Below are 114,111 nucleotides of genomic sequence, written 5' to 3'. Positions count from 1 at the left end.
AGCCGCAGCCCACTATGGTGCCGTCGGCCACAATGACCCAGTGCTCGGAATAACTGAATTGACCTTCGCCAACAATAAAAGCCTGCCGCAGGAAGTCCAGTGACTGATCGCTGTAATCGACGGAGAAAACATAGCGGAAGGTTTTGGGTCCGGAGCTGTGAATCAGCGGTACGACCTGATCGCAATCGCCCGGGTGGGCTGGGCGAAACTCAATGTTCATGATGCTGGGTTTGGTTTGATTGATGTGTGCTCAACTCTAGCAAAGCCTGAAGGCAATAAAAAAGGGCGAGCCATATGATAAGGCTCGCCCTTTTTTGAAGGCAGCGGCTGCGTAATTACAGCGCGCCTATCGGTTCGGCAACAGACTTACAGAGGAACAATGTTACAGAGGGGTAATGTTCTCAGCCTGAGGGCCTTTCTGGCCTTGAGTTACAGTGAACTCAACTTTTTGGCCTTCGGCCAGAGTTTTAAAGCCAGAGCCAGTGATGGCGCTGAAGTGTGCAAAAACGTCTGGGCCAGACTCTTGCTCAATAAAGCCAAAACCTTTGGTTTCGTTAAACCATTTTACGGTACCGGTAACAGTGTTAGACATGGTAATCACCTGAGTTAAATTGTAAATAAATGCCTCAAAGAGGCCGTTGTCGCTTGGAAATACAGACTGGAACTTAGCAACTGCAGGTCGAGATACTACTGTCAAAACTGCGGTACTTAGGATGTAAATAAAAGACTTCTTTCTAGCTGATAGCAACTTTATAGAACCCTGCTTTTAATGTCTATAAAACTGAGTGAAGATCGCATGGAAACCGGTGATCCTATGGGTATTTAATGCGTAAACAGCCAATTAACCATAATAAACAAGGTCTTTAATGACATGATGTCTTTCAATATTCGGCAAATTTTAGGTGTTTCAGTTCTGGCTCTGTTGCTGACAGGGTGTATCGATGACTCGGCAAAGATCACCGATTGTGCCCCGGTGGGTGATCGCGTGCCCCTTTGTGGCTGGCAAAGTCCTGAAGATATGGAGCTGCTGCCGGATGGCCGAACCCTGATTGTCAGTGAAATGGAGCAGCAACATGGCGCCATTTACGGGCGCCTGTCACTGCTGGATAGTGTCGATAGCAGCAAAGTGGTTTTAAATCATCAGCGGGTACAAGGTGATGAGCGCTGGGGCAGTGCCGATTGTAAGGTGCCGCCCACGGATTATCTGGCTCCCCATGGTATTCATCTTTCGAAGCGTGCTGACGATCGTTGGCAGCTGCTGGTGGTCAATCACGGTACCCGCGAAGCCATCGAGTTTTATGAGGTGACACAGCAGGATGGCATGTTCGATATCCTCTGGCGTGGTTGTGCTGAACCACCGGCACAAACCTTCTTTAACGATGTGGTGGCGCTGCCGGAAGGCGGGCTGATGGCAACCCATATGTTTCCCAAGCCCGAAGGCAAAGTAGGAACCCTGAGCTGGGCTGAAGCCAGAGCTTTGCTGGGGTTTAATCCCGGGCACCTGTTGCACTGGGATGGCGAGGTTTTTAAGCGGGTGGGGGATTTTTCCGGAGACTACCCCAATGGCCTGCAAATCAGCCCCGATGGAGATACTCTGTTTATCAATCTCTGGTTGAATTCCAAAGTGATCAAATTCGATCGCCACGAGGCTCGTGTGATTGCTGAAGCCGATATCCTGCATCCGGACAACACCCAATGGTCTGCCGATGGCAAGCTGTTGGTGGCCTCTCACGATTTTACTTTGGGGGATATCCGATTATGCCTGTCCGATGGTCGCAAGGCTTGCCCGGGACTGTTTCGGGTGATTGAACTGGATCCGGAAACCATGCAGACCCGGCAGTTGTTGTCCCAGTCTGGAGCTCCCATGGGAGCCGGTACCGTCGTACAGCAGGTGGATGATCAGTTGTTTGTCGGGTCGTTTCTGGGCGATAGAATTTTGCGCATCCCCCATCCTGATTGACAGGGGATGGGCACAAACGGCTCAGATGGCTTTGAGCCCGTTGTTCTTTTTCTTGGCTTTGGCAGGCTTGGTCGATTTCGCTGGTGCTTCGCAGGCCTGCGCTACATATCGCTCTTCATAATCGTGAAGGATACGGTCCAGAGTTTTACCGATTTTGGTCTGGATGCGGATCATCTCGATCTTGGGCCAGGTCGACTGTTCGCCGATGCGGACCATTTTCTCAATCTCTTCCAGGCTGCGGTGTGACAGAATCTTGAATGGATTGACCATGGTGGTAGGTGGCAGGATGTTGATGTCACCCACGTAATCCTGATTGATCACAGAAGTGGAAATATTGATCATGCGATTGATGGTCGGGTAGCGACCCAGCGGTCGGCGCATGATTTCGGCTCCGGCATTAAACCATTCGCGGATGGTGCGCATGGAGGCGTTCTTGAGAATGGTGCTGATATCCGAATCCCGCTTGGCGTCGTTTACAAATGGCACCACGTGCGGATTGGTTTGACTGACGATGTAGTGATTGACGCCATAGAGTCTGGCCAGTCGTTTGGCCGGCAGATCATCGCTTACGGAACCATCCACCCACTTGCGGCTGGGCAGGTAAGCCTGACGCTCACCTCGGGGACCCTTGGCCATCAGGGTGACCGGAGGGTAGACACCGGGAACTGCGGCAGAAGCCATAATCGAGTCACGGATAAAGACGTTGGGTGAAGTAAAGGCGTTGAGCAAGCGCGAGGTTTGGTGGTGTTCAGCCGGTGCGATCGAGACATTCATATGACGCCCGGTTTTTTCGTAGGCTTCCTGGAATGTCATATCGGGGATGATTTCATCGATCTTGCTTCTGATTTCATCCACTTCCATGTGGCGCACCAGAAAGTCGTCGATCAGGCCGTGCAAGCCTTCTTTGCGGTCACGTTGAAATGCGATGGTGTCCGAGTCGAACAGTTTCATCAGTTCATCGTCGGTTTTGGTGCACACGGCACTGCCAACAAAGGAGCCGCCACTGGACCCGGAGAAAATATTGGGCAGCAGCTTCTCTTCGGTTAATGCTTTGATTACGCCCACATGAAAATACAACAGAGAGCCTGAGCCACTCATCATCAGCGCGGTGGTGCCAAAACAATGGTGGGCGCGACGGAAGAAGTCGAGCTTGTCTTCAAAGCTGATGTCTGTGGTGTCCGGGTCGGCGATGCGTTCCAGAGCGTCAACAATTTCATCGACATAATCAATGACCAGTTGCTTGGTGCCAAGTTTGGCGCGGGTGTAGAGTTCGGCTTTGCCCATGCCGCCCATATTGCCGTGAATGCCTTCATTGAGGGCTATCAACAGACCGTGGTCGTCGTGGCGTGCTCGCAGGGCGCGCAGGCGATCGAGGCGGATGCGGATCGAAACGTAGTCGAATCGGCGGGACTGATCCATGATTTTCCAGCGGTTGTTGCCGGAACTGATGTCATGCTTGCGGGCAGCCTCCGCCCATTCCTTGTAATTCTGGGCGTTGGCCATGGCCTTTTCATACTTCTTTACAGCGGAAAACATCGTGCAATCCTCGTTTACGATCTCGTTGTTGTTTTGATTATAGTGTCAAGACGTTGGCTTGGAATATACCAATGGGGTCACGCGAGGTGACATTCCCTTATCTTTTTCGGGCTTTTTATTGGGTGGGTCAGATCGGCAGCTGTTGCAGTGACAGGAACACCAGATAGAGGAAGAGTCCGCCAATCAAAATCAGGCTCCAGTACCAGCCTTTGCCCGGAGCCGGAGCCTCCGGCAGGATCAGGTCGGGATTTTGTGCTGCCAGATGATCTTTCAGCAGATCCATATTGCGGATATTGGCCTTCCAGTAAACGTCAAAGGCATCGCCGAGCACGGGGATCATGCCCACCAGCCATTCAATGCCCATATTGGCCGCCATTTTTGCCAACAGGGCTCTGGGCGCTCCGATGCGTTTGGCCTCAATCAGAATGACGGCGGAGAACAGCAAAGTCATGGTGTCGCCAATCCCGGGAATCAGTCCCAGCAGAGCGTCCCAGCCAAAACGAATGTTGGTGCCGGGAATGCGGAACTTGTTGTCCAGCAGGCTGGCGTAGTTGTCCAATCGCCCGGTCAGAGCGTGCAGTTTTTCCTGCTGGCGAATGTCGTTCTGGGTAGTTTTTGGGGCTGAATCCATGGTGTTGTTCCGGTGTTGCGCGATAAGGTCTGAATGGATCATACCGAAATATTTACCCCCTGGGTGGTATATCTCAGGGTTCGGGCTTAACCCTACACTCGGGAAAACTGATAAATTGGTTGTATTCTTTGCCACTGGCAGAGCGTCAGCTATACCAATAACTTACTTGTCTTATGAGAGGGAACTACCATGAGTCGCGTTGTGAAATTTGCTGCCACCCAGTTGGCCATTAGCTGGGATATTGAAGCCAATATGGCGAAGTGTGAGGCCACGGTCAGAGAGGCGGCGGCCAATGGTGCACAGGTTATACTGCTGCAGGAACTGTTTGAGGCGCCTTACTTCTGCAAGGTTCAGAATTACGATTATCTGGATCTGGCCAAGCCTCTGGAAGGTAATCCGCTGATCGAGCGTTTTGCGAAACTGGCTGCAGAGTTGGCCGTGGTGTTGCCGATCAGTTATTACGAGCGCGACAACAACACGTTCTTTAACTCGCTGGTGATGATCGATGCCGACGGTACGGTGCTGGATAACTACCGTAAAACCCATATTCCCGATGGCCCGGGTTATTGTGAAAAGTTTTATTTCTCACCCGGGGATACCGGCTTTATGGTGTGGAATACCCGCTATGGCACCTTTGGTGCGGGTATTTGCTGGGATCAATGGTTCCCGGAAACGGCGCGCAGTTGTGCACTGATGGGTGCCGAAGTGATGTTTTATCCTACCGCCATTGGCTCTGAGCCTCAGGATCCGACGTTGGATTCCAGTGGCCACTGGCAGCGCGTGATGCAAGGCCATTCTGCCGCCAATGTCATGCCGGTGATTGCCTCCAACCGCACAGGGGTGGAACAGGATGACGGTATTACTACCACCTTCTATGGTTCCTCATTTATCACCGATCACACCGGTGACAAGATTGCCGAAGCCAATCGCACCGATGAAACCATTCTCTATGCTGAGATTGATCTGGATGCCTGCGCCAAATACCGCCGCAGCTGGGGGCTGTTTCGCGATCGTCGTCCCGAGTTATACGGCCCCATAGGTACCATGGCCTGTGCTGAAAATTCACCCTTTTGAGTTCGCCCGGAGGACTCCTTATGAGTGAAACCTATCACAGCAGACCCCGTACAGATGGTTTTTATATGCCGGGAGAGCACGAGCCTCAGCAGACTGTCTTGATGGTCTGGCCGCAGCGGCCGGACAGTTGGCGTTTGGGGGCCAAGCCCGCTCAGACCGAATACGTTGAAGTGGCAAAAGCCATTGCCGAGGTGACACCGGTCACCATGTGCGTATCGGCCGAGCAATATTCTGTAGCCCGGCGGCAATTACCTGAACATATTCAGGTGGTGGAAATGAGTAATAACGACAGCTGGATGCGTGATACCGGGCCTTCCTATGTGGTCAATGGTAAAGGCGATCTGCGCGGTGTGGATTGGGAGTTTAATGCCTGGGGAGGACTGGTGGATGGTCTTTTCTTTCCCTGGGATCTCGATGATCAGGTAGCCTGCAAGGTGTTGGAAATGCGCGGTGAAAATCGCTATCGAGCGCCTCTGATCCTTGAGGGGGGTTCCATTCACGTCGATGGTGAGGGCACCTGTTACACCACCGAAGAATGTCTGCTCCACCCGAGCCGCAATCCCGACCTTTCCAAGCAGGAGATTGAGTCGCTGTTGCAGGATTATCTCAACGTCGACAAGGTGGTTTGGCTCAAGCGCGGCCTCTATCACGATGAGACCAATGGTCATATCGATAATATTCTGCACGTTGCCCGTCCGGGTGAAGTGATACTGAGTTGGTGTGACGACGAGGCTGACCCGATGTACGACATCTGTCGCGAAGGTCTGGCGCTGCTGGAAGCGACAACGGATGCCAGGGGGAGGGCCATCAAGGTTCACAAGTTGCCCATACCCGGTCCTCTGTATATGACCGAAGAAGAGGCGGCGGGTATCGAACCCAGTGACAGCAAAGATCGCGAAGCCGGGGAGCGATTGGGTGGTTCCTATGCCAACTTCCTGATTACCAATGGTCGCATTATTTGTCCGCAGTTGGATCCCGACAACGATGAGCAGGCGCTGGCCATACTGGCGCGGATTTTTCCCGATCACGAGGTGGTGGGCGTAAAAAGTCGGGAGATTCTGCTGGGCGGTGGTAATATTCACTGCATTACCCAGCAAGTGCCGGCGGTTTGATCTCTCCAGTCAGAGGTTGATTCCGGTGGCGCTTGTCACCGGAGACTGACTTGAACCAGCAAAATACTCTCGAGCAACAAGCCATTGCTGACGTCGTACGCCACTGGGTGGAAACTCTGGTGGTGGACCTGAATCTGTGCCCCTTTGCCAAACGTGAATTGGTCAAGGGGCGCATCCGTTTCACGGTTACCGAGGTTGATTCACAAGGGCTGCTGCTTGATGTCCTGCGGCAGGAATTTGAATTGTTGCAGAGTCACCCTGAGATAGAGACCACGTTGCTGATTCATCCGCAGGTGCTGCGGGATTTTTTTGACTACAACGACTTTCTGGAATCGGCCGAGACGCTGCTGCAACAGCTGCAATTGGAAGGCATTTATCAGATCGCGGGCTTTCACCCGGATTATCAATTTGCCGGAACCACAGCGGCTGATGTTGAGAACTACACCAACCGAACTCCTTATCCCTTACTGCATCTGATTCGCGAAGACAGTCTGGAGCGGGCTATCGCCAATTATCCCGACCCGGATAATATTCCGAGCCGCAATATCCAGTTGATGCAAGAGCTGGGTGAAGCCAAAATAAAAGCCATGTTGCAGGCCTGCTTCGATACCGCTGGCCCATCCCAATAATGATAACTCGATAAAGGGCTGACCTTTGGCGCACCGGGGTTTTACCGCAAAAGATGCGGCACTGACGATTAACTACATCGGCTTTATCTATCGTACGCTTGTGGCGGAAGGCTACTGTGCGGATGCCTTGCTGAAAAATACCGGCCTGGGCCACGATGACCTGAGTAATCCGGATTTCCGCTGCACCTTTGAGCAGCATAAAACCTTTGCCGCCAACGCCATGGCCCTGACCGGTGATCCGCACCTCGGACCGCGCATGGGGGCGCGCTACAACCCCATACACATCGGTTTGCCGATTACGGCAGCCATCAGCAGCGATGTGTTATCTACTGCGCTGGAAGTCTTGCAGCAATATCTGTCGCTGAACTTTTCCATTATCTCGCTCGAATATCTGCACGATGGCGACAATATTCTGCTGCGCTGGCAACCGGTACTGGATGTTAAGGAGATCGACTACTTCGTGATCGGCAGTTGCCTGACCGTCGGAGAAAATCTGTTAAAGCTGGTTTTGCAGCGTGAAGATTTGCCGTTGCGGGCAGACATGGCCTTGTCGCCGCCACCTGATCCGGAGGTTCTGGAAGGTCTACTGGGATTCGCTGTTCGTTTTGACGCGCCGTTCAATCAACTGATTATTCCTGATCAGTTTCTGCAGCAGCCTCTGCCCGGTACCGACCCTCTGATGCATCAGAATATGGTGCGTTTGTGTGAGAAGCAAATGGCCGAGTCGTTTTTTGATCAGGGGATCGAGGCCCAGGTAAGAGGGGTGATTATTCGCAATCACTATCACCCTCTGGCGATCGATGCGGCCGCTGCAGCGCTGGGTTTGTCGGAGCGCAGTTTGCGCCGTCAGTTGAGTAACTCGGCAACCAGCTATAAGAAAATTGTCGATGGTGTGCGTGAGGCACGGGCCCGTGAGTTACTGGCGGTCAATGGCCTGCCGGTGACGACCATTGCCTACGATCTGGGGTTCAGTGATCCCTCCAATTTTGCTCGCAGTTTTAAACGCTGGGTGGGGCTGACACCCCATGAATATCGCGATCAGAATGGCTCTGATTCCAGACCCGGTCAGGACTGACCTCTGTTTGGCCGCAAATGAGCGGTGGATCGGACGGAAGACTTCTATTATTGATCTGGAGTTCCTTACCCCTATTTGAAATCAATAATAATGAGGTTATCACCCATGGCGCAGAATCCCCCAAAAACCGTTGTCGATGTCTACTGGTCGTTTCGCAGCCCCTATTCCTATCTGGTGACACCGGATCTGTTGAGGCTGCGCGAGGATTATGACGTTGAAGTCAAACTGCGCCCGGTACTGCCGATCGCAGTGCGCGCCAAAGAGACCCTGTTCGACGATGTCGAGGGGCAGAAGAAAGTGGGTTATATCCTGATGGATGCCGCCAGAAGGGCAGAATTTTTGGGGATGCCAATAGCGTTCCCGAGCCCCGATCCGGTGGTGCAGGATCTGCAGACATTCACCGTTGCTAAAGATCAGCCCTATATCTATCGTTTGGTATCTCTGGGGGTGGAGGCTGAACGCCAGGGCAAAGGCATTGATCTCGCCTACCAAGTGTCGCATCTGGTCTGGGGCGGCGAGCCCGGTTGGGATCAGGGGCAGCGTCTGGCGGATGCAGTGGCTGCGGCGGGGCTGGATCTTGCCGAGATGGAGGCTTCACTGCAGCAATACGACCCATTGGCTGAGGTAGACAAAAATCAGGCCGCACTGGAGGCTTCCGGTCACTGGGGAGTGCCCACCATGGTGGTCAACGGTGAGCCGTTCTTTGGCCAGGACCGCATCGATACCCTGCGTTGGCGGCTCGATCAATTAGGGCTGCGCAACTAATCAGGGCGGCGTAAGTATCAGGGCTGTTTCTCAGTCCATAATTTTCAAATGTTTCATCACTGTCGTTACCGACTGAGGCGGTAAGCGGCACCCTATTGCCTGAAAAAGGCCTGGAGAACATCATGGATTTACAAATCAAAGGTAAAACAGCACTGTTGGCCGGTGGCAGTGCCGGTATGGGACGGGCAACCGCTGAACGTCTGGCTGAAGCCGGCGCCGAACTTTATATCAGCGCCCGGCGTGAAGAGCGCTTGCGCAACGCGGCTCGGGAAATATCGGAAAAATACGGTGTGCCGGTAACGCCGGTGGTGGCAGATTCCTCCACCGAAGAGGGACGCAAGGCCTTGTTTGCAGCCTGTCCCAACCCCGATATTCTGACCATTACCATTAAGCCGCCCAATCCCAATGGTGATTTTCTCAAGGTGACACCTGAAATGTGGCGAGATTCGGTGGAGACCGCGCTGATCGGTCCCATTGAAATCATGCGCAATTACATTCCGGTTATGAAGGATAAGGGTTGGGGGCGCATTGTTAACATTGCCACCTTCTCGGCCAAGAATCCGATGATCTGGCGTTTGATGTCAGGGCCTGCCCGTTCGGCGTTAATCAATTACACCGCCAGTGTGTCGAGAGAAATCGCCCGTTATGGCGTTAACATCAATAATCTCTTGCCCGGCATGTTTCGCACCGAGGGATTTGAAGAGGCCATGGGTTACTACGCCGATGCGTTCGGGCTGGAAAACAAGCAGGAAGTGGTGATGGAGCACTTTCAGGATAACAACAGGATTCCTGCCGGCTTTATCGCCGACGCCGATGATCTGGCACCGATGGCGGCCATGCTGTGCAGTCCGTTGTCACGGTTTATTGTGGGACAGAATATTGTTATTGACGGTGGTCAGCACGCTTCGCTGTTTTAATGGAATCCTGTGGTTGAAACGTTTAGTCTTGCTCTGGATTTTTCCCAACCAGAGCAAGACCATTGACTGACGAACCCATTTTCAAGTTGGCTGATCTGACCCAGCAAGCCCATACAAAAATTCAACAGGATTTCAGCACGATTGATCCGGTGGTGGGTATCAGTCGCAGTATGCGCCAAAGTGGTATCCCCGCCGATGCCATGACCATTGATTGTCTCAAAAGCGGTAAGCGCATCATTATCATTGTGCATGATGAGCAGCCGGATATTCTGCGCTACCAATTTTCTTACAAAGCCTCAGATCCGGGCAGTGATTTTGAAGTGGTTGAGCTGCAGGATGTCAGTGCACAGACGCTGTATGACTGGATGTCCGACTACTTTTCTCAGAGAACCTCTGATTAAGTCACAGCAGAAATTCTCAGTGGTGTTTAATTATTGTTAAGAGCCGAGCAGGGTTGCGAGCAGCTGCTAAGCTGATGTTTGTTTTAGGGTCGTTTCAGAGTGGAGTCCGTGTGGCGTACAAGGGAATGAAGGTATCCGCTGCCGTTTTATCAGTAGCTCTGGCATTGCTTTTGAGTGCCGCTGCCGGTGCCCAAGACAATCCCAAAGTTGTCCATTTTGGTTGTGGCATGAAAGACAGTAATCGGGTCTTTCAGGAAATTGATAAGGCCCTGTCTGCGGTTTTTACCGCCATGGGCTATGAATTTCATATGACCCATTTCCCCAGAATACGGGTGGAGGCGGAATTGGAAAGCGGTCGCCTTGACGGTATTTGTGGAAAAACCCGTCATTATTTTGAGAATTCAGACGTGGCACTGCCCCTATCGCCGCCGGTTTCCATGGGGCATCTGGTGCTGTTTGGTCGTGATGATTCCAAAGGCTTATCCGAGCCAGATGTGCGTCTGCTGTATGTTCGTGGCAGTTCCAGCGTCCGGGCTTATCTGGATCAGGCAAAGTTAACCGCAGAGCCCATTACCACTATTTATCAGGGGCTGAAAATGGTGGCCGCCAAACGGGTGGATTATTTAATTGAGTTTGCCGGGCCTGGCAGGAACGCCATCAACGAATTGGGCCTGGAAGTACAGATTACGTCATTTGCCTCGGGTTATCAGTTGCCGGTGATGATGGTGGTGCATAAGCGCTACCGACATCTGATCCCCGAAATCGAGCAGCGTTATAGCGATTACATGATGACCCATCATGGCCGTGAGATCTTGATAGGAGGCTCTCTCTAAACAAAGCCTCCAGTCTTTTTGGGGAGGTTATTGTTTGGCAAGCATCGCCAGCGCCACCTTGGAGCCATTGCAGCGATCCAGTTGCCGACAAATATAGTCTCCCGCTTCAATCAGTTTTAGCAGGTCAATACCGTGCTCAATCCCCAAACCGTTGAGCATATAGACCACATCTTCGGTGGCGACATTACCAGAGGCTCCCTTGGCGTAGGGACATCCTCCGAGGCCTGCCACGGAACTGTCGATTACCCGGATGCCCATTTGCAGTGATGCCAGAATATTGGCCAGAGCCTGACCGTAGGTATCGTGCAGGTGCACGGCCAGTTTTTCCGCTGGCACGACGTTTAGTACTTCCCTGAGCATGGCCTGAATACTGGCCGGGGTGCCGACGCCAATGGTGTCGCCCAGTGATACTTCGTAGCAGCCCATGTCCAATAATTGGCGGGCAACCTGAGCCACTTTCTCCGGTGCGACATCGCCTTCGTAGGGGCAGCCCACCACACAGGAGACATAACCGCGGACTTTGACTCCCGCAGATTTGGCGGCCGCCATAATCGGTTCAAACCGCGCGATACTTTCAGCCACCGAGCAGTTGATGTTTTTCTGGCTGAACGCCTCTGAGGCTGCAGCAAAAATGGCGACTTCGGTGGCGCCCACCTCCACGGCTCTGTCATAGCCTTTGATATTGGGGGTGAGGGCGGCATAGGTAACGCCTTCGCCCCGAGGCATGCGTTCAAAAATTTCATCGCTGCCGGCCATTTGCGGTACCCATTTGGGGTTCACAAAACTGCCGGCCTCGATATAGCTGATTCCGGCACGGGCCAGCTTGTCGATCAGTTCGATTTTTGTCTCGGCACTGATGGGCTGCTTTTCATTTTGCAGACCATCACGGGGGCCGACTTCGACGATGCGAACGTGCTTGGGTAAGGTCATTTTGGTCTCCATATCAGCTGGCTTCAAAGTCCACCAGTTCGGCGCCGCCGTCAACCAGTTCTCCCGGTTGATAATAAAACGCTTTCACCGTGCCATCGGCTGGCGCACGAATGGTGTGCTCCATTTTCATGGCTTCCATCACCAGCAGGGCATCGTCTTTTTTGACGTCGCTGCCGGCTTCCACCAGCAGGGTTACCATGGTGCCGTTCATGGGGGCGCTCAGTCCACCAGCACCAGCATCGGCATCCTGATCACCCATGTCGGGCTCGGCTTTTCTGAAACTCAGGGCGCTGTATTGGGTGTAGAGGCTGAAGGTGTTGTCATGCTCGGCGACGGTGGCGGTAAATTGATAACCGTCCAGATTGGCACGCAGGGTATTGTTTTCAAGCGTTCCCTGAGCCGTAATGGTTTGGCTGCTGCCATGCTGGTTAAGGTGGCAGATGCTGTAGCGGGTCACATTGCCCACCTGTTGTTGGGTAACGTTCAGCTGATATTCCTGCTCGTGAAATACGATATTGAGGCGATGCACATCATCAAACACCGAGCGCCAGGCGTTGGTCTGATTCCATGGCGAGGTTGGGTCCTTGGACAGCAGGGATTGCAGCTTGGCTTCATTCTCCTGTTTCAACAGCAGATACAGTGCGGCTAATGGCAAGTCCTTTTCCACTTCATATTGGTCGTCGTGGAAAATCACCGAGTGATGTTTCTCGATAAAACCGGTGTCCAGATCCGCATGACGGAAAGGTGCGCAACTGGCCAGATTGTAGAGAAAATCAATGTTGGTGGTCATGCCGCTGATGCGGTATTCGCTGAGCGCTTTGGTCAGGCGCGCCAGGGCTTTATCCCGGTCTTCGTCCCAGACGATCAGCTTGGCAATCATCGGGTCGTAGTAAACGCTGACGTCGTCGCCCTGACGAACGCCGGTGTCTACCCGGACATTATCATTGGTGTCCGGCGTTTGCAGGAACGACAGGGTCCCGGTGACCGGCAGAAAATCATTTTCCGGATCTTCGGCGTAGATGCGCGCTTCAAAGGCGTGACCTTTGATTTGCAGATCACGCTGTTGCAGTGGCAGTGGCTCACCGGCGGCGACCCGCAGTTGCCACTCCACCAGATCCTGCCCGGTGATCATTTCGGTAACCGGATGTTCCACCTGCAGGCGGGTGTTCATTTCCATAAAATAGAAAGAGCCGTCGACGTCGAGCAGAAACTCAACCGTGCCAGCGCCTTGATAGTCGATGGCCTGCGCGGCCTGAATCGCCGCCTGCCCCATGGCTTCACGCAGTTCCGGTTCCATGCCCGGTGCCGGCGCCTCCTCAATCACCTTCTGGTGTCGGCGTTGTACGGAGCAGTCCCGTTCAAACAAATAGACGGCGTTGCCCTGTTGGTCACAGAACACCTGAATTTCCACGTGGCGCGGCTGGGTCAGATATTTTTCTACCAGCATCTTGTCATCGCCAAAGGCGTTCAGGGATTCACGTTTCGCGGCTTCTAATGCCTCGTCAAATTCCGATTCATTCCAGACCTGACGCATGCCTTTACCACCGCCACCGGCGGCGGCTTTGAGGAGTACCGGGTACCCCATGTCATCGGCGCTTTGCTTGATGATGTCGCGACTCTGATCTTCGCCGTGGTAACCGGGTACCAGCGGCACGCCGGCTTGCTCCATGATCTGCTTGGCGGCCGACTTGGAACCCATGGCTTCGATGGCGCCAATGGGTGGGCCAATAAAAACGATGTCATTATCTTTACAGGCTTTGCAGAAGTCGGCGTTTTCCGACAGGAAGCCATAGCCGGGATGAATCGCCTGAGCGCCGGTTTTTTTTGCGGCATCGATGACGCGATCAAACTGCAGATAGGATTCACGGGATGGGGCGGCGCCGATATGCACGGCTTCGTCGGCCATGCTGACGTGCAGCGCATCTTTGTCGGCGTCACTGTAAACGGCGACCGTGCGAATACCCATTTTGCGGGCGGTGCGAATAACGCGGCAGGCAATTTCACCACGGTTGGCGATCAAAATTTTATTGAACATGATGGCCTCTCCTTTAATTTTTTATCCAGCGGGGTTGGCGTTTTTCCAGAAAAGCGGTGAGTCCTTCCTGGCCCTCTTCGGATACACGAATGGCGGCAATGCGCGCGCTGGTTTGATTCATTAATTCGCCGTTAATGTCTTTGCCGCTGACATCAAAGATCAATTTTTTGGACGCCTCTATGGCGGCCGGGCTGTTGCCCAGTAAGTTGTCGATTAAACCGTTGATGCAGTCATCCAGTTGCTCCTCGGCAACCACTTCACTGATCAGCCCCAGTGCCAGCGCCTTGTCAGATTTAAAGCGCTCGGCTGTCAAAAAATAGCGGCGCGAGGCGCGTTGACCCATGGCTGCAACTACGTAGGGACTGATGGTGGCCGGCAGCAATCCGATTTTCACTTCGCTTAAAGAGAAGCTGGCGCGCTCGGTGGCCACAGCCATATCGCAGCAGCTCACCAAGCCCACGGCACCACCAAAGGCGGCGCCCTGTACCCGGGCAATGGTAGGTTTACGCATAAAATTAAGGGTGTGCAGCATGGTGGCCAAAGCGTTGGCGTCGGCCAGATTTTCCTCGTAGCTGTAACTGGCCATGCGCTTCATCCAGCCAAGGTCACCGCCGGCAGAAAAGTTTTTGCCGTTGGAGGCCAGTACCATAATGCGTGCATCGGGATTGCGATCGACGCTGTTAAAGGCCTCGGTCAATTCAGCAATAATGGCGTCATCAAAGGCGTTGTGTTTTTCCGGACGATTCAGGGTGACGGTGGCCACGCCGCGTTCGTCGAGTTCAATTAATACGTTGTTGGTCTGTGTGTCTGTCATGGTTCGACGCTCCGTCACATCCGGAAGACACCGAACTTGGTGTCTTCGATTTCTTGATTGAAGGACGCTGACAAAGACAGCCCCAATACCATCCGGGTATCGGCCGGATCGATCACGCCGTCGTCCCACAGTCTCGCGGAGGCAAAGTAGGGGTGACCCTGTTTTTCATAGGTGTCGATAATTGGTTGTTTGAATTCGGTCTCGGCCTCGGCACTCCAGTCTTCACCGGCTTTGGTTTTCTGGTCGCGTTTCACCTGTGCCAGAACGCCTGCGGCCTGTTCGCCACCCATCACCGAGATGCGGGCATTGGGCCACATAAACAGAAAGCGAGGATCGTAGGCGCGGCCACACATACCGTAGTTGCCGGCACCGAAAGAACCGCCGATTAAAACGGTAAATTTAGGTACCTTGGCGGTGGCGACCGCGGTCACCATTTTAGCGCCGTGTTTGGCAATGCCGTCGTGTTCGTATTGTTTGCCCACCATAAAACCGGTGATGTTTTGTAAAAATACCAGGGGTATTTTGCGCTGCGCGCACAGCTCGACAAAGTGCGCACCCTTTTGTGCGGATTCACCAAACAGAATGCCGTTGTTGGCAACGATGCCCACCGGGTAGCCAAAGATGCGGGCAAAGCCACACACCAGTGTGTTGCCATATTGAGCTTTGAATTCATCGAACTCGGAGCCGTCGACAATGCGCGCAATGATTTCGCGGACGTCGTAGGGCTTGCGGGAATCTTTTGGCACCACACCGTAAATTTCGCGGGTGTCGTAGAGTGGTTCGACGGCGGGCTGAATGTCCATGTTCACCGGTTTTACCCGGTTTAGACGACTGACAGCGGTGCGCGCCAACTCCAGGGCGTGATGGTCATTTTGAGCCAGATGATCGGCCACACCGGAGGTGCGGCAATGAACATCCGCGCCACCCAGTTCTTCGGCGGTAACTACTTCGCCAGTGGCGGCTTTTACCAGTGGTGGACCACCGAGAAAAATGGTGCCCTGTTCTTTGACAATGATGGACTCATCTGCCATAGCCGGTACGTAAGCGCCGCCTGCGGTACAGGAACCCATGACCACCGCAATCTGTGGAATGTTTTTCGCAGACATATTGGCCTGATTGAAAAAGATATGGCCGAAGTGGTCGCGGTCGGGGAACACGTCTTCCTGCCGCGGCAGGTTGGCACCGCCGGAATCCACCAGATAAATGCAGGGCAGATTGTTTTCTTCGGCAATGGTCTGGGCGCGTAAATGTTTTTTGACGGTTAATGGGTAGTAGGTACCGCCTTTTACGGTGGCATCGTTGGCAACGATCATGCACTCCTGACCGTTAACGCGGCCGATGCCAGTGATAATGCCGGCGGCGGGAACGTCTTCACCGTAAACATCAAAAGCGGCCAGCTGTGATAACTCCAAAAACGGAGAGCCTTCGTCGAGTAGTGCGTGCACTCGATCACGAGGCAGCAGTTTGCCACGGCTGGTGTGACGCTCGCGGGCTTTTTCGCCACCGCCTTTACGGATGGCGTCGAGTTTGTCTTTCAGGTCATCAACCTGAGCCTGCATATGCTCGGCGTTTTCAGCAAAGTCTGCGGCGCGGGTATTAATTTTTGATTTGATGGTGGCCATCTAGTGTCTCCGGTGTTGGGCTGTGGACGGAGTTTCGGTGCGTGGCGATTCGGGTAGCTTGTTCTCAGACACGCTGTGAATACATCCTTGTAAGCTCGGTTGCCGCATCCATGCGGCAAACGGTCTGACAACAAACTACCCGAACCACCTGTCAGCTCCTCTGCCAAATTCTGGTAGTAGACAGAAAAGAGTTGGCGTTACTTGGTCTCGTTAAACAGCTCGCGACCAATCAGCATGCGACGTACTTCACTGGTGCCGGCACCGATTTCATAGAGCTTGGCGTCGCGCAGTAAGCGGCCTGTAGGGAATTCATTGATGTAGCCGTTACCGCCCAGTGTCTGGATCGCTTGCAGTGCCATTTGTGTGGCTCTTTCAGCGGTGTAGAGAATCACCGCAGCGGCGTCTTTACGGCTTTCCTGGCCGCGGTCACAGGCTTTGGCTACGGCGTACAGGTAGGCGCGCGAGGCGTTGAGCTCGGTGTACATGTCGGCGACTTTACCTTGCATCAGCTGGAATTCACCGATGGACTGGCCGAACTGTTTGCGGTCGTGGATATAGGGCACCACGATGTCCATGCAGGCCTGCATAATGCCGATGGGGCCGCCGGACAGAACGGTGCGCTCGTAGTCCAGGCCGGACATCAGCACGGCGACGCCTTTGCCTTCTTCACCGAGAATATTTTCCGCCGGCACTTCACAGTCTTCGAGCACCAGCTCGCAGGTGTTGGAACCGCGCATGCCCAGTTTGTCCAGCTTCTGATGGCGAGAGAAACCGGGGAAATCACGCTCGACAATAAAGGCGGTCATACCCCAGGCGCCTTTTTCTATATTGGTTTTGGCGTAGATGACGTAGGTGTTGGCGTCGGGGCCATTGGTGATCCACATTTTGTTGCCGTTGAGGATGTACTTGTCACCCTGCTTGTCGGCACGCAGTTTCATACTGACGACGTCACTGCCGGCATTGGGTTCGGACATGGCCAGAGCGCCCACGTGCTCACCGGAGCAGAGTTTCGGCAGGTATTTGAGTTTCTGTTCGTGGGTGCCGTTCTTGCGAATCTGATTGACGCACAGGTTGGAGTGGGCGCCGTAGGACAGGCCCACGGAGGCTGAGGCGCGGGAGATTTCTTCCATGGCCACACAGTGGGCCAGATAACCCATGTTGGTGCCACCGTACTCTTCTTCGACGGTCAGGCCCAGCAGGCCCATGTCACCAAATTTGCGCCACATATCCATGGGGAATTCATTGGTGCGATCGATTTCCTCGGCGCGGGGAGCCAGCTCGGCCTGGCAGAAGTTGTAAACGCTGTCGCGCAGCATATCGATGTCTTCGCCCAGGTCGAAGTTCAGAGTTGGATAGGAAACGTTCATGGGTCGGTCTCTCCAGATTGTGTGCTTGTAAATAGGTCTGTGATTAAGAAGCGGTGTCGGCGTCCGGCAGTGCCTCGCGGCAGCGCTGTTCGGCGTCGTCCAGATCTTGCAGCATGTCTTGCAGTTCTTTCATTTGCCGTTGCAGGGCCAAGCGGCGTTCGCGAATGCCATCAATCAGGGTGTGTAATTGTCCGGCGTTATTGCCCTTGGGGTTGTACATATCGATGATGGCGAAGCTTTCATCGAGGCTGAAGCCCAGACGCTTGCCGCGCAAAATCAGCTTTAGTTTGGTGCGATCTGCCGGGCTGTATATGCGGGTCTGACCGTTGCGCTGGGGAGTGATCATGCCCTTGTCTTCGTAGAAACGAATGGTTCGGGTGGTGATATCAAACTCTTTGGCCAGCTCCGAAATGCTGTAGGTTTTGCTCATGGGGTTGCGCCTGTGTCGAGTGCCTGTCATATCAGGGTGAGCAAAATATAGCTTACCTTTACGTTAACGTAAAGATTCGGGTTGCGGAAATTTTAATCAATTGGGCAGGTTATTGAGTATAGAAGGGGATTGAGCCCTAGGGGGCCGCTTTCGATTTAAAGATGATCCAGCATGTGCTGGAGTTGTCTGGCCTGCTTGGTTAGCAGATCCTGATAGGCCGCTTGCAGTTCAGTAACCTGCTTCCAGTCTTCATCCCGGTCTTGGGTTTTCAGGCGCTGTTCCAGACTGTCGCTGAGTTGGTCGCTGTGAAGGAACAGCTCTCCTGTCCGGGTGGTTTGCAGTAGATTCTGGCAGTTGCCGGTCAGTTTGCTGTCTTCCAGAAACTGGCTAAGCAGGTGCTTGTCATGGTGCGGGTAGATGGCGGCGCTGACCTCCAGATGCAGCGGCTTGTCGCTGCCATTGATCAGTTCGAACAGCAGCATGCTGGCGCAGGTGGCGCGGAACGAGGCGTCGGCAACATCGTCGCCACTGTAGCTCAGGGTTAGCCAGTGTTCACTGGCATGTTCCAGCTTGCCGCTGTAGAGGGTGTTGACGCCTTCAATTTTTTTGCCCAGATCAGACAGCAGTTTGCTGCGGAACGAGCCGCTGATCTGTTTGCGCAGGGTGTCGAGATTGAGGGTGTGCAGTAACAATGTCACCTTGGTGTCGTCGTTAACTGGAGGCTGGCTGGCAGCTTCTGGTGTGGGATCTGCCCCGGTGTCACTGTCCGATGACTTGGTTGCGGCAGTTGTCTGAGGTGGATTGCCTCCCATCAGACTGAAGCCCATCAACATCAGGGCGACGGCAATAAAGCCAATCAGCCAGCCGGATTCCTGTTGCTGCAACAGGCTCTGTGTGTCGATGGTAATGGCGACGTAACCGGCAATGCTGTCGTGCAGGGTGATCGGGGCGGTGTAGGTGGCGCTGTTGTGGCGGGAATAGCCACCCAGTTTGGGTGAGTCTCCGGCCTGTACCAGCAGACGGTTTTCAACGTCGTAAATAGTAGCACTCAACACATCGGGGTTATCCGCGATGTTTTCCATGCTCACCTGAAGGCTGACCAGATCGTTATTGAGTGTGGCGTTGGCGGCTTGTTTGGCTGTCAGTTTGGCCAGAGCATTACCATAGTGGCTGGTGCGCTGATCGATCAGTTGCTGTTGCTGCTGGGTGAAAACGGTATAGCTGAGACTGAGGACCAGGGTTGCGGTCAGGGCGATCAAAAACAGGGGGGATCGCAGGCGGCCAAGAATTAGCTGAAGGTCCATGAAGGGGCGGTCGTCTCAGGTCATTTTTAATTATGCGCGAAGAGTATTTCAGTCTAGGCGGTGAGTAAAGCTATAATCACGTCACCTCAGCCATGGCTATACGAGCAGTGGCCTTCAAGTAAGAGTTTGACTGTGAAAGAAATTGTTTTGATTAATGTCTCCGGTGAAGATAAGCCGGGTGTCACTTCCGCCATTACTGCAATCCTCGCCCAGTATGAAGCCAATGTTCTGGATATTGGCCAAGCGGTGATTCACGACAATTTGACTTTGGGGTTGCTGGTTGAAGTGCCCGAGGCTTTTGAGTCGTCCCCGGTGTTGAAGGATGTACTGTTTAAGGCTCACGAGTTAGAAATGCAGGTGCGCTTTGAGCCTATCGCAGAGGCCAAGTACGACAGCTGGGTAGCGCAGCAGGGCAAGGGGCGTCATATCGTAACCTTGTTGGCGCGCCGCATTACTTCTCTGCAGATCTCCCGGGTGACCGCCATCGCCGCACGTCACAACCTGAATATTGACAACATTACCCGTTTGTCTGGTCGTGTGGCTCTGGATGATCAGAATGAGAAAACCAAAGCCTGTGTGGAGTTTTCTGCACGAGGTACGCCTGAGGATCTTGGGCAGTTGCGCTCCGATTTTATGGAGCTGTCTGCCGAACTGGATGTGGATATTGCTTTCCAGGAAGACAACCTGTTCCGGCGCAACCGGCGTTTGGTTTGTTTTGATATGGATTCGACCCTGATCGAAGCCGAGGTGATTGATGAGCTGGCCAAGGCCGCAGGCGTTGGTGATCAGGTGGCGGAAATTACCGAGGCGGCCATGGCCGGTGAGCTGGATTTCAATGAGAGCTTTGCTCGTCGCATGGCGTTGCTGGAAGGGCTGGATGAAAGTGTGTTGCAGTCCATCGCTGAGCAGTTGCCCATTACCGAAGGTGCTGAGCATTTGATCAGTACGCTGAAGGATCTGGGCTACAAGACGGCTATTTTATCCGGTGGCTTTAATTATTTTGGTCGTTACCTGCAGAGTAAACTTGGTATCGATTACGTCTATGCCAATGAGCTGGATGTGGTTGATGGCAAGGTTACCGGTGAGGTTAAAGGCACGGTGGTGAACGGTGAGCGCAAGGCCGAATTGCTGCGTGAGCTGGCCGAGCGGGAAAATATTTCACTGGAGCAGGTTATTGCTGTGGGAGACGGTGCCAATGACCTGCCGATGTTGAGTATTGCCGGGTTGGGTATTGCTTTCCGCGCCAAGCCTCTGGTGAAAGCATCGGCCAAGCAGTCAATATCAACGCTGGGCCTGGATGCGATTTTGTACTTGATTGGCTTCAGGGATCGCGACGGGGTATAACCGGCTCCCTGTCATCCTGAACGAAGTGAAGGATCTCTTGGGTTAGAGATTCCTCACTTTGTTCGGAATGACAAAGGCTTTTTATTTGCCCAGCATCCTCGGCAAAACATCCTCTTCCGGATTACCGCTACGACGGTGTTTGATTACGCCAGCAATGTGCAGAATCACGCAGACAGCCAATAGCTGAGTGCTGATGCCGTGGACCGTGTGGAAAAATCCCGCCAGTTCCTTGTTGGTTTCAACCACCTGGGGCAATTTGAAAAGCCCGTACATGTCCACCGGGTAGCCGAAGAAATGGCTCATCAGCAGGCCGGACAGGGGTGCCACTACCATCAGTAAATACATCAGGTGTTTGACAGCTTTGGACAGCTTTTTATCGCGGGCGGGAATGGCTTCGGGCAACGCTGGCGCTGGGCTGTAGGCGATCCAGCCGATTCGTATAATCACCAGCAACAGGGTCAGTGCGCCAGTGGCTTTATGCAGGCCATAGAGCATGCCACGCTGTGGCGCATCGTCGGGCAGTCCTTCCATATAGGTACCGACCGCCAATAGGCCGATGATGGCGATGGCGATCAACCAGTGAAGAGAGCGGGAAACAGTGCCGTATGCGGTGGCGGTGTTTTTCATAGGGGACTCCTGTCGTGTTTTTAGATCCGGTTATCAGATCCGCTTGAAGGAAAAGCTTTGTGCTTGATCCATATCTTGCAGATTGCATTTTGCCATGACAAGTCGATCAACACCGAGGGCCACTCCGGCGCAATCGGGCAGGCCAGATTTAAGGGCTGATAATAGATGCTGGTCAACGGGGATGGCAGGGTTGTTCATGGCTTGGCGCTGGTTCAGGTCCTGTTCGAAGCGTTCGGCCTGTTCCTGGGCATCGGTCAGTTCCCAATAGCCGTTGGCCAGTTCCATGCCGTTAAGATAGATTTCAAAGCGTCGCGCGATCAGGTCGCCTTGTGCGGAGATTTCGGTCCGTGCCAGAGCGGCCTGACTGGCGGGGTAATCAAAAATGACGCTGATACCCTGAGGCAGTGTTGGCTCGATGACATGGGTCATCAACAGGTCGAGCCAGGTATCCGGGTTGTCATCCTGCCAGTGGATATTGCAGTGCTCGCCGGCCAGATGCTTCAGAGTGGTCAGCTGTGTCTGATGGGGGTTGATCTGAAATTTTTGCTCAAACAAATCCCGGTAGCTAAACAGTTGGCACTTCTCAATGCCGGTGGTGGCTGTTATCAGGTCGCATACTTCACTGGCCAATTGGCGATCGTCGAGCCCCAGTCGGTACCATTCGAGCATGGTGAACTCCGGGTTGTGACGGCGCCCATATTCCTCGTTGCGAAAGGCTTTTCCCAGGCTGAAAATGTCGCCGCTGCCGGCTGCCAGCAGACGTTTCATAAAGAATTCCGGTGAGCTTTGCAGGTAATTCTGTTGTTGGCAGGTCTGGGTTGGTATCAGATCTATGTGGGGGTCGGTGCCGGCGGTATTGGCGACAACGGGTACATCCACTTCCAGAACATCCAGCGAGCGGAAATAGTCACGAATTTGCCGGTAGAGTTCGGCTCGGGCTTGCAGGGTTTGCAGGCTGGCGCCTGGTTTCCAGAGTAAGTCAGGCATGGCGATTTTTGCTATGAGGGGAGGAGGGACGTCACATCGGCGGTTGAGGTATGGGTGCCGATGTGACGGGCAGAGACGGGGCATCAGTCTTTGCCGCGGTGTTTTAATCCTTGGCGCGGCCCAGGTATTCACCGGTGCGCGTGTCCACGCGAATCACTTCACCTTCGGACAAAAACAGAGGTACCTTGACCACAGCGCCGGTCGACAGGGTTGCCGGTTTGGTGCCGCCCTGAGCGGTATCGCCCTTCAGGCCAGGGTCAGTCTGGGTGATTTCCAGCTCAACGTGATTGGGCGGGGTTACCGCCAGCGGTGCGCCATTGAACAGAGTAACCACAACCGTGTCCTGTTCTTTCAGCCATTTGGCGGACTCGCCCACGGCCTTTTCGTCAGCCTGATGCTGCTCAAAGGTGGTGGGTTCCATAAAGTGCCAGAACTCGCCATCGTTATAGAGGTATTCCATGTCGGTGTCGCGCACATCAGCGGCTTCCAGGGATTCACCGGATTTGAACGTACGCTCCCAGACTCGACCGCTGTTGAGGTTGCGCAATTTTACGCGGTTAAAAGCCTGACCTTTGCCTGGCTTTACAAATTCATTATCAAGGATGGCGCAGGGCTCACCGTCGAGCATGACTTTCATGCCACTGCGAAATTCGTTGGTGGAAAAGGTTCCCATGTGCGTTCTAGCCTCCAGCTTGGAAATTTTATTCGGGCACCCTATTCACTAAATTACGACCATTTAATGAGGTGCCTTGGGGTAAACCCGCGAATTATAACTTGGCTCCCAGTTTGAAGCCATCGCCGGGGTCGCAGTAAAATAGCCGGCCTATTGATTGTTGCGATACCCGACCCATGACGCCTGCCGATCCACTATTACTGAATACTGCAGAGATAACTGCTGATGTTTATCCGGCCGATTGGCAGCAGCAATTGCAGCAAGCGGTGCGAACCCCGGCTGAGTTATTGCGAATGCTGGATCTACCCGAGTCGCTGTTGGCAGGCGCCGAGGCTGGCGCTCGACAGTTCGCCTTGAAGGTTCCCAGAAGTTTTGTGGCAAAGATGCGCTGTGGTGATGTAAACGACCCTTTGTTGCGTCAGGTACTGCCGCTGACTGATGAGCAGTTGCCGGTATCTGGCTATGTGACCGACCCGCTTGAGGAACTGGACAACAACCCTCTGAAGGGATTGATTCACAAATATCGTGGTCGCGTGCTGTTAACAGTGGCGCCGGCCTGTGCGGTCAATTGCCGTTACTGTTTTCGTCGACACTTTCCCTATCAGGATAACAGTCCGGCGCGGGCCGAATGGCAGCAGGTGCTTGAGTATATTCAGGCGGATACCAGTGTTAACGAGGTGATTCTCAGTGGTGGCGATCCGCTGCTGGCGCCGGACCGGCAACTGTCGTGGCTGGTATCGGCTTTGAATGATATTGCGCATCTCAAGCGACTCAGAATTCACACCCGCTTACCGGTGGTGATTCCTCAGCGGGTGGATGCGGCGTTGTTGGGGTGGTTGCAGGCGACCCGGTTGCAAGCCGTTGTGGTGTTGCACATTAATCACGCCAATGAAATCGATGAACAGCTGGTAAAGAAAGTGTCTGAGCTCAAGGCCGTGGGCGCGACAATCCTGAATCAATCTGTATTGCTCAAGGGGGTTAACGATTCTGCGGTTGCTTTGAGTGCTCTGTCAGAGGCATTGTTTGCCGCCGGTATCCTGCCTTACTACCTGCATGTGCTGGATAAAACGGCGGGCACGGCTCACTTTGACTGTTCCGATGCCAGAGCCGTCGAGTTGCACAATGAGCTGCTGGCCTCTCTGCCGGGCTTTCTGGTTCCCAAATTGGTGCGCGAAGTGCCGGGAAAAGCGTCCAAAACCCCTGTTTATTGAGATTGGGCAGGTTTTTTGCGCCACACTCGGCGCTATGCTTGAGTCCCCGGGCTAAAAGCCTTTTAATACGTGATGGTCTGAGGGCGTAATAAAAAACACCTGTTAATAACGTACGCTCGCAGGATTTTGGTAGGGATTCACTATACTGTCATTAAAGGAATAAGCGACCAGCCCCCCCATGATGCCGGACACTGAAACGCAACAGCTGCTTGAAATTTTCAAATTGCCTCCGCAGGACCGCCGAACACTGGGTTTCTGCCAGGATCATCGGCCCGCTGCCGTGGCCGCTTGGGCTGAGGCTTTACCGGCTACCCGTATCAGTAATACCAGTGTGTTGCTCTACAAGGCACTGCCCGAAGTTGTCCGTATTGAAACGACGCCCGCGAACCGTCTGGCGATGCTCGAAAGCCTGCGTCCCTATGTGCAGCGCTGTATTCAGGGGCTGGCCAGGAATTTTCTCAATCAACCGTTGATTCTGCCCGAAGGTGCGATGAAAACTGCGGTGATTGCTCAGGCGCTGCAAAAGCATATGTCCAATGGCTATCTGGTGGTGCTCAAGGATCTGCTGCATAAGCGCAGTGACAAGAAGATCAGTAGTCAGGAGCAGCATGAGCTTGGGTTGGTATTGCACCGCTCCATTACCGGTCTGGGGTTGCAATTTTTGCGCAGTGCGCAGCTCTATACCCCGGCCCCGCCACAGCTGTGGCGAGAACTGAACGGGCTCTATGTAATGGCGGAGCGGCTGGATCTTTTGCATCAGTCCCATCCGGATCAGCTACTCAAACATCAGCCGGCCAATACCATTGAACAGAGTTATATCCGCACCTTGATGCTGGCCTGCGCCAGCCCCAATCAGATGCGGCAAAACGATGTACTGGCACTTTACGATGCACTGGAAAGCTGGTCTCTGCGCCTGCACTTGAAAGAAGCCGGCAGCAACCAGAACAATTTGTTTGTGGTTGATCTCGACAGCAACCACGGCCCCATTTACAAAACCCGCTATGAAGGGGGCTACGGGGCCAGAGTTCGCGATCTGGATTTTAGCCCCATACTGTTTGCCCTGGAAAAACTCGACAGTGGTCATGTTGAAGAGGGTTTTGTCCCCATTGTTGGCCCGCTGGCATCATTGATTTATACCCATGTTCGCGAGTCCTGGGGCGTCGCCCGATCCCGGCATTCGAAACGCCTGAGCAGCCACACCCGTCTGGATGTGGTGGTGGGGCTCAGCGCGATCCATTTTCATGCCTGTGAAGGTCTGGACTTTAACGAATTTCTGGCTGGCGGCTCAGACTCGTCGCTGTCTATGCTGACAACCCGTTTTGAGGTGGGTAAAACCGAGGAAGAACTGGACCCCTGGAATGATGCTCCAGATGCCTCGGGTGGCTTCAATCGCGAAGTCAGTCTTAATTACACCAATGTTCTGGCTGAGGAAGACGAGGAGCAGGCACAGGAGGCAGCGAAATATCCGGTCTACCAAACCGTGACCCTCGATGCCAGTGCTGATGGCTACTGTCTGGATTGGCGTGAAAAAATTCCCGCCAACGCCAAAGTGGGTGAGCTGTTGGGAATTCGCGAGCCAGGTCGCAGTGTCTGGGCTGTTGGCGTGGTACGCTGGGTCAGACAGAGTAAAGGGGCATCCCAGCTGGGGGTGCAGATGTTGTCGCCCAGTGTGAAACCCTGTGCGGCACAGCAAATCCAAAAGTCGGGTGAGAATGCCGATTTTATGCGGGCGCTGCTGGTGCCTGAGTTCAAAGCCAGTAAAACGCCGGCCAGTTTGATTACTCCGGTGTTGCCATTTCGCGTTGGAGATAAGACCAATCTGAACCAGAAGGGGCAGCGCTCTGTGGTGCAGTTATCCAAAGAGCGATTTTCGACCAGCTCCGTGAAGCAGTTTGGTTTTCGTGTGCTGGATGCCGGGTTACAGGAAAACCCCGAGCAGTCTGGCGATATTCTCGACGACTGGTAATACATATTGATGTCGTGGCCTGCGAGGTTGCGGCAACGACAAGATTAGGGATGTGGTTTTTAGGACATGACCGTTAACGACACAATTCGATTGTTGATCATCAACGATTCGCGCTCAGAGGCGGAGCGTCTGATCAGTATGCTGAACAATGCCGGGCGGAGTACCCGGGCGCAGCACGTGGAAAACGAAGAGGGGCTGGTCAAGCTCCTGCAGGAGCAAATCTGGGATCTGTTGATCGTTCACGATAAATCCACTTCCGTGGAGCCGCTGACGGCCATTCGCCAGATCAAGCGGCTCAAGAAAGATGTGCCAGTCATTTGTCTGACCGATGAAGAGGGAGCCCAACCGGTAGTCGAGGCTTTGAAGATGGGGGCGACTGACGCCATCCTGCTCGATGAAGATCAGCATTTGCTGTTGGTCATTTCCCGCGAGGTGGAAAATCGTCAGCAGCGGCGCTTGATGCGTCAGGCCGAGCGTCAGTTCAAAGAAGCGGAGCGTCGCAGTCAGCAGTTACTGGAAAGTTCACGTGACGCCATCGCCTATGTTCAGGATGGTATGTACCTGTTTGCCAACCAGTCTTTTGCCGAGCGCTTTGGTTATGAAGACAAAGACGATATCGAGTGCATGCCTGTGATCGATATGGTCGTTGATGACGATCAGGGCAAGGTCAAACAGTTTCTCAAGAACTACGCGCTGAAAGGTGATGAAGCAGAATCCTGTGAGCTGGAGTTTCAGGGCCTGCAGTCGGACGGCACGGGCGTACCGCTGAAAGTGAATGTCGGCAATGCATTATTTGAAGAAGAGCATTGCATTCAGTTTATGATCCCTGCCAAGCAGATCAATGATCAGGAGCTGGAAGCGGAGTTGCACAAGCTCAAGGTGGAAGACCAGACCACCGGCTTGCTGAATCGGGCACATTTTACCGAGCGGCTGGATCAGGAATTGTCTCAGGCGCTCAATGCCGAATCCACCAGTGCCTTGATTTATGTCGAGGTAGATGAACTCTACGGGCGCTTGCAGGAGCAGATGGGGGTGACTGCCATCGATGCGATTGTTGCCGATCTTGCCTGTTACGTAAAACAGCATTGTGAGGATAGTCACACAGCCGCACGCTTTGCAGACGACGCGTTTATGATTCTGGCTCAGGGCGCTAACGCGGATCAGGCGCTGGCTTGGTCCGAAAAACTGCGTCAGGATGTTGAAGGTCATATCATCGACGTCGATGGCCATACCGCTCAAACCACGGTATCCATCGGGATCTCCTTGATTAATGAAACCAGCAGCGATGCTGAAACCATCATCGATCAGGCGATGGGGGCGACTGAGTCGGGTGCCGATGAAGATAGTCGCAGCAACAGTGTGAATCTGTTTGAGCCGGAACTCCCCGAGGACGAGAAAAAATCGGCTGATATTGCCAAGATGGTTCAGGCGGCTATGGATAATGGTCGCTTTAATCTGTTGTATCAGCCGGTAATCAGCTTACGTGGTTCGGAAGACGGCTTTTACGAAGTTCTGTTGCGCATGAAAAATGAAGAGGGCGAAGAAATTTCACCTTCTGATTTTCTCGAGATTGCTGACGAAATTGGCGCGACTACAAAAATAGATCGCTGGGTCATTCTTGAGTCAATCAAAGTGTTGTCCAAGCATCGCGGTGGTGGCTCCAAAACTCGTATGCTGGTGAATGTTTCCCGTCAGTCCTTGATTGATGAGTCTCTTTTGCCCTGGTTGGCCGTTGCGTTTAAGGCGGCCAAGTTGCCGACTGATGCGATTGTGTTCCAGGTGGGTGAAAAAGATGTCACCAATCATCTGAATGCTGCCCGCGATTTCTTTGACGGGTTGCGGGAGATGGGCTGCTTCTCTTCGATCAGTAATTTTGGCTGTTCGCTCAATCCGTTTAATACCCTGGCACATGCCAACAGTGATTACGTCAAGGTTCATGGATCGTTTACCCGGGATATCCAGAATAATCAGGAAGGTCCGGAAGCGCTGAGCAATCTCATCAAAGAGTTACTGGAGCATGACAAGGTCACGGTGGTGCCCTTTGTGGAAAATGCCAGCGTATTGTCGACACTCTGGCAAACCGGGGTTCACTATATTCAGGGGCACTATCTGCAGGCGCCCAGTGAGGACATGAATTACGATTTCAATATGGAAGAGTAATGTATTGACTGAGCAAATTGTTTACATGCTCTGATTCATGTCCAGTGCCGGTTGTTCCGATTGTGGCTGTCCCACTTCTTCGGCGGGAACACCGGCTACCATGGTGTGTGGCGCAACGGCTTTCAGTACGACGCTGCCGGCACAGATTTTTGCTCCTTCCCCAACGTCAATGTTGCCCAGAATTTTCGAGCCCGGCCCGATCATAACGCCCTTGTGAATTTTTGGATGTCGATCGCCAGCCTCTTTACCTGTTCCGCCCAGTGTTACCGATTGCATCATGGAAACGTTGTCACCGATCACGCAGGTTTCCCCGATGACAATGCCGGTGGCGTGGTCGAGCATGATGCCTTTACCGATTCGGGCGGCGGGATGAATGTCGACGCCGAACATCATGGAGTTGCGGTTTTGCAGAAACAGGGCCAGTTCTCGGCGCTGATTGTTCCACAGCCAGTGAGCCACCCGATGGGATTGCAGTGCGTGAAAGCCTTTAAAAAATAAGAACGGTGTCGACAGGCTGTCGCAGGCGGAATCTCTTTCGAGGATGGCGTTGATATCATCAACCGCCGCACAGCTGATTTCGGGGTCAGAATTCAGCGCTTGCAGAATAACTTCGCGGATCAGCATTGATGACGCTGCCGGACTGTCCAGTTTATTGGCCAGGTGGTAGCTCAGGGCGTCCTCAAAGGTGTCGTGATTGAGGATGGTGGCGTGCAGGAAGCTCGCCAGAATCGGTTCTTCCTGAACCTGTTGCGAGGTTTCTTTGCGAATGGCTTGCCAGGTTTTTTGAGCGCAGTGCATGAGGTGTTTCCGTTGGTGTCAGACGCTGACATTAACGGCATTGCCGCTGTTTGTCACCTGTGTTGAGGCTAGAAGAATTCTGGCAGTTTCAAGGGTTGTTCCTGCAGAGCCGCCTGTTGTTCCCGCAGGGTCAGTATGTGATCGGACCAGTAGCGCACGGTATTAAACCAGGTGAAATTGTGGGGGAAGGCGGGGTCGTCCCAGCGTCGGGCAAGCCAGGCGCTGTAGTTGATCAGACGCATGGTTCGCAGAGGTTCCACCAGAGTCAGTTCGGCGGCATTAAACGGGCAAAACTGACGATAGCCGGTCAGTACCTGCTGCAGTTGTCGCTGCTGTTGGGGCTTGTCGCCGGACAGCAGCATCCAGATATCCTGTACAGCCGGGCCATTGCGGGCATCATCAAAATCCACGTAATGAGGGGCGTCATCGCGCCACAGGATATTGCCCGGGTGGCAGTCCCCGTGGAGTCGCAGGCTTTCAAAGCGAGTGTTGGCAAATGCCTCTTCAAGGCGAGGCAGGATGTTCTCGATTAGGCTGGTATAAGCCGGCTGCAATTCACCGGGAATAAACTGGTTTTCCAGTAGAAACTGACTGCTCTGGCGGACAAAGGAATCAATATCAAAGGTTGGTCGATGTTCGAATAGCCGGTTGTAGCCGATGTTGTGAAGCTGGCCGAGGCTGCGCCCCATCACTTCCAGATTGTCGGCGTAATCCAGCTCCGGGGCCTGCCCTCCACGACGTGGATAGATGGCCAGAAAGAAGCCCTGTTGCTGGCGCAGACTATGGCCCTGATGATCCAGCAATGGTGCGACTACCGGAAACTCAGCGTCGGCGAGCTCCAGGCAAAAGTCGTGCTCTTCCTGAATCTGCTCACGGCTCCAGCGCTGTGGGCGATAGAATTTGGCGATAACCGGGTCGGCTTCTTCAATGCCGACCTGATAGACACGGTTTTCATAACTGTTGAGCGGGTAGATGCGGCCATCGCAAAAGAAACCTTCGGCTTCTATGGCCTGAATAACCGCATCCGGTGTCAGTGCGTCAAAGGGGTGGCTGCTGTTCAACGGTTCATCGCTTGGAAAAGTCACTTAGCGTTTACGCAGAACCAGACTGCCGATGGAATAGCCGGCGCCGAAAGAGCAAACCACGCTGTGATCGCCGGCAACCATATCTTCGTGATGCAGGTTGAGAGCGATCAATGATCCGGCCGAAGCGGTATTGGCGTAGGTGTCGAGAACAATGGGTGCTTCACCGGGCTCGGGATCGCGTCCCAGCAGCTTTTTGGCGATGAGCACGTTCATGTTGATATTGGCCTGATGCAGGAACCAGCGTTTTACATTGGTATTGGCCACACCGGTTTCTTCGAGATGATCGCTGATGTGCTTGGCGGCCATCGGGCATACTTCCTTGAATACTTTGCGTCCTTGCTGGTGGAAAAAGTTGTGTTCGGCGTAGGGGTTGTCCTGATTGACGTTAACCATATAACCGATATTGGCACGAATGTTATTTGAGAAGGTGGTGACTGTCTTGGTGCCCAGAATGTCGTAGCTGTGTTCGCCTTGGCAGGTCTCCGCGCTTTCGACAATGGTGGCGGTGGCAACGTCACCAAAAATAAAGTGACTGTCACGATCGCGAAAATTATTCCCCGGGGAAGTCAGTTCCGGGTTGATGCACAGAACGCACTTGGCGGTGCCCGCTGTGACCATCTCATAGGCACGTTGCAGACCGAAAGTAGCGGCCGAACAGGCCACTAACATATCAAAGCCAAAGCCCTCGATGCCCAGTTCTTTTTGTACCTCAATGGCAATCGCCGGGTAATAGCGTTGGGTGTAGGCGCAGGAAACAATCACGGCATCGATGTCTTTGCCTTCTTTTTTCGCTGCGGCCATGGCCTTGCGTGCCGCAATAACGGCGATCTCTGCCTGATTCGACAGCTCATCTTCGGCGCGCAGCGGGATATTGGGCATCATCCGATCGGGGTCGAGGATTCCGTCTTTGATGTAAACATAACGGGATTTGATACCGGATGCTTTTTCAATAAACGCGGCGGTCGAAAGGGGTTTCGCAGTCAGATCACCGGCTTCGATGGAGGTTGCATTTTCAGCGTTGTATTTTTCTGCGTAGGCGTTGTAACTCTCTACCAGTTCTTCGTTGGAAATGCTGTGCTCGGGGGTCCACAGGCCCAGGCCGCTAATTACCACATTGGCTGCGCTCATTGAATTCTCTCCAGTCTCAATACAGGGTTGAGCCCCCTGTTTTGCTTTTGTGTTGATCAGTTTTTGTCTTGTATGCCGTTGCTTTTGGCTGTTCTGGCTATTATCCACAAATCGACACGGCAAGCACCACAATCTTTCAGTATTTTGCTGGCTGATCGCAGGGTTGAGCCGGTGGTCATGACGTCATCGATCAGGGCAATGTGTTTACCTGAAACTAGTTTTTGGTTGCGTTCTGGCAGGGCAAAACTGTGTTGCCGATTCTGTAATCGGGTGGCTCGATTCGATTGGGCTTGCCGCAGGCGCGAATCCTGATGGTAGGTGAGCGCTCTGGCGACGGGCAGCTGAAGCTGTTTACCCAGCCACTGGGCAATCCAGTCGGCCTGATTGAAGCCTCTGCGCCATTGTCTGAACGTTGGCATGGGTATGGGAATCAGCAACTGTGGACGCGAAGCCCCGGCAAATGTCGGCAGAGACTGGTGCAACATCAGACGTCCCAGACGAATGTCACCGTGATATTTCAGTTGATGTATCCACTGGTCGACAGGTGTTTGGTAGAGAAATGCCGCATGGGTTGAATCGAATGACGGTGGCTTGGTGAGACATTCCGGGCAGGCTGAGTTGGATTCTCCCGGTCGTGGTAATGCGCACAGGGGGCAGGCTGATTGGCTGGCTAGATGAGGCAGGTCTTGTCTACAGGCCTGGCATAGTCCTCGAATATCCGAGGTGCCGCGGCACACCAGACAGTGCCCCTTGAGCCAGTGGCTCAGGTTGAATCGGCGGTGTTGTTTAAATAGTGATCTTGTCATGTGTCTTTTTCGCTGTTAACCTTTTGCTTGTTTTTAGGTTAACAAAGAGTTTCGCGCAGAAGTCGGGCTGGCCGATTTTCTGAACAGATGAAAGGCAAAAGGTTATGACTGCAAGCAATCCCCAACAAACCCGTCACGATTGGACTCGCGCAGAAGTCGCGGCCCTGTTTGAATTGCCTTTCAGTGATCTGATGTTTCAGGCCCAAACGATTCATCGTCAGCATTTCAACCCGAATGAAGTTCAAGTCAGTACTCTTTGTTCCATTAAAACCGGAGCCTGTCCGGAAGATTGCAAATATTGCCCGCAGAGTGCCCGCTATGACACCGGTCTTGAGCGTGAAAAATTAATGCGCGTGGAAAAGGTGATTGAAGAGGCCAAAGCCGCCAAAGCCAGCGGTGCTACCCGTTTCTGTATGGGTGCCGCCTGGCGCTCACCCAAGAAAAAAGACATGCCCTATGTCACCGATATGGTCAAAGGTGTGAAGGATCTCGGTCTCGAAACCTGCATGACTCTGGGTATGGTCAGCGGCGATCAGGCTCAGCAACTGGCCGATGCCGGTCTGGATTACTACAACCACAATCTTGATACCTCCCCTGAGTATTACGGCGATATCATTACCACTCGCACCTATCAGGATCGTTTGGAAACTCTGGATAATGTGCGCAGCGCCGGTATGAAAGTTTGCTGTGGCGGTATTGTTGGTATGGGCGAAACGGAAAATGATCGGGTCGGCCTGTTGTTGCAATTGGCCAATATGAAAGTGCATCCGGAATCCGTGCCTGTGAATATGTTGGTTCGGGTGGAGGGAACCCCTCTCGATCAGCAGGAAGATCTCGATCCTTTCGATTTTATTCGCACCATTGCCGTTGCGCGTATTCTTATGCCGAAGTCCCATGTCCGCTTGTCTGCCGGGCGCGAGGAAATGAACGACCAAATGCAATCCATGGCATTTCTGGCTGGTGCCAATTCCATTTTTTACGGTGAGAAATTGTTGACGACGGCGAATCCTGAGAGCAACAAGGATATGCAATTGTTCAAGCGTCTGGGTATCAACCCCGAGAGTTATCAAGTGGAAGAGAGCGAGGCTGAGCAGGAGCAGAAAGTTCAGGATGCACTGGAAGAGGCCCGTCACGACCACGTTTTCTATAACGCTGCCAGCTAGGGTTTTTCGGGGTGGGTGAGCTCTTCCCGAAGTCAGGTTTATGTCCAGTTCCATGAAGCAGGTGCTTGAGGCTGAGCTGCAAAAGCGGCGCGAGCAGCATCTGTATCGGCAGCGTCGGGTTCTGCAGTCACCTCAGGGCAGTGAAGTCCGGGTTGATGGTCAGCATTGCATCAATTTTTCCAGTAATGATTATCTGGGTTTGGCCAATCATCCTCGTTTGGCCGAAGCTGTGGAGCAGTCGCTGGCGACCTTCGGTTGGGGCAGTGGCGCGTCCCATTTAATTAACGGCCACAGTGAGTTACACCATCAACTCGAGCTGGTACTGGCTCGTTTTACCGGCCGTGATCGGGCATTGCTGTTCTCCACCGGTTATATGGCCAATCTTGGCGCCATAGCGGCTCTGGTAGGCAAGGGTGATGCCGTGTTTGAAGATCGGCTCAATCACGCGTCTTTGCTGGATGGAGGTTTGATCTCCGGCGCCCGCTTTCAGCGTTTTCAGCACAATGATCTGGATGATCTGGCTCGACGTCTGCAAAAAACGGATGCTCGGCGCAAGCTGGTGGTGGTTGATGGGGTCTTCAGTATGGACGGGGATTTGGCTCCGCTGCCGGAGTTGGCCGATTTGGCCAGAACCCATGATGCCTGGTTAATGGTGGACGATGCCCACGGCTTTGGCTGTCTTGGCGCTAACGGTGCAGGCACCATAGAGCATTTTGGTTTGAGCCAGACAGATGTGCCGGTGATGATGGGAACTCTGGGCAAGGCTATGGGTTGCTTCGGAGCTTTTGTTGCCGGCAGTGAAGCGCTGATTGAAACCCTGATTCAAAGAGCTCGACCTTACATTTATACCACTGCCATGCCGGCGGCTGTGGCAGCTTCAACCCTCGCAAGTCTGCAGCTGCTCACCGAGGAGTCCTGGCGCCGAGAGCACCTGGTCAGCTTGGTTGAGCGCTTTCGTCGCGGTGCCGAAGACGCGGGATTGCCTTTGATGGATTCCTCAACCGCGATTCAGCCGGTGGTTATCGGTGATTCACAAGTGACTTTGCAGGTGGCTGCAGCACTGGAAAGCAAGGGCTTTCTGGTGGGTGCCATTCGACCACCTACCGTGCCACAGGGCAGTGCGCGTTTACGTATTACCTTGTCGGCGGCCCACAGTGAGCAGCAGGTGGATGATTTGTTGTTAGCACTGACAGAAGCCTGCCGGCCATACCGAGAGGTGAGCGCCTGATGCAGCCAGTTATCCAAGCCAGTTTTCCCGAATTCGGGTTTTCAAGATACATCGCCACAGCCGATGCGCCGGCCTCTGTGCCCATTGTGCTTTTGCACGGCTGGGGCTGTGACAGCCAGTGCTGGCAGCCTCTGCTTGAGGGCTTGCGGCAACACTCCGATGTCGTTTGTATTGATTATCTGGAGGCGGTTACCGCCGCTGACTCGGTTGATCAGTCTCTGGCTGAATTGCTGCAGCAATTGCCGGAAAAGTTTTCTGTTTTGGGGTGGTCTCTGGGAGGCATGTTGGCGTTGCGAGTTGCTGCGCTGGCGCCTGAACGGGTAGTTGGTGTTGCAACCTTGGCGGCCAATTTACGTTTTGTCGCCAATGAGCAGTGGGCTGATGCCATGGCGCCGGAAGTATTTCAGCAGTTTCAGCAGTCCTTTCGCTCGGCACCGGATAAAACCCTGAAGCGCTTTGCCGGGTTGATGGCCAAAGGAGACAGTGATGAGCGTCTGCTACTGAAGTCTTTGCGCAATTTGTCTCAATCCGGGCTGGCTACTGCCAGTGAGCCTGCTCTGGCTTTGGGGCTTAAATTATTGGGCGAGCTCGATAATCGCACTGTAGTTGAGCAATTGCCCGTTCCGGGGCTGCATCTTTTTGGACAGGCTGATGCACTGGTGCCCGCGACGGTTCTGTCGTCCTATCAGGCTCTGGCAGGAGCTAATCAGCAAGTTGAGTGTCTGCAAGGTGCCGGGCATGCGCCCCACTGGTCGCAAACCGAAGCGGTTCTGGAGCGCTTGATCCGGTTCTTCTCCACACTGGAGTCCGTTGCTCAGCAAAACGATGACAATGATTCGGCCTTGGACAAGAAGCGCGTTGCAGCATCGTTTGGTAAGGCGGCAGCCTCCTATGACAGTGTTGCGGGACTGCAGAGACAAATTGGCAATCGTTTGCTGGAGCGGGTTGTTGACTGCAGTGGCCATGATCGATGGTGCATGGATCTTGGTTGTGGCACCGGGCATTTTATCGGGGCTCTGCAAGAGCGAGGTTATCAGATGTTGGGGCTGGATCTCGCCGAGGGCATGCTGGAATTTGCTCGAGGGCAGCAACAACCGTCCCGTCAGGCTCACTGGTTGTGTGCCGATGCGGAACATTTACCCCTTGCGAATCATTCCGTGGATGCAATCTTCTCCAGTCTGGCCATTCAGTGGTGTCATGATTTATCGGCCCTGTTCGGGGGGTTAAAGCGAGTTGTTAAGCCGGGCGGTAAACTCTATCTGGCGACCCTTGGGCCCCGAACGCTGAGTGAGTTAAGGCAATCCTGGAAGCAGGTGGATGGCTATGTTCACGTCAACCGTTTTATTGGCGCCGATCAGCTGCAGCAGGCTTTGCAGAATGCAGGGTTGCGATGTCTGAATTGGCAGCAGCAGGACATCGTGTTGCAGTATGATGCCCTGCGGGATCTGACCTACGAGCTAAAGACGCTGGGTGCGCACAATGTTAATGCCGGGCAGGGGAATGGTCTCACTGGGCGGGCGAGAATACGCCAGCTGCGTGACGCCTATGAGGCCTTCCGAATGGCGAACGGAAAGCTACCGGCTACCTACGAAGTGTATTACATGGAACTGGAGGCTTGATTTCCATGGCAAAGAAAACCTTTTTTGTAGCGGGCACGGATACTGATGCAGGAAAAACTCTGGTTGCTTCGGCGTTGTTGGTCAAGGCGAGCCAGCAGGGTTTGAGGACGGCGGCTGTGAAACCGGTGGCGGCGGGCTGCGAAGAGACACCTGAAGGGCTGCGCAACAGCGATGCCCTGATGTTGCAGCAGGCCATGACTCTGGATTTGCCTTATGAACAGGTGAACCCAATAGCATTCAAGCCGCCGATTGCTCCTCACATAGCGGCGATGCACGAAGGGCAGACTCTTCAGGCATCGCGGTTGGCGGGCTATTGTCGCGGCATATTAATGCAGCCAGCGGAGATGGTTTTGGTTGAGGGGGCCGGCGGCTGGAAGGTGCCCCTGAATCCGAGAGAAACACTGGCCGATCTGGCCATTGAGTTGAATGTGCCAGTGATTCTGGTGGTCGGGATGAAGCTTGGTTGCATCAATCATGCTTTGTTGACGGCTGAGGCTATTGCCCGTGATGGCTTGACTCTGGCGGGCTGGGTGGCTAACCGCATCGATGGGGATATGAGTTGTTACGAGGAAAATGTGATGACCCTTAAAACACTGATACAAGCCCCTTTGCTGGGTGAAATTCCCTTTTTAGAACAAGTCACAGCAGAAGCTGCGAGCCAGTTTTTATCTCTTGATGAGCTATTATGAGAACGCTTTAACAACCTTTGGTTTGGTTAAGGTGTCTTTTTAATGCCTTTATGTCTTACTTTGCGGCAACTTCTTGCCGCATTTGTCTGTTTTTTGATCTCTTTTCAGCTAGAATATCGTTATAAGCCGTCAATCCGTTTGATGGTGGGTGTTTTTACGAGGTCTCGAACTTATGACAATCAGTTCCGTAATCAGTATTGGCTCCAGTGGTCTGCAGCGCAGTCAGCAGTCGATGGCTCAATCTGCCCAGGAAATAGCCAGTGTTGGAACCACACAGAAAGAGACTTCTACCACTCAGGACCTGGTTGAGCCTCTGATCAATTTAAAGCGTGAGCAGCAAGTGTTTGATGCGTCTGCCCGTGTCGTTCAGGTGGGTACCGATACCCTGGGTTCCCTATTGGACATCAAGGCCTGAATTGTAGCGCCGGAGTTGATGAGATGATCAATAGCAATAACATCCCATCCAATTTTGCCAATGCTGTATCACCGTTCAGCAGCTTGGGCTCACGCCCTGTGGGTGAAGAAAGCCCCGATGCGCGTAATACCCCTTTCAAGCCTGTCGAAGAATCTTCCGAAACGGGTCGTATCCAGACTCGTAGGGATCCGGATGAGCGCGGCGATGTCGAGCGTCAGCGCCAAGCTGTGCAGGAGCGTAATGATGACGCTGAAGGCAACGGCGGCCGGGATCGTCAGCAGGCGGCTCAAGATCGAGCTGTGGAGCAGCAAGAGAGCGCCGATCAGCGCGAGATAGATCGATTGGCTGCCCGGGATCGTGAAGTCAGAGCCCATGAGCAGGCCCATAAATCCGCGGGAGGATCTTTGGCTGGCGCTGCCACTTATCAATATGAACGTGGACCGGATGGTGTCAGCTACGCGGTGGCTGGAGAAGTGCCTATCAAGCTCAGTACTAACAGCGGCGATCCGGAGCAGGCTCTGGATGTGGCGCGCCGGGTGCAGCGGGCTGCTCTGGCACCCGCAGAGCCGTCTGTGCAAGACCGGCAGGTAGCCGCTCAGGCAGCGCAACTGGAGCAACAGGCGTTGCAAGATATCGCAGCGCTTGCCCGGGAAGAGGAGGCTCAACGACAGGCAGAGGTGGCACTTGAGCGTGAACAGCGGCTGGAGGAAGAATCCGAGCGTGAGAGCAGTAATCGCGAGGAAGAGCGGGCCCTCGCAGAGCGTGAGCGCCTGGAGCGCAATAACCGTCTTCAGGAGACTCAGGCGGAATCGGCTGAACGCTTCTTTGATATCAATCAGCGCTTGCTGGACATCGGTGTTAATCAACAGGCGCCTGAGGCGGGTTCATTGATTGACCGCAATATTTGATAGCACCTGATTCCACGGGTTCCTTAATTGTTAAGCCGCCTTTTATGGCGGCTTTTTTGTGTCCGTTCGCCGGGTTGCTGCTAAGGTAAACTAGGCGTGTATTTTTGCTGGCATTCAAACGTTTGTTTGATTAAAATATCATCATCCACAACGGTGTTGTGTAACCTGATTATTTTACATTTTAGAGGTGTAGACACATGGCTGAGTATAAGGCTCCCCTTCGTGATATGAGCTTCGTATTGAACGAAGTATTTGATGCTGAGAATTTCTGGGCGTCCCTGCCCGGCCTGGAAGGCGTGGTTGATCCGGAAACGGCAAACGCTGTTTTGGAAGAAGCGGCCAAGCTGATCGAGCAGGAAATTGCGCCTCTCAACCGCGAGTCCGATGAGCAGGGTTCCCAGTGGAATGATGGTGAAGTTACCGCCCCTCACGGCTTTAAAGAAGCCTATCAGGCGTTCTGTGAAGGTGGTTGGAACGGTCTGGGTGGCAACCCGGAATACGGCGGTATGGGTATGCCGAAAACCCTGACTGGTCAGGTTGAAGAGATGCTGCAAGCCGGTAGCATGTCCTTTGGTCTGGCACCTATGCTGACTGCCGGTGCTTGTTTGTCCATCAATGCTCACGGCAGCGATGAGCTGAAAGAAAAATACCTGCCCAATATGTACTCCGGTGTTTGGTCCGGTGCGATGGATCTGACCGAGCCGCACGCTGGTACCGATCTGGGTATTATCCGTACTAAAGCCACTGAAAACGGTGACGGTTCCTATAACATCACCGGTACTAAAATCTTTATCACCTGGGGTGAGCACGACATGGCGGAAAATATTATCCACCTGGTGCTGGCCAAGCTGCCGGACGCGCCGGCGGGCCCTAAAGGCATTTCTCTGTTCCTGGTGCCCAAGTTCATGGTTAATAATGACGGTTCTCTGGGTGAACGCAACAGCATGGGTTGCGGTTCCATTGAGAAGAAGATGGGTATTAAAGGTTCTGCTACCTGTGTCATGAACTTCGATGAAGCCAAAGGCTGGCTGGTAGGTGAAGTGAATCAAGGTCTGGCCTGCATGTTCACTATGATGAACTATGAGCGTTTGGTGGTTGGTATTCAGGCGCTGGGTGCCGCTGATATGTCTTATCAGAATGCTGTCGAATACGCCCGTGATCGACTGCAAAGCCGCAGCCCGGAAGGCAAGAAATACCCTGAGAAAGCCGCTGATCCAATTATTGTTCACCCGGACGTGCGTCGCATGCTGTTGGCTATGCGAGCTCAAACCGAAGGTGCCCGTGCCTTCTCTACTTATGTTGCCAAGTGGCTGGATATCACCAAGTTCAGTGATAATGCTGAAGATAAGGCGGCCGCTTCCGGCATGGTTGCTCTGTTGACGCCTGTTGCCAAAGCGTTTGTATCTGACAAGGCGCTGGAAACTACCGTTATCGGTCAGCAAATCTTCGGTGGTCACGGCTTTATTCGTGAGTGGGGTCAGGAGCAGTTGGTTCGTGACGTGCGCATTACCCAAATCTACGAAGGTGCCAATGGCATTCAGGCCATGGACCTGATGGGCCGCAAGGTGGTTGCCAATGGTGGTAAGGATCTGGAGACCTTCACTGCTGAAGTTCAGGCCTTTATTGATGCCAACAGTGATGATGCTGCACTGGCTGAGTTTATTCGGCCGTTGCAGGCAGAAATCAACAACCTGAAAGACGTTACCGCTCAGGTAATTGAGCAGGCGCAGTCCAATCCTAATGCGATTGGTGCGGCAGCCAACGATTACCTGCACTTGTTCGGCTTCACGGCTCTGGCCTATATGTGGGCCATGATGGCCAAGGTGGCTCTGGCCAAGCTGGACAGTGGCGATGAGTTCTATGCAACTAAACTGAAGCTGGCTCGCTTCTTCTATCAGCGTCAACTGTCTGCTACTCAGTCTCTGAGTGCCAACATCAAAGCGGGTGGTGATACTCTGATGGATCTGGCTGAAGAACTGTTCTAAGCCAAATTTTCTGTCTAGTATAAAAGCCCCGGCAGGTTAACCTGCCGGGGCTTTTTTATGTACAGGATGTACGGTATGCCGCGGTCGCATGGATGCGAAGGAGCGGCGATGTACAGGATGTACGGACAGATATTTGCTCCTGCAATATCTGCACTTCCGCTATCCATGGCGGTCGTATGCCGCGGTCGCATGGCAGCTGATAGCTCCTGCATAAGCTGCATTTCCGCCGTCCATGGCGGTCGATGCGAAGGAGCGGCGATGTACAGGATGTACGGTGAGTAGTTGTCCCGGATTATTTAAAGGTAAGCAACGGCTATGGCGTCAGAACAAAAGTTGGGCGGGGAAGATCAGGCCCGGGTGGATAAGTATCTCAGTGCGGAGTCTCGACAGCAGGAACGTACCTTTCGTCCCTGGCGATTGCTGTTGGTGATCTGGCTGGTGTTGGGTGTACTCAGTGGAGCGAGTTACTGGTTGGCCTTAAACCACGGTGTGATTTGAGTGCTCTCAGGATTTGCGCGAATTGGCGTATTCCTTGCTCCAGGCTATGAATTCATTGGCCGGCATCGGTTTGGCTGTGTAGTAGCCTTGGGCATTGTCACAGCCCAGTTCGGTAATCAGGTTCCAGTCCTCATCGGTTTCCACACCCTCGGCAACTGAAGAAATATTAAGTCGCTTGGCCAGTGAAATACTCGACTCCAGAATGGCTCGGCTGGCCTGATTTTCCGAGGACTGATGTACAAAAGAGCGATCTATTTTCAGCTCGGTAAAGGGGATTTGCCGCAGTTGCTCCATGGACGAGAAACCGGTGCCGAAGTCATCAATGGATAAGCCAAAGCCTTTCAGGCGCATTCGGGTGAGGATGTCCAAAGTGACGTTCATGTCTTCTGCCAGAGTACTCTCGGTCACTTCAATCACCACGTGATTGGGCTCCAGCCCTGAAGATGAAATGGTTTCACTCAGGACTTCCGGTAATTCCAGTGAGCTTAGTACCTGAGCAGAAAAGTTGATCGACACGGTGATATCAAACCCAAGGCTGCGTAAATGTGCGGCCTCATTGATACTTTTTTGAAATACGATGTCAGTGATTTCCTGAATCATGTCGTATTTCTCGGCGATACCGATAAAGACATTCGGTGGAATCCAGCCCTTTTCCGGGTGCTTCCAGCGTGCCAGTGCCTCGACGCCGATGATGCGACCATCGGTGACAGAAACCTGAGGTTGAAAATAGACACTGATGTCGTCATTCAAGATGGCGCTTTGCAGTTCGTCGGCAAAGACCATGGCGCCGGGGCCGTCCGGTGTTTCGTGCTGGGCGGGGCTGTGGGTGCGCAGCAGGCTTTCAAGATCGATCTTGCGGACCGGCTTGTTGAGTGTTCCCAGAATGGCCAGGCGCTGTTGTACTCCCAGAGTGCGGACAGACTCCAGCAGTCTTGGGTCTTCACCGCTCACAAGAATGACACTGAAATTCATGCCCAGACTGCCGAAATGTCGCAATAATTGAATGCCATCCATTTCAGGCATGTTCAGGTCGGTAATGACCACATCAATATGGTTGTTGCGATTGGCTATATACCTGAGGGCTTCCTGGGCGCTATCGGTTTGAATGATGCTTGTGATACCCATGGATTCCAACATCTTGCTCAGGGTCTTGAGCATGAACGGGTCGTCATCGACCAGTAGGCAGGAGATGTTTTCTAGGTGTTCCATTCGAGAGCCGTGTTAGAATTTACAGTTGTTATTATTATGTCTATTGTAGTCCTGTTAGCAACTTTAAAGGCTGATTTACATTAAATTTTCTGTGGAAATTTTTCGGGCAGATTGCAATTTGTGCAATCCGCACGTCATGTAATTGGCAGCAATGGATACGCTGAGAAGTATTGAGGGAATGTTTTGGGTGATTTGCCGTTAGACCTGTCTGTCCTGGAGTCTATGTTCGGAGACGATGCCGATTTAAGAAACGCCATTTTGGAGGAGTTCGCCAACAGTGCCACGCCCTATATGACGGAGCTGGATGCTGCCATTGCCAGAAAATCTGCCGAAGGCGTCAAGTCTCTGGCCCACAAATTAAAGTCTTCATCGCGGACGGTAGGGGCTCAGGCTCTGGGAGATCTGTGTGAGGCTCTGGAAAATTCTGCCCCCAATGCCGATTGGCATGGTATTAACACTCAGGAGTTGGCCCTGAAATCTGAGTTAGAGCGGGTGCTGGATTACATTCGCAGTCTTTGCTGATTGCAGCTCAGGGTTGCCGTTTTTTGTTTTGATCCTGCCAGACCCAGCGTAACGGTTCGCCAAAATCATCCACCAGCAGTTCTTTGGAGGGTTCCTTGGGCTGATTGGTTTTGCGGGGTTTGGTTTTACGGCGCTGCTTTCTCTCTTCAATGGCCTGAACCACTTCATTAACCAGTGTGCGGCTCTGGTCACTGCGCTCAACGAAGGGCGGTTTGGGCAGAGGTTGATTGACGTCGCGCCCACTTTCGCCCATACCACACCGGGTCACGTCTCCGCCGTCAGACAGAAATTGTTCTACCATCTGGTTGAGCTCATCGCGCTGCTGCTGTTTGGTTTTTACCGGTTTCATGATGGTTGTACGGTCCGGGTGGGCGATGCTTCATTATGGCTTAAAGTCACGGAAAAATACCAGATAGCGGGTGGTTACTGAGCTTGCCTGTGACGGATGCAAGTGCTTAACTGGCGGCATTGATAGCACCGGATAATCTGGTATGAGTTCTGCCCTGAAATTAAAACCCACCAATTGCTCGGATAAAGCGATTGCCGAGATGATTGATACCACCACATGGGCAAATGCATTTGAGTGGCAGGAGGTGCGAAAGTTGGGTGGCTACTTTACTGCCTACGAAGCTCAGGCCGGAGACACTCTGTTTGAAGAGGGCGAGCAAACCGCCTATATGGGGCTGATTGTTTCCGGGCGCATACGCATCAGCAAGCGCGATTCACAGGATCGGCTGAAATCGCTGATCACTCTGGGACCATCCCAAACCTTTGGGGAGCAGTCTTTGATCGATGCCTCCCCGCGTTCTGCCAAAGCCCATGCGCTTGAAACCACGCGGTTTGTCGTTACTACGCGCCGCCAGTTATTCCGCCTGTCAGAAAAGGAGCCGGCCCTGGCTTTTAAACTGCTGTGGTTAATAACCCAGTCGGTGAGTCTTCGCTTACGCAACACCAGTTACCTGCTGGTGGATGCCGGATCATGAATTGTGGAATGCCGCGGTAAGCGGCCTTTTCAACCTGCCAAGAGTTAACCCTGTGAAGTTTCCCGAGAGAGAGATTCTCAAACAATTGACGTCGCTGGCGTTGCCCATGGTTATTTCTCAGGGAGCCTTTGCCCTGATGATTTTTACCGATCGGTTGTTTTTATCAATGGTCAGTCCGCTGCACATGGCCGCTGGTCTGGGTGGTGGTGTTGCCAGTTTTTTCTGTATCTCATTGTTTATGGGAATTCTGGCTTACTCCAATGCGCTGGTGGCGCAATACTATGGTGCCGGAGAGCGACGGCAGTGCGCCCGGGTTCTGACCCAGAGCCTTATCTTGTGTCTGGGGTTTATGCCCTTTCTGGCGTTGATCGGTTTTGGTGTCAGCAGGCTGTTTTCGCTGATGGGGCATGCCCCGGAACAGGTGGAGCTGGAGGTTAGCTATCTGACTGTGATGTTGTCCGGTGCCATTCTGGCGTTGATCAAGATGGCGTTCGCGTCTTTTTTTGCCGGTACCGGCAAGACCAAGGTCGTGATGACTGGAGATCTTGTGGGGGTGGTGATCAATGTGCCGCTCACCTATGCCCTGATTTTTGGCGCCGTAGGCCTGCCGGAACTCGGTATTGTGGGAGCTGCGCTTGGTACGATCATTGGCAATCTTGTCAGTCTGTTGGTGCTTGCGGCATTTTACTTTGCGCCGCAGCATCGCGCGCTCTACGCCGTAGCCCGCTCATTTGTGCTGGATCGTACAATTCTGACCCGCTATTTGAGGTTAGGAGTCCCTGCCGGGTTTGAATCGTTTCTCAATGTCGCTGCCTTTAATCTATTCCTGTTGATGTTTCAGTCCTATGGCGTAGTGCAAGCAGCCTCGGCGGCCATTGTGCTGAATTGGGATATGCTGACATTTATCCCAATGCTGGGGCTGAATGCGGCCGTGGTGAGTCTGGTTGGCCGTTACGTGGGGTCCGGTGATGCGGATCAGGTTGGCCAGGTCATGCGCGCCGGCTTTGTACTCGGGCTGGGTTACACTTCCATTGTGGCGGTTACCTTTCTGGTGTTTCGTGCGCCCATGGTTGATGTGTTTATTAATGGTGACGGGGCCGAGGCGGAAGCGATTCGTCAGTTGTCGGTGTTTATGATGCTGGGGTTATCCACCTATGTTATGGCCGACGCCATTATTCAGGTGGCGGGCGGCAGCCTCAGAGGGGTTGGCGATACGCTCTGGATGATGAAAGTTTCCACTTCGCTGCACTGGCTGGTGCTGGTGCTACAGGTTCTGGTGATCAAAATCTGGCAGTTGGGTCCCGAAGTTTCCTGGATGGTGTTCGTGGTTCAACTGTTGTCAATTGCCGGCGCTTTTTCTCTGCGTTTGAAGAGTGGTCGCTGGCGTGATCGGCTGCAAAAATCGGCGACATGAATTTAACGGTTCAGTTATATAGGGCGGAGGGGTATCGATGAAGATTCAGCGGGTGCTTTCCAGTCGTACTTATGCCAGAGCCATGGCTGCAGCCAAGGGCTATCTGCAAGATCGGCAGTCGCTGGGGGATTTTTCCGATCAGGTGATGACCAAAGCCGAAAAATATCGCTCCGGGCCATTGCGCAATCTGTGGGATTCGATTCAGGCGCTGGTTCGTTTGCTCAGGGCATATGCCACCGGAGACTATCGGGATGTTTCCGCCAAAACGCTGTTGTTGATGGTAACGGCGTTGGTGTATTTCATCATACCGACGGATTTGATACCTGATATTCTGCTGGGCTGGGGTTTGGTCGATGATGTCACCTTGTTGGGCTGGGTGATCCAATCTTCCAGGACCGAACTTGATAAATTCAAACTTTGGGAGAGCAAAGGGCAGAGTATGAGACAGGATCAACCGACACAAACCCATTACCGCATTGGTGGTGTAGACCTGAATGTTTACGAGTGGTCCGGTAGCGGAGAGCCTCTGGTGTTGTTTCACGCCACCGGTTTTCATGGCCGTTGTTGGGATCAGGTGATTCGTCATCTGCCGCAAGATACCCACGTCTATGCACTGGAATTTCTGGGGCATGGACTGAGTGATAACCCGCAAGGGGGGATCTGTTGGGATGAAATGTCGGAAGATCTGATTGCCCTGTTGCAACAGCTGGAGCTGACCGATATCAATCTTGTGGGTCATTCATTTGGTGGCTATGCCGCGGCAATGGCGGCTGCGACACTGCCCGGACAGATAAAGCGCGTCATGTTGCTCGACCCGGTCATTATGAGCCCTGAATATTTGCAAATGATCGAAGCCTCTCTCGGCAGCAAAGAGGATCATCCTGTCGCCAGACGACGCAACCAGTGGGGCTCCCCGGAGGAGATGATTGAAGCCTTTGCTGCCAGAGAGCCCTACAAGCACTGGCACCCGCAGGTGTTGGATGACTATTGTCGTTACGGACTGGCTGCCAGTGAGCAAGATGATTTGCTTGAGCTGGCATGCCCACCTTTGGTGGAGGCCGATATCTACGTGCGCTCTGGCTTGGGTAGCGTCTATGACAAATTTGGTGATATTCAGGCGCCGGTACACATTATTCGTGCCAGAGATCGTTTACCCGAAGATCATTTTTTCGATTTCTCCCCTTCCCCTACCTGGGCTCAGCTCCACGAACAGATTAAGGGAGCAACGGATATTCAACTAAAAGACCAGAGCCACTTTTTCCCCATGGAGAAACCTGAATCACTGGCTGCATTAATGGGGCAATGGCTGGCGGATAAAGCGCTACACTGGAGTTGATACTCTGGGAGTAAAAAATTATGGCTACGGCGGGACTGCTGGCGTTACTGGATGATATAGCTACCGTACTGGACGATGTGTCGGTCATGACCAAGGTGGCGGCCAAGAAAACTTCAGCGGTGCTGGGGGACGATTTGGCGCTCAATGCCCAGCAGGTGACCGGGGTCAGGGCCGAGCGGGAAATCCCGGTAGTTTGGGCCGTGGCCAAAGGCTCATTTAAAAACAAACTGATTCTGGTGCCCGGCGCCCTGCTGATCAGTGCTGTGGCACCCTGGCTGATTGTGCCGCTGCTGATGTTGGGGGGGCTTTTCTGTGCTTTGAAGGGGCAGAGAAGTTAACCCACAAGCTGTTTCATCCCGGTGACAACAAGGACGACGAGCTGGCTGAGGTGCTGGCAGACCCGGACCTTGATATGGCCCAATTCGAGGCGGATAAAATTAAGGGTGCCATCCGTACCGATTTTATCCTGTCGGCTGAGATCATCGTGATTGCACTTGGAACCGCTCAGGGGGCTGACTTCAGCACTCAGGTAATCGTCGTCAGTCTGATTGCCGCGGCCATGACCGTCGGGGTCTACAGTCTGGTAGCGGCCATTGTTAAGCTTGATGACGGTGCCTTACTGTTGATGGCCGCCCCAGAGCAGAATGGCTGGGGCCGATTCAAGCGCGCTTTTGGCGAGCGCTTACTGGATTTCTGTCCCAAGCTGATGAAGGGACTTTCCTTTCTGGGGACGGCTGCCATGTTTCTGGTGGGTGGCGGTATTTTGGTACACGGGATTGAGCCTCTCAATCATCTGATTCACGATTCGGCTACTGTGGCTACGGCAAGTCCTGCACTGGGGAATATCATTTCCAGTCTGATACCCACCTTGCTCAATGGTTTGGTTGGCTTGGTGGCGGGTACCCTGCTGGTGGTTATATTTGAAGGCTTTCAAAAACTCAAAGAGAGATAATACTATGGTACGTTGGATTCCCATACTGGGTATGACGTTAATGCCTGTGACAGTGGCTGCAGGTGTCGATCAATGCCTGCAGCAAGCGGTGTTGTCGGCACCAGAAGAGATGACCATTGCCCAATTGCGGCAGCAGTGTCTGGCCGCCGAAGATGGAACCGGGTTGTCCGCCATTGAGGCAGAGGCTCAGCCGTCTGCGCCCAACCCCATTCGAAACCGTTTCCAGCAAGAGTTGTCGACAGCATCCAGTCCCTATGTGATCACACCGCACAAGCGCAATTACATTTTGCCCTACACCTATATGGAAGAGCCCAATGAAGAGCCCTATCGCAGCGGTGGTTTTGTGGATGGTGATGACTCGCTTAATCACGAAGAGGCCAAGTTTCAGCTCAGTCTGAAAATTCCACTGATTGAGGATGTATTTCTGGCCGATGATGCGCTGTTTTTTGGTTTTACCCTTAAGTCATTCTGGCAAGTGTACAACAGCGATATCTCAGCACCCTTTCGCGAAACCAACTATCAGCCAGAGCTCTTCTGGGTCGCGCCGCTGGACTGGAATCCGTTTGAGGATGACGGCAGTTACCTGAGTGTTGGTCTTGAGCATCAGTCAAACGGTCGCAACCTGCCTCTGTCTCGCAGCTGGAACAGAGTCTATGTGGATTTTCTCTGGGAGGAAGGGCGCTGGGCTTTCAGTTTCAAACCCTGGTATCGCCTGCCTGAAGATGACAAAAATGGACCGGACGACACCAGTGGCGACGATAACCCCGATATCGAACGCTATATGGGCCACTTTGAATTTACGTCAGTCTACCGCCGTAATAATCAGGAAATCAGCCTGATGTTCCGCAACAACCTGCGTCAGGATAACTATGGCGCAGTACAAATCGATTGGACCTTTCCTCTGTGGCAGCGTATCCGTGGTCATGTGCAATATTTTAATGGTTATGGTGAGAGCATGATTGACTATGACGAGCGTATCGAGAGAATAGGGATAGGTTTTCTGCTAACGGATCTCCTGTAGGCTGCTACGGACTAGGTTTATGGACGACATTAAAAAAATATTGGTGGTTGAGGATGAGCCCGCCGTTCTGGAATTACTTGCCCTCAAGGTAAAGGAGGGACTGGCTGGTGTGGAGCGGGTCTACAAGGCGACCAGCTTGCAGCAGGCCAGAACCGTACTTGAAGCAGAGGCCATTGATATGGCTCTGATCGATATTAATCTCCCCGATGGCAAGGGGCTGGCGTTACTGCCAACTTACACGGCGCCCCCTTTCAATATTTGCTGCATTGTTCTGACAGCCCATGATGATGATGACTTTGTGTTTCAAAGCCTACGCCAGGGCGCTTCAGGTTACCTGCTTAAAAACGAACCCATTGACACCATCGTGGGTCAACTACAGGGGATTGTGAATGGGGTGCCGCCGCTGTCGCCCTCCATCTCCCGCAAAATTCTGCATTTCTTCAACAAGCCCATGGAAACACCGGAACAGGCGGTGTTAACCAAGCGTGAAGAAGAGGTGTTGGCACTGTTGGCCAAGGGATTGAACCGTGCAGAAATTGCCCAGGTGTTGACCTTGTCACCTCATACCATTGCCGGATACACCAAAACCATTTATCAGAAACTCAATATCTCTTCCCGGGTAGAGGCGACTCATGCGGCCATCAAATTGGGACTTTCCTGATTTCATCCGGCGCAGGCTTTGAGCCATGACACAGTCGAAGCTCGATGGTCGCGATGAGCTGGTGCTGGAGTGCTTTCACCAGCTATGGGCTTACACCGATGACGTGATGTTCATTGTCTCGGTGGAGCCTGACAACAGTTTCCGGCTCTATCATTGCAATGCCGCGGCCAGACGGGTCATGGGGCTGGATGACAATGCCCGCTTACGACAGCTTGATTTGAACAAGCTCTGGGGCAGTCACACTATTGAGCAGCTGTATGATTCCTATCGGCAGGCACTCATTGCTCAGCAACCGATTGTAGTTGAAAAGGAGTTTTCCCAGAGTGAGGGGGTGGCCGATGTTTGGCACACCCTGTTGGTACCGTTGTTTGAGAAGGGCAGTAAGCCGGCGTATATCTGCGGCGTGGCTCGCAATATCACTTCTCTGAAAGACGCTGAAAGAACGTCTACCATGGCGCGTCAACAGGCCGAAATCTATAACAAAGCCCTGTCACGTATCAATGAAAGTCTGGAAGCCAAAGTATTTGAACGCACCGAAGAATTGATCCGGGCCAATTCCGCCAAGCAGCGCTTTCTGGCCAATATCAGCCATGAACTGCGCACCCCTTTGACAGCCATTATTGGCAATACTGAGAGTATGTTGATGGGGGATTACACGGCCGAAGAGGTTCGCGAGGCGGCCAGTTATATTCACTCCAATAGTTGCCATCTGCTGGATCTGATGAACGATGTACTGGATATCTCCAAGATCGAAGCCGGTAAGCTGGAGCTGGAAACGGGACCGGTCAATCTGTTGGTATTGTTTTACGATGTTGAAGCCATTATGGCTTCTCAGGCGAAGGCCAAGGGGTTGGAATTTCTGATCCGTTATCGCGAACCCATTCCAGAGACGGTGCATACCGATGCCACCCGCCTGAAGCAGATTTTGCTGAACCTGACTTCTAATGCCGTGAAATTTACCGAAGTCGGTAAGGTGTCGGTATTGGTGGCGTTTGATGAAAACACTCTGAGTGTGGATGTGGAAGATACCGGTATCGGCATTAGCGAAGTACAACAGCAGGACTTGTTCAGCGCTTTTTCCCAGACCGATAATTCCATTACCCGACGCTATGGCGGCACCGGGTTGGGCTTGAACCTGTCTCTGCAATTTGCGCGACTGATGGGGGGCAATATTGAAGTACAGAGCCAGCTGGGGCGGGGTAGTCGGTTTCGGGTGATCGTGCAGGTTGAACAAGCCAGTGGCCGCGCCGATCTTAACGCGCTTAAGGCTCGTGTTGCGGAAGTTCCGGATGTGCAGCCCCTGCCGCAGTTATCAGGGCGCATTTTGGTGGCCGAAGATCAGCCTGAGAATAATCGACTTTTTTGCAGTTTGCTCGAGCGTATGGGGTTGGAGGTCAGCTCGGTTGCCAATGGTCGTGAAGCGGTCAATCTGGTCTCCAGTTCGGTACCGTTTGATCTTATTTTGATGGATATCCAAATGCCGGTTATGAGTGGTCTGGATGCGCTGCAGGAAATTCACGCCATGTAGTGTGCCAGCCCGGTGATTGCGTTGACCGCCAATGTTATGAGCGACGATGTTGAACGCTATAAGGCGGCAGGGTTTGATGACTACATCGGCAAGCCGTTTGAGTTACAGCAGTTTGTTGATACGGTTGCCAGATGTCTGGGAGATAAACAGACGCTGGCACTGACGCCGGAGAGCTTGCAGGACAACGCCGCTGAAACTGATTTAAAGGCCATGTTGAAACAGCGCTTTCCCGATTATTTGCAGAGCATAGAGAGCAGCTGGCGAGAGATGAATCTGGGTTTGCTGAAGCACGAAGTGCATCAGCTGAAGGGGGCTGCGCTGTTATTCGAATTTCCGGTGATTGGTGATGTCTGCCGTGATATTGAGGCCGGGCTTGTGCCCAGAGATGGTCAGATCAATATCGCCGCGATTGCGCCAAAAGTTGAAGCACTGTTGGCTCTGTTGCAAGACTAGAAAATCAATTCTTGTCCAGGTGGAAGCAGAAGGAAATTACTGATGCGACCATTCTGACGTTGTCTATATCGTCTTTGCTCCATTCGATTTTTTGTCCAGCGCTTTCACAGCAAACCACGCCGGTGGCAACAAAGTTTTCATGGAGGATAAAGTCCAGCAGAGAGTAAATGCCCAGAGGTTCAAAATAGCTTTGATTGAAGCAATTGGTTACTGAGTGATTTCGGGCGTCTGATGCTACCACCAGATCCTCTTCGATGATGGCTTTGAAATAGGGGGGGTAATCGGCTTGCTTAAGAATAATACCTTCACTGAATTCGTTGCTTGCCGCATCGAAATTCACCAGGCTGCGAATTTGCCTGTTGTTGTCTTCAAACGCCCACAGACTGACCCGGTTGGCTTTGGGAATAAGCTGGTTAATGGCCTGGCAAGCTTCTCTCATAATTTCAAGCTGACTCAGATTTTGGTCTTCCACCAAAGTCATCAGGCGTGTAAGTGGGTCCACAAGGCCTCCGGTCTCACGAATGCATTACTGTTTCAGGGGGATGGCTATATGGACAAAGTTTGCCATTTTCGCCTTGGTCTGCCATGTTTGGTTTGCCCTATATTATGGTAGCGCCTTGAGGTTATCGCTACCCGGGCATGACAACCTGGAATATGACCGCGTATCAGGGCAAAAATTCTATCTCATAGTGACGAAAATCAGGAATAGATAAGTTATGACATTTATCAAACATTATGCATTTATCCCCTCTCTGGCTCTGGCCACACTGTTGTCATTGGGGTGTGCGGAAAAGAGAGAAGATACCGAGCTGGAACAGTCGGTGCCGGCCAAGGAAGCCATGGCAGACAAAGCTGCCAAGGATATGGAGGCTGCCAAGCAGATGGCGGCAGATGCCAAGCAAAAAGCCGATGAAGTGGTCGTAGCGACTCAGGAGAAAGCCACTGAGATCAAGCAGGACGCCGAAGAAATGGTGGAAGAGGCCAAAGACAAGGCAGCTGAAATGAAGTCGGAGGCTGAAGCTCAGGGCAGTGACCTGATGCAGCAGGCGGAAGAAACCAAAGATGCCCTGATGAATATGAACAACTGATTATGTTGGTGTCTCGGCCATGTTTAAAAGCGGGCATTTGCCCGCTTTTTTGTGCCTGAAAGTCTGCAGCGGTAATAAAACCCATGTCTTTATAGAAAGACTTGGCCTTATAAAATCAGGGTCTGACCAGTGAAGCTGTACCTATACTGACAGTAAGCCTTCGAGTGCAATGTTGGGTAGGAGTCCAAAATGTTAAAAGCGCTGCTGTCGTTTTACGGCTTATTAATACTCCAGTTGACCTGGCGTCCTGTCTGGATGGATTCGCAGAAACCGGATAAGGCGCACTTCCACCGTCGTCGTTTTACAGAGGACTATCGCCGCCGCCGAGTCATCGTTGAGCGGGTCTGGTTGTTTACCGGGCTCTTGTTGCTGGGCTTCCCCTCGCCACCACTGGTAGTGACCGGGTTGATTCTGGCGACCTTTGTTTCTTTCAGCATTCTGGATGAAACGGAATAACGGTTGTACCACGGGTCAGGTCCGGGCCTGATGATCCCGTATCACCTTGAGGAAACTGTAACCGTATTTGTCGAGTTTGCGTTCCCCCACGCCGTTAATCAGTGCCATCTGGTCAATATCCGATGGCATCCGGACACACATTTCCTGCAGCGTGGCGTTGCTGAATACCACATAGGGTGGCACATCCTGAGCATCGGCCAATTCTCGGCGGCACTCGCGCAGAGCCTCCCACAGTGCGATGTCGAGATCGGCGGGCAGCGCGGTTTTGGTGGTTTGCCGGGCCGGGCGTTTGCGCTGATCCAGGCGCAGGTCAATGGTTTCTTCTCCGCGCAATAATGGGCGGCATAATTGCTCCAGTTTGAGACCACCATATCCCTGCAGGTCGACGCTCAAATAGCCCCTGGCGACCAATTGTCGGAACACTGAGCGCCATTGGTTGGTGTCCAGTTCTTTACCGACGCCGAAGGTCGGCAGCCGTTGGTGCTGACATTGTTCTACCTTGTCGGTCGAGACGCCTCGCAGTACGTCAATCAAATGACTGACCCCGAAGCGCTGACCGGTACGATAGGCCGCACTTAACGCCTTGCGCGCCGCTTCTGTGCCATCCCAGGTTTGCGGTGGTTCAAGGCAGGTGTCGCAGTTACCGCAGGGTTGTTCCAGCTGGTCGCCAAAGTAGTTCAGCAACGCCTGACGCCGACAGCTGGTGATTTCACACAGCCCCAGCATGGCATTGAGGCGGTGCTGCTCGGCCAGTTTGTGTTCCAGGCTGCCTTCGGAGTTCTCCATCATTTGCCGGAGTTTGACGATGTCTTGCAGACCGTAAATCATCCAGGCATCGGCCGGTTCGCCATCGCGGCCGGCACGACCGGTTTCCTGATAATAGGATTCGACATTTTTGGGCATGTCGAGGTGCGCCACAAAGCGTACATCCGGTTTGTCGATGCCCATACCGAAAGCAATGGTGGCGACCATGACAATGGCGTCCTCGCGTAAAAAGCGCGACTGGTGCCGGGCGCGCACTTCACTGCTCAGGCCCGCGTGATACGGCAGGGCGTTAAACCCCTGTTCCTGCAGCCAGTAAGCGGTATCCTCCACCTTTTTGCGCGACAGGCAGTAGATGACACCGGCTTCGTCCGGGTATTCATCTTTGAGAAAACGCAGCAACTGCTGCCGGGCATTGTACTTAAGGCCTATGCGGTAGCGGATATTGGGGCGATCAAACCCGGAGACAAACTGCCGGGCCTGCTGCAGTTGCAGGCGTTCGGCGATTTCCCCTCGGGTGCGTTGATCGGCGGTGGCCGTCAGGGCTATTCGCGGGATGTGCGCAAACCGTTGGGGCAGCAGTTGCAGCTGCAGATAATCGGCGCGAAAGTCGTGCCCCCATTGGGAAACACAGTGGGCTTCGTCAATGGCAAACAGGGCCAGTTGGGCCTGGGCCAGCAATTGCAGTGAACGTTCCTGAATCAGTCGCTCGGGCGCGATATAGAGAAAATCCAGCTCGCCGTTGAGCAGTTGTGCTTCAATATTACGGGTTTGCTCCAACGACAATGTCGAATTCAGGTAGGCGGCGCGAATGCCGAGCTCCCGGAGGGCGTCTACCTGATCCTGCATTAACGCAATCAGAGGGGATACCACGATGCCGCAGCCGGCTCTGGCCAGTGCCGGAATTTGATAGCACAGGGATTTGCCCGCGCCGGTTGGCATCAGTACCAGAGCGTCATGTCCCTGAGTAACGGCCTCGATAATGGCCTGTTGCTGACCGCGAAAGCTGTCGTAACCAAAGGTGTGCTGCAGAATGTGAAGAGGGTTGGCCATGACGGATAGGGGGTGCAATGTTGAGGCGGGATTCTATCCCAACCAGTAACTGCGATGCCATGGTCTAAAGGTGTGAAACCCATTCGTCGGTTTGCGCTTGGCTTGGCACCACTTGCGCTTATTCTCGAAGCTTATGATAAAGCACGGCTCTTTTTGCCGAAGCAGATCACTTGGAATTTTTGATCGATGTGGCCATCTTCGGTGACATGAATGGCTGCTTTTTTCGACAGCGGTGTCAGCGGTTGTAGGATTGTGTCAGCTAGTCTGCTAGGGTGGGGGCTGACTTTTACAGACCATGTCTGTCTTAATTTTGACACAATTTGATTGACTGTATTTGCCCTCCATGACTCCCACGACTTCCTGGTCTGAAGCCTTTCGCGCCTACACCAACCCCCGTGTTATCGCCATGTTCTTTCTTGGTGTTGCCGCAGGTTTGCCCCTGCTGCTGGTGTTTTCGACGCTGTCGGCCTGGCTCAGGGATATGGAGGTCAGTCGCAGCGCCATCGGTTTCTTTGGTTGGGTGGGGGTTACCTATTCCATTAAGGTGCTGTGGGCACCGGTTGTCGATCGGCTGCGTCTGCCGGGTTTGACCCGCTGGTTGGGGCAGCGGCGCAGCTGGATGCTGCTGGGGCAGCTGGGGATTATTGCCGGGCTGTTGGCCATGTCGTTCACCGACCCCAGAGCAGAACTCTATTGGGTGGCGGTGTTTGCGGTGTTGGTGGCCTTCAGCTCATCCACTCAGGATATTGCCATCGATGCGTTCCGAATCGAATCGGCAGAGGTTGAACTGCAGGGGGCCATGTCGGCCAATTATATTTTTGGTTATCGTCTGGCGATGTTGCTGGCCGGTGCCGGAGCACTCTATATCGCAGAGTTTTACAGCTGGCCGATGGCTTACTGGTGTATGGCGGCATTGATGGGGGTGGGTATCATCACGGTGTTGCTGGTGTCTGAGCCCCCACGAGAAGATTGTGGTGATGCCGCGGCCGTTGAAGAAACCTTGCATCACAAGCTGCATCTGGATCAGAACCCCAGTCGTGGCCGCCGTTTGGCCGTTTGGTTTGTCGATGCGGTTATCAGCCCATTTGTGGAATTTTTTCAGCGTAATGGCCGCTTTGCCTTAGTGATTCTGCTGTTTATTGCGCTGTTCCGGCTCAGTGACATAGTGATGGGCATTATGGCCAATCCCTTCTATCTCGATCTGGGTTTCAGCAAAAAAGAGATTGCCGATATTGGCAAGGTGTTTGGCTTCTTTATGACCATCGCAGGCAGCTTTTTGGGTGGCCTGCTGGTGGTGCGCTACGGGGTCCATCGACCTTTGCTTGCCGGCGCCATTATGGTGGCCGGGACCAATCTGTTGTTTGCCCAATTGGCCCTGATCGGTAATGACGTCAGTTGGTTGGCTCTGGTGATCAGCGCCGATAATCTTAGCGCGGGCTTGTCCAATGCGGCCTTTATTGCCTACCTATCCGGTTTGACCAATCGCGCCTATACCGCTACCCAGTACGCCTTGTTCAGCTCGCTGATGACCCTGCCGGGTAAATTTATGAGCGGCTTTTCCGGGGTGATCGTGGATGCTTCGGGGTATTACCAATTCTTCATTTATGCTGCGCTGATGGGTATTCCTGCGATTGTGCTCGCGACAATCCTGCTGCGGCGCAATCAGCGCGGCCTCTGAAACCCGTCAGTCAGTTTCGAATTACCGCCAGCGGCCGTGATCCGCTAGAATGTGCGGATTTTGCCACTACCTGTATAGATCGCTATGTTTTTGCTCGAATCCTGCTGGCGCAAACTGCCCGTGTTTGCTCTGCTGGCCCTGTTTCTGCCCCTGGCCCACTCCCATGAACTGTTGATGAATAACGGGGACCGTGTCTCGGGACTGCTGCTCAAAGTTGAGGGCGATAATGTGGTCTGGAACTCCTTTAATTTTGGTCAGTTGACCGTACACAAATCGAAGGTCAAGAACATTGAGGTGTCCGCCAAAGTGAAAATGGAGGGGCGCCGTGAGCCCTGCACAGTGAGTGGTTTGGATGGTCCCTTCATGAATTATCAGTGCGCTGATGATCAGGCGCCGCAGCGCATCGAATTTGCAGTGGTCGATAGCATCATCCCCTTCGCTGAGCATCAGGCGGGTGCCTACACCTATTCGGGTAAGAGTACCGTGGCGATCAATGTCAGTCGCGGTAATGAAGTCAAAGATGAGTTTGATGTTCACGCCACCGCCAATTTCCGTCAGAGTGACTGGCGCCATATCACGGTGCTGGATTACGAGAGTGACTCTAACGACAGCGAACCGTCGATTGAAATGTACAAGGTTTCCTATCAGCTCGACTGGTTCTTCTCCGAGCGCTGGTTCTGGTACAACAAAGGCGAAATAGGTCTGGATGAGAACAAGGACATCGATTTTCACTATTCTCTGGGTACCGGTCTGGGTGTCCAGGTATGGGATTTCAATAATATGGCGTTGGCGATTATTTCCGGTATCGAGTACGCCGAAGAGCAGTACGAGGAAACCGCTGAAAATCTGGCCGATCCCGATTGGCAAGACAGCAAGACTGAAAATTTCTGGAGTCTGGCCTACGACTTCCGCTATCGCTTGCCATACTCCATACAGTTGTTCAGTAAGGCCGAATTCCTCTACTCCACGGATAATTCCCAAGACTGGGTGCTGGATTCAGAGATTGGCTTTGATGTGCCAATCGTTGGCCGGTTGGTGTCTGAGTATAAGTTTGAGTACGACTACGACAACCTGCCCAACGGTGATAACCGCAAGGAAGACAAGAAGCTGACCATTGGTATTGGTTACCAGTGGTGACTTGAAAATGTTGGTAATGCCCTTATATCAGTGGCATACCTTCTGATGAGTTTGTAGCCATGCCGCTGTTGTTGTTCGTGTTAATGCCCATTCTGGAAATGTGGATCCTGATTGAGGTGGGTTCCAAAATCGGGGCACCCTATACCATCGGGTTGGTGCTTTTGACTGCCATGATTGGTCTGGCCCTGCTGCGTCGTCAGAGTTTTTCGGCCATTACCCGTGCCAACCAGAAAATGCAGACCGGTGAAATGCCTCTGCCGGAGATGATCGAGGGTATTTTCCTGGCGGTCGGTGGTGCTTTGCTGCTGACTCCGGGGTTTATCACCGATGCCATTGGTTTCTGTTGTCTGTTACCGGGAGTGCGCAATGTGGTTCTGGGGCGCATGCTCAAGAAAATGGTAGTGACCCAGCAGGGTGGCTACTACACCTATACCTACCAACAACGCCGTGGTCCTCAGTCTGACGCCAGCGATGATTCCGTTATTGAAGGCGAATTTGAGCGCGATGTGGACCCCGATCAGCGCCGTTTGAAATAATTTGCATTTTTTGTTTGAAATAATTTGCATTTTTTTCGTCCTCTGCCGTTGAAATCCGTTTTTCAACCCCCATTTTTCTTGTCACTGGTTTTCTGTCAAAGGTTCGGGTCTTGTGTCTGAATCTTTGGCAAGCCCCGGATTAACTGGGCTTGAGGCTGCCTGAAGACTTGTTTGCAGTGGCCGCCAGTTACATTCGGTTTTTATACAGAGCGCCGGCTCAGTCGGCACATTGATCCTGAAATTCATGTTTGGAGACTAACTACATGAACATTCGTCCATTACACGATCGCATTGTGGTTCGCCGCAAAGAAGAAGAAACCAAGTCCGCTGGCGGTATCGTTCTGCCTGGTTCTGCTCAAGAGAAGCCAAGCCAGGGTGAAGTGGTTGCCGCTGGACCGGGCCGTATCCTGAACAGTGGTGAAGTTCTGCCTCTGGGCGTCAAGGTTGGCGATACCGTGGTATTCGGTAAGTACTCCGGCAGCAACACCGTTGAGATTGACGGCGAAGAGCTGCTGATCCTGAACGAAAGCGAAATTTACGGTGTACTGGAAGGCTAAGCGCCTTTCTGTAACCACTGCAAGTAAGAAAGAATTCTGAGGAAATTAAGATCATGGCAAAAGTAGTTAAGTTCGGCGACGAAGCTCGCCAAGGCATGCTGGCCGGTGTAAACATCCTGGCTGACGCGGTTAAAACCACTCTGGGTCCCAAGGGCCGCAACGTGGTTCTGGACAAGTCTTTCGGTTCCCCGACTGTAACCAAAGACGGTGTTTCTGTGGCCAAAGAAATCGAACTGGCTGACAAGTTTGAAAACATGGGCGCGCAAATGGTTAAGGAAGTCGCTTCCCAGGCCAACGACGTCGCCGGTGATGGTACCACCACCGCAACCGTTCTGGCTCAGGCCATCGTTAACGAAGGTTTGAAGTCTGTTGCTGCGGGCATGAACCCAATGGACCTGAAGCGCGGTATCGACAAGGCCGTTGCTGCAGCTGTAACTGAGATTCAGGCCATTGCTCAGCCGTGTGAAAACACCAAATCCATCGAACAGGTGGGCACCATCTCCGCCAACTCCGACTCTTCCGTAGGCCAGATCATTGCCGAAGCCATGGAGCGCGTCGGTAAAGAAGGCGTTATCACCGTTGAAGAAGGTAACGCTCTGGATAACGAGCTGGACGTGGTTGAAGGTATGCAGTTCGATCGTGGCTACCTGTCGCCTTACTTCATTACCAATCAGGAAAATATGAGCGTTGAGCAAGAAGCGCCATTCATCCTGTTGGTTGACAAAAAAATCTCCAACATCCGCGAGCTGCTGCCAACTCTGGAAGCCGTAGCCAAGGCCGGTAAGCCTCTGGTTATCATCGCTGAAGACATCGAAGGCGAAGCACTGGCTACTCTGGTAGTGAACAACATGCGCGGCATCGTTAAGGTTTCTGCTTGTAAAGCCCCAGGTTTCGGTGACCGTCGCAAAGCCATGCTGCAGGACATTGCTATCCTGACTGGCGCCACTGTGATCTCCGAGGAAGTGGGTCTGGATCTGGAGGCCGTAACTCTGGAGCACCTGGGTACTGCCAAGCGCATCACCATGAGCAAAGAGAACACCGTAATTGTTGACGGTGCCGGCGAAGCTTCCGACATCGAAGCCCGTGTTGCTCAGATTCGTGCCCAAATCGAAGAGTCCACTTCCGACTACGACAAAGAGAAACTGCAAGAGCGCGTAGCCAAGCTGGCTGGCGGTGTTGCGGTAATCAAAGTTGGTGCGGTTACCGAAGTGGAAATGAAAGAGAAGAAAGCCCGTGTTGAAGACGCCCTGCACGCGACCCGTGCGGCGGTTGAAGAAGGTGTGGTTGCCGGTGGTGGTTCCGCTCTGCTGCGCGCTGTTGCCTCTATCGCTGAGCTGGAAGGTGACAACGAAGATCAGAATGTTGGTATCGCTCTGGCGCGTCGCGCCATGGAAGCTCCTCTGCGCCAGATCGTTTCCAACGCTGGCGGCGAGTCCTCTGTAGTGGCTGACAAGGTCAAGCAGGGCGAAGGTAACTTCGGTTACAACGCCGCTACCGGTGAGTACGGCGATATGCTGGACATGGGTATTCTGGATCCAGCCAAAGTAACCCGCTCTGCGCTGCAGGCTGCTGGTTCCGTGGCTGGTCTGATGATTACCACTGAGGCCATGGTGGCTGATGAGCCGGCTGAAGCTGGTCCGGCTATGCCTGATATGGGTGGTATGGGTGGTATGGGCGGCATGCCCGGCATGATGTAATTGCCACCCCATAAGCGGTCTTTTAGCCCAATACCGGCGTTGGGCTAGAACTTCCGGTGCTCACGTACTTAAAGTACGCTCCGCTCCGGGTTTCTAGCCCGCCTTGGTCTTGGGCAAAAATCCTCGCTTCTGAGGCACCAATAGGTGCTTCGATTTGAAAAGGCTCGCTTAGGCGGGCCTTTTGCGTTTTGGGGGATGGGTGGTTTAACGCTCGCTGTGCTTTTCCATACGCTCTTTGATGTGCTCAAACCTTTTCAGTGGCATGCCATTGGGTGCCAGTTCCAGTTCTTCCACCAGTGAGTTGTCCCGGGTGACTATGGCGACGGTGTAACCATTTGGGGTGGGCTCGATCTTGCCGACCTTGAGGTTGTCGTTGCCTCTCATCAGCAGTTTGGCCTGCATCAGGGTATTGATTTCCTCGGCGTTAAATTCCCGTGTCATCATTTCCCGGGGGTTGTGGGGATTGCCCATAAAGCCGCCGTGATGTTTCATCATCTTGCCGTATTTGCGGGAATCACAATCGCGGTATTCGTCTTTGTCGTCGTAAGAGCTGGCCAGTGCGGTGGTGGCCGAAGCCGTGATCAGGGTGGCGGTTAACAGGTATTTCATAGGCTTTTTCATCGCGTTTTCCTTTTGGGTTGTCAGTGGGGTTATTCAATCACGTGGCCTTTGAAAATATGTACCGGTGCCATAACAGTGTGTATCAAAGTGTATCTGTGGGATTTCTGGCAGTGGCGGCAGTTACACTTTGATACAGGTTGTATGGTCAGCAATTTGTATAATGAAAGGGTTACCCCAAAGGCATTATTTATGAATCAGAAGCATCTGCTGGTGGTTGATGACCATCAGGACATTCGAGATCTGCTCAAAGAGTATTTGCAACAGCATGGTTATCGGGTGAGTCTGGCCAAAGACGGTGTCGAGATGCGGGCAAAGATGGCTGAAGCCAGCTTTGATCTGGTGGTGCTGGATCTGATGATGCCGGGTGAGGATGGCCTGAGTTTGTGCCGCTTTGTTCGGGAAATGGATGGGCCGCCGGTCATTATGCTGACCGCCATGAGTGAGGATGCGGATCTTGTGGTGGGGCTGGAGATGGGGGCTGATGACTATGTCACCAAGCCATTTACGCCGCGTGTGTTACTGGCGAGGATCAAGGCGGTATTGCGTCGCAGTGCCGGAGGGGGATCCCATGAGCCTGTTGCGGTTGAGCCCAATCGACTGAGTTTTGCCAACTGGAGTCTCAACGTACCTTTGCGCCAGCTGGAGCGCGATGACGGTCTGGTGGTCGCGTTGAGTAATTCTGAATTTACCCTGTTGCAGGTGTTGCTGAAACACCCGCAGGAGGTCATGAGTCGTGATCAATTATTGACTTTGACCAAGGGGCGCGAAGCCGAGCCCTTTGATCGCAGTGTTGATAATCAAGTCAGCCGCTTGCGTAAAAAAATAGAGCAAAACCCTCAGTTTCCCAATCTGATCAAGACGGTTTGGGGTGGGGGCTATCTGTTTACGGCGACCGTCAGCAGCACCAGGGTGGATCTGTAATGACACTGTGGCCAAAGACCCTGTTTCCCCGAATGCTGTTGTTGATTGTACTGGCATTACTGTTGGCTCAGGGGATCAGCCTGTGGGTACTGTCCAGTGCGCATCGCGATGTATTGCGTGATCAGGGTAATCGTTTCCAGCTGCGGCAATTTATTTCTCTGGTGCAATTGCTCGAAGAAATCCCGGAATCGTTGCATCGGGATGCTGCCGATGCCTGGCGCCGTCCCGGATTGCAGCTCGGTTTCTACGACGAATCACCGGTAGCGCCGGCGCAGAATTACCCGGCTCTGTCGCTGCAGCAACTGGTTGTCGACAGTCTGGGCGAGGGCTACAGCGGCAGAGTGTGCTTGCAGTTGCAACAGCTTGGGCCGCGGCGTTCGGATGGTAAATACCGTCACGATGACGATGACGAGCATGAATTTGATGATGACGATGCCGAATACCATCATCATCGTCGCTCGAAAAAGCCGGCCCGCGAACTGTCTGTTGCCGTACGCCTGAACAGCGGGCGCTGGTTTTCAGCCAGACTGCATTTGCCCGTCATTCACCCCCGGTTTGCCTACCCCACACTGGTGTTTATTGGTTCGGCGGTGGTGTTGGTGCTGCTGGTGGTGTTTTGGCAGTTGCGAAAGATTACCCGGCCACTGAGGTCGCTGGGCGAGGCAGCGGAGGCTTTGGGGCGCGGCCAACCGGTGCCGGCACTGGCAGAGCAGGGGCCGGAAGATATTAAGCAAACCCTCAAAGCCTTTAATTTGATGAATCGTCGAATTCAGCGGTTTGTGGCGGATCGCACTCAAATGCTGGCCGCTTTATCCCATGATCTGCGAACGCCCATTACCACCATGCGGCTGCGTCTGGAAATGATGGCTGCCGGTGAGCAGCGCGATAAATTGTTGGAAAGCCTCGATGAAATGCAGCAGATGTCCGAAGCGGCGCTGGCTTTTGCCAGACAGTCCGGTGACGGCGAAGAGACTTGTCAGGTAGACCTTGGCGCGTTGGTTGGTAGCCTCTGTGACGATTTGCAGGAATTGGGAGAATGCATCAGTTTCTCTGCTCCGTCTGAGCAGGAAATTTTGATAACCAAACCTCTGGCACTGAAGCGTGCCCTGCGTAACCTGCTGGAGAATGCGGTTCGCTATGGTGATTGTGCCGAGGTGGCTCTGTTCAGTGAGGTTAGTGGAATCCGCATTGTGATTCAGGATCACGGCCCGGGAATTCCCGAGGGGGATATGGCGTCCGTATTTGAGCCATTTGTGAGGCTGGAGGATTCCCGTAATCGGGAAACCGGCGGGGTTGGTCTGGGGCTTGCCATTGCGCGGCAGACCGTTCGTAGCTTTGGTGGCGATATTACGTTGGCCAACCGCAAGCAGGGGTTGGAAGTGACGGTGGAATTACCCCGGCACTAGAGCTGTAAACGAAAAAGCCGACAGAGTTGTCGGCTTTTTTGATGTTGCTTGACGCTTATTGCTTACAGGCTGCTGTAGTAGGCGGCCAGGTTGGCGATGTCGGCATCGCTCAGAGGCTTGGCCATACCGGTCATGATGGCTGACTGAGCACCGTTGCGTTTGCCGGCGCGGTAGTCTTTCAGGGCCATTTCCAGATAGGCGGCGTTTTGGCCGGCCAGATTGGGGTAAGTCGGAATGGCGGCTTTGCCGTTAGCACCATGACAGGCGGTGCAAGTCACGGACTTGGCTTTACCTGCCGCAGCATCACCAGCCTGTGCCAGCATCGGGGTAGCAGCGATGGCTGCAGCGATTAAAAGGTTGCTTAGTTTCATGGGATTACTCCTGATAGCCAATTATTGGAATCTTTGTTTCTATTATGTTGATACGGAATCTGTTGATTGTAGATCATCCGGTGATGCCGAACGTTTGAGCTAGAGCAAAGGTTAGCAAAATTTGCGGGTTCTGACATTCGACTTTCGAAGGTGGTTATGGGGCTAGGGTGGCGGCTCGTGCTTTGGCTTCATCGGGTCATTCAGGTAGAATGCGCGCCTCTTTTATCAAGTGGATATCCAAACTCAGGCAACCCCTATGAACCCGATTGAAAGGCGTGCGATTGTATCTCTGGCAAGCCTGTATGCGTTTCGCATGCTGGGTTTGTTTATGGTACTGCCGGTATTGGTGCTCTACGGTGATGCCTATGAGGCCAGTACACCCTTGCTATTGGGGTTGGCACTTGGCGCCTATGGCTTTACTCAGGCCTTGTTTCAAATCCCGTTTGGTACCTTGTCCGATCGCATCGGTCGCAAGCCGGTGATCGTAATGGGATTGTTGATCTTTGCGCTGGGCTCGGTGGTTGCTGCTCTGGCTGACAATATCTACGGCTTGATTCTGGGTCGCTCTCTGCAGGGGGCTGGCGCTATTGCAGCGGCGATCATGGCGCTGGTGGCGGATCTCACTCAGGACGACAATCGCACTAAGGCCATGGCCTCCATCGGGGCCTCCATCGGAGTGTCCTTTTCGGTGGCGCTGGTACTGGGCCCTGCACTGGCGCAACTGGGTGGAATGCAGGCAATTTTTGCCGTAACCGCCGGGCTGGCGATTCTGGGTATTGTGATTGTCTGGCGATTTGTGCCGAGTCCGATAATGACGGCCAAGCGCCATCGGGATACGGCACCGGTACCCGAGTTGGTATCCGAAGTCATGTCTTACGGGGAGCTGCAACGTCTCAATCTGGGGGTGTTTGTGTTGCACGGGGCCCTGATGGCCAGCTTTGTCGCCATGCCGCTGGTGTTTGAACAGAGCCTTGGAATGGATCGCTCCGAGCACTGGATGGTGTATCTGCCGCTGTTGTTGCTGGCTTTTGCTGTGATGGTGCCGTTTATTATCGTGGCGGAGAAACGCCGCAAGATGAAATCGGTTTTCGTGGGCGCTGTCGCGGTTCTGGCGGTCTCAGAATTGGCTTTGTCGCAGTTGCTCGACAGTCGCTGGGCGTTTCTGTTGGCGCTGTTTTTTTTCTTCGTGGCTTTTAACCTGCTGGAGGCAACCCTGCCTTCGCTGATGAGTAAGATTGCTCCGGCCGGAGCCAAGGGGACGGCGTCCGGGGTGTATTCGACGTTTCAGTTCCTCGGCGCTTTTGCCGGGGGTGTTGGCGGTGGCTGGTTATTGCAGGAATTCGGGCTGGAGGCGGTCTTTATGGGGGCGGCCATTTGTCTGCTGCTTTGGCTGCTGGTGGCGCAGAATATGAAGCATCCCAAGCACCTGACCAGTATTCAGGTGCCCCTGAGTGATCTCAATGCCGAGCAGGCTGATGAACGCTTTTCCGGTTTGCCTGGTGTGGTGGAAGTGCTGTTGATCGAAGAAGAGCAAGTGGCGTATCTGAAGGTCGATCCCGAGGTGTTTGATCGGACGTCTTTGAGCAGCTGAAAATCGTGCTTGCGTAGGGTGGCTGTTGCTTGGCCGCTGGTGTAAGCTCAATGTCTTTCTTTGCCTTTGGCACTTCGTTCGCTGGGCAAAGCCTGAATACCAATTTAATACTGATAATGAATAGAGATGCCACTTGGTGATGGCATCCGTTGCAAGTTTCGTAGGAGAAAAAAATGGCCAGAGGTATCAACAAAGTCATCCTGGTGGGTAACGTCGGGCAGGACCCTGAAATGAAGTATATGCCCAGCGGTGGTGCCGTAACCAATATCAGCGTTGCGACCTCTGAATCCTGGAAGGACAAGCAGACCGGGCAGCAGCAGGAGCGTACCGAGTGGCACCGCGTGGTGTTCTTTAATCGTCTGGCTGAGATTGTCGGAGAGTATATCCGCAAGGGCTCCAAAATTTATGTGGAGGGCTCGCTGAGAACCCGCAAATGGCAGGGGCAGGACGGTCAGGACCGCTACACCACCGAGATTGTCGCCAGCGAGATGCAGATGCTCGACAGCCGTCAGGACGGTGCAGCCATGGGCGGTGGCTATGCTCAGCCGCAGGGTATGGCTCCTCAGCAGGCTCAACAACCACAGCAGGCCTATCAGCAGCCGGCGGCTCAAGCGGCGCCACCACAGGCTGCGCCAGCGCCTCAGCAAATGCCACCGCAGCAGCGAATGGGACAGGCGCCTGCACCTCAGGCTGCTCCGGCACCTCAGCCGCCTCAGGGTTTTGATAACTTTGATGACGATATTCCGTTCTGATCCGATATTCGATAGCAGGGGTGACGAGATTTAGCTGTGGCGACTCGAATTGTTATAACCGATGCCTATTCCAGTCTGGGGCAAGCCATTCTGAGAGGCTTTGAGCACACGCAGTTTTCCATTCTGATTCCAAAGTCCCATGTGGTCGACTGGTGCGATGAGCATCAGGTACAGGAATATCTGGACGCCCATTCCCCGCAATTGATCATCAATACCGTGGGCTGGTCGGAATACCCCACTGAATCCCAGCGCGAGCAGCTGGTTCAGGCGGCGGGCAATATTGCCCGCATGGGCAGGCGTTATGCCTGCGATGTGATTCACCTCTCCAGCTTCCGGGTCTTCGGTGGCGAAAACAAATCCTCTTACGATGAGGCAGACAGGCCGTCGCCATTGGGGCCTGCGGGCCGCTCCTACTGGGAGGCCGAGCGTATTTTTGAACAGCATCTGCAGCGCTATTTGTGCATACGGGTAGGCTGGTTGCTGGATGTCCATTCCGATACGCTATTATCTCGCCTGCTGAGTGGTTTATTGGCCGAATCCCCTTGTGCTGTGACCGACCAGAGAATGGGTACGCCCATTGGTTTGCAGCCGCTGGTTAAAGTGGTGGTGTCGATCACCAATCAGATTCTCTGTGGTGCTGAGAACTGGGGTGTTGTTCACTATGCCTGTGGCGATGCCTGTTCTGTTGAAGAGTTGGCGGAGGCGCTGGTGGATCATTTGCGCGACGATCACAATATGAGTCGCGACTTGTGGTTTGTTGAAGTCGAGGATGAGGAGCACCCGCTGTTGGCCAAGGAGCCGGTCAGTGCAGCCTTGACCATGCGCCGCTGCCGCGATGATTTTGGTGTGCAGCACAAAAGCTGGCGTCAGGGGTTGGGTAATACCGTGTCCCAGTATCTGGAATTGCATAACTCTTACCCCGTCCCCGCAGCTGATTAAATAGCCTTCTTCTGGGATTGATCTCCTGCTCTTTTCGTTATTCCTTTGATCTGGGTCTTGCCTTCGTGGAGGCATGAATTCTGCATTTTTACTAAACTGAAAAGTATAATGTTGAATAAAGTGACAATGATTGGGGGTGTTAATGAGGGCTTATATTGCTGCGGTAAGTGGAATTATCTGTTGCTTATTTTCTGGTGCGGCACTGACCGCTGAATTGGTTCTTTATAACTGGGAAGGCTATATTGCCGATTCGGTACTTGAGCAATTCGAAACGGAAACCGGGCACACAATCAAGCAAGTTTTCTATGGTTCTGATACTGAGCGTGATGATGTCATGGTCAATACCAAAGGCAAAGGCTTTGATCTGGTCGTGGTCGAATCAGTTAGCAATCAGATCATGGGGGATAATGGTTATTTTTCTCCGGTTGCTCCGACTCTTTTGAATTCTGTTGCAGAGCGTTGGCGTGACAGTTGTGGCAAGTCAGGCGTTCCCTACTTATGGGGGACTGTTGGTATTCTTTATCGGGCGGATTTGGTTAATGAGGTTCCCGATAGTTGGGCTGATCTGTTGCGGCCCTCTGAAGAAAATCGTGGCAAGATCAGTGTGTTGCTCGACGCAGTAGATACATTGATTCCGCCATTGAAGCTGTTGGGTCAATCCATGAACGACAGCAGTACGGAAAATTTAAAGGCTGCCCACGAGTTACTTCAGTCGCAGAAGCAATACGTAAAAAATTATGAATATGTGCTTTCTCTCGAAGAGGTAGATTCAATTCAGTTGGCTTTGGGCTATTCCGGTGACCAGTATCTTCTGATGGATGAGTATGAAGGCGCCGAATGGGAATATGTGATTCCGTCTGAGGGTACCGGAATCTGGATGGATTGCATTGCCATTCCCACGGGTTCTGCTTTGCAGTCCGAAGCTCAGGCGTTTATCCAATTTATCAACCGTCCCGATATCGCCGCTGAAAACGCCGGCGAAATCTGGTTGGCGACCCCAAATACCGGTGCGCTGGAATTACTGGATGCCGAGCTCAAAGAAGATCCGTTGGTCTTTCCAAATGACCAGGTGATGGCGCGCAGTGAGCTCTATCAGAGACACCCGAATCAGGCTATGTCCATCAGAAACCGCATCATCTATTCGCTGGAGCGCTAGATAATGAAGTTGGCGCGGCGTCTCTGGTTGCTGGTGTTTCCAGTACTGGTGGTGGGTACCTTGTTGGCGGTTCTGGCTGTGTATACGGTGGAGAAGAGGCTGCTGCTTGAGGGAGAGTCTGCACACCTGAACCAGTATGGAAATCATTTGGTGGCCACCTTTACGGCCTACAGTAATCTGTCGGAATCCTATTTGGAGTCCCTGTTAAGAAGTTCTTCTCTTCAGGACGTGCTGCTTGCCAAAGATGAATTTATCATGTCTTACACCATGGAAAACAATCTGACGCAGATGCTTCATGGTCTCAGTAAGTTGCGGTTGGATAAATTTTCTCTGGTGTTATTAAACGCAGATGGCTCGGTTAAGTATTTCTTTGAGGATTCTAATGATCCTTTCTCTGAACCTTCGGCGGTCGTGACCAGGCAAGTGGCTGAGATGTTCGAAAGGCGCCAGTCACTGGGCCGGAAAATAGTGATGGGAGAGTTGGTCAGTACCATGGTTCACACCAAGGTGCTGGATCCGAGGACTTTGCGTGTTCCCGTGGCAGAGCGGTGGTCCAATGGTGTGGCTGTGGCCATGCATTTTGGCATGAGTTCACTGGATGAGATTATCGAGGAGGGGGAGCTTAATGGCTATCGGGTTGAATTGATTCCATCCGAGCATCTTGAGTCTGCCGTCCAGCGTGAAGGCGCCATTCATTATGAGCAGCATCTAATGGATGGTTATTGGCTTCACGTGAATTATGACCCGCAGATGGTGAGTCAAAAACTGAACGATCTTCTTGTCAATATTGTTGTGTTGGCATTGGTCTCGGTGGTTGTGGTGGCCTATGTTTTGATCAAGTTGATTGAACTGTATGTGACCCACCCCATATCAAAGCTTGAGAAAAATGTGCTCGCTGCTGATCGTGGTGAAAAATTACCTGAGCCCAGCCTGGCGAGAGATGAAGTGTCGTCGCTTGAGCGTTCTTTTCACCGTCTGTATACCCAGCAGAAGGCGGCATCAGAGGTTTTTCAGACGATGGCGGAGACCGATCATTTGACACGTCTGTTAAATCGGCGTCAGTTCAACAAGACACTGGTTAATGTGTTGGAGCGAATTGATAGTGATAAAAAAGTTGCACTGCTGTTTATTGATCTCGATAACTTCAAATACGTTAATGACAATTATGGGCACGATATTGGTGACCACCTGTTGGTGGCATTTTCAGAGAGCTTGAAGAATCAGTTCAGGCCTACCGATATGGTGGTTGGGTTGTCGAACACCTTGTCCAGACTGGGTGGCGATGAGTTCTGTGTTTTGCTTTACGATTTTGATCAGGATGCTGTGGCGCAAAAGGCCGCTGAGCGTATCATCGCGCTTTTCGATGATGGGTTTACCACACAGGATGGCACGTTTCCGGTGTCTGCCAGTATCGGTATTGCGCTCTACCCCAGAGATGCCAGCAGTGCTGAAGAGTTGATGACCAATGCTGATGCCTCAATGTATCAGGCCAAGAAGGCCGGGAAGAATCAATTTGCTTTCTACTCTCATGAATTGGCGGAACAAAATCAGCGCTATCTGCAGTTGGAAGTTGCTTTAAAGAATGTTGATTATTCCGAGTTCAGCATGGTCTACATGCCTCAGGTGGAAGCGGTCAGCGGCCGCATGTCGGGAGTTGAGGCTTTGATTCGATGGCGCTCGCCAACGCTCGGTTTTGTTTCTCCGGCTGAGTTTATTCCCATTGCCGAAGCTTCGGGCATGTTCAGAGAGCTTGATCTATGGGTGATACGACGGGTTCTGCGCGACCGCAGGCGGCTCAGAGAGATTGCCGGTGATGAAGTTCGGGTATCCATCAATATCTCCGCCGCTCAGCTTAATTCGGGCAGTTTTTTTCTGGATTTGATGCTGATTATGCAAACCATGAATGAATCACCGAAGGGGTTGGTGCTGGAGATCACCGAAACCTTTGCGGCTCATAGATCGGAAGTGCTGGTGTCCAATTTGAATCTATTGAAGCAGGCTGGTTTTGAGCTGGCGCTGGACGATTTTGGAACCGGATACTCTTCTATGGTGCAGTTGGTGGATTACCCCATTGATGAGATCAAAATAGACAAATATATGATCGATAATCTTGCAGGTAATACGCTGGCGATGCTGAGGGCTATGGCAACTTTCTTTAGCTCTACGGGTTACAGGGTGACGGCAGAGGGGGTCGAAACCCCTGAGCAGGAGGCGCTGTTACTTCAAATGGATATTGATACCTTACAGGGCTATTTATATTCCAAACCCGTGTCTCTGGATGAGTTGGCTGAGCAGGTGAGTCTCGGGGGTGTTGTAGCAGGCACAAAAAAGCCGGCTTGATCGCCGGCTTTTTCTGAATGACTGATGGATCAGCCTTCGTATTTTTGGAAGACCAGACTGGCGTTGGTGCCACCAAAGCCAAAGCTGTTGGACATCATACGCTTGAGGCCGGCGTTGTCTTTGCGCTCGGTTACGATGTTCATGCCCTCGGCTTTTTCATCCAGATTTTCGACGTTGGCCGAAGCACAGATAAAGTCATTTTCCATCATCAACAGGCTGTAGATGGCCTCCTGAACACCAGTGGCACCGAGTGAGTGACCGGTAAGAGATTTGGTGGAGCTGATGGCCGGAGTTTTGTCGCCAAATACTTCACGTACAGCGCCCAGCTCAGCCACATCACCCACCGGGGTGCTGGTGCCGTGGGAGTTGATGTAGTCGATGTCCCCATCCACGGTGGCCATGGCCTGGCGCATGCAACGGGCAGCGCCTTCGCCGGATGGGGCAACCATGTCGTAGCCGTCGGAAGTGGCACCATAGCCTACCAGCTCGGCGTAAATCTTGGCGCCGCGGGCCTTGGCGTGCTCCAGTTCTTCAATGACCAGACAGCCGCCGCCGCCGGCGATAACAAAACCGTCGCGGTCGGCGTCGTAAGCGCGGGAAGCCTGCTCCGGGGTTTCATTGTATTTGGTGGACAGTGCGCCCATGGCATCAAACAGGGCCGTCATGGTCCAGTGCAGCTCTTCACCGCCGCCGGCAAAAACCACATCCTGTTTGCCCAGCTGAATCAGCTCCATGGCGTTGCCGACACAGTGAGCACTGGTGGCGCAGGCCGAGGAGATGCTGTAGTTGACCCCCTTGATTTTAAACGGGGTGGCCAGACAGGCGGAAGTGGTGCTGCTCATGGTCTGGGTGACGCGGTAGGGGCCAACGCGCTTGATGCCCTTCTCGCGCAGGATGTCTGCCGACTCCACCAGGTTTTTTGAAGAGGCGCCACCTGATCCCATGATGATGCCGGCACGTTCATTGGATACCTGATCTTCGGTCAGACCGCTGTCGGCAATGGCCTGCTGCATGGAAATGTAGGAGTAGGCTGCGGCATCGCCCATAAAGCGCAGTTGTTTGCGATCGATGTGCTCTTTAAAGTCGATCTCGACGCTACCGGCCAGATGGCTGCGGAAGTTGCGTTCTTTGTATTCTTCCTGAACTTTGATTCCGGACTTGCCTTCCTTGAGTGATTCCAGAACGGCTTCTTTGTCGTTGCCAATGCAGGACACAATGCCCATGCCAGTTACTACAACACGCTTCATAGGATTAACCTCAAAAGTGGTGAGGAGAGGCTGCCTGGCAGCCGCTCCGAAAAATTAGAATGAGTCGGTATTCTGGAACAGGCCGACACGCAGATCTTTGGCGGTGTAAATTTCACGGCCATCCACGGATACGGAGCCATCGGCAATGCCCATGACCAGTTTGCGCTCGATAACGCGCTTCAGGTCGATTTGGTAGGTAACTTTTTTTGCGGTTGGCAGAATTTGGCCAGTAAATTTAACCTCACCGGAACCCAGAGCTCGGCCGCGGCCTTTGTTGCCTTTCCATGCCAGGAAAAAGCCAACCAGTTGCCACATGGCATCTAGACCGAGGCAGCCAGGCATAACCGGATCGCCGGGGAAGTGGCAATCGAAGAACCACAGGTCCGGAGTGATATCCAGCTCGGCGCGGATTTCGCCTTTGCCATGGGCACCGCCATCGCTGTTGATTTCAATGATGCGGTCGAGCATCAGCATATTGGGAACGGGTAGTTGTGCGTTGCCCTCGCCAAACATACGTCCGTGGCCGCACTCGAGCAGATCGTCGCGGTTGTAGGAATTCTTGCGGTTAGATATATCCATTTTGCTCATAGAAACAGGGCTCAGCTAATTTATGGGGGTTGTCCATTCGGACTGCCTGAAAAATATGACCCGACAGTCGCAGAGTTGGCTATTTTACCTTGTGCGGGTTACATGTCTACCTCGGGCCTGTCGTGCTTGGTCAATGTTCGACTAATGTGTTAGGTGATCTGGCCGCTTTTCAGGGCAAAATTGCCTCTTGGCCAGATTTTTGCAAATTATTTTTTGTCTTCTCTTCTGTGGCTTCCGGTTTGTGGGCGCGGCAGGCGATAGAGACTGTCATGATTTTAGGGTAGGCTGCCGTCCCAGTGTTTGATTTACAACATATGTCAGCGCAACCCTGAAATAGTTAAATAAGCCGTAGATAAAAAACCGTTTAGGAATCGTCTTCATGAAAAAATGCCTCTTCCCCGTCGCCGGTTATGGCACCCGTTTTTTGCCCGCCACCAAATCCATGCCCAAAGAAATGCTGCCCATTGTTAATAAGCCACTGGTGCAATACGGGGTGGAAGAGGCGATTGATGCCGGTATGGTGGATATTGGTATGGTGACCGGCCGTGGTAAGCGGGCCATTGCCGATCACTTTGATGTCAGCTACGAGCTGGAGCACCAGATTGCCGGCAGTGAAAAAGAGCAGTACCTGGAGAGTATTCGGGATGTGATGGGCAAGGCCTCTTTCTCTTTTACGCGTCAGGTGGAAATGCGCGGTTTGGGGGATGCGATTCTCAATGGTGAGCGTCTGATTGGCGACGAGGCTTTTGGTGTGGTGTTGTCCGATGACTTGTGTCTGACAGAGCCTGGCACCGATGGTGTGATGAAGCAGATGGCCGATCTCTACCAGCAATTTCGCTGCAGTATTGTCGCCATTCAAGAGGTGCCGGATCACCTGATCCACAAGTTCGGTGTGATCAAAGGTGAGAAAATGAAAGACGGTCTGTATCAGGTTACCGATATGGTAGAGAAGCCGGCTCTGGAAGATGCGCCGAGTAATCTGGCCATTATCGGGCGCTATATTTTGACGCCGGATATTTTCGATATCATTAAAAACACGCCACCGGGCAAAAACGGCGAAGTACAATTGACTGATGCCCTGCTGACACAAGCCCGCAAGGGGTGTGTGCTGGCCTATAAGTTCAAGGGTCGTCGCTTTGACTGCGGCAGTGTTGAGGGCTTTGTTGAGGCCACCAACTACGTCTATGAAAACATCTACAGCGCTTGAGGGTGGTGTTATGACTCAAGCGTTAACCTGCTTTAAAGCCTATGACATTCGTGGCCGCATGCCCGATGAGTTGAATACCGATATTGCCTATCGTATTGGCTGTGCCTATGCCCAGTACCTGAAGCCTGAGACCGTGGTGGTGGGGCATGATATTCGTCTGTCCAGCCCGGAGTTGACCGATGCTCTGGCGGAAGGCTTGCTCGATAGCGGCGTCGATGTGACCCACATCGGTACCTGTGGTACCGAAGAGGTCTACTTTGCGACCTTTCACTTGCAAGTGGATGGTGGCATCTGTGTTACCGCCAGTCACAATCCCAAGGATTACAATGGGATGAAGTTGGTGCGCGAGGGTTCGCGTCCTATCAGTGGTGATACCGGTCTTAATGATATTAAGGCGATGGCGGAGGTCAATCAGTTTACCAAGGCAGAGCAGCGTGGCTCTCTGACGCGTTTGGATACCCGTGGTGATTATGTCCAGCATCTCTTGGGCTATGTGGATTTGCCGTTGCTCAAGCCTCTGAAGGTTGTGGTTAATGCCGGTAATGGCGGTGCGGGTCTGGCACTGGATGCCATTGAGTCGCACTTGCCGTTTGAGATGATCAAGGTGCACCACAACCCCGATGGCAATTTTCCTCACGGGGTGCCTAACCCGTTACTGGAAGAAAACCGCAGTGCCACTGCCGATGCCGTGCTCCAAAGTAGTGCGGATTTGGGCTTGGCCTGGGATGGTGACTTTGATCGGTGCTTTTTCTTTGATGCCAAAGGGCGGTTTCTGGAGGGGTACTATCTGGTGGGCTTGTTGTCCGAGGTGTTTTTGCTTAAGCAGCCGGGCGGTAAAGTGGTTCACGATCCGCGTTTGATCTGGAACACTCAGGCCACGGCAGAAAAATTCGGTGGTGAGGCGGTTCAAAGCAAAACCGGTCACGCTTTTATCAAAGAGCGTATGCGTGCCGAGGATGCCATCTATGGTGGCGAAATGAGTGCCCACCATTATTTTCGCGATTTTGCCTATTGCGATAGCGGTATGATTCCCTGGTTGCTGGTTACCGAGCTGATGTGCCGCACCGGTAAAGCACTGGCCGAGCTGGTGGACGATTGCATAGAACTGTTTCCATGCAGTGGTGAAATTAACCGGAAAATTGCCGATCCTCCTGCGGCTATTGCCTCGGTAGAAGCCAACTACAAAGACCTTGCTGAGGCGGTGGATTACACCGATGGCTTGAGCATGGATTTTGGGGATTGGCGCTTCAACTTGCGCATGTCCAACACCGAGCCGGTGGTGCGCCTCAATGTTGAGAGTCGTGGTGATCAGGGGTTGATGCAGGCCAAAACCGAGGAGCTGCTAACTCTGTTGGATGCCTGATCGGTTTTGAGAAGCTGATAAGGTGCCATTGCTGTTATGCAGTAATGGCGCCTGTTATTGGCTGCTATCGCGAATACGCTTGACCAGTTCGGTGGTTGAGCTATCCCACTCCTCTGGCGTTATGCCACTTTTTAATGCTTCGTAAGTGAATTGTCCCAGCTGCTTGCCCAATTCCACCCCCCACTGATCAAACGCATTGATGTTCATTAGCACGCTCAGGGTATAAACCTTGTGCTCGTAAAGGGCGATCAGGGCTCCGAGGTTGTGGGGCGTCAGTTGCTTCACCAGCAGAGTATTGCTGGGGCTGTCACCGGCTATCACCTTGTGCGGTGCTATTTGTTCAGCTGTGGCTGGATCATAACCGCTACTGAGCAGTTCTTCAGTGGCTTGTTGCCGGCTCTTGCCGTTGAGCAATGCCTGGCTCTGGCTGAGGCAGGCTGCCAGTAATTTGGTGTGCTGCTCTGAGAAATCGTTGTTGGGTTGGCTGAAGGCGATAAAATCCACCGGTGTTTTGCGGGTACCCTGCAGCAGCAGTTGGTGGAAAGAATGCTGACCATTGCTCTCTTCTGTGCCCCAAATGATCAGGCCGCTGTTCTGAGACAAGGGGGTGCCTTGACGGTCCACGCACTTGCCCAGACTTTCCATATCCATTTGTTGCAGGAACATGGGGAAGCTGCGCAAATTGTGGCTATAGGGCAGGATGGCCTGACTGGAGGCCTGCCAGAATTCGCTGTACCAGAAGGTGATCAGGGCCAGCAGTACCGGCAGATTGTCTCTTGGTGCGGCGTTGCGATAGTGGTGGTCCATGGTTTCGGCGCCAGCCAGCAGGTCTTTGAAGTTGCTCCAGCCAACTGCCAGGGCAATGGGCAAGCCAATCGCGGACCACAGGGAATAGCGGCCGCCCACCCAGTCCCACAGGGGGAAAATGTTTTCTTCGGCGATGCCAAAGGCGACGGCCTTATCGATGTTGCTGCTGGCGGCGATAAAGTGCTGTTGCAGTTTGCCCATGGGGCAGCCTTTGCGCATCAGCCACTTGCGAGCGGTTAGGGCGTTAACCAGAGTTTCCTGGGTGGTAAAGGATTTGGACGCAACAATAAACAGGGTGGTTTCAGGGTTTAACTGGTTGAGCTGAATCAGCAGCTCGGCCGGATCTATGTTGGCCACAAACCGGACATTGATGTTCTCTTGGTGGAAGTCTTCCAGTGCCTGACACACCATACGCGGGCCCAGATCCGAGCCGCCAATACCAATATTGATGATGTCGGTAACGGCTTGGCCGGTGTAGCCCAACCATTGCCCTTGGTGAACTTTTTCTACCAGTGCCTGCATCTGTTGTTGGCACTCGCTGACCTGTTGGTGGTATTGCTGCAAGATGTCCGAAGATTGGCTTGCGTTGCTGTCTCGTAGCAGGGTGTGCAGTGCCGGACGTAGTTCGGTGTTGTTGACCTGTTGGCCCTCGAACAGGTCCTCGATGGCCTTTGGCAGCTGGCATTGTTCTGCCAGTTCTGTCAGCAGGGTCAGGGTTTCTTCGGTTAGATGTGACTTGGAGTAGTCCAGGTAGATGTCCCCCAGGGAGGCGCTGAACTTGCTGGCCCGGTTCGGTTGCTCGCTGAACAATTGTTCAAGGGAGGCTTGCCACTGCTTGCGGTGCAGGCTCAGCGATTGTCTGGCGCAGCGGGTTTCGCTGTTGGTGGTTGCGGTGCTTTCCTGCGCCATTGGATATCTCCTGCTTTAACTTGGTGCATTCACTAGTGTAGACAGGCTCTAGTGGTCTCTCCCGACTGAGAACTTGGCGAGTTGCTCCATGGCATCCCGGTAAGGGCTATTCTCAAGTACTTGCAGCTGTTCAATGGCTTTTTCGGCCTGTTGATTGGCTGACTGGGTAGTGTAATCCAGAGCGCCTGTGCTTCTGACGATATCTACTACAGCATCAAGCATGCCAATATCGCCTTCGCGGATGGCCTTGGCAATCGTATCGGCCTGTTCGGCGGTGCCGTTGGCCATGGCATAGATCAGTGGCAAAGTAGGTTTACCTTCGGCCAGATCGTCACCAACGTTCTTGCCCAGGGTATCCGCGTCGCCTTCGTAGTCCAGAGCATCGTCAATCAATTGGAATGCTAACCCAAGATGATAACCAAATTGTTTCAATGCCTGGCGTTGTTCGTTGGAGGCATTGGCCAGCACGGCGCCGGTCTCGCAAGCCGCTTCAAACAGGGCGCCGGTCTTTTTGTAGATGACGTTGAGGTAGTTGTCTTCGCTGACGCTGGGGTCTTTGGCATTTACCAGTTGTTGCACTTCGCCTTCGGAGATGATGTTGGTGGTATCCGACAGGATCTTCATGATTTCCATGTTGCCGATAGCTACCATGATCTGGAATGCTCGGGAATAAAGGAAGTCTCCCACCAGAACGCTGGGGGCATTGCCCCATTTGGCGTTGGCAGTCAGGCGTCCGCGGCGCATGCTGGAGATATCGACAACGTCATCGTGCAACAGGGTGGCGGTGTGGATAAATTCAATAATGGCCGCCAGATCCAGATGTTTGGTCTCGCCAGAATTTTGCTTGTAGTTCAGAGCGTTGGCGGTCAGTAGCACCAGCAGTGGGCGCAGTCGTTTGCCGCCGGCTTCTACCAGATAGTGGCCAATGTTTTCCACCAGATCCACGTTTGAGTTGAGTTGCTCGATAATCAGTTGGTTGACGGCCTCAAAATCTTCGGCCACCGCTTGGTGGAAGGACAGCATAGATGTTGTTTCTTTAATATGGCTAAAATCGGATGTTACTTGAGGTGAGGATGCTATGGGGCAGGCGGGCTGACGTCAAGCTGCGCACCCGGTTTCAGAGTGGATGCGCCGATTTTGTCGGGAAAACCCGGCCGCAGCGGGTGTTGGTGACTATTTATCCGCTTTCATGCTTGCCTGTGTGGTGGGTTTGCCGTATGATTGCCGCCCCTGATTTGCCGGCTGGACCTGTCTGGTGGTGGATCGCGGTTATGAATACGACGCAAGCTTAAACAAAATGCAGGAAGGGTTCTGAATGCTGCTTCGTGTCGTCCAATACTGAATTGGAGCAATTATGTACGCAGTATTTGTTAGCGGTGGCAAGCAGCACCGTGTAGTGGAAGGTGAGACCCTGAAGCTGGAAAAAATTGAAGTGGCAACTGGCGAAACCGTTGAGTTTGACAAGGTTCTGATGGTTGCCAATGGTGACGACATCAAAATCGGTGCGCCGGTTGTTGATGGTGCCAAGGTTACTGCCGAGGTGGTTTCTCACGGTCGTGGTGAAAAGGTTAAGATCATCAAGTTCCGTCGCCGTAAGCACTCTATGACCCGTCAGGGTCACCGTCAGTGGTACACCGAAGTTAAGATCACTGGTATCAAAGGTTAATTGAGGAGTTTGAACAATGGCTCATAAAAAAGCTGGTGGTAGTACTCGAAACGGTCGCGATTCCGAAAGCAAACGCCTTGGTGTTAAGCGCTTCGGCGGCCAAACTGTTCTGGCAGGTAACATCCTGATTCGTCAGCGTGGCACTAGGTTCCACGCTGGTGAGAACGTTGGCATCGGTAAAGACCACACTCTGTTTGCCAAGGCGGACGGTGTTGTTAAGTTCGACGTTAAAGGTCCTAAGAACCGCAAGTTTGTAAGTATCGTTACTGCTTAATTACTTGATGTTCTGGCGCCTTTCGGGGCGCAGCCGAAAGCCCTGTCATTTCCAATGATGGGGCTTTTGTGTTTTTGCTGTTTGGCTTTTGTCAGTGGCAATCGATTATTATTGTTTTAAATGAAACGTTTGGAGGTTGATCGTGAAATTTGTGGATGAGGCGCCTATTTACGTCCATGCGGGACGAGGTGGGAACGGCTGCGTCAGCTTCCGGCGTGAAAAATTTGTGGCCAAGGGTGGTCCCGACGGTGGCGATGGTGGTGACGGTGGCAGTGTTTATCTGCGCGGCGATGAAAACCTCAACACCCTGGTGGATTTCCGCTATCAGCCTAAATATCGTGCCCAGAGTGGTAAGTCAGGAATGGGCCGCAATTGTACCGGTGCCAAGGGTGAAGACCTGATTCTGGATGTGCCGATTGGGACTACGGTGATCGATACCGATACCGAGGAAATTCTGGGTGATATTCGCGCCCACGATGAGTTGCTGTTGGTGGCCAAAGGCGGTTACCACGGCATTGGCAATACCCGTTTTAAATCCAGTGTGAATCGTGCGCCACGCCAGTTTACTCCAGGTAAGGAAGGGGAGGAGCGTAACCTCAAGCTGGAGTTGAAAGTGCTGGCAGACGTTGGTTTGCTGGGCTTGCCCAATGCCGGTAAATCCACCTTTATTCGTGCTGTGTCGTCGGCCAAACCCAAGGTGGCGGATTATCCGTTTACGACGCTGGTGCCCAATCTTGGTGTGGTTAAGGTGCAGCAGCATCGCAGCTTTGTGGTGGCAGACATCCCGGGTTTGATTGAGGGGGCCTCTGAGGGTGCCGGTTTGGGTATCCGCTTTCTCAAGCATCTGACCCGTTGCCGGGTGTTGTTGCATCTGGTGGATATGAGCCCGTTTGATGGCAGCAGTCCTGCGGAAAATGCCAAGGCCATTATTGATGAGTTGCATGCGTTTTCGCCGACTCTGGCCGAGCGCGAGCGCTGGTTGCTGCTGAACAAGGTGGATTTGCTGCCTCCCGAAGAAGTGGAGGATCGCTGTCGCGAAGTGGTTGAGGCGCTGGGTTGGCAGGGGCCGGTATTCCAAATCGCGGCCATCAATAAGCAGGGCACCAATGAAATGGCGGGTCAGTTGATGGATTATTTGGAAGAGCAGTGGGATGCCGAGAAGGAAAATCCTGAGCTGGTAGACGCCGAGGTGGAAACTCAGGAGGCCATGCAGCAGGAGGCGCGGGAGCGTATTGAAGAACTGCGCATGCGCCATAAGCGTCAGAAGAAGTCCGATGATGATCAGGATGATGATTTTGACGATGATGATTACGATGTTGAGTTTGAATACGTGCCCTGAGTATATGGGGTTCTGAGTATCACTCCGAACGGATAATGGGATGAGCATAAGAGAGACATTGCCGGGCTGTCGCCGCGTGGTGGTTAAAATTGGCAGTGCCCTGTTGACCAATGATGGCAAGGGTCTGGATAAAGAGGCTATTGCGGGTTGGGTTGAGCAGTTGGCGCGCCTGAAACAGCAGGGCATGGAGTTGGTGCTGGTGTCGTCTGGAGCGGTGGCGGCGGGCTTGCGTCGTCTCGGTTGGGATGTTCGCCCAGAGTCGCTGCATGAGTTGCAGGCGGCCGCGGCCGTTGGTCAGACCAGTTTGGTGCGCGCTTATGAGCAATTCTTTGAGCGCGACAATATCTGTACTGCTCAGGTGTTGCTGGATCACGATGATCTGTCCAACCGTGAGCGTTATCTGAATGCTCGCTCTACTCTCAAAACCCTGATGAAACTGGGTGTGGTGCCGATCGTTAATGAGAACGATACGGTGGTAACGGATGAAATCCGTTTCGGGGATAACGACACGCTGGGTGCTCTGGTGGCGAATCTGGTTGAGGCAGATGTGTTGGTTATTCTCACGGATCAGGACGGCATGTACACGGCTGACCCACGCACTAATCCCGATGCAGAGCTGATCCTTGAGGCGCCTGCTGATGATGCTTCCCTGGATGGTAAAGCGGGGGACGGCGGTGCTCTTGGTCGAGGTGGTATGATCACCAAGGTACGTGCGGCCCGACTGGCTTCCCGTTCCGGAGCGCATACCTTTATTGTGGGTGGGCGAATCGACCGGGTTATTGATCGTATTTTTGCCGGTGAAGAATTGGGCACACTTCTGACCGCGGGGCAGCAGCCTGAGGCAGCTCGCAAGCGCTGGTTGGCAGGGCATTTACAAATGCGGGGTACCCTGACACTGGATGATGGTGCGGTAAAGGTTTTGCTGCAGAAGGGCAAAAGTCTGTTGCCTGTAGGCGTGACCAAAGTTTCTGGGGCCTTTAAACGCGGCGATATGGTTGCCTGTGTCGATGTGGCTGGTAACGAGATTGCCCGCGGGCTGGTCAATTACGATGCCCGTGAAGCGGCAAAGATTATCGGTAAGTCCAGTGAGCAGTTTGAGGTGCTGCTGGGTTATGTTGATGAAGAAGAATTGATTCACCGCGATAATCTGGTGATTCTCTAGGTTGTTTTTAAAGTGTGTCATTCCGATGCGAAGCGGAGGAATCTTTTGGGGGATCCCTCGCGTGCGCTCGGGATGACATAAAGGGAAGAATAATGAGTATTTTTAAGCGACACATTGATCAAATGTCGGCTTATAAGCCGCCTCTGGAAGGGCGTGATCCGCAAAGTTATACGCTGCTGGATTTTAATGAGCGCACTGTGCCTGTGGCTGATCATATCCGTGAAGCTCTGTTGGCCTATGTCAACAGTGGCCGCTTACAGATGTATCCGAGCTATGGCGATATCACTGATCGCATTGGTGATTACTGTGGCGTTCCTGCGGAGCAAGTGATGATTACCAATGGTTCCGATCACGGTATTGAGTTGATTATTCGCTCGGCTTGCAGTGAGGGAGATGAGGTTATTATTCCGGCCCCCAGTTTTGCCATGTACAACCAGGTGGCTGGTGTTGAAAATCTCAATGTGATTGAGCCGTCCTACGATTTCGAGCACGGTTACCCGGTTGAAGAGGTGATCTCGGCTGTGTCAGACAAAACCCGGGTTATTGTGGTGTGTAATCCCAATAATCCATCGGGCACGCTGGTGGCGTCTGAGGATATATTGATGATCGCCCGCGCAGCTCCCGAGGCCGCCATTCTGGTGGATGAGTGCTATTACGAGTATTCGAAGGCTACTGTCGCCTCTCATCTGGAGGAGTGCCCGAATATTCTGGTTACCCGAACCTTCTCCAAGACCTGGGGCTTGCCTTCTATCCGGTTTGGCTACATTCTCAGTGCGGCTGATAATATACGCGCCCTGCTCAATGTGCGCGGCCCCTACGATATTAATCAGTTTGCGGTCGTGGCTGTGGCCGCGGCTCTGGATAAGCCTGAAGCGTCCATGGCTTATGTGGATGAGGTGATGACGCAGTCGAAGCCGATGTTGGAGGCGTTTTTAAAAGAGCGCAATATTCGTTTCTGGCCGAGTGCTGCCAACTATATCTGGGCTTTTCCTGACGATGCCGAGGCCTTGTCTGAGGGGTTGGAAAAAGCCGCGATTCTGGTTCGCCCCAAGGCCGATCTGGAGGGTAATCTGGGGTTGCGGATTACCTTGGGTACTCGTGAGCAGACGGAGCATTTGCTTTGGGTGCTAGAAGGATTGTTGGATTAAGTTTGTGATGGTTAAATTGCAGGCATAAAAAAACCGGCTCAGTTGCCGGTTTTTTTATGCCTGATGGTCGCTAATCTAAAATTAAGCGGCCAGGGCTTTGATCTGAGCGTTCAGACGGCTCTTGTGGCGAGCGGCTTTATTCTTGTGAATAATGCCTTTGTCTGCGATGCGATCAATAACGGGTACTGCAGCGTTGAATGCTTCCTGAGCTGCAGCTGCGTCACCTGCTTCAATAGCGGCAACTACTTTCTTGATGTAGGTGCGCACCATGGAGCGCAGGCTGGCGTTGTGCTTGCGGGCCTTTTCGTTTTGGCGCGCACGTTTTTTTGCTTGAGGTGAATTGGCCACCGTTGTGCTCCTGTATATCTCGATATAACTGAGTAAATTCTGCGTTTGAATCAAGCTCTGTGAGGTGAGCCAGATTCAGGGACGCGACATTATGCCGTTTTAATGCCCAAAGTCAACTAAAAATTGGCTGTGGATTGTGCGTCGACAGTCTTTGCTCAGCCCTTGAAGGAGTTCAGGCGGCGCTGATTTTGGTTACCTTTTCATCTGCATCTGCATCGTCGCCGGCAGGGTGCTGCTCGAGGAGTAATTCCGGTTTGCCCTTGCAGGCCTTGGCGAGAGTCTCCCGGCGCTTGGCCAGCAGTAGGCCAATGGCCTCACTCTGGGCTTCATCAATATCCAGCTCCTGTTCAATTAAAGAGGTGATGTTGGCGGCCAGTTCCAGCATTTTGTCGTGTTCTTCGGCATCTTTTTTGTTGTCGAACATAGAACCGTCCCTATCGCATTTCCATACAGCAATCACGCCCATTGCGCTGCTCTCCTGTGTTTAAAGATATGGTGGAGTAAGTTTTACAGATAAATACTGTATGGATAGACAGTATTTGCTTTGCGAGCTTCTGTCAAGAGATGTCGTTTTGGTTTTTTCAGGCTCTGTGTCCACCTAGGAAAAGCATAAGTGCACAAAGCGTGTTTCTCAGGTCACTTCGTAGCGACTGTGCACCACTCACTTTTGGCCGACCAGGGCTTAATCTGAAACCGTCAAAACAAACGAGACCTATCGTTCGGTGGAGGAAGTCACAATGAAAACTTTGGAAAGCGTTAATGTTCTGGTCGGCTGCAGTGGGTTGGCAGTTATTGCTAAAAGTGCAGCTTTGGTGGCAGTTATGGCTTTTTCCTCAGGTGTGGCTCAGGCTCAGGAGCCGCTGGCGGATGATGTTGTCTCCTATGAAATGAATTTCTACAATCCCCTCAAAAATGGTCGCAGTTATCGCAGTCTGATGCCTGCGGCGGCTCTGGATAACGAGGCCTTGATCCGAGCTGCAGAGGACATTCGCTCTGCAGAAATGAGTGTTGAGCATCGGGCTCTGAATCATCGCTGGCTTGGTGACAGTGACGGTGAAGATCTGAAGTTTGGGGGCAAGGTTGTTTCCACTTTGCTGCAGATGGGGTTAAGAACTTATTGGGATGGCATACGCAGTGAGAATGAATTCCTCAATAGCAAGGCGGTCCCCGATGTCAGTGGCAAGGGCAAGTTGGCTATTGGCGGTAGTGATGCAGAGGAAGTTGATTACAAGATTCGTCTGTCAGGGGACAAAATCAATTTGAGTGTGAACTACGAGTTCTAATGTCATACCGCCGCGCCCATCATTCAAAATAGGGCGCGCGCATCAAGATCCAGATTATTATCCAGTGACTGGGGTTGGCGTTTGTCATCGAGTTGAAAGCAGTAGTGGGTTTTTTTTGGCAGCTCCTGCAGGCAATTTTCTGTCAGGCGTTGGTAATGCTGGATAAATCGCTGGATTTGTTGCTCCGACATGATCTGGTTGCCGTCACTGACTTGCGCCAGTTTCTGTTCCTGTTCCAGGCGCCACTGGAAAACCTGATTGAATGATGGCGCTTTGAGCATGATCCACAGGTTAAAGCGATTAAACAGTGGCAGGTAATCCCGTTGCAGGGTGGTGTTAACGTATTGTCTCCAGATTCCTTCGGGGTCTTCATTTCTTTCCAGTGGGTTACAAGCGGGCTCCAGTGTCTTCTGGGGTTGTGCCCCCATGCACCAGCCTTCCAGTATCACAATGTCGCAGGGGCATTGTTGTTGTGGCCATGTTTCCCTTGGGTAGCGGTCATCAATGGCTTTATCAAAACGGGGCAGGGCAATATTTCCTTCCGATTTTGACAGTTGGTCCAGCGTGCTGTGGGCCAGTTCAACGTCGTGGGTGCCCGGGACGCCACGGGTTAACAGCAAAGGGTGGATGTCGGAAGCCAGATCGCTGCGCTGCTGGCGGGTCATATAAAAATCATCAACTGAGACAACGGCTACAGACAGTTGGTGCTGGTGGGTCAGCTCCGTTTCCAGATACGCGGCCAGGGTGCTTTTACCGGATCCCTGAGTGCCGTTGATGGCGACAAAATAGGTCTCTGCGGCTGTCTTTTGTCGGGCTATTGTCTCTGCCAGAGATTGATACCACTGGTTTGCGGTCGTCAGGTAACTGTCGGGAAGTCGGTGTTGGCGCAAAAAATGTTGCAGGTAATCCGGTGTGGTCACTTTGGCTCCAGCTTGAATAGAGGCGTCATGGTGCTGTGTTGTGAGCCTATTAAAGCAAAAATTACGGCTTTGGTGATCTTGTGTGTAAAATTCTTTTTTTAAACGCATCGCAGGGTAAGAGAAGGCTGGTTTGGATAATCCAGAAGAAATAAAACAAAAAGCAGGTCAGGTGACGGAACCGGCTGGTGTCAAACCACCCCCCAGTTTGCTTCGCTCCAGTGCGGTGGTTGGTGTGATGACGTTTCTGTCGCGGATTCTGGGTCTGATTCGCGATGTGGTATTTGCCCGCTTTATTGGTGCTGAGGCCGGTGCCGATGCCTTTTTTGTGGCTTTCAAGATTCCCAATTTTTTACGACGTCTGTTTGCTGAAGGGGCTTTCGCTCAGGCTTTTGTGCCGGTGTTGTCGGAGTATCGTACTCAGGGCAGTCAGGCGGCGATCAAGGGGCTGATAGATCGGGTTGCCGGTTGTCTGGGGATAACTTTGGTGTTTGTGACGGCGTTGGCGGTATTGGGTGCACCAGTATTGACGGCAATTTTTGCGCCGGGATTTATTGATCAGCCGGAAAAATTTCAGCTTGCCAGCGACATGATTCGGATTACTTTCCCCTATCTGTTGCTGATTTCCCTGACCGGACTTGCTGGAGCGATTCTCAACAGCTATGACCGTTTTGCCGTGCCTGCATTCACTCCGGTGCTGCTGAATGTGGCCCTGATCTCGGCGGCTGTGATCGCCGCCCCGCACTTTGACAAGCCGGTAATGGCGCTGGCCTGGGGGGTGTTTGCCGCCGGGGTGATGCAGTTGCTGTTTCAGCTGCCGTTTTTGATGCGGCTGGGGTTGATGCCTGCTCCCAAGGTGGATTGGCACGACAAAGGGGTAAAGAAGGTTTTGACTCTGATGGCCCCGGCGGTGTTCGGGGTGTCAGTCAGTCAGATCAATTTGTTGCTCGATACGGTGCTGGCGTCGTTTTTGCCCACCGGCAGTGTCTCCTGGCTGTATTACTCTGATCGCCTGGCTGAGTTGCCTCTCGGGGTGTTTGGTATTGCGGTGGCGACCGTCATCCTGCCGGGGCTGTCCAGGCAGCACGCAGGCGATGATCCGGAAAAATTTTCGGCAACGTTGGATTGGGCCATTCGCATGATTCTGTTGGTGGCTTTGCCCGCCGCGGTGGCGCTGGTGATTCTGGCGGAGCCGATTCTGATGACCCTGTTTATGTACGGTAAAACCACGGCCAATGACATTCTGATGTCCAGTTGGAGTTTGCGGGCCTACGCACTGGGTTTGTTGGCATTTATGCTGATCAAGGTGCTGGCCCCAGGTTACTTTGCCCGGCAGGATATGAAGACACCAGTGCGCATCGGCATTGTCGCGATGGTGGCCAATATGGGGCTGAACCTGGTGTTTGTCTGGATCTTTTATACCCAGTTCAATATGGGGCATGTGGGGTTGGCTCTGGCAACGGCGGGCTCGGCGTTTCTCAATGCCGGTTTGTTGTACCGTGGTTTGCGTCGTGATCAGGTGTTGCGCCCGGCACCGGGCTGGTTGCGTTTTGGGGTTCAGCTGCTGTTGGCAAATCTCGCTATGGGAGTGTTGCTTGTCTGGTGGTTGGCCCAATTGAGCGGTTGGGCTGCTTGGGGCTGGCTGCACAGAGTCTGGGTGTTGGGCTTGCTCTGTGGTTCCGGTTTGCTGGTTTATCTGCTGGTGTTGCTGTTCTCTGGTCTGGATTTCAAGAAAATGCTGGCGCGGGCCTGATTTCCAGGTATTAACAGGCACCAGGACTGGGTTATACTTCGGCCCTTTGATCACAAGTGCGTCAGCCAGATCAGTAACCCGAAGAAACCAGCGAAAGACAAACCCAGTGGCAAGACAACCCTTCAGATTTATCCGCGGATTGCACAACCTAGATCGTGCGCCGAAGCAGACCGTTGTCACCATTGGTTCTTTCGATGGTGTGCATTTGGGGCATCAGGCCATTATCCGGCAGTTGAAGCAGCACGCCCACGAGCTTGGGTTGCCCTCAGTCGCTATTATTTTTGAACCTCAGCCGCACGAGTTCTTTTCCGGTGAACAGGCGCCCCCTCGTCTGATGCGTCTGCGTGAAAAGGTCGTCGCCTTAATGGCTGCCGGTATCGACTACATTTGTTGTCTGCAATTCAATGAGCGCCTGCGCAGCCTGACGGCACAACAATTTATTGATCAGGTTTTGGTTGATGGCTTGGGTACCCGCTTTCTGGTGGTGGGAGATGACTTTCGCTTTGGTTGTGATCGCAGTGGTGATTACCAATTGCTGAAGCAGGTCGGTAAGACATCGGACTTTGAGGTTCAGGATACCCACACCTTCGAAATGGATGGCCAGCGAGTCAGCAGCACCCGAATTCGGGGCGAGCTTGAACAGGCCAATTTGCATCAGGCTGAAACCCTGTTGGGAAGACCTTATACCATTGCCGGTCACGTTGGTTTCGGCCAGCAGTTAGGGCGGCAGTGGGGTGTGCCCACCGCCAATGTGGCCCTGCATCGCTATCGGGCGCCATTGCGCGGTGTGTTTGCCGTGGAAGCTACCTTGGCGGATGGCACAAGCGCTGCCGGTGTTGCCAATGTTGGAGTTCGCCCGACCATTAACGAACAGCTTAAGCCCATTCTTGAGGTGCATCTTTTGGATTTTGCCGGTGATCTGTACGGCAAGATTTTGACCGTCAGATTTTTGCAGAAGTTACGTGATGAGCAAAAATTTGAATCACTGGATGCTTTAAAGCAACAGATATACAACGATATCGATCAGGCCAAAGCCTATTTTGCCGCTGCAGAGTAACCCCTGAGCGGGTAAACAACTTTGAGCCAAATTTACATTTAGAGTACGCAGAACTATGACCGACTACAAAGCCACTTTGAATCTACCCAAGACGGCTTTTGCCATGAAGGCCAATCTGGCACAACGCGAGCCCCAGATGCTGAAAAAATGGCAGGACAACAAACTCTACGAAGTGATTCGCAAGGCTCGCTCGGGCCGGGAAAAGTTTATCCTGCACGATGGGCCTCCCTACGCTAATGGTGATATTCACATTGGCCACTCGGTTAACAAAATTCTTAAAGACATCATCATCAAGTCGAAAACCCTGAGCGGTTTTGATGCCCCTTACATTCCTGGCTGGGATTGTCATGGCCTTCCGATTGAGCACAACGTCGAGAAGAAAATTGGCAAGGCCGGCGTCAAGGTGGATTTCAAGACCTTCCGCAAGAAGTGCCGGGACTATGCGGCCAAACAGGTAGAAGGTCAGAAAAAAGACTTTATCCGTCTGGGTATTCAGGGTGATTGGGACAAGCCCTACCTGACCATGGATTACAAGTTCGAGGCGGACATCATTCGCGCGCTGGGGAAAATCGCCGAGAATGGGCATCTGCATAAGGGCTTTAAGCCGGTTTATTGGAGTGTGGTGGGTGGTTCCGCGCTGGCTGAGGCCGAAGTGGAATATCAGGACAAGACCTCCAACTCCATTGATGTTCGCTACCCGGTGGCCGATATGGCAAAACTGGAATCTGCCGTTGCGGATCTCGGGGGTGATGGAACCGTATCGGTGGTTATCTGGACCACAACCCCCTGGACATTGCCGGCGAGTCAGGCAGTGAGTATGCATGCCGATCTGGATTATGTGGTGGTGCAGGCCGGTGCTGAACGCTTGCTGCTGGCCGAGGCACTGCATGAGTCTGTTATGGCGCGTGCAGGAATTGAATCATTTGAAATTGTGGGTCGCACCACAGGTGCCAAGTTGGGAGGGCTGGAGCTGAATCACCCATTCTATGATCGCATTGTGCCGGTTATTCTTGGCGACCATGTGACCACCGATGCGGGTACCGGCTGTGTGCATACCGCTCCGGATCATGGTGTGGACGATTTCAACGTTGGATCGGCCAATGGTATTGAAACCCTGAATTATATCGATGATCACGGTGTCTATCGTGACGGTGTTGAGCTGTTTGCCGGTGAGCATGTATACAAGGTCGATGACAAGGTGCTGGCTGTTCTGGAAGAGCGGGGCGCACTGTTGCATGCCACCAAGATTACTCACAGCTATCCCCACTGTTGGCGGACCAAAACGCCATTGATTTTCCGTGCAACTCCGCAGTGGTTTGTCAGCATGACCAAAAACCACCTGTTGGGTGATGTTAAAGAAGCCGTAGAAAACGTACAGTGGATTCCCGATTGGGGACGCGCGCGTATCGACAGCATGCTCGATTCCAGCCCCGATTGGTGTATCTCCCGTCAGCGTACCTGGGGAGTGCCCATCGCTCTGTTTGTCCACAAAGACACCCAGGAGTTGCACCCGAGCACCAACCAATTGATTGAGCAGGTAGCAACCAAGGTTGAAGCTGAGGGGATGGATGCCTGGTTTGATTTGGATGCCGCTGAGTTGTTGGGTGAAGACGCCGACCAGTACACCAAGGTAACCGATACTCTGGATGTATGGTTTGATTCCGGTGTCACCCATCACGCTGTGATGCGTGAGCGTGATGAGCTGCAATTTCCGGCGGATCTGTATCTGGAAGGCTCAGATCAACACCGTGGCTGGTTCCAGTCATCCCTGAAAACGTCCATGGCCATCAATGGTGTGCCGCCCTATAAAGCGGTTCTGACCCACGGTTTTACCGTGGATGAGAAAGGTCACAAGATGTCCAAGTCACTAGGCAATGTTATTCCGCCACAGAAGGTTGTGAATGATTTGGGTGCCGATGTCCTTCGGCTTTGGGTTGCCGCCACGGATTTCAGTGGTGAGATGCGTGTTTCCGGTGAAATTCTCAAGCGTACGGCTGATTCTTATCGTCGGATTCGCAATACGGCCCGTTTCCTGTTGTCGAACCTCAACGGTTTTGACCCTGTCAGCGATGCTCTGGCGCCGGAAGACATGTTGTCGCTGGATCGCTACGCGGTTGAGCGCGCGGCGCAGTTGCAGGAAGAAATTATTGAAGCCTATGACAGCTACAACTTTCATATGATTTACCAGAAGCTGCACAACTACTGTGTGGTGGATCTGGGTGGCTTCTATCTGGACATCATCAAGGATCGCCAGTACACCACTCAGGAAAACAGTGTTGCCCGTCGCTCGGCACAGACGGCGCTGTATCATATCGTTGAGGCCTTTGCCCGCTGGATTGCGCCGATTCTGAGCTTTACCGCGGATGAGATCTGGGCACAGATTCCCGGTGAGCACAGTGAGCCGGTGTTTGTTTCTGAGTGGTACGAGTTGCCAAGATTGCCGGCCTCGGTAGAGAAGGGCAGTGATTACTGGGACTTTGTAGCCAATGTCAAAGACGCCGTTAACAAGGTGATTGAAGCCAAACGCTCCGAGGGCGTTGTGGGGGGCTCTCTGCAGGCGTCCGTTACTCTGGCCTGCGACCAATCCCTGGCCGATCGTTTGAGTGAGCTCGGTGATGAGTTGCGCTTTATCCTGATTGCCTCAAAAGCGGAGGTGGTTGTGGGAGATGTCGCAGGTGCGGAAGTGACCGAAGTTGAGGGTCTGTCCGTATTGGTAGAAAAAGCTGCGGGTGAAAAGTGCACACGCTGCTGGCATGTCCGTGAAGACGTTGGCTCGTTCGAAGAGCATCCCGAGCTGTGTGGCCGCTGCGTAGATAACGTTGCTGGCGAGGGTGAGCAGCGTCTGTTCGCTTGATGGCCGGAGTTATGACAGTGCATCAGTCGGTGTGGAAATGGTATGGGCTGGCTCTGTTGGTCTTGCTGCTCGATCAGGGCAGTAAGATGTGGGTCAGTGCCAGCTTTGTCTATGGGCAACCGTGGGTCATTACCGATTTTTTCAATTTTACACTGTTGCATAACACCGGTGCCGCATTCAGTTTTCTGAGTGATGCCGGTGGATGGCAGCGCTGGTTTTTTGGTGTGGTTGCCAGCGTGGTCAGTGTGGTGCTGGTGGTGTGGCTGGCTCGTCTTAAAAACAGCAATTTCTGGGAGTCACTGGCGTTGGCTCTGGTTCTTGGTGGCGCGCTGGGCAATTTATACGATCGAGTGATGTTGGGCTATGTGGTGGATTTTATTGTGCTCCACTATCAACAACACTATTGGCCTGCCTTCAATCTGGCCGACAGTGCCATCGTTGCCGGTGCCGCTATCCTGCTTTTGGGCAGTTTTAAGAAGCCGGCGGATGCGGCTTAATTTTTAAAAGTTTTTAACAGCAGTAGAAAGTTATGAGTCAAACAATTGGTGAGGGTACTCAGGTTACCCTGCATTTTGCTATAAAACTGGAAAATGGTGATGTGGTGGATTCCACTTTCGATAAAACTCCGGCGTCTTTTGCAGTCGGCGATGGCAGTCTGCTGCCCGGTTTTGAAAAGGCGCTGTTCGGTTTGCAGACTGGAGAAAAGGGTGCTTTTGTTATCAAACCTGAAGATGGCTTTGGTGCGATTAACACCAATAATCGGCAGGAAATGCCCCGCAGCCAGTTTCCCGAAGATATCGAATTGGTAGAAGGCTTAATGCTGTCTTTCGCCGATGCCCAGAAGGCTGAAATGCCTGGCGTTGTTTATGGTTTTGATGATGAAACCGTTACCATCGATTTTAATCACCCGCTGGCTGGTCGCGATATTGTCTTTGAAGTTGAAATTATTGATGTAGCCCCAGCGGCTCAGTAATAACCTGTTCAGGTAGAAGTGATGACTATGGATATTCATCTGGCGAATCCCCGTGGCTTCTGTGCCGGAGTGGATCGTGCAATCGATATTGTGAACCGGGCGCTTGATGTTTTTGGTGCGCCTATCTATGTCCGTCATGAGGTGGTTCACAATAAATTTGTAGTCGATAGTTTGCGTGGTCGTGGCGCGGTGTTTGTTGAAGAGCTGGATGAAGTGCCGGACGATGTCATTGTGATTTTCAGTGCCCACGGTGTCTCCAAAGCGGTGCGGGAAGAAGCGGCAAATCGGGGTTTAAGAGTCTTTGATGCCACCTGCCCGTTGGTGACCAAAGTGCATATGGAAGTGGTTCGCTATTCCGGTTCCGGCGCTGAGTGTGTTTTGATCGGACACGAAGGGCACCCTGAGGTGGAAGGCACCATGGGGCAGTACGATGCTGCTCAGGGTGGCGCTATCTACCTGGTGGAGGATGAAGCGGATGTGTCCCGCCTCGAAGTTAATGATCCGAATAACCTGTATTTCGTTACCCAGACGACTCTGTCCATGGATGATACAGCCAAAGTGATTGATGCTTTGCGTGAAAAGTTTCCCAATATTCAGGGGCCTCGCAAAGACGACATTTGCTACGCCACCCAGAATCGTCAGGATGCGGTGAAACAACTGGCCCTGGAAAATGATCTGGTGTTGGTCGTTGGTTCACCCAATAGCTCCAATTCCAATCGTCTGCGTGAATTGGCCGAGCGCTGCGGCTCCGAGTCCTATCTGATTGACGGGCCACAGGATATTGAGACTGCCTGGCTCGACAGTAAGCGCGCTATCGGTATTACCGCAGGGGCTTCTGCACCGGAAAATCTGGTGCAGGATGTGGTGTCGAGGCTGCAGGAATTGGGCGCTCAGGCATCGGTTGAAGTGGCTGGCAGAGAAGAAAATATCAGTTTTTCGCTGCCAAAAGAACTTCGATAAATCGCAAAATAAAAAAACCGGCATAAGCCGGTTTTTTTTAATTGGTCTCCCAATTTCCAGTTCGAAGGCCTTGGGAGTTAATGGTTAAATCACCATCTTCTACTTGATCTCCCTGAGCTGTGGCAACTAAGTTCACACATTCATTGATGCCTCCCCCACAAGCCTGTGCGCTGATCTGATAGAAGCCTGCTTCTGATGTGACGGTGTTGGAAGCAAACCCTAAATCAGTCAGTGCTGTCGTATAGGTTATGTTATTTACAAAGAAGCGTTCCTGAGCCTGCATTATTTGGGCAAGAATAATCATCGCATCTGTCCGTCGGGCGGTTCGGACGTTCTCTTGATACGCAGGCATAACGATACTGGCCAAGAGGCCAAGTATCGCGACGACCACCATTAACTCGATCAGGGAAAATCCCTGATGTTTATTCCTAGTGTTTGAATTCATCATGGTTATTCCTCGCGCCAATAGGTTTTGTTGAGTTGTACATCGTTTGGCAGAGGTATGCCACCGGCATCACCATCTTTGAAACACTCGGTACCAATACACAATACAGGTGTTGTGGCGCCATCATCGTTGCCTACAAGAACCAACACTGGAGAAGATGGAATGCCGCCATGTTTAAGATCAATGTTGCGGTCATTACCAATCAGGCCTACCCCCGTACCTGCGCCAACGGCCCAGAGACGGCCAGAGCCAATATTGACCCCGCATTGATTCGGTGTACCGCTGGTCAGGTAAGTGGTGAAAAATACCGTTCCAGAGAAAATAAACGGCGTTGAGAGGACTTTTTCGCCCTGACCGCTCAGCCGAATATAGAAACCGTTAGGTGCATTGCTTGTCCTGTCGGCCACTTCATTGGTGGCATCAAGCAAGTCGTCGTCTTCAACAGTGGTGTACTCAATATTCCCATCATTGTCGGTAGGTGGGCCAAACACACTGTCGACAAAGAGGGTGTAAAAACGATCATTGATGTCTTCCTCTTTGGGTGATGCCCTGTAACCTGAACCTGCACTGACAATAAAGTAGGAGCTTTCACCTGGCGGTGATACCGCCGCTACGCCTGGGGCATGATAAAAACGGCGCAGTTCACTTCCGCTGGTGCCCTGAAGATTGGCGATCATCCCACCTGTCGCAAAGTCAGCAACACTGGTGGTTTCCTCATTGAAGTCCACGCGCCAGAAGTGACCCATAATGTCTACCGCTAAGAGTACGTCCACATTACCGTCACCCGTCATATCACCGAGAACCAAGTCGGATGGGATACTGTTTTGCAGTGGCAATGACAGGTCGTCACCACTGTTGCCTGCAGACCAAATCAGATCTCCGGTCTCGGCATCAACCATGTAGATAGTACTGCCCACATCACCGCTTGTAGGGCCAGTGGCCGTATCATGAACATTGTCATAGCCACCGCCAAAGAAGAGCACCGTTTTCTTCTGGCAGTTATCGCCATTGCTGTCGCAGTTCCAGTTGACGTTGGCCAGTTGAGGGGCAGACCAGGATTGTCCGAGATTGGAGAATTGCCCGGAGCCTCCTTCAATGCGCCACAGCAGTTTAGGGTTGTAGCGATCGGTTACGTCCATAGCGTAGTAATTGTTACCGCCACGTCGCATGCCGAAGTAGAGATAGACCTTGTCCCCATCAGCCGGCTCGATATTGAAGTCAGCATCATTGCTTTCTTTGCGCCACACACTGATGGGGCCATCCAGACCATAGACTTTTTCTTCAGTAGCAAAGTCTTCATAAAGGGTATCTATATTTGGCAGCAGCTCTTGCGGCATAAAACGGAAGATTTCGTTGCCGTTATCTGTGTCGATGGCATGAAGCATTCCCATATTGGTCATGGAAAATACCACGTCATCTGGAGCTGTGCTGGTGCCGCCGTAGGTAACCACCACGGGACGTGTATGAAGTGGGTCGGCTACGAAGTTGTGGGTGTTGTCTTCCGGATCAACATCGTCGACATCAACACCAAGAGCCCACTGGATCAGCTTTTCGCGCTCAGCATCTGCCGTGCCATCGGGTAGCCCCAGTAACTCATTGGTCAGTTTGGTGTTACTTGTGCTGAATATATGATCAGAAGTGTTTAGCACCGCGCCGGTAGGTGCCGATTCGGATGTATAGGTGTACATGGTGCTTATAGTTTGCAGTTGTTCACTGAAACCGCCGGATTCAACCTTGTCGCCATCTATTGCTTCAGACCACCAGCTTTGTGCGCCGCTTTGGAAGAAACCGGTGTTTTCGTCCACGGCATTAATGCCATTAACGTCGACAACCTCACCATCTGCCGTAATCTGATAGCGCTTGATGTTACCCGGCCAGCGGGTGCGTGATTTCGGTTTAAAGATGGCGTAATACAGCTCATTTTTATGTTGCAAGTTGTTGTAGGCATTCACCGTTACGGCCGGAGCGGTAAAGGTAGTGTTGGTATCCAAAATGTCGGCAATAATTTCGGTAAACGCAGCCTTCAGCTCTGTGGAGTTACCTGCGGTGTAGTATTTGCCGCCACCTTTAGCCGCCGTTTGTTGCAGCAGGTCCATATCAATGGCAAAACCAATGGTGTAGGTGGAAATGGTCTGATCACCATCAAAGCCATCGTACTGGTCTTCGTTGAACAGGTATTCGGAAAGTTCATCTAGGCAAGTGTTATTGGAACTGGTTGTGTTGTCGCTGTGAGAACAGGATTTTCCGGTCTTGCCACGAATAATACTATCTGTACCCCCGTCTCTGACAGGTTGACCGTCGGTCAAAAGGACAATGTGATTTTTCTGGCATGAGTTTACGATGGGTGTTTTGTACTTACTGCCATCAAAAGCGTCGCCGTCTGCGGGGGTAACATTGCCGTAAATCGGGCTGTTTCCCTGATAATAGAGGGCAGCTTCCCACAAGCTTTCGGCCAACGGTGTATAGCCGTTGGCTGTCAGTGCGGTGATTTTACTGTTGATTGTGTTTTTGGCTGTGGTGGAGGTGATGTCGGTAAATTCCTGAATAACGTAGCCGCCATCGTCACTACCGTCACCGTTTTCGCTGGTATTATCAAACCGCATCAAACCAAAATTCAGACCTTCAAAATTGTTCACCAGATCAATGGCTTCATCTTTCATAATGTCAATTTTGGAACGCGACACTGCCGTAGTGTTTTGCAGGTAATCGTGATAATTCGCGGATACATAGTAGTAGCTGTTGATGCCGCTCCAGTTGAAGGCGCTGGAAGAAGACGTGGTGTAGGGACTGCCATTTGTGTAGTTGCGGGTATAGACAGCGGTGCTGTCGTCGTCTATTCCGTGCTTGCCCTGATCTTCCCGACAATCCACGATGGATGTGGATTTGAAGCTGCTGCAGCTACTGCAAATGCTTCTCCAGCGATCGCTGCGGTTGGACCGGATTTGCCAGTAGCCGGCGCGGCCATACCAGGTGGGGTCGCCATCATTAGAGGCTACACGATCCGCAATCTGAGAGGTCATGGCACTGCAACTGTTTTGCGATGCACTGATTGATCTGATGTAAGTGGTTAGACTGGAATTGTATACGTAGACACGGGAAGGGTCCGACGAGCCATAACTGAAGGTTGGGTCGTAATCTTCACGGATGGTAATAGTGCCGCCCATGGAACCGGATGTATCAAAAATAAACAGTACATTGGGTTGATAGTCGGCAGCGCCTTCTTCTTCAATTTCAACAAAGATATCGGTGTCGTCACTATATACAGGGGCCGACAGAAGTGAAGCAGTAAAAGCGGTCGCCATCAGAGTGAGAAGCGAGGGGAATTTGATTTTCATGGCAGTAACCTCTGTTATTCTTGATACAGATTGAGGTGATCAACAGTCAGCTCTTCCGGGTCATAGCTTATGTCGCCTTGACCGAGTTTCGGACTGTCGCCGGTGTAAACTTCTTTGACACCATTGATGCTAAAGCTCAGTGGTTTGGAGTAACCAAGGGAAACGGGTTTGCATTTATCGCAGTCCGACTCGCGGGCAATAATAGTCCCTGCGCCTGTTTCCGGGTTGTGGAGTATTTCCAGAGATGCACCTTCAAGAGTGACATTCTTAATCTCGACAATAACAACCGCCTGAGTGCTTAGGCTGGTGATTATTGCTGCAAAAAACAGTGCAAATGTGATCGGTGTTTTCATTGTCGTATCCTCTGGTTTTATCAAGGCACTTGGTCGCTGTTGCCGGCGTCCATTTTGGGGCCAATATATTCAATTCCCTGAACTTGACTGGATTGGGTTCCCGTATTGGTTAAAGAAGCGTCGCTATCAAGAGAAAAGTAGTAAGTATCAAAGCCTTGCAGGTCCATCGCTTTGCTGGCTTTTTTGGCGACCACACCACCAGCATTTCCGTCATAGTTCATAACGACATCCTGCTGAAACGGATTATCAGGCGAGGTCATGGCCAGTTCTTCGCCGGAGTAGATGTAGGCTTCAGCGCTTTGAATAATAGCCGACAGAAAGTTTTGATTTACATTGGCATACTGGGCATTACTTTCACTTAATGCCACATTAAAAGCCTGCATTTTAAATTGGCTGTTGCGCACCATGTTGCTTTGCAGAGAAACATCCTCAATGGAGCTGATGCCAATAATGGTAAGCAATAACAGTAATACTAGGCTGACAAGCAGAGTTGCCCCCTTTTGTTCTTTGGCCGATATCGGATGATTGAGTCGGGTGAATGAATTTCTCATGTTAAATTCCCGTGCCGATGTTGTTGTTCAGAGTGATCGTGGTTGTATAAATCTGGCGCACATGATCATCGGTAATGGCTTGTTGTGGTGCGTCCAGCAGTACGTAGTTTCGAGTCATTTCTTCACCGGAACCATTTTCAGCACCGGAACTAACCAAGAGAGCCACGCGCACAGCCTTTACCAGACCCCAGTCTGCCACTTGGGAGGCATTAACGTATTGATTTACACCGGTATCGGTAGCGTCTGGTGATGCCGGGTCAGGATTGTCAATTCCGTAGAGCACTTGCATGTTGTCAATGCCATCAATCAAGGGTTGTTCAGCAGCATTCCACGCATTATTGGTAATATTGAAACCGCGACAGGTCAGACTATTGATGCCGGTTGCCGCATCATTGGTGATGTAATAAACATTGGCGATAATGTCTTCATTGTTAACGCCTGCACCAGTGCAATCGGTATCGGTCCCATCGTCGGGAGGAGGGTTTAGCCACACTGCAAGGCGATCACTGTCCGTGCCAGCGCCATTGTCGGTGCAAGGCGCAAACTCTTCGCAGGTAGTTCGGTAAAATGATCGAATAAAGTCGGCCTTGCCACCTTGATACCCTCCCATGCGGATACTTTGTGCAAGAAACTCAAGAGAAAAGCGTCCATTTTCCTGAATCCGACTCATGTCGTCAGCTAGAACATAAGTTTGACGACTGCCTAAGAAGACTTGCATGACTCCCAACAAAATAACCAGACTGAGAACCATGGCGATCATTAATTCGATCAGGGAGAAGCCAGATTGTTGACCAGTTCGTGTCGTATCTATTGCGTAAAACTGTTTCATAAGGTTGTGCTCTTAACTGTGTCTGGACTCATTGTTAGTTATGGGCGAATGGTCATGGTGATGTTTTGTTCATCGTCTTCATTGTATGTAGCACTGCTGGAAGCGGCATCCTGAACGGCTTTAGCTACCCAATTAATGGAAATGGTGAAATTAGAGGTGGCATCGCAAGGGGCGGCATCGCAGGTGATGCTGTAATCTGTAATGTTAATGTTGTCATTACTGCTGGCTACGACGCCAGGGCCCGCATTGGCGCCACAGATGACTTGCCACACATCAAAGCGTGCCATTTCATTACCTGTGCATTCGTTACCGGCATTGCACTGGGTTACGGCACCACCCGTGCAGAGTGCGGCGACAGTGCCTGCACCGGTATAACCATTGGCGAGACCTGCAGTATTAACTCGCATTCTTGATGCCAGCTCATCGATCATCCACAGTCCTTGAGAACGCTTGGAGGTGTCCATTCCTTCTTTGATAGATGTGGCCTGCAGTGATGCCAACCCAAGAAGGCCGACACTAACAATCAATACGGTCACCAGTACTTCAATCAATGTCATACCAGATTGTATAAGTTGCTTATTCATGTTCCTTGCTCTCGGAATGGTCAATTAAGGTGTGCAGGACGCAATGTCGGTGGAAACACTGGCTCGGCCCACCCGCGAAATATTAATGGCCCGGCCAAAGGCAGGACCGCGCTCATCGCAGATGGCCATGGTGACGGTGTTTCCGGCTTCGTTAAGCATGCCGTTGCCTTGAAAGCTGATGAATGCGTTGCCATCGGTACGGACTGTGACAGCATCGGAAATAGCGCCGCTGATATCCTTTATCAGTGTGTCTGCACCAGTAAACGCCGTGTTACCACCGGCATCATTGTCTGTATATATGGATATACCATCTTCCCAGTCAGCCCCGCCGGCAGAGGCAATGGTCACTGTTTGATTGCGATGGGTGGCCTCGCTGCGAGCGAGATTGATCGCAGATAACATGGTGCGCTGGGTGGACTGGATACGCTGGTTGTCAATCATGGTATTAAAGCCGGGCAATGCCACCGTCACTAAAATAGCCAGGACTACCACAGTGACCATCAATTCAATCAGGGTAAAACCGCGCTGCTTCATAAAAATCCATTATTTTGTACAAATTGGGGATTCTTATGTTTCTACAGGGGCGGTGAAAATGCCACTGGCACAGGACTAATGGCAGGGACTGAGGATAAGTGGCTAAATTGTCGCCATTAGTGTGAAACGGGTCACGTTTTGTCGGTATTTGACCGCTAGCAGCGCAGTGGTCGCCCACTGGCATTTTCTCGGACACCATCGCCGTTGCGGTCGAAAGCGATCTGGGTTCTGCCGGTCACGGTAATGGATATACCTCGCGCTTTTTTGAGGTCGTTGTCCTTGTCGCAGTAGGTAAAAGTACCATTCTGGTAGTTGGTGGAGCCGGTGGGCAAGAACTGCAAGTACCTTTTGTTGCCAAAAGAGCGCCAGTGGAGGTTGCCTTCATCAAACAGGTCGTTGACGGTTAAATGGATTGTTTCGTTGTCGTCACGGCGACCGTCTAGGTTTTGGTCGGTAAATATCAGAATGCCCTGACCCCAGTCGCCGCCACAAGTGCTGAAGTCGGCAGTTTTGCATAGGGTGGTTGGTTGTTTCTGGCTGACCGCCCTGTGGCGGGTCTGCTGCAGGATAGTGTATAGCCGGTTTATAACCTGCTCGTTTCTCTGCTCCTCGATTTGTTCGGTGAACGAAGGCAGGCCAATGCTCAACAGAATTGCGGCAACAGCCAGAGTGATGACCATTTCCAGCAGGCTATAGCCCAAGGTGTTTTTCCGGGGTGGTGGGGTGAGCAATGTATTTCTCCTGAGAATCAGCAGAACTACATTGCCTACTTAAAGCTCCGAGTATTACCCCCGGCAGGTATGAATCTCGCGAATGGCTAGTCGTCCAACCCCAGCTTTTTCAAGCGGTAGCGGAATGAGCGGAAGGTAATGCCCAGCTTTTTGGCCGCGGCAGTGCGATTCCAGCGGGTTTTTTCCAAGGTGCTGGTAATGACCTCTTTTTCGATTTCTTCCAGATACTCATCCAGAGACTCGAAACTGTCATCCATCGTTTGACTGCTGGTTTTGATTTCAGGTGAGTCGCTGGTTGTGCTTGTTGGCGATGAAGCATTGGGTAGCTGGATATCCTCAATGCAGATCAGATCGTCTTCGCAGAGAGTGAAGGCTCTTTCCAGAATGTTTTCCAATTCCCGAACATTGCCGGGAAAGCTGTACTGTTGGAGTGTATTAAGCGCATCCTTGCTGAGCTTGGGCGGTTGAAAGCCTACCTCAGTCGCAAACTTTTCCAGAAACGTGTTGGCGAGCAGCGGAATGTCTTCAGTGCGATCGCGCAGGGGCGGCAGCTGAATCTGGATCACATTGATGCGGTAGAACAGGTCATTGCGGAAGCGTTCCCGGCTAACCTCATCGGCCAAATTCTTGTGGGTGGCACTCAGGATGCGCACATCAATGGCTATTTCCTGTTCTGCCCCGACCGGGCGGATGGCCTTTTCCTGCAGGGCGCGTAGTAGTTTTACCTGCATGTCCAGAGACAGGGCGGCTACTTCATCGAGGAACAGGGTGCCGCCATTGGCTGCCTGAAACAGACCCTGCTTATCGGAATTGGCACCCGTAAAGCTGCCTTTTTTGTGGCCGAAAAACTCACTCTCAACCAATTCTTTTGGGATTGCGCCACAGTTCACCGGAATAAACGGGGCTTCGGAGCGCCCCCCCTGATAATGGATGGCTCGGGCGACCAGTTCTTTACCGGTTCCTGATTCGCCGCTGATATAAACCGGCGCCTGGCTGCGAGCTACCTTGGCGATTTGTTTGTGCAGTCGCAGGATGGTGTCGCTGTTACCCAGAATCCGTGACCCTTTAATTACCGGGTCGGCATCGGCTTCACTCAATTTTAATGCGGTATTGATCAGGCTTCTGAGTTGTTCAAGCTCAACCGGCTTGGAGATAAAGTCGAAGGCGCCGGCTTTCATGGCTTCAATGGCGGTGTCCATATTGCCGTGGGCGGTGAATACTGCAACCGGCAGTTCGGGCTGATTTTTCTGAATCCAGCGGACAATATCGATGCCGTCGCCATCGGGAAGTTTCAAATCGGTGAGGCAGACCTGATACTTGCCCTGCTGCAGTTGCAGCATGGCTTCGGCAACGTTGCCCGCGCTGTCACAGCTGATGCCCATCCGCAGCAGGGTAATTTCCAGCAGTTCAGGGATATCGGGCTCATCGTCGATGATCAGAGCGTGTGGCTGTGAATTGGTCATGCGGCCTCAGTAAATTCGGTTGGGGTGGGCAAAGGACAATCGGAAGCAGCTTAAACCCGAGCTTGGCTTGTATTCAAGGTTGGCGTGGTTGGCTTCGCTCAGGGCTTTTGAGAGATAAAGTCCCAATCCGGATCCGGTGGCCTCGGTGGTAAAGAAGGGCTCAAATACAGTCGCCTGTTTATCTCCGGGTACTCCCTCGCCGTCATCGATAACTTCCAGATAGGGCAGTGAGGTGTGTGAGTCAATGCCAGTGCGAATCAATAGTCGGTATTCACCGGTGGTTTTGTGCCCATGGCGCAGCCCGTTGTCGCACAGATTGTTGAGGATCTGGCTTAGCTGGCTGGTGTCGAAGCGCGCCTGAATATTGCCATCGAGCAATTGCAGATCGATCTGGGCTTTAAATTCACAACCGTTTTGATAATCCGTCAGAAAGTTGGGCAGCCATTCATTGAGGATGATTATCTCGGGTTGCGCAGGGGTGCCCCTGGATATTTGCATCACATTTTCGATGATCTGATTAACCCGTTTGGAATGTGTGTCGATGATCTCGGTCAGGCGACGATCCGCCGGCTCCAGTGACTCGGATTCCGACAGCAGTTGGCCAGCATGGCTGATGGCCCCCAGCGGGTTGCGGATCTCATGGGCAATGCTCGCCGTCAGTCTGCCCAGTGATGCCTGCTTCAGTTGCTGTGCCTGTTGAGTCAATGCCCGGTTATCTTCCATGAAAATAACGGTTTGGGCATTGCTGTTGGGGTCCAGTCTGGAAAAACTCAGACGAATGTCCTTGTTGAAATCCTCGCTGCTGGGGCGGTACTTGGGATTGGCCAGCCAGCGGGTGTGCTGATAGGCCAGAGGCGGTATCTCTTCAAGGTTCTTTTGCCCCTGATTGTGCCAGTTGAGGAATTTCTGTGCCGACTGGTTGATTACTTCGATGTTGCCCTCCGGGCCGCAGACCACTACGCCGGTTTGCATGCGCTCGACAATCAGTTGCGCAATTTTCTCCAGATGGCGGGCGTGCTTGGTCTGAACTTCGGTTTCGGCGGCACTCTGGCGCAAACGCTGATTCAGGTAATTGAAGGAGAGAGCGGTGGCAAACAAAATGACGCCGAGAGAGCCTGCCGAGAACAGCGTGCGGGTGTCACTGGCGCCAGCGTTAATATTGTAGAGAGTCTCGGCAATCTCAGACTTGCTAATGAGGCCACCACCACACTCAGCTGAGGCGGCAACAGAATGCCCCCGGTCGCGACACAAACCAGTAGCAGAAACACCAACCCATTACCCATGCCGCCACTGGCGTGAACCGCCAGAATGATTGCGCCGATATCAAACAGCAGCATGGCAAAAATGCGGTCGGTGCGGGATTTAAAGCGACCCAGCCAGAGTGCCACCAGAATGAATAAATTGATGATGGTGTAGACAATGGCGGTTTTGACGAATATATCCGGGTCGTTCTGGCCAAAAGTGTAGGGGGCCACACCGGAGTAGAAGGCCAGTAGCAGAATGCAGCCAAGCAGGGTGCGGTAATAGGCGTAAATCCTCAGCAGTGCCTGATTGATATCAACTTTAGGGTCGGACATCTTGTCTTTGCTTAATCCTGTCGATTGTTCGAAAATAGCGGCCTTTAATTTGGCCTGTGCAGTTATTGTTGTTGTGCAGGACCAAGTATGACGTAACTTACGCGAGTCCCATAGATGCCAACTCTAAAAATTGTTATGGCTCAGGTGAATCCTCTGGTGGGGGATATTCAGGGCAATACCGAACTGGTTATTGAAACTGTGCGCCAGGCCGAAGCTGAACACAATGCCGATATTGTTGTTTTTCCCGAGCTGACCCTGACCGGCTATCCGCCGGAGGATCTGTTGTTGCGAGACAGTCTGGAGTTGCGAATTAATCGTGCTCTGGAGGCGATTCAGGGTGCCTCGATTCAAGCGGCTGTCGTGTTGGGGTACCCTCGCCGGGTCGCTGGCAGGGTTTTTAATATGGCCGGTGTTATTGATGGTGGTGAGCTGACGGCGGAATACGCCAAACAATATTTGCCTAATTATCGGGTGTTTGATGAGAAACGCTATTTCGTACCCGGCGACAGTGTCTGTGTGGTAAGGGTTCGCGGCATTAAGGCGGCCCTGACCATTTGTGAAGACATCTGGCAGTACGAGCCTATGCGTCAGGCGAATGAAGCGGGTGCCCAGATCATGCTCAATCTCAACGCCTCCCCCTTTCATCTGGGCAAACTGGAGGAGCGCCGAGAGCTGCTGCATGAGCGTGCACGAGAAGGCAAGATGCCGATTATTTACGTCAATCAGGTTGGTGGTCAGGATGAGCTGATCTTTGATGGTGCCTCTATGGTGGCCGACGCTGAAGGCGCTCTGAAAGTTCAGGCGGCCAGTTATAAGACCGGACTGGTGCCGGTAGAAATTGCCGTTGATGGTGGTCAGTGCTCGGTGGTGACCGAACAGGTTGAACCGCAGCCGGAAGATCTGGCCAGTGTCTATCAGGCTCTGGTTCTCGGGGTGCGTGATTACGTCAATAAAAATGGTTTCAAGGGCGTAGTGTTGGGCTTGTCCGGGGGCATTGATTCCGCTTTGACTCTGGCCATTGCCGTGGATGCGCTTGGGCCGGAAAGGGTGGAGGCGGTGATGATGCCGTTTCGCTACACCTCAGACCTCAGTAAGAACGATGCCGCCGATGAGGCTCAGCGTCTTGGCGTGCGTTATCAGTCCATCAGCATTGAGCCCATTTTTGAATCCTTTATGGCGGCATTGGCAGATGAATTTGCCGGGACTGCGCGCGATACCACCGAAGAAAACCTGCAGGCCCGTTGTCGCGGTGTGCTGCTGATGGCGATTTCCAATAAGAAAGGCTATTTGGTTCTGACGACCGGCAACAAGAGTGAAATGGCCGTGGGTTATTCGACCCTCTACGGTGATATGGCCGGTGGTTTTGATGTGCTCAAGGATGTGCCCAAGGTGATGGTGTTTGAGTTGTCGCGCTATCGTAATACTCTGGGCGAGGTGATCCCGGTCAGTGTGATCGAGCGTCCACCCTCTGCCGAGTTGGCGCCAGATCAGAAAGATGAAGACAGTTTGCCCCCTTACGATATCCTCGATCAGATTCTGGAACTCTATGTTGAGCGCGATTTCAGTGCTCAGGCCATTGTCGATGAGGGCTTTGATGAGGAGCAGGTGCGCAAAGTGCTGCGCTTGGTGGATGTCAACGAGTACAAGCGTCGTCAGGCACCAGTGGGGCCGCGTATCACTCAGCGGGGCTTTGGCCGTGATCGTCGCTACCCGATTACCAATGGTTGGAAGTTGGGCGATTAGTGGTGTCAGGGTGCCAATAAAAAAGGCCGCTTTAGCGGCCTTTTTTATTACTTAACGTTTTTGTTTTGCTTTTCCGGGTTGAGCTTGTCAAATGTCAGCCAGTCAAAGCCGTCGCGCATCCATTCTTCGAAGCTGCGGTCTTTCTTGACCTCCTCCACTTCAATTACTTCACCGGTTTGCGGATCCTTGCGATAGCGGGCGTATTCCGGATTGTAGATGTCACGGCTGTCGAAGCCTCTCGGATTTTCTTTGTTGAATAAGCCAAAGGTCAGCTTTTGCAGCCAGGTCTCTTTATCCTGACGGGTGCTGTACTTAAAGTCGAACTCGCCATCCTTAAGAGCTGGGTGGGTTGGGTAGTTTTGCTTCAGCGTCAGTAGAGCATTGTCACCCAGATCGTGCAGATTCAACTCGTGATAACTCTGCACCATTACGGCAAGGCCATCGGGAACAGCGGGGGTCTGCTGGAAATTCTCCACCACATAGCGACCGCGATTGGCGGCGGCGACATAGGCGCCACGCTTGAGATAATAGTTGGCAACGTGGATTTCATAGCGAGCCAGCAGGTTGCGCAGATAAATCATGCGCTTGCGGGCATCCGGCGTGTAGGCGCTATTAGGGTAGCGTGACAGCAATTGGGCAAAGTGCACAAACGACTGACGGGCAGAGCCGGGGTCGCGCATGGTTAAATCGGTTGGTACAAAGCGCTCAAATACACCGGTGCCTTCAGTAAAGGTGGTCAGGCCCTTCATATAATAGGCGTAGTCCACATTGTGATGCTGGGGGTGAAGGCGGATAAAGCGGTCGGCGGCTGCCAGGGATGCTTCCGGCTCGTAATTGCGGTAGTAGGCGTAGATCAGTTCCAGTTGAGCCTGTTCTGCGTAGGTGCCAAATGGGAAGTATTCTTCCAGGCCTTGCAGTCTGCTAACGGCCTCGGGCCAGTTGCTGGATTTGAGCGCGCGTTGAGCGGATTCGTAATAGGCTTTTTCGGTATCCAGGCGAACTTCTTCGGTTTCCTGGCTTGAGCAGGCAATCAAAAATGCACTGGCAATAATCAGTAGCAGGCGGATGGTCATAAAAGGTTTAACTCAATCTTTTTGTCTTTATATGGCTGGCCTTGTGGGTGAGGCTGACTCGGGCCCGATAGGCTGCAGGGCCTGTATTTAAACACACTGAAAAGCACCGTGTCACAGGTTTTCCGTGCGGAGTAGGGTTTGGCCCTGTAGACTTCGCGATGAAACCGAATATTTGCCATAGATACTCCCTTATCATGACCGAAACCGTTGAATACGAAGCCATTGTTCCCGTTGATATGATGGGCGCGCGCCTGGACTTTGCCTGTGCCGAATTGTTTTCTGAATTTTCCCGATCCCGGCTGCAGGCCTGGATTAAAAGTGGCAATTTGACCGTCAATGGCGAGACCCGTAAGCCCCGGGACAAAATGTTGGGTGGAGAGCAGCTGCGCTTGCTGGCCGAGCAAGAGGAGCAGGGCGATTGGCAGGCCGAAAACATTCCTTTGGATATTGTCTACGAGGACGACGATATTCTGGTGATCAACAAACCGGCCAATCTGGTGGTGCATCCGGCGGCTGGCAATGCCAGCGGAACCCTGTTGAATGGCTTGCTGTTTCACTGCCCTGATCTGATCAATATTCCCCGTGCGGGCATCGTGCATCGACTGGACAAAGATACCACCGGCTTGATGGTGGTGGCCAAGAGTCTGCAGGCTCACGCCGATCTGGTGGCGCAACTGCAGGAGCGCAGTGTCAGTCGTGAATACGAGGCCGTGGTAACCGGTGTGATGACCGGTGGCGGCATGGTGGAAGCCAATATTGGGCGCCATCCGAAGCAGCGTCAGAAAATGGCTGTGCTTGATTTTGGTGGTAAGGAAGCCATTACTCACTATCGCGTAATCAAGCGTTACAAAAACCACACCCACATCCGTTTGAAGCTGGAAACAGGACGCACCCATCAGATTCGCGTGCACATGGCCCATATCGGTTATCCGCTGGTGGGTGATACCGCCTACGCCGGTCGCTTTAAAATCCCCAAAAATACCATTCCCGAATTACTTGATGGCTTGCGCAATTTCGGCCGACAGGCATTGCACGCCGAATGTCTGGGGTTGATCCACCCCATCAGCGGAGAGTACATGGAGTGGCAGCGCCCATTGCCTGAGGATATGCAGGCATTAATCGGCCTGCTGAATGACGATGCCAGAGCAGAGGATTGGTAATGGCAGATCATTATCTGATGCCAGACTGGCCGGCGCCAAACAACGTAAAGGCCTGCATTACCCTGAGAGGTGATGGTGCCAGCGCCAAACCCTATGACGGGTTTAATCTGGCCACCCATGTGGGTGACGAGGAGTCGGCGGTTACGCAAAACCGTGAGCAGTTGATGGCTGAACTGGGCTTAAAGTCTGTCCAGTGGCTGGAGCAGGTTCATGGCACCAAACTGGTGGAGGCGAAAACCGATGGCTTGGTGCGCACCGCCGATGGTGCCTACAGTTGCAACCGTGGCCACGTCTGTGCGGTGTTAACGGCAGATTGTCTGCCGGTATTGTTGTGCGATCGGCAGGGGTCTCAGGTGGCTGCGGTTCATGCTGGTTGGCGAGGACTGGCTGATGGCATCGTGGGGCGTGCCGTGAAAAGCTTTAAGGCGCCCCCCGAGGATGTTTTGGTTTATCTGGGGCCGGCAATTTCCCAGCCGAATTTTGAGGTGGGTATTGATGTTTTGGAAGCCTTTTATGGTGCTGCCATCAATGAGGTGCATTTGCAGGGCGTTACCCGGGCGTTTCAACCATCGAAACAGTCACCCATGAAATATCAGGCCGATATTTACGCTCTGGCCAGAGCCGAATTGAGTGCTTTGGGCGTTACCAGTATCTCCGGTGGAGATCAGTGCACCTTTGCGGATGCCGATCACTATTATTCATATCGTCGCGATGATATTACCGGGCGGATGGCGTCACTGATCTGGCTAAACTGACGTTGACGTATGTCAAAAGGTTGAATTCTGGTGACTAACGGCGCTTGAATTCCCGCTTTCTACCCCCAATTCTCATTCAATCGCAACAAATACCTGAGGTATGCAATGAGAATTGACCGCTTAACCAATCAATTGCAAATGGCGTTATCCGATGCCCAGTCACTGGCCATCGGGCGCGATCATACTCAACTGGAACCCGCTCATGTGCTCCAGGCCATGCTGGATCAGCAGGGTGGCGCGGTGCGCCCGTTGTTGTCACAGGCGGGGTTTGATGTCACCGGTTTGCGTAACGGACTCGCCATTGCGCTGGATGCTTTGCCTCGGGTACAGAACCCCACCGGTGATGTGCACATGTCGGCGGAAATGGGACGCTTGCTGAATCTGGCTGACAAACGAGCGCAGGATAATGGCGATGCCTATATTTCCAGTGAGTGTGTGCTACAAGCCGCGATGGCTGATGATTCAAGTGCTCTGGGTAAAATTCTCAAAGAATATGGCGATGCTGAAAAGCTGGATAAGGCCATCGCTAAGGTTCGCGGCGGCGAGTCTGTGGACGATCCGGACGCCGAGGGCAATCGTCAGGCGCTGGACAAATTCACCATAGATCTCACCGCTCGCGCCGAAGCCGGTAAGTTGGATCCGGTGATTGGTCGTGATGACGAGATTCGTCGCACCATTCAGGTATTGCAGCGCCGCACCAAAAACAATCCGGTGCTGATCGGTGAGCCCGGCGTCGGTAAAACCGCGATTGTAGAGGGACTGGCCCAGCGCATCGTCAATGGTGAAGTGCCGGAAGGGTTGAAAAACAAGCGGCTATTGTCACTGGATCTGGGCTCTTTGTTGGCCGGTGCCAAATTCCGCGGCGAGTTTGAGGAGCGATTGAAATCGGTCCTCAACGAGCTGGGTAAACAGGAAGGCCGCATCATTCTGTTTATTGACGAACTGCACACCATGGTTGGGGCTGGTAAGGCCGAAGGCGCCATGGATGCCGGCAATATGTTAAAACCTGCTCTGGCCCGTGGTGAGTTGCATTGCGTTGGTGCCACCACACTGGATGAATACCGTCAGTACATTGAAAAAGACGCAGCACTGGAGCGGCGTTTCCAAAAGGTGCTGGTTGATGAGCCCTCAGAAGAAGACACCATTGCCATTCTGCGCGGACTCAAGGAGCGCTATGAATTGCACCACGGTGTCGATATCACCGATTCGGCCATTATTGCCTCGGCCAAGCTGTCACAGCGCTATATCACCGATCGCCAGTTGCCGGATAAAGCCATTGATTTGATCGATGAGGCGGCCAGCCGCATCCGCATGGAAATTGATTCCAAGCCAGAGGAAATGGACCGCCTTGAACGCCGCCTGATTCAATTGAAAATAGAGCGCGAGGCAGTGAAAAAAGACGCCAGTGAAGCCGCCAAAAAACAATTGGCGAAGCTCGATCAGGATATTGAAGCGAGCGAACGCGCCTTTGCCGATCTCGATGAAGTCTGGCGTGCCGAGAAGGCGGCGCTGCACGGCTCGGTGGAAATCAAAGCCAATCTTGAACAGGCGCGACTGGATCTGGATGCGGCTCGCCGCGCCGGTGATCTGGGTCGCATGTCCGAGCTGCAGTACGGCATCATTCCCGAACTGGAGAAGCAACTGGATATGGCCAGCCAGGCCGAGATGATCGATATGCGGCTGTTGCGTAATAAGGTCACCGACGAAGAAATTGCCGAAGTGGTTTCCAAGTGGACTGGCATTCCGGTCAACAAAATGCTTGAAGGTGAGCGCGACAAATTGCTGCGCATGGAAGACGAACTGCACAAGCGGGTCATTGGTCAGGGGGAAGCTGTGGTGGCCGTGTCCAATGCTGTGCGCCGTTCCCGTGCGGGCTTGTCGGATCCCAATCGCCCCAATGGCTCGTTTTTGTTTTTGGGGCCCACCGGTGTGGGTAAAACCGAGCTGTGCAAGTCGCTGGCAGAATTTTTATTCGACAGTCAGGACGCCATGGTTCGCATCGATATGTCTGAGTTTATGGAAAAGCACTCCGTGGCTCGCCTGATTGGAGCCCCCCCCGGCTATGTGGGTTACGAAGAGGGGGGATATCTGACTGAGGCGGTGCGCCGCAAACCCTATTCCGTGCTGCTCCTCGATGAGGTGGAGAAGGCGCACCCGGATGTCTTCAATATTTTATTGCAGGTGCTGGAAGATGGTCGCCTGACCGACGGTCAGGGGCGCACCGTGGATTTCCGCAATACCGTGGTGGTCATGACGTCCAATCTCGGCTCTGATGCGATTCAGGATATTGCCAAAAACAAATCCTTCGATACCGTCAGTTTTGACGGTGAAAATGTGACCGATGTGCTGGATACCGAAAATCGTTACGACGCCATGAAAGAGGCGGTGATGAATGTGGTCGGTGGACATTTCCGGCCGGAATTTATTAACCGGATTGATGAAGTGGTGGTGTTCCACCCTCTAGGCCAGAGCCAGATTCGCGGTATTGCCAATATTCAACTGGATTTACTGCGTCAGCGGCTCAAAGAGCGCGAGCTGGATTTGCGCATGGCTGATGAAGTATTGGATAAGCTGGCCGCGGCAGGTTTTGATCCGGTGTATGGTGCGCGTCCGCTCAAACGGGCGATTCAGCAGTATCTGGAAAATCCGCTGGCGCAGGAAGTGTTGGCTGGAAAGTTTGCGCCGGGTGATGTGATTGAGACTTATATCGAGGGTGATTCGATTAAGACCCGGGTGGGGTGAAGTTGAATTAGGAGGTCGTTGGCAGAGCCGCTACCGGCATCCTGCCTCTCGCGGCATGCCGTACGTGTACATAAAAAAGGCGATGTCCCAGAGGGGCATCGCCTTTTCAGTAAGAACTTGCAGTGCTAATTAAGCAGCGGCAGTTTCTTTCTTGGCAGCAGCTTTTTTAGGAGCGGCTTTCTTGGCGGCTGGCTTCTTGGCAGCTGGTTTCTTGGCAGCTTTCTTGGTGCCTTTAACCTTTTCGATCTGCTCATTAACAGCCTTGCTTACCTTGTCAGTTTGCTCTTCGATTTTTTCGATCAGCTCAGAAACAAACTTGTCAGCTTTTTCGTTCAGCTCGCGAGCAGTGGAGTACAGCTTGGAAGCAGCGTCGTCGTGCTTGGTCTTAACAGACTCAACAGTCAGAGACTTGGCTTTTTCTTCCAGCTTCTCAACAGCTTCGAAAGACTTGCTGGCAGCAGACTGGTGTTGCTTCTCAGCAGCGTCGATGCCTTTAACGATGGTGGATTGAACTTTTTCCTGGAAAGATTTCAGTTTGCTCATTGTGAAAACCTCTGTTTCTAAAGTGAATAATTGGTTTAAAAGTCTCTCAACATCAGGCGTTATGCCAATGGAAACACCCTTTGTTAATTTGTGAGGTTCACTTTAGGGATAATTTTTAGAAAGTGCCTCCTAATTTACCCGTGGCGGTTGGCGAGCCAATCAAAGAAGGCCTGATTGGCTTGGGTGATGGTGTGATTCTTCAATTTTGCCAGTGCCAGATTGAGTTTTATTTGCGGCTTGAGAGGCACCCCATTGATCTCGGGCTCCTGGTCGGCGAGTTGTTTCAAAGCAATGGTTGAACCGATGCCCTGTTTGACACTGCGGATCAACAAAGGCAGGAAATTGGTCTGGAGGCGAACATCAAGCTCGATGTTCTGTGATCGACACATCTGATCGATGCGGTTACGGATAAAATAACCGGTTTCGTACAATGCCAGAGGTTCATCTTGCAGGTCTTTGATGTGCAGGGACGAGCATTGCGATAAGTGGCTGTCGGGCCGGACGCAAACCACCAGTTCTTCACTGATCAGAGGGACAATTTCCAGTGCGCTATGGTCGTAGGTGTCCTCCAGTGTGATCACGCCCAATTCAATTTTCCTGTCCAGAAGCTGCTGGCTGATTTCCCGGGTGCCGAGCTGGGATACTGCAGCTGTGAGTCCGGGGTAGGTCTGCAGAAATTCACTGAGCAAATCCGGAAGAAAATAAGTGGCCAGCATGGCCGGGCTGCTGATGCATAGTTGGCCTCGCAGCAGTTGTCCGGTGGCGGTCACAGAGGACTTGAGTGCGTTTACCTCCGCCAGAATGGTCTCTGCTCGCCGCAGGACTTCGCTGCCTTCACGGGTTATCTCAATGCCTCTTCCTATGCGGTTAAACAAGGGGGTTCCCAATTCATCCTCGAGTTTTTTAACTGCGATGCTGACTGCCGGCTGGGCAATATGGAGTTTTTCGGCGGCTTTGCGGAAGCTGTTGGCAACAGCCACTTCACGAAAAATACTGAGTTTACGTAAATCCATTATCGATAATCATATGGTTATTAATTCGATATATATTATATATTTTTTTAATGTATTTGTTGCGTTTATAGTGGGCCCATAGATTGGATTGGAGATAAACAGAATGACCAATGGCAAGAACTGGCAAAAATTGGATTGGCAGGACCCTTTTTTACTGGAACAGCAACTGACCGACGAGCAACGTATGGTGCGTGACAGCGCCCGTCAGTATGCGCAGGAAAAACTCGCCCCTCGGGTGCAGCAAGCCTATCGCAATGAGCAGACAGACCCCGCCGTTTTCCGGGAAATGGGTGAAATGGGACTGCTGGGCGCGACCATTCAGGGGTATGGCTGCCCGGGAGTTGATTACATCAGCTACGGTCTGATAGCCCGTGAGATCGAGCGGGTTGATTCCGGTTATCGCTCCATGATGAGTGTTCAGTCCTCGCTGGTGATGTATCCGATATATGCCTATGGCAATGAGGCGCAGCGTGAAAAATACCTGCCGAAGCTGGCTTCAGGCGAGTGGATTGGCTGTTTTGGTTTGACTGAACCAGATCACGGTTCCGATCCCGGTGGCATGGTGACCCGCGCCAGATCCGTAGACGGCGGTTACCGTCTGACCGGCAGTAAAATGTGGATATCCAACAGCCCCATTGCTGATGTGTTTGTGGTTTGGGCCAAAACCGATGACGACAAGATTCGGGGTTTTATTCTGGAAAAGGGCATGGAGGGGCTTTCGGCCCCCAAAATTGAAGGTAAGCTGGCGCTGCGTGCCTCCATCACCGGCGAGATTGTGCTCGATGAGGTGTTTGTCGGTGAGGATCAGTTGTTGCCTAATGTGCATGGTTTGAAAGGGCCGTTTGGGTGTTTGAATAATGCCCGCTTTGGTATTGCCTGGGGTGCGCTTGGTGCGGCTGAGAGCTGTTGGCATACCGCTCGTCAGTACACTCTGGATCGCAAACAGTTCGGTGTGCCGCTGGCATCCAAACAGTTGGTGCAACTGAAGTTGGCCGATATGCAGACCGAAATCAGCTTGGCCTTGCAGGGTTGTTTTCGTGCCGGTCAATTGATGGGCGAAGACAATATATCCCCGGATCTGATTTCCATGATCAAACGCAACTCCTGTGGCAAAGCTCTGCAGGTGGCGCGGACCGCTCGCGATATGCTGGGCGGGAATGGTATTTCCGATGAGTTTCCAATCATGCGCCACATGTCCAACCTTGAGGTGGTGAATACCTATGAGGGTACCCACGATATTCATGCGCTGATTCTTGGTCGGGCGCAAACGGATCTGGCGGCCTTCTGATATGGGTGCCTTATCCCACTTGAAGGTTCTGGATTTATCTCGGGTGCTTGCGGGCCCCTGGTCCAGTCAGATTCTGGCTGACCTCGGGGCCGAGGTGATCAAGGTGGAACACCCCGAGGGTGGCGATGACACCCGCAAGTGGGGACCTCCTTTTCTCGATGACGTCGAGGGCAATGCCACCTCTGAGTCCGCCTACTTTATCTGTACAAACCGCAATAAAAAGTCAGTATGTATTGATATGCGCACCGAACAGGGGCAGCAGCGTTTGCATCAACTGATCGCTGAAAGCGATATCCTGCTGGAAAATTTCAAAGTGGGGGGCTTGGCCAAATACGGTCTGGATTATGCCAGTCTGTCACAGCTGCACCCGCGTCTTATTTATTGTTCCATAACCGGGTTTGGTCAGACGGGTCCGTACAAAGATCGTCCCGGTTACGATTTTCTGGTGCAGGCCATGGGGGGGCTGATGAGCGTCACCGGTCTGCCTGATGGTGAGCCGGGGGCCGGGCCACAGAAGGTTGGCGTGGCTTTGACGGATATCATGACCGGGCTCTACGCCACCATTGGTATTCTGGCAGCGCTGGCCGATCGTGAGAGAACGGGGCAGGGTCAGCAGGTGGATCTGGCATTGCTGGATGTGACAGCTGCGACTCTGGCCAATCAGGCCAGTAACTATCTGGTTGGCAATCAGGTGCCCGGCCGGCTGGGTAATGCCCACCCCAATATTGTGCCCTACCAGAGTTTTGCCACAGCAGACGGGCACTGCATTATTGCCGTCGGCAACGATGGTCAGTTTCAACGGCTGCTGGAGGTGTTGGGGCTGGATCATCTTAAGAGTGATGTTCGGTTTACCACTAACCAGCTGCGGGTGCTGCATCGGGATGAATTGATTCCGCTGTTGCAGGAGGTACTGCTGAAACAGGGCAAGTGGCAGTGGCTGGCAGCTCTTGAACAGGCCAAGGTGCCGGCAGGCCCCATCAATACCATCGATGAGGTATTTGCTGATCCCCAGATTCAGGCTCGCGATATGGTGGTGGAGCTGCCTCATGAGAGTGGTGGTCAGGTGAAAATGGCCGGTAATCCCATCAAGCTTTCCAGAACGCCTGTTGAGTACAAGAATTCAGCGCCTCTGCTAGGGCAGCACTCCAGATAATAGTGGTCTGGGGGAGGTTGCTTCCGGGTGCTTGCGGTGACACACTGCGCCCACAATTAAGTACCCTGTTTTGGAGAGAAGTTATGTCAGGCCTGCTGCCCAATGTCGATCCCGATGGATTGCTGGAATATTCCGTTGTGTTTACCGATCGTTCCCTGAATCACATGTCACAGAAGTTTCAGGGTGTGATGAACGATATTTCGGCCACTCTGAAAGACGTTTATAACGCCGACAGTGTGACGGTGGTTCCCGGTGGTGGTACCTATGCCATGGAAGCCGTGGCCCGTCAGTTTGCCACGGATCAGAAATGCCTGATCATCCGCAATGGTTGGTTCAGCTTTCGCTGGACCCAGATTCTTGAAGCGGGTGCCATTGCCTCTGAGGCCATTGTAATGAAGGCTCAGCGTCAATCTGACGATCTGCAGGCACCTTTCGCCCCTGCGGCCATCGATGACGTTGTTGCTACCATCAAGTCTGAAAAACCGGCTATGGTGTTTGCCCCGCATGTGGAAACCGCCT

At 52.8% G+C, this 114,111-nt stretch carries 109 protein-coding genes and 1 pseudogene (2 of these 110 only partly in view); 65 read left to right on the top strand and 45 right to left on the bottom strand.

Annotation, left to right across the window (positions count from 1 at the left end):
- Together ACPXV9_RS13340 and ACPXV9_RS13335 are read right to left on the bottom strand one after the other, a co-directional pair.
- A protein-coding gene (locus ACPXV9_RS13340) for a GNAT family N-acetyltransferase (RefSeq protein WP_423897972.1) crosses the window boundary here: on the bottom strand, positions 1-220 show its 5' end (the start). Its footprint begins 395 nt before the window's first position; 220 of the gene's 615 nt are visible here — the first part of the coding sequence; it begins with the start codon at positions 218-220; the stop codon falls past the left edge of the window.
- A 162-nt stretch (positions 221-382) separates the two neighbouring features.
- Positions 383-592 carry a cold-shock protein gene (locus ACPXV9_RS13335; protein WP_423897970.1) on the bottom strand — a complete coding sequence of 70 codons (210 nt, stop codon included), beginning with the start codon at positions 590-592 and terminating at the stop codon, positions 383-385.
- A 279-nt stretch (positions 593-871) separates the two neighbouring features.
- Between ACPXV9_RS13335 and ACPXV9_RS13330 the strand changes: the two genes are divergently transcribed.
- A complete protein-coding gene (locus tag ACPXV9_RS13330; protein WP_423897969.1) occupies positions 872-1,960 on the top strand; it encodes a hypothetical protein in 1,089 nt (362 codons plus the stop codon).
- Positions 1,961-1,981: 21 nt separating this feature from the next.
- Here ACPXV9_RS13330 and ACPXV9_RS13325 read toward each other — a convergent pair whose 3' ends face one another.
- Positions 1,982-3,496: a DUF3336 domain-containing protein gene (locus tag ACPXV9_RS13325; protein WP_423897966.1), complete on the bottom strand. Its 1,515-nt coding sequence runs from the start codon at positions 3,494-3,496 to the stop codon at positions 1,982-1,984.
- A 127-nt stretch (positions 3,497-3,623) separates the two neighbouring features.
- Positions 3,624-4,127, bottom strand: a complete 504-nt coding sequence (locus ACPXV9_RS13320) for a DUF4112 domain-containing protein (RefSeq protein WP_423897964.1) — start codon at positions 4,125-4,127, stop codon at positions 3,624-3,626.
- A gap of 189 nt (positions 4,128-4,316) precedes the next feature.
- On the opposite strand from ACPXV9_RS13320, the gene aguB reads away from it, so the two are divergent.
- The 8 genes from aguB to ACPXV9_RS13280 all read left to right on the top strand — a co-directional run bounded on the left by aguB (position 4,317) and on the right by ACPXV9_RS13280 (position 10,933).
- The gene (gene aguB / locus ACPXV9_RS13315; protein ID WP_423897961.1) at positions 4,317-5,201 is read left to right on the top strand and encodes an N-carbamoylputrescine amidase; all 885 of its coding nucleotides are present in this window, start codon (positions 4,317-4,319) and stop codon (positions 5,199-5,201) included.
- A 20-nt stretch (positions 5,202-5,221) separates the two neighbouring features.
- Entirely contained in the window at positions 5,222-6,313 is a 1,092-nt protein-coding gene (gene aguA / locus ACPXV9_RS13310) for an agmatine deiminase (protein ID WP_423897958.1), read from the top strand.
- A 50-nt stretch (positions 6,314-6,363) separates the two neighbouring features.
- Positions 6,364-6,942, top strand: a complete 579-nt coding sequence (locus ACPXV9_RS13305; RefSeq protein ID WP_423897955.1) for a DUF1415 domain-containing protein — start codon at positions 6,364-6,366, stop codon at positions 6,940-6,942.
- Positions 6,943-6,967: 25 nt separating this feature from the next.
- Positions 6,968-8,017, top strand: a complete 1,050-nt coding sequence (locus ACPXV9_RS13300) for an AraC family transcriptional regulator ligand-binding domain-containing protein (protein ID WP_423897954.1) — start codon at positions 6,968-6,970, stop codon at positions 8,015-8,017.
- Positions 8,018-8,122: 105 nt separating this feature from the next.
- On the top strand, positions 8,123-8,782 hold the full coding sequence (locus ACPXV9_RS13295; protein WP_423897951.1) for a 2-hydroxychromene-2-carboxylate isomerase: 660 nt from the start codon (positions 8,123-8,125) through the stop codon (positions 8,780-8,782).
- Positions 8,783-8,904: 122 nt separating this feature from the next.
- The gene (locus ACPXV9_RS13290; protein WP_423897948.1) at positions 8,905-9,699 is read left to right on the top strand and encodes an SDR family oxidoreductase; all 795 of its coding nucleotides are present in this window, start codon (positions 8,905-8,907) and stop codon (positions 9,697-9,699) included.
- Positions 9,700-9,761: 62 nt separating this feature from the next.
- Positions 9,762-10,100: a hypothetical protein gene (locus ACPXV9_RS13285; protein WP_423897946.1), complete on the top strand. Its 339-nt coding sequence runs from the start codon at positions 9,762-9,764 to the stop codon at positions 10,098-10,100.
- Between the two features lie 110 nt (positions 10,101-10,210).
- Positions 10,211-10,933, top strand: coding sequence for a hypothetical protein (locus ACPXV9_RS13280; RefSeq protein WP_423897943.1), 723 nt, complete (start codon positions 10,211-10,213; stop codon positions 10,931-10,933).
- A 27-nt stretch (positions 10,934-10,960) separates the two neighbouring features.
- On the opposite strand, the gene ACPXV9_RS13275 is transcribed toward ACPXV9_RS13280, so the two are convergent.
- The 7 genes from ACPXV9_RS13275 to ACPXV9_RS13245 form a co-directional block, all read right to left on the bottom strand.
- Positions 10,961-11,863: a hydroxymethylglutaryl-CoA lyase gene (locus ACPXV9_RS13275; RefSeq protein ID WP_423897940.1), complete on the bottom strand. Its 903-nt coding sequence runs from the start codon at positions 11,861-11,863 to the stop codon at positions 10,961-10,963.
- A gap of 13 nt (positions 11,864-11,876) precedes the next feature.
- On the bottom strand, positions 11,877-13,898 hold the full coding sequence (locus tag ACPXV9_RS13270; RefSeq protein ID WP_423897938.1) for an acetyl/propionyl/methylcrotonyl-CoA carboxylase subunit alpha: 2,022 nt from the start codon (positions 13,896-13,898) through the stop codon (positions 11,877-11,879).
- Positions 13,899-13,911: 13 nt separating this feature from the next.
- Positions 13,912-14,712: an enoyl-CoA hydratase/isomerase family protein gene (locus tag ACPXV9_RS13265; RefSeq protein WP_423897936.1), complete on the bottom strand. Its 801-nt coding sequence runs from the start codon at positions 14,710-14,712 to the stop codon at positions 13,912-13,914.
- A gap of 14 nt (positions 14,713-14,726) precedes the next feature.
- Positions 14,727-16,334: a carboxyl transferase domain-containing protein gene (locus tag ACPXV9_RS13260; protein ID WP_423897933.1), complete on the bottom strand. Its 1,608-nt coding sequence runs from the start codon at positions 16,332-16,334 to the stop codon at positions 14,727-14,729.
- A 197-nt stretch (positions 16,335-16,531) separates the two neighbouring features.
- Positions 16,532-17,701, bottom strand: coding sequence for an isovaleryl-CoA dehydrogenase (locus tag ACPXV9_RS13255; RefSeq protein WP_423897931.1), 1,170 nt, complete (start codon positions 17,699-17,701; stop codon positions 16,532-16,534).
- Positions 17,702-17,744: 43 nt separating this feature from the next.
- Positions 17,745-18,131: a MerR family transcriptional regulator gene (locus tag ACPXV9_RS13250; RefSeq protein ID WP_423897929.1), complete on the bottom strand. Its 387-nt coding sequence runs from the start codon at positions 18,129-18,131 to the stop codon at positions 17,745-17,747.
- 155 nt (positions 18,132-18,286) lie between these two features.
- Positions 18,287-19,435 carry a hypothetical protein gene (locus ACPXV9_RS13245; protein WP_423897926.1) on the bottom strand — a complete coding sequence of 383 codons (1,149 nt, stop codon included), beginning with the start codon at positions 19,433-19,435 and terminating at the stop codon, positions 18,287-18,289.
- Between the two features lie 132 nt (positions 19,436-19,567).
- Here ACPXV9_RS13245 and serB point away from each other — a divergent pair, with 132 nt between their 5' ends.
- Positions 19,568-20,779: a phosphoserine phosphatase SerB gene (serB, locus tag ACPXV9_RS13240; RefSeq protein ID WP_423897923.1), complete on the top strand. Its 1,212-nt coding sequence runs from the start codon at positions 19,568-19,570 to the stop codon at positions 20,777-20,779.
- Between the two features lie 81 nt (positions 20,780-20,860).
- Here serB and ACPXV9_RS13235 read toward each other — a convergent pair whose 3' ends face one another.
- The 3 genes from ACPXV9_RS13235 to efp all read right to left on the bottom strand — a co-directional run bounded on the left by ACPXV9_RS13235 (position 20,861) and on the right by efp (position 23,066).
- The gene (locus tag ACPXV9_RS13235; protein WP_423897921.1) at positions 20,861-21,406 is read right to left on the bottom strand and encodes a cytochrome b; all 546 of its coding nucleotides are present in this window, start codon (positions 21,404-21,406) and stop codon (positions 20,861-20,863) included.
- Between the two features lie 33 nt (positions 21,407-21,439).
- Positions 21,440-22,393, bottom strand: coding sequence for an EF-P lysine aminoacylase EpmA (gene epmA, locus ACPXV9_RS13230; protein WP_423897918.1), 954 nt, complete (start codon positions 22,391-22,393; stop codon positions 21,440-21,442).
- Between the two features lie 103 nt (positions 22,394-22,496).
- Complete coding sequence (gene efp, locus ACPXV9_RS13225; protein ID WP_423897915.1) at positions 22,497-23,066, bottom strand: elongation factor P; 570 nt, start codon at positions 23,064-23,066, stop codon at positions 22,497-22,499.
- Between the two features lie 176 nt (positions 23,067-23,242).
- Between efp and epmB the strand changes: the two genes are divergently transcribed.
- The 3 genes from epmB to ACPXV9_RS13210 all read left to right on the top strand — a co-directional run bounded on the left by epmB (position 23,243) and on the right by ACPXV9_RS13210 (position 28,403).
- Positions 23,243-24,277, top strand: coding sequence for an EF-P beta-lysylation protein EpmB (epmB, locus tag ACPXV9_RS13220; protein WP_423897913.1), 1,035 nt, complete (start codon positions 23,243-23,245; stop codon positions 24,275-24,277).
- A 178-nt stretch (positions 24,278-24,455) separates the two neighbouring features.
- A complete protein-coding gene (locus ACPXV9_RS13215) occupies positions 24,456-26,243 on the top strand; it encodes a hypothetical protein (RefSeq protein ID WP_423897911.1) in 1,788 nt (595 codons plus the stop codon).
- A gap of 66 nt (positions 26,244-26,309) precedes the next feature.
- On the top strand, positions 26,310-28,403 hold the full coding sequence (locus tag ACPXV9_RS13210) for an EAL domain-containing protein (RefSeq protein ID WP_423897909.1): 2,094 nt from the start codon (positions 26,310-26,312) through the stop codon (positions 28,401-28,403).
- 21 nt (positions 28,404-28,424) lie between these two features.
- Here the strand turns inward: ACPXV9_RS13210 and cysE are convergent, their stop codons facing one another.
- The 4 genes from cysE to ACPXV9_RS13190 form a co-directional block, all read right to left on the bottom strand.
- Positions 28,425-29,201 (bottom strand): serine O-acetyltransferase, encoded by a 777-nt coding sequence (gene cysE / locus ACPXV9_RS13205; RefSeq protein WP_423897907.1) that lies wholly within the window; start codon positions 29,199-29,201, stop codon positions 28,425-28,427.
- A 68-nt stretch (positions 29,202-29,269) separates the two neighbouring features.
- Positions 29,270-30,262: a serine/threonine protein kinase gene (locus tag ACPXV9_RS13200; protein ID WP_423897905.1), complete on the bottom strand. Its 993-nt coding sequence runs from the start codon at positions 30,260-30,262 to the stop codon at positions 29,270-29,272.
- A 24-nt stretch (positions 30,263-30,286) separates the two neighbouring features.
- On the bottom strand, positions 30,287-31,414 hold the full coding sequence (locus tag ACPXV9_RS13195; RefSeq protein WP_423897902.1) for a beta-ketoacyl-ACP synthase III: 1,128 nt from the start codon (positions 31,412-31,414) through the stop codon (positions 30,287-30,289).
- 56 nt (positions 31,415-31,470) lie between these two features.
- Positions 31,471-32,220, bottom strand: coding sequence for a ComF family protein (locus tag ACPXV9_RS13190; protein ID WP_423897899.1), 750 nt, complete (start codon positions 32,218-32,220; stop codon positions 31,471-31,473).
- 104 nt (positions 32,221-32,324) lie between these two features.
- Here ACPXV9_RS13190 and bioB point away from each other — a divergent pair, with 104 nt between their 5' ends.
- The 8 genes from bioB to ACPXV9_RS13150 all read left to right on the top strand — a co-directional run bounded on the left by bioB (position 32,325) and on the right by ACPXV9_RS13150 (position 40,725).
- The gene (bioB, locus tag ACPXV9_RS13185; protein ID WP_423897898.1) at positions 32,325-33,383 is read left to right on the top strand and encodes a biotin synthase BioB; all 1,059 of its coding nucleotides are present in this window, start codon (positions 32,325-32,327) and stop codon (positions 33,381-33,383) included.
- Between the two features lie 40 nt (positions 33,384-33,423).
- Complete coding sequence (bioF, locus tag ACPXV9_RS13180; protein ID WP_423897897.1) at positions 33,424-34,611, top strand: 8-amino-7-oxononanoate synthase; 1,188 nt, start codon at positions 33,424-33,426, stop codon at positions 34,609-34,611.
- Positions 34,611-36,230 (top strand): malonyl-ACP O-methyltransferase BioC, encoded by a 1,620-nt coding sequence (gene bioC / locus ACPXV9_RS13175; RefSeq protein ID WP_423897895.1) that lies wholly within the window; start codon positions 34,611-34,613, stop codon positions 36,228-36,230. The genes bioF and bioC overlap by 1 nt, the downstream gene beginning before the upstream one ends.
- 5 nt (positions 36,231-36,235) lie before the next feature.
- Entirely contained in the window at positions 36,236-36,919 is a 684-nt protein-coding gene (gene bioD / locus ACPXV9_RS13170) for a dethiobiotin synthase (protein ID WP_423897894.1), read from the top strand.
- A 172-nt stretch (positions 36,920-37,091) separates the two neighbouring features.
- Positions 37,092-37,334 carry a hypothetical protein gene (locus ACPXV9_RS13165; protein ID WP_423897892.1) on the top strand — a complete coding sequence of 81 codons (243 nt, stop codon included), beginning with the start codon at positions 37,092-37,094 and terminating at the stop codon, positions 37,332-37,334.
- Between the two features lie 23 nt (positions 37,335-37,357).
- Complete coding sequence (locus ACPXV9_RS13160) at positions 37,358-38,242, top strand: putative metalloprotease CJM1_0395 family protein (protein WP_423897890.1); 885 nt, start codon at positions 37,358-37,360, stop codon at positions 38,240-38,242.
- A gap of 197 nt (positions 38,243-38,439) precedes the next feature.
- Entirely contained in the window at positions 38,440-40,227 is a 1,788-nt protein-coding gene (locus tag ACPXV9_RS13155; RefSeq protein WP_423897888.1) for an acyl-CoA dehydrogenase C-terminal domain-containing protein, read from the top strand.
- Positions 40,228-40,542: 315 nt separating this feature from the next.
- Positions 40,543-40,725: a DUF3094 family protein gene (locus ACPXV9_RS13150; RefSeq protein ID WP_423897886.1), complete on the top strand. Its 183-nt coding sequence runs from the start codon at positions 40,543-40,545 to the stop codon at positions 40,723-40,725.
- 6 nt (positions 40,726-40,731) lie between these two features.
- On the opposite strand, the gene ACPXV9_RS13145 is transcribed toward ACPXV9_RS13150, so the two are convergent.
- Positions 40,732-41,934 (bottom strand): EAL domain-containing response regulator, encoded by a 1,203-nt coding sequence (locus tag ACPXV9_RS13145; protein ID WP_423897884.1) that lies wholly within the window; start codon positions 41,932-41,934, stop codon positions 40,732-40,734.
- A 222-nt stretch (positions 41,935-42,156) separates the two neighbouring features.
- Between ACPXV9_RS13145 and ACPXV9_RS13140 the strand changes: the two genes are divergently transcribed.
- Positions 42,157-42,456: an Hpt domain-containing protein gene (locus ACPXV9_RS13140; protein WP_423897882.1), complete on the top strand. Its 300-nt coding sequence runs from the start codon at positions 42,157-42,159 to the stop codon at positions 42,454-42,456.
- A 7-nt stretch (positions 42,457-42,463) separates the two neighbouring features.
- Here the strand turns inward: ACPXV9_RS13140 and ACPXV9_RS13135 are convergent, their stop codons facing one another.
- Entirely contained in the window at positions 42,464-42,805 is a 342-nt protein-coding gene (locus ACPXV9_RS13135; protein WP_423897881.1) for a hypothetical protein, read from the bottom strand.
- Positions 42,806-42,947: 142 nt separating this feature from the next.
- On the opposite strand from ACPXV9_RS13135, the gene ACPXV9_RS13130 reads away from it, so the two are divergent.
- The 8 genes and pseudogenes from ACPXV9_RS13130 (at position 42,948) to ACPXV9_RS13095 (ending at position 50,804) form a co-directional block, all read left to right on the top strand.
- On the top strand, positions 42,948-43,439 hold the full coding sequence (locus ACPXV9_RS13130; RefSeq protein WP_423897880.1) for a cyclic nucleotide-binding domain-containing protein: 492 nt from the start codon (positions 42,948-42,950) through the stop codon (positions 43,437-43,439).
- A 52-nt stretch (positions 43,440-43,491) separates the two neighbouring features.
- Positions 43,492-44,853, top strand: a complete 1,362-nt coding sequence (locus ACPXV9_RS13125; protein WP_423897877.1) for an MATE family efflux transporter — start codon at positions 43,492-43,494, stop codon at positions 44,851-44,853.
- 37 nt (positions 44,854-44,890) lie between these two features.
- On the top strand, positions 44,891-46,189 hold the full coding sequence (locus ACPXV9_RS13120) for an alpha/beta fold hydrolase (protein WP_423897876.1): 1,299 nt from the start codon (positions 44,891-44,893) through the stop codon (positions 46,187-46,189).
- A 20-nt stretch (positions 46,190-46,209) separates the two neighbouring features.
- A pseudogene (locus tag ACPXV9_RS13115) lies at positions 46,210-47,141 on the top strand (DUF808 domain-containing protein).
- 4 nt (positions 47,142-47,145) lie between these two features.
- Positions 47,146-48,162, top strand: coding sequence for a phospholipase A (locus ACPXV9_RS13110; RefSeq protein ID WP_423897873.1), 1,017 nt, complete (start codon positions 47,146-47,148; stop codon positions 48,160-48,162).
- A gap of 19 nt (positions 48,163-48,181) precedes the next feature.
- Positions 48,182-48,823 (top strand): response regulator, encoded by a 642-nt coding sequence (locus ACPXV9_RS13105; RefSeq protein WP_423897870.1) that lies wholly within the window; start codon positions 48,182-48,184, stop codon positions 48,821-48,823.
- Between the two features lie 25 nt (positions 48,824-48,848).
- Positions 48,849-50,351 (top strand): ATP-binding protein, encoded by a 1,503-nt coding sequence (locus ACPXV9_RS13100; protein WP_423897868.1) that lies wholly within the window; start codon positions 48,849-48,851, stop codon positions 50,349-50,351.
- A gap of 21 nt (positions 50,352-50,372) precedes the next feature.
- Positions 50,373-50,804: an Hpt domain-containing protein gene (locus tag ACPXV9_RS13095; RefSeq protein ID WP_423897865.1), complete on the top strand. Its 432-nt coding sequence runs from the start codon at positions 50,373-50,375 to the stop codon at positions 50,802-50,804.
- Between the two features lie 4 nt (positions 50,805-50,808).
- On the opposite strand, the gene ACPXV9_RS13090 is transcribed toward ACPXV9_RS13095, so the two are convergent.
- Positions 50,809-51,306, bottom strand: a complete 498-nt coding sequence (locus ACPXV9_RS13090; protein WP_423897862.1) for a GAF domain-containing protein — start codon at positions 51,304-51,306, stop codon at positions 50,809-50,811.
- A 214-nt stretch (positions 51,307-51,520) separates the two neighbouring features.
- Here ACPXV9_RS13090 and ACPXV9_RS13085 point away from each other — a divergent pair, with 214 nt between their 5' ends.
- Positions 51,521-51,892, top strand: a complete 372-nt coding sequence (locus tag ACPXV9_RS13085; RefSeq protein ID WP_423897860.1) for a hypothetical protein — start codon at positions 51,521-51,523, stop codon at positions 51,890-51,892.
- Between the two features lie 189 nt (positions 51,893-52,081).
- Entirely contained in the window at positions 52,082-52,348 is a 267-nt protein-coding gene (locus tag ACPXV9_RS13080; RefSeq protein ID WP_423897858.1) for a hypothetical protein, read from the top strand.
- 15 nt (positions 52,349-52,363) lie between these two features.
- Here the strand turns inward: ACPXV9_RS13080 and recQ are convergent, their stop codons facing one another.
- The gene (gene recQ, locus ACPXV9_RS13075; RefSeq protein WP_423897856.1) at positions 52,364-54,163 is read right to left on the bottom strand and encodes a DNA helicase RecQ; all 1,800 of its coding nucleotides are present in this window, start codon (positions 54,161-54,163) and stop codon (positions 52,364-52,366) included.
- A 343-nt stretch (positions 54,164-54,506) separates the two neighbouring features.
- On the opposite strand from recQ, the gene ACPXV9_RS13070 reads away from it, so the two are divergent.
- The 5 genes from ACPXV9_RS13070 (at position 54,507) to groL (ending at position 59,768) form a co-directional block, all read left to right on the top strand.
- Positions 54,507-55,841 carry an AmpG family muropeptide MFS transporter gene (locus tag ACPXV9_RS13070; protein WP_423897854.1) on the top strand — a complete coding sequence of 445 codons (1,335 nt, stop codon included), beginning with the start codon at positions 54,507-54,509 and terminating at the stop codon, positions 55,839-55,841.
- Positions 55,842-55,925: 84 nt separating this feature from the next.
- A complete protein-coding gene (locus ACPXV9_RS13065) occupies positions 55,926-56,978 on the top strand; it encodes a DUF481 domain-containing protein (protein ID WP_423897852.1) in 1,053 nt (350 codons plus the stop codon).
- 59 nt (positions 56,979-57,037) lie between these two features.
- On the top strand, positions 57,038-57,514 hold the full coding sequence (locus tag ACPXV9_RS13060; RefSeq protein ID WP_423897849.1) for an FxsA family protein: 477 nt from the start codon (positions 57,038-57,040) through the stop codon (positions 57,512-57,514).
- A gap of 263 nt (positions 57,515-57,777) precedes the next feature.
- A complete protein-coding gene (locus tag ACPXV9_RS13055; protein WP_423897847.1) occupies positions 57,778-58,071 on the top strand; it encodes a co-chaperone GroES in 294 nt (97 codons plus the stop codon).
- Between the two features lie 50 nt (positions 58,072-58,121).
- Positions 58,122-59,768, top strand: coding sequence for a chaperonin GroEL (groL, locus tag ACPXV9_RS13050; protein ID WP_423898009.1), 1,647 nt, complete (start codon positions 58,122-58,124; stop codon positions 59,766-59,768).
- Between the two features lie 204 nt (positions 59,769-59,972).
- Here groL and ACPXV9_RS13045 read toward each other — a convergent pair whose 3' ends face one another.
- Positions 59,973-60,389, bottom strand: a complete 417-nt coding sequence (locus tag ACPXV9_RS13045) for a hypothetical protein (RefSeq protein ID WP_423897844.1) — start codon at positions 60,387-60,389, stop codon at positions 59,973-59,975.
- Positions 60,390-60,578: 189 nt separating this feature from the next.
- On the opposite strand from ACPXV9_RS13045, the gene ACPXV9_RS13040 reads away from it, so the two are divergent.
- Together ACPXV9_RS13040 and ACPXV9_RS13035 are read left to right on the top strand one after the other, a co-directional pair.
- On the top strand, positions 60,579-61,310 hold the full coding sequence (locus tag ACPXV9_RS13040; protein ID WP_423897842.1) for a response regulator: 732 nt from the start codon (positions 60,579-60,581) through the stop codon (positions 61,308-61,310).
- Positions 61,310-62,716, top strand: a complete 1,407-nt coding sequence (locus ACPXV9_RS13035; protein ID WP_423897839.1) for an ATP-binding protein — start codon at positions 61,310-61,312, stop codon at positions 62,714-62,716. The genes ACPXV9_RS13040 and ACPXV9_RS13035 overlap by 1 nt, the downstream gene beginning before the upstream one ends.
- Before the next feature lie 62 nt (positions 62,717-62,778).
- Here ACPXV9_RS13035 and ACPXV9_RS13030 read toward each other — a convergent pair whose 3' ends face one another.
- Positions 62,779-63,087: a c-type cytochrome gene (locus ACPXV9_RS13030; protein ID WP_423897837.1), complete on the bottom strand. Its 309-nt coding sequence runs from the start codon at positions 63,085-63,087 to the stop codon at positions 62,779-62,781.
- A 256-nt stretch (positions 63,088-63,343) separates the two neighbouring features.
- On the opposite strand from ACPXV9_RS13030, the gene ACPXV9_RS13025 reads away from it, so the two are divergent.
- From ACPXV9_RS13025 to ACPXV9_RS13005, 5 genes are all read left to right on the top strand, one after another.
- Positions 63,344-64,678, top strand: a complete 1,335-nt coding sequence (locus tag ACPXV9_RS13025) for an MFS transporter (RefSeq protein WP_423897834.1) — start codon at positions 63,344-63,346, stop codon at positions 64,676-64,678.
- 173 nt (positions 64,679-64,851) lie between these two features.
- A complete protein-coding gene (gene ssb / locus ACPXV9_RS13020) occupies positions 64,852-65,430 on the top strand; it encodes a single-stranded DNA-binding protein (RefSeq protein ID WP_423897831.1) in 579 nt (192 codons plus the stop codon).
- 36 nt (positions 65,431-65,466) lie between these two features.
- Positions 65,467-66,369: a sugar nucleotide-binding protein gene (locus ACPXV9_RS13015; protein WP_423897828.1), complete on the top strand. Its 903-nt coding sequence runs from the start codon at positions 65,467-65,469 to the stop codon at positions 66,367-66,369.
- Positions 66,370-66,511: 142 nt separating this feature from the next.
- Positions 66,512-67,525, top strand: a complete 1,014-nt coding sequence (locus ACPXV9_RS13010) for an ABC transporter substrate-binding protein (RefSeq protein ID WP_423897826.1) — start codon at positions 66,512-66,514, stop codon at positions 67,523-67,525.
- Between the two features lie 3 nt (positions 67,526-67,528).
- Positions 67,529-69,865: a putative bifunctional diguanylate cyclase/phosphodiesterase gene (locus ACPXV9_RS13005; protein WP_423897824.1), complete on the top strand. Its 2,337-nt coding sequence runs from the start codon at positions 67,529-67,531 to the stop codon at positions 69,863-69,865.
- Positions 69,866-69,894: 29 nt separating this feature from the next.
- Here ACPXV9_RS13005 and fabB read toward each other — a convergent pair whose 3' ends face one another.
- Together fabB and fabA are read right to left on the bottom strand one after the other, a co-directional pair.
- Positions 69,895-71,112 (bottom strand): beta-ketoacyl-ACP synthase I, encoded by a 1,218-nt coding sequence (gene fabB / locus ACPXV9_RS13000; RefSeq protein WP_423897822.1) that lies wholly within the window; start codon positions 71,110-71,112, stop codon positions 69,895-69,897.
- Between the two features lie 54 nt (positions 71,113-71,166).
- Positions 71,167-71,691, bottom strand: a complete 525-nt coding sequence (fabA, locus tag ACPXV9_RS12995; protein WP_423897819.1) for a bifunctional 3-hydroxydecanoyl-ACP dehydratase/trans-2-decenoyl-ACP isomerase — start codon at positions 71,689-71,691, stop codon at positions 71,167-71,169.
- Positions 71,692-72,079: 388 nt separating this feature from the next.
- Between fabA and galU the strand changes: the two genes are divergently transcribed.
- Together galU and ACPXV9_RS12985 are read left to right on the top strand one after the other, a co-directional pair.
- Complete coding sequence (gene galU, locus ACPXV9_RS12990) at positions 72,080-72,907, top strand: UTP--glucose-1-phosphate uridylyltransferase GalU (RefSeq protein WP_423897817.1); 828 nt, start codon at positions 72,080-72,082, stop codon at positions 72,905-72,907.
- Between the two features lie 10 nt (positions 72,908-72,917).
- Positions 72,918-74,270, top strand: a complete 1,353-nt coding sequence (locus ACPXV9_RS12985) for a phosphomannomutase (protein WP_423897814.1) — start codon at positions 72,918-72,920, stop codon at positions 74,268-74,270.
- 54 nt (positions 74,271-74,324) lie between these two features.
- Here ACPXV9_RS12985 and pgi read toward each other — a convergent pair whose 3' ends face one another.
- Positions 74,325-75,986 carry a glucose-6-phosphate isomerase gene (gene pgi / locus ACPXV9_RS12980; protein WP_423897811.1) on the bottom strand — a complete coding sequence of 554 codons (1,662 nt, stop codon included), beginning with the start codon at positions 75,984-75,986 and terminating at the stop codon, positions 74,325-74,327.
- 48 nt (positions 75,987-76,034) lie between these two features.
- Entirely contained in the window at positions 76,035-77,009 is a 975-nt protein-coding gene (locus ACPXV9_RS12975) for a polyprenyl synthetase family protein (RefSeq protein ID WP_423897809.1), read from the bottom strand.
- Between the two features lie 331 nt (positions 77,010-77,340).
- Between ACPXV9_RS12975 and rplU the strand changes: the two genes are divergently transcribed.
- The 5 genes from rplU (at position 77,341) to ACPXV9_RS12950 (ending at position 81,575) form a co-directional block, all read left to right on the top strand.
- Positions 77,341-77,652, top strand: coding sequence for a 50S ribosomal protein L21 (gene rplU, locus ACPXV9_RS12970; RefSeq protein ID WP_423897806.1), 312 nt, complete (start codon positions 77,341-77,343; stop codon positions 77,650-77,652).
- Positions 77,653-77,668: 16 nt separating this feature from the next.
- Complete coding sequence (gene rpmA, locus ACPXV9_RS12965; protein WP_423897805.1) at positions 77,669-77,926, top strand: 50S ribosomal protein L27; 258 nt, start codon at positions 77,669-77,671, stop codon at positions 77,924-77,926.
- A 142-nt stretch (positions 77,927-78,068) separates the two neighbouring features.
- The gene (gene cgtA, locus ACPXV9_RS12960) at positions 78,069-79,265 is read left to right on the top strand and encodes an Obg family GTPase CgtA (protein WP_423897802.1); all 1,197 of its coding nucleotides are present in this window, start codon (positions 78,069-78,071) and stop codon (positions 79,263-79,265) included.
- 40 nt (positions 79,266-79,305) lie between these two features.
- Positions 79,306-80,427 carry a glutamate 5-kinase gene (proB, locus tag ACPXV9_RS12955; protein ID WP_423897800.1) on the top strand — a complete coding sequence of 374 codons (1,122 nt, stop codon included), beginning with the start codon at positions 79,306-79,308 and terminating at the stop codon, positions 80,425-80,427.
- 92 nt (positions 80,428-80,519) lie between these two features.
- A complete protein-coding gene (locus ACPXV9_RS12950; protein ID WP_423897798.1) occupies positions 80,520-81,575 on the top strand; it encodes a pyridoxal phosphate-dependent aminotransferase in 1,056 nt (351 codons plus the stop codon).
- Positions 81,576-81,656: 81 nt separating this feature from the next.
- Here the strand turns inward: ACPXV9_RS12950 and rpsT are convergent, their stop codons facing one another.
- Both rpsT and ACPXV9_RS12940 read right to left on the bottom strand, forming a co-directional pair.
- Positions 81,657-81,923 (bottom strand): 30S ribosomal protein S20, encoded by a 267-nt coding sequence (gene rpsT, locus ACPXV9_RS12945; protein ID WP_423897796.1) that lies wholly within the window; start codon positions 81,921-81,923, stop codon positions 81,657-81,659.
- A 172-nt stretch (positions 81,924-82,095) separates the two neighbouring features.
- Entirely contained in the window at positions 82,096-82,389 is a 294-nt protein-coding gene (locus ACPXV9_RS12940; protein WP_423897794.1) for a YebG family protein, read from the bottom strand.
- 271 nt (positions 82,390-82,660) lie between these two features.
- On the opposite strand from ACPXV9_RS12940, the gene ACPXV9_RS12935 reads away from it, so the two are divergent.
- Positions 82,661-83,206, top strand: coding sequence for a hypothetical protein (locus tag ACPXV9_RS12935; protein ID WP_423897792.1), 546 nt, complete (start codon positions 82,661-82,663; stop codon positions 83,204-83,206).
- A gap of 23 nt (positions 83,207-83,229) precedes the next feature.
- On the opposite strand, the gene ACPXV9_RS12930 is transcribed toward ACPXV9_RS12935, so the two are convergent.
- A complete protein-coding gene (locus ACPXV9_RS12930; protein WP_423897789.1) occupies positions 83,230-84,126 on the bottom strand; it encodes a hypothetical protein in 897 nt (298 codons plus the stop codon).
- Positions 84,127-84,295: 169 nt separating this feature from the next.
- Between ACPXV9_RS12930 and murJ the strand changes: the two genes are divergently transcribed.
- The 6 genes from murJ (at position 84,296) to ispH (ending at position 91,720) form a co-directional block, all read left to right on the top strand.
- Complete coding sequence (gene murJ / locus ACPXV9_RS12925) at positions 84,296-85,876, top strand: murein biosynthesis integral membrane protein MurJ (RefSeq protein ID WP_423898006.1); 1,581 nt, start codon at positions 84,296-84,298, stop codon at positions 85,874-85,876.
- A 106-nt stretch (positions 85,877-85,982) separates the two neighbouring features.
- Complete coding sequence (ribF, locus tag ACPXV9_RS12920) at positions 85,983-86,933, top strand: bifunctional riboflavin kinase/FAD synthetase (RefSeq protein WP_423897788.1); 951 nt, start codon at positions 85,983-85,985, stop codon at positions 86,931-86,933.
- A gap of 55 nt (positions 86,934-86,988) precedes the next feature.
- Positions 86,989-89,787 carry an isoleucine--tRNA ligase gene (gene ileS, locus ACPXV9_RS12915; protein WP_423897785.1) on the top strand — a complete coding sequence of 933 codons (2,799 nt, stop codon included), beginning with the start codon at positions 86,989-86,991 and terminating at the stop codon, positions 89,785-89,787.
- Positions 89,788-89,798: 11 nt separating this feature from the next.
- Positions 89,799-90,284: a signal peptidase II gene (lspA, locus tag ACPXV9_RS12910; RefSeq protein WP_423897783.1), complete on the top strand. Its 486-nt coding sequence runs from the start codon at positions 89,799-89,801 to the stop codon at positions 90,282-90,284.
- 32 nt (positions 90,285-90,316) lie between these two features.
- Complete coding sequence (locus ACPXV9_RS12905; protein WP_423897780.1) at positions 90,317-90,760, top strand: FKBP-type peptidyl-prolyl cis-trans isomerase; 444 nt, start codon at positions 90,317-90,319, stop codon at positions 90,758-90,760.
- Positions 90,761-90,787: 27 nt separating this feature from the next.
- Positions 90,788-91,720: a 4-hydroxy-3-methylbut-2-enyl diphosphate reductase gene (gene ispH / locus ACPXV9_RS12900; protein ID WP_423897778.1), complete on the top strand. Its 933-nt coding sequence runs from the start codon at positions 90,788-90,790 to the stop codon at positions 91,718-91,720.
- Between the two features lie 37 nt (positions 91,721-91,757).
- On the opposite strand, the gene ACPXV9_RS12895 is transcribed toward ispH, so the two are convergent.
- The 11 genes from ACPXV9_RS12895 to ACPXV9_RS12845 form a co-directional block, all read right to left on the bottom strand.
- The gene (locus ACPXV9_RS12895; RefSeq protein WP_423897775.1) at positions 91,758-92,168 is read right to left on the bottom strand and encodes a type IV pilin protein; all 411 of its coding nucleotides are present in this window, start codon (positions 92,166-92,168) and stop codon (positions 91,758-91,760) included.
- Between the two features lie 2 nt (positions 92,169-92,170).
- Positions 92,171-95,500, bottom strand: a complete 3,330-nt coding sequence (locus ACPXV9_RS12890) for a pilus assembly protein (RefSeq protein WP_423897773.1) — start codon at positions 95,498-95,500, stop codon at positions 92,171-92,173.
- Positions 95,501-95,514: 14 nt separating this feature from the next.
- Positions 95,515-95,853, bottom strand: a complete 339-nt coding sequence (locus tag ACPXV9_RS12885) for a hypothetical protein (RefSeq protein WP_423897770.1) — start codon at positions 95,851-95,853, stop codon at positions 95,515-95,517.
- A gap of 20 nt (positions 95,854-95,873) precedes the next feature.
- Positions 95,874-96,404, bottom strand: coding sequence for a hypothetical protein (locus tag ACPXV9_RS12880; RefSeq protein WP_423897768.1), 531 nt, complete (start codon positions 96,402-96,404; stop codon positions 95,874-95,876).
- 1 nt (position 96,405) lies between these two features.
- Positions 96,406-97,233, bottom strand: coding sequence for a PilW family protein (locus ACPXV9_RS12875; RefSeq protein WP_423897765.1), 828 nt, complete (start codon positions 97,231-97,233; stop codon positions 96,406-96,408).
- Positions 97,234-97,271: 38 nt separating this feature from the next.
- Positions 97,272-97,817: a type IV pilus modification protein PilV gene (pilV, locus tag ACPXV9_RS12870; RefSeq protein WP_423897762.1), complete on the bottom strand. Its 546-nt coding sequence runs from the start codon at positions 97,815-97,817 to the stop codon at positions 97,272-97,274.
- 24 nt (positions 97,818-97,841) lie between these two features.
- Positions 97,842-98,351, bottom strand: a complete 510-nt coding sequence (locus ACPXV9_RS12865) for a GspH/FimT family pseudopilin (RefSeq protein WP_423897759.1) — start codon at positions 98,349-98,351, stop codon at positions 97,842-97,844.
- Positions 98,352-98,506: 155 nt separating this feature from the next.
- Positions 98,507-99,082, bottom strand: coding sequence for a GspH/FimT family pseudopilin (locus tag ACPXV9_RS12860; RefSeq protein ID WP_423897757.1), 576 nt, complete (start codon positions 99,080-99,082; stop codon positions 98,507-98,509).
- An 86-nt stretch (positions 99,083-99,168) separates the two neighbouring features.
- Positions 99,169-100,545 carry a sigma-54-dependent transcriptional regulator gene (locus tag ACPXV9_RS12855; RefSeq protein WP_423897755.1) on the bottom strand — a complete coding sequence of 459 codons (1,377 nt, stop codon included), beginning with the start codon at positions 100,543-100,545 and terminating at the stop codon, positions 99,169-99,171.
- A 6-nt stretch (positions 100,546-100,551) separates the two neighbouring features.
- Positions 100,552-101,643, bottom strand: coding sequence for a sensor histidine kinase (locus ACPXV9_RS12850; RefSeq protein WP_423897753.1), 1,092 nt, complete (start codon positions 101,641-101,643; stop codon positions 100,552-100,554).
- The gene (locus ACPXV9_RS12845; RefSeq protein WP_423897751.1) at positions 101,610-102,122 is read right to left on the bottom strand and encodes a hypothetical protein; all 513 of its coding nucleotides are present in this window, start codon (positions 102,120-102,122) and stop codon (positions 101,610-101,612) included. Before ACPXV9_RS12845 ends, ACPXV9_RS12850 begins: the two co-directional genes overlap by 34 nt.
- A 114-nt stretch (positions 102,123-102,236) precedes the next feature.
- Between ACPXV9_RS12845 and ACPXV9_RS12840 the strand changes: the two genes are divergently transcribed.
- Positions 102,237-103,865, top strand: coding sequence for an NAD+ synthase (locus ACPXV9_RS12840; RefSeq protein WP_423897749.1), 1,629 nt, complete (start codon positions 102,237-102,239; stop codon positions 103,863-103,865).
- A gap of 47 nt (positions 103,866-103,912) precedes the next feature.
- On the opposite strand, the gene ACPXV9_RS12835 is transcribed toward ACPXV9_RS12840, so the two are convergent.
- Complete coding sequence (locus ACPXV9_RS12835; RefSeq protein ID WP_423897746.1) at positions 103,913-104,938, bottom strand: outer membrane protein assembly factor BamD; 1,026 nt, start codon at positions 104,936-104,938, stop codon at positions 103,913-103,915.
- A 194-nt stretch (positions 104,939-105,132) separates the two neighbouring features.
- On the opposite strand from ACPXV9_RS12835, the gene rluD reads away from it, so the two are divergent.
- The 3 genes from rluD (at position 105,133) to clpB (ending at position 109,595) form a co-directional block, all read left to right on the top strand.
- Positions 105,133-106,098, top strand: coding sequence for a 23S rRNA pseudouridine(1911/1915/1917) synthase RluD (gene rluD, locus ACPXV9_RS12830; RefSeq protein ID WP_423897743.1), 966 nt, complete (start codon positions 105,133-105,135; stop codon positions 106,096-106,098).
- Positions 106,098-106,853 carry a peptidoglycan editing factor PgeF gene (gene pgeF / locus ACPXV9_RS12825; protein WP_423897741.1) on the top strand — a complete coding sequence of 252 codons (756 nt, stop codon included), beginning with the start codon at positions 106,098-106,100 and terminating at the stop codon, positions 106,851-106,853. The genes rluD and pgeF overlap by 1 nt, the downstream gene beginning before the upstream one ends.
- A 105-nt stretch (positions 106,854-106,958) precedes the next feature.
- Complete coding sequence (gene clpB, locus ACPXV9_RS12820) at positions 106,959-109,595, top strand: ATP-dependent chaperone ClpB (protein ID WP_423897740.1); 2,637 nt, start codon at positions 106,959-106,961, stop codon at positions 109,593-109,595.
- Positions 109,596-109,724: 129 nt separating this feature from the next.
- On the opposite strand, the gene ACPXV9_RS12815 is transcribed toward clpB, so the two are convergent.
- Together ACPXV9_RS12815 and ACPXV9_RS12810 are read right to left on the bottom strand one after the other, a co-directional pair.
- Positions 109,725-110,138, bottom strand: coding sequence for a hypothetical protein (locus ACPXV9_RS12815; RefSeq protein WP_423897738.1), 414 nt, complete (start codon positions 110,136-110,138; stop codon positions 109,725-109,727).
- Between the two features lie 134 nt (positions 110,139-110,272).
- The gene (locus ACPXV9_RS12810; protein WP_423897736.1) at positions 110,273-111,151 is read right to left on the bottom strand and encodes a LysR family transcriptional regulator; all 879 of its coding nucleotides are present in this window, start codon (positions 111,149-111,151) and stop codon (positions 110,273-110,275) included.
- 103 nt (positions 111,152-111,254) lie between these two features.
- On the opposite strand from ACPXV9_RS12810, the gene ACPXV9_RS12805 reads away from it, so the two are divergent.
- The 3 genes from ACPXV9_RS12805 to ACPXV9_RS12795 all read left to right on the top strand — a co-directional run.
- The gene (locus ACPXV9_RS12805; RefSeq protein ID WP_423897733.1) at positions 111,255-112,439 is read left to right on the top strand and encodes an acyl-CoA dehydrogenase; all 1,185 of its coding nucleotides are present in this window, start codon (positions 111,255-111,257) and stop codon (positions 112,437-112,439) included.
- Between the two features lies 1 nt (position 112,440).
- Positions 112,441-113,592 carry a CaiB/BaiF CoA transferase family protein gene (locus ACPXV9_RS12800; protein WP_423897730.1) on the top strand — a complete coding sequence of 384 codons (1,152 nt, stop codon included), beginning with the start codon at positions 112,441-112,443 and terminating at the stop codon, positions 113,590-113,592.
- 83 nt (positions 113,593-113,675) lie between these two features.
- On the top strand, positions 113,676-114,111 hold the start of the coding sequence (locus tag ACPXV9_RS12795) for an aminotransferase class V-fold PLP-dependent enzyme (RefSeq protein WP_423897727.1). The gene runs 695 nt beyond the window's last position; 436 of the gene's 1,131 nt are visible here — the first part of the coding sequence; its start codon is at positions 113,676-113,678; its stop codon lies beyond the right edge, outside the window.

Origin of the sequence: Candidatus Pelagadaptatus aseana, assembly GCF_040362265.1 — a bacterium.
GTDB classification, from domain to species: Bacteria; Pseudomonadota; Gammaproteobacteria; order Pseudomonadales; family Cellvibrionaceae; genus Pelagadaptatus; species Pelagadaptatus aseana.
The sequence above is the reverse complement of the archived record's forward strand: the minus strand, read 5'-3'. Positions and strand labels throughout refer to the sequence as shown.

Excerpts from the sequence above, each read along its gene's own strand:
- epmB (WP_423897913.1), top strand. The coding sequence starts at position 23,243 with ATGACGCCTGCCGATCCACTATTACTGAATACTGCAGAGATAACTGCT.
- bioC (WP_423897895.1), top strand. The coding sequence starts at position 34,611 with ATGCAGCCAGTTATCCAAGCCAGTTTTCCCGAATTCGGGTTTTCAAGA.
- fabB (WP_423897822.1), bottom strand. The coding sequence starts at position 71,112 with ATGAAGCGTGTTGTAGTAACTGGCATGGGCATTGTGTCCTGCATTGGC.
- ACPXV9_RS13005 (WP_423897824.1), top strand. The coding sequence starts at position 67,529 with ATGAAGTTGGCGCGGCGTCTCTGGTTGCTGGTGTTTCCAGTACTGGTG.
- ACPXV9_RS12885 (WP_423897770.1), bottom strand. The coding sequence starts at position 95,853 with ATGAAAACACCGATCACATTTGCACTGTTTTTTGCAGCAATAATCACC.
- lspA (WP_423897783.1), top strand. The coding sequence starts at position 89,799 with ATGACAGTGCATCAGTCGGTGTGGAAATGGTATGGGCTGGCTCTGTTG.
- pgeF (WP_423897741.1), top strand. The coding sequence starts at position 106,098 with ATGGCAGATCATTATCTGATGCCAGACTGGCCGGCGCCAAACAACGTA.
- ACPXV9_RS13080 (WP_423897858.1), top strand. The coding sequence starts at position 52,082 with ATGTTAAAAGCGCTGCTGTCGTTTTACGGCTTATTAATACTCCAGTTG.
- ACPXV9_RS13190 (WP_423897899.1), bottom strand. The coding sequence starts at position 32,220 with ATGACAAGATCACTATTTAAACAACACCGCCGATTCAACCTGAGCCAC.
- ACPXV9_RS12840 (WP_423897749.1), top strand. The coding sequence starts at position 102,237 with ATGCCAACTCTAAAAATTGTTATGGCTCAGGTGAATCCTCTGGTGGGG.
- cysE (WP_423897907.1), bottom strand. The coding sequence starts at position 29,201 with ATGCACTGCGCTCAAAAAACCTGGCAAGCCATTCGCAAAGAAACCTCG.
- ACPXV9_RS13035 (WP_423897839.1), top strand. The coding sequence starts at position 61,310 with ATGACACTGTGGCCAAAGACCCTGTTTCCCCGAATGCTGTTGTTGATT.
- ACPXV9_RS13290 (WP_423897948.1), top strand. The coding sequence starts at position 8,905 with ATGGATTTACAAATCAAAGGTAAAACAGCACTGTTGGCCGGTGGCAGT.
- ACPXV9_RS13025 (WP_423897834.1), top strand. The coding sequence starts at position 63,344 with ATGAACCCGATTGAAAGGCGTGCGATTGTATCTCTGGCAAGCCTGTAT.
- ACPXV9_RS13270 (WP_423897938.1), bottom strand. The coding sequence starts at position 13,898 with ATGTTCAATAAAATTTTGATCGCCAACCGTGGTGAAATTGCCTGCCGC.
- ACPXV9_RS13150 (WP_423897886.1), top strand. The coding sequence starts at position 40,543 with ATGGCGTCAGAACAAAAGTTGGGCGGGGAAGATCAGGCCCGGGTGGAT.
- ACPXV9_RS12865 (WP_423897759.1), bottom strand. The coding sequence starts at position 98,351 with ATGAAGCAGCGCGGTTTTACCCTGATTGAATTGATGGTCACTGTGGTA.
- ACPXV9_RS13160 (WP_423897890.1), top strand. The coding sequence starts at position 37,358 with ATGATCAATAGCAATAACATCCCATCCAATTTTGCCAATGCTGTATCA.
- bioF (WP_423897897.1), top strand. The coding sequence starts at position 33,424 with ATGTCCAGTTCCATGAAGCAGGTGCTTGAGGCTGAGCTGCAAAAGCGG.
- ACPXV9_RS12905 (WP_423897780.1), top strand. The coding sequence starts at position 90,317 with ATGAGTCAAACAATTGGTGAGGGTACTCAGGTTACCCTGCATTTTGCT.
- ACPXV9_RS13010 (WP_423897826.1), top strand. The coding sequence starts at position 66,512 with ATGAGGGCTTATATTGCTGCGGTAAGTGGAATTATCTGTTGCTTATTT.
- rplU (WP_423897806.1), top strand. The coding sequence starts at position 77,341 with ATGTACGCAGTATTTGTTAGCGGTGGCAAGCAGCACCGTGTAGTGGAA.
- ACPXV9_RS13165 (WP_423897892.1), top strand. The coding sequence starts at position 37,092 with ATGACAATCAGTTCCGTAATCAGTATTGGCTCCAGTGGTCTGCAGCGC.
- ACPXV9_RS13325 (WP_423897966.1), bottom strand. The coding sequence starts at position 3,496 with ATGTTTTCCGCTGTAAAGAAGTATGAAAAGGCCATGGCCAACGCCCAG.
- ACPXV9_RS13120 (WP_423897876.1), top strand. The coding sequence starts at position 44,891 with ATGAAGATTCAGCGGGTGCTTTCCAGTCGTACTTATGCCAGAGCCATG.
- ACPXV9_RS13140 (WP_423897882.1), top strand. The coding sequence starts at position 42,157 with ATGTTCGGAGACGATGCCGATTTAAGAAACGCCATTTTGGAGGAGTTC.
- ACPXV9_RS13105 (WP_423897870.1), top strand. The coding sequence starts at position 48,182 with ATGGACGACATTAAAAAAATATTGGTGGTTGAGGATGAGCCCGCCGTT.
- ACPXV9_RS13065 (WP_423897852.1), top strand. The coding sequence starts at position 55,926 with ATGTTTTTGCTCGAATCCTGCTGGCGCAAACTGCCCGTGTTTGCTCTG.
- ACPXV9_RS13245 (WP_423897926.1), bottom strand. The coding sequence starts at position 19,435 with ATGGACCTTCAGCTAATTCTTGGCCGCCTGCGATCCCCCCTGTTTTTG.
- ileS (WP_423897785.1), top strand. The coding sequence starts at position 86,989 with ATGACCGACTACAAAGCCACTTTGAATCTACCCAAGACGGCTTTTGCC.
- ACPXV9_RS12835 (WP_423897746.1), bottom strand. The coding sequence starts at position 104,938 with ATGACCATCCGCCTGCTACTGATTATTGCCAGTGCATTTTTGATTGCC.
- ACPXV9_RS12950 (WP_423897798.1), top strand. The coding sequence starts at position 80,520 with ATGAGTATTTTTAAGCGACACATTGATCAAATGTCGGCTTATAAGCCG.
- ACPXV9_RS12935 (WP_423897792.1), top strand. The coding sequence starts at position 82,661 with ATGAAAACTTTGGAAAGCGTTAATGTTCTGGTCGGCTGCAGTGGGTTG.
- fabA (WP_423897819.1), bottom strand. The coding sequence starts at position 71,691 with ATGGATATATCTAACCGCAAGAATTCCTACAACCGCGACGATCTGCTC.
- galU (WP_423897817.1), top strand. The coding sequence starts at position 72,080 with ATGAAAAAATGCCTCTTCCCCGTCGCCGGTTATGGCACCCGTTTTTTG.
- ACPXV9_RS12895 (WP_423897775.1), bottom strand. The coding sequence starts at position 92,168 with ATGATGAATTCAAACACTAGGAATAAACATCAGGGATTTTCCCTGATC.
- bioB (WP_423897898.1), top strand. The coding sequence starts at position 32,325 with ATGACTGCAAGCAATCCCCAACAAACCCGTCACGATTGGACTCGCGCA.
- ACPXV9_RS12975 (WP_423897809.1), bottom strand. The coding sequence starts at position 77,009 with ATGCTGTCCTTCCACCAAGCGGTGGCCGAAGATTTTGAGGCCGTCAAC.
- ssb (WP_423897831.1), top strand. The coding sequence starts at position 64,852 with ATGGCCAGAGGTATCAACAAAGTCATCCTGGTGGGTAACGTCGGGCAG.
- ACPXV9_RS13320 (WP_423897964.1), bottom strand. The coding sequence starts at position 4,127 with ATGGATTCAGCCCCAAAAACTACCCAGAACGACATTCGCCAGCAGGAA.
- ACPXV9_RS13145 (WP_423897884.1), bottom strand. The coding sequence starts at position 41,934 with ATGGAACACCTAGAAAACATCTCCTGCCTACTGGTCGATGACGACCCG.
- ACPXV9_RS13265 (WP_423897936.1), bottom strand. The coding sequence starts at position 14,712 with ATGACAGACACACAGACCAACAACGTATTAATTGAACTCGACGAACGC.
- ACPXV9_RS13040 (WP_423897842.1), top strand. The coding sequence starts at position 60,579 with ATGAATCAGAAGCATCTGCTGGTGGTTGATGACCATCAGGACATTCGA.
- ACPXV9_RS12815 (WP_423897738.1), bottom strand. The coding sequence starts at position 110,138 with ATGAGCAAACTGAAATCTTTCCAGGAAAAAGTTCAATCCACCATCGTT.
- ACPXV9_RS12810 (WP_423897736.1), bottom strand. The coding sequence starts at position 111,151 with ATGGATTTACGTAAACTCAGTATTTTTCGTGAAGTGGCTGTTGCCAAC.
- epmA (WP_423897918.1), bottom strand. The coding sequence starts at position 22,393 with ATGCCTGACTTACTCTGGAAACCAGGCGCCAGCCTGCAAACCCTGCAA.
- ACPXV9_RS13260 (WP_423897933.1), bottom strand. The coding sequence starts at position 16,334 with ATGGCCACCATCAAATCAAAAATTAATACCCGCGCCGCAGACTTTGCT.
- ACPXV9_RS13330 (WP_423897969.1), top strand. The coding sequence starts at position 872 with ATGATGTCTTTCAATATTCGGCAAATTTTAGGTGTTTCAGTTCTGGCT.
- pgi (WP_423897811.1), bottom strand. The coding sequence starts at position 75,986 with ATGGCGCAGGAAAGCACCGCAACCACCAACAGCGAAACCCGCTGCGCC.
- ACPXV9_RS12875 (WP_423897765.1), bottom strand. The coding sequence starts at position 97,233 with ATGAAACAGTTTTACGCAATAGATACGACACGAACTGGTCAACAATCT.
- ACPXV9_RS12800 (WP_423897730.1), top strand. The coding sequence starts at position 112,441 with ATGGGTGCCTTATCCCACTTGAAGGTTCTGGATTTATCTCGGGTGCTT.
- ACPXV9_RS13045 (WP_423897844.1), bottom strand. The coding sequence starts at position 60,389 with ATGAAAAAGCCTATGAAATACCTGTTAACCGCCACCCTGATCACGGCT.
- ACPXV9_RS12845 (WP_423897751.1), bottom strand. The coding sequence starts at position 102,122 with ATGTCCGACCCTAAAGTTGATATCAATCAGGCACTGCTGAGGATTTAC.
- ACPXV9_RS13275 (WP_423897940.1), bottom strand. The coding sequence starts at position 11,863 with ATGACCTTACCCAAGCACGTTCGCATCGTCGAAGTCGGCCCCCGTGAT.
- ACPXV9_RS12985 (WP_423897814.1), top strand. The coding sequence starts at position 72,918 with ATGACTCAAGCGTTAACCTGCTTTAAAGCCTATGACATTCGTGGCCGC.
- ACPXV9_RS13215 (WP_423897911.1), top strand. The coding sequence starts at position 24,456 with ATGATGCCGGACACTGAAACGCAACAGCTGCTTGAAATTTTCAAATTG.
- ACPXV9_RS13250 (WP_423897929.1), bottom strand. The coding sequence starts at position 18,131 with ATGAGCAAAACCTACAGCATTTCGGAGCTGGCCAAAGAGTTTGATATC.
- pilV (WP_423897762.1), bottom strand. The coding sequence starts at position 97,817 with ATGAATAAGCAACTTATACAATCTGGTATGACATTGATTGAAGTACTG.
- ACPXV9_RS13070 (WP_423897854.1), top strand. The coding sequence starts at position 54,507 with ATGACTCCCACGACTTCCTGGTCTGAAGCCTTTCGCGCCTACACCAAC.
- ACPXV9_RS13235 (WP_423897921.1), bottom strand. The coding sequence starts at position 21,406 with ATGAAAAACACCGCCACCGCATACGGCACTGTTTCCCGCTCTCTTCAC.
- ACPXV9_RS13060 (WP_423897849.1), top strand. The coding sequence starts at position 57,038 with ATGCCGCTGTTGTTGTTCGTGTTAATGCCCATTCTGGAAATGTGGATC.
- rpmA (WP_423897805.1), top strand. The coding sequence starts at position 77,669 with ATGGCTCATAAAAAAGCTGGTGGTAGTACTCGAAACGGTCGCGATTCC.
- ACPXV9_RS13055 (WP_423897847.1), top strand. The coding sequence starts at position 57,778 with ATGAACATTCGTCCATTACACGATCGCATTGTGGTTCGCCGCAAAGAA.
- rluD (WP_423897743.1), top strand. The coding sequence starts at position 105,133 with ATGACCGAAACCGTTGAATACGAAGCCATTGTTCCCGTTGATATGATG.
- recQ (WP_423897856.1), bottom strand. The coding sequence starts at position 54,163 with ATGGCCAACCCTCTTCACATTCTGCAGCACACCTTTGGTTACGACAGC.
- ACPXV9_RS13295 (WP_423897951.1), top strand. The coding sequence starts at position 8,123 with ATGGCGCAGAATCCCCCAAAAACCGTTGTCGATGTCTACTGGTCGTTT.
- ACPXV9_RS13335 (WP_423897970.1), bottom strand. The coding sequence starts at position 592 with ATGTCTAACACTGTTACCGGTACCGTAAAATGGTTTAACGAAACCAAA.
- proB (WP_423897800.1), top strand. The coding sequence starts at position 79,306 with ATGAGCATAAGAGAGACATTGCCGGGCTGTCGCCGCGTGGTGGTTAAA.
- ACPXV9_RS13155 (WP_423897888.1), top strand. The coding sequence starts at position 38,440 with ATGGCTGAGTATAAGGCTCCCCTTCGTGATATGAGCTTCGTATTGAAC.
- aguB (WP_423897961.1), top strand. The coding sequence starts at position 4,317 with ATGAGTCGCGTTGTGAAATTTGCTGCCACCCAGTTGGCCATTAGCTGG.
- ACPXV9_RS12855 (WP_423897755.1), bottom strand. The coding sequence starts at position 100,545 with ATGACCAATTCACAGCCACACGCTCTGATCATCGACGATGAGCCCGAT.
- ACPXV9_RS13110 (WP_423897873.1), top strand. The coding sequence starts at position 47,146 with ATGGTACGTTGGATTCCCATACTGGGTATGACGTTAATGCCTGTGACA.
- efp (WP_423897915.1), bottom strand. The coding sequence starts at position 23,066 with ATGGGAACCTTTTCCACCAACGAATTTCGCAGTGGCATGAAAGTCATG.
- ACPXV9_RS12805 (WP_423897733.1), top strand. The coding sequence starts at position 111,255 with ATGACCAATGGCAAGAACTGGCAAAAATTGGATTGGCAGGACCCTTTT.
- ACPXV9_RS13135 (WP_423897881.1), bottom strand. The coding sequence starts at position 42,805 with ATGAAACCGGTAAAAACCAAACAGCAGCAGCGCGATGAGCTCAACCAG.
- aguA (WP_423897958.1), top strand. The coding sequence starts at position 5,222 with ATGAGTGAAACCTATCACAGCAGACCCCGTACAGATGGTTTTTATATG.
- ispH (WP_423897778.1), top strand. The coding sequence starts at position 90,788 with ATGGATATTCATCTGGCGAATCCCCGTGGCTTCTGTGCCGGAGTGGAT.
- ACPXV9_RS13100 (WP_423897868.1), top strand. The coding sequence starts at position 48,849 with ATGACACAGTCGAAGCTCGATGGTCGCGATGAGCTGGTGCTGGAGTGC.
- ACPXV9_RS13085 (WP_423897860.1), top strand. The coding sequence starts at position 51,521 with ATGACATTTATCAAACATTATGCATTTATCCCCTCTCTGGCTCTGGCC.
- ACPXV9_RS12880 (WP_423897768.1), bottom strand. The coding sequence starts at position 96,404 with ATGAGAAATTCATTCACCCGACTCAATCATCCGATATCGGCCAAAGAA.
- ACPXV9_RS13210 (WP_423897909.1), top strand. The coding sequence starts at position 26,310 with ATGACCGTTAACGACACAATTCGATTGTTGATCATCAACGATTCGCGC.
- clpB (WP_423897740.1), top strand. The coding sequence starts at position 106,959 with ATGAGAATTGACCGCTTAACCAATCAATTGCAAATGGCGTTATCCGAT.
- ACPXV9_RS13030 (WP_423897837.1), bottom strand. The coding sequence starts at position 63,087 with ATGAAACTAAGCAACCTTTTAATCGCTGCAGCCATCGCTGCTACCCCG.
- bioD (WP_423897894.1), top strand. The coding sequence starts at position 36,236 with ATGGCAAAGAAAACCTTTTTTGTAGCGGGCACGGATACTGATGCAGGA.
- ACPXV9_RS13130 (WP_423897880.1), top strand. The coding sequence starts at position 42,948 with ATGAGTTCTGCCCTGAAATTAAAACCCACCAATTGCTCGGATAAAGCG.
- ACPXV9_RS12940 (WP_423897794.1), bottom strand. The coding sequence starts at position 82,389 with ATGGGCGTGATTGCTGTATGGAAATGCGATAGGGACGGTTCTATGTTC.
- ACPXV9_RS12890 (WP_423897773.1), bottom strand. The coding sequence starts at position 95,500 with ATGAAAATCAAATTCCCCTCGCTTCTCACTCTGATGGCGACCGCTTTT.
- ACPXV9_RS13195 (WP_423897902.1), bottom strand. The coding sequence starts at position 31,414 with ATGAGCGCAGCCAATGTGGTAATTAGCGGCCTGGGCCTGTGGACCCCC.
- ACPXV9_RS13255 (WP_423897931.1), bottom strand. The coding sequence starts at position 17,701 with ATGAACGTTTCCTATCCAACTCTGAACTTCGACCTGGGCGAAGACATC.